At 59.8% G+C, this 115,343-nt stretch carries 82 protein-coding genes and 14 pseudogenes; 34 read left to right on the forward strand and 62 right to left on the reverse strand.

Features of this window, described 5'->3' with window-relative positions; all coding sequences use genetic code 11:
• The first annotated feature begins 99 nt into the window (after positions 1 to 99).
• Positions 100 to 1,086, forward strand: a complete 987-nt coding sequence (locus IVA95_RS04530) for a medium chain dehydrogenase/reductase family protein (RefSeq protein WP_346657983.1) — start codon at positions 100 to 102, stop codon at positions 1,084 to 1,086.
• Between the two features lie 24 nt (positions 1,087 to 1,110).
• Here the strand turns inward: IVA95_RS04530 and IVA95_RS04535 are convergent, their stop codons facing one another.
• The gene (locus IVA95_RS04535; RefSeq protein ID WP_247509416.1) at positions 1,111 to 2,049 is read right to left on the reverse strand and encodes a division plane positioning ATPase MipZ; all 939 of its coding nucleotides are present in this window, start codon (positions 2,047 to 2,049) and stop codon (positions 1,111 to 1,113) included.
• A 319-nt stretch (positions 2,050 to 2,368) separates the two neighbouring features.
• Here IVA95_RS04535 and panC point away from each other — a divergent pair, with 319 nt between their 5' ends.
• The gene (gene panC, locus IVA95_RS04540; RefSeq protein WP_247509417.1) at positions 2,369 to 3,220 is read left to right on the forward strand and encodes a pantoate--beta-alanine ligase; all 852 of its coding nucleotides are present in this window, start codon (positions 2,369 to 2,371) and stop codon (positions 3,218 to 3,220) included.
• A gap of 121 nt (positions 3,221 to 3,341) precedes the next feature.
• Here the strand turns inward: panC and IVA95_RS04545 are convergent, their stop codons facing one another.
• From IVA95_RS04545 to IVA95_RS04560, 4 genes are all read right to left on the reverse strand, one after another.
• The gene (locus tag IVA95_RS04545) at positions 3,342 to 3,782 is read right to left on the reverse strand and encodes a DUF1489 domain-containing protein (protein ID WP_247509418.1); all 441 of its coding nucleotides are present in this window, start codon (positions 3,780 to 3,782) and stop codon (positions 3,342 to 3,344) included.
• Positions 3,783 to 3,838: 56 nt separating this feature from the next.
• The gene (locus IVA95_RS04550) at positions 3,839 to 4,816 is read right to left on the reverse strand and encodes a hypothetical protein (RefSeq protein ID WP_247509419.1); all 978 of its coding nucleotides are present in this window, start codon (positions 4,814 to 4,816) and stop codon (positions 3,839 to 3,841) included.
• 151 nt (positions 4,817 to 4,967) lie between these two features.
• Positions 4,968 to 5,171, reverse strand: a complete 204-nt coding sequence (locus tag IVA95_RS04555; protein WP_108517906.1) for a hypothetical protein — start codon at positions 5,169 to 5,171, stop codon at positions 4,968 to 4,970.
• Positions 5,172 to 5,471: 300 nt separating this feature from the next.
• Complete coding sequence (locus IVA95_RS04560; RefSeq protein ID WP_247509420.1) at positions 5,472 to 6,128, reverse strand: glutathione S-transferase family protein; 657 nt, start codon at positions 6,126 to 6,128, stop codon at positions 5,472 to 5,474.
• Between the two features lie 102 nt (positions 6,129 to 6,230).
• Between IVA95_RS04560 and IVA95_RS04565 the strand changes: the two genes are divergently transcribed.
• Entirely contained in the window at positions 6,231 to 6,908 is a 678-nt protein-coding gene (locus IVA95_RS04565; RefSeq protein ID WP_247509421.1) for a DUF599 domain-containing protein, read from the forward strand.
• Positions 6,909 to 7,152: 244 nt separating this feature from the next.
• On the forward strand, positions 7,153 to 7,983 hold the full coding sequence (locus IVA95_RS04570; RefSeq protein ID WP_247509422.1) for a phytanoyl-CoA dioxygenase family protein: 831 nt from the start codon (positions 7,153 to 7,155) through the stop codon (positions 7,981 to 7,983).
• A 59-nt stretch (positions 7,984 to 8,042) separates the two neighbouring features.
• On the opposite strand, the gene IVA95_RS04575 is transcribed toward IVA95_RS04570, so the two are convergent.
• The 4 genes from IVA95_RS04575 to mgtE form a co-directional block, all read right to left on the reverse strand.
• On the reverse strand, positions 8,043 to 8,918 hold the full coding sequence (locus IVA95_RS04575) for a hypothetical protein (RefSeq protein WP_247509423.1): 876 nt from the start codon (positions 8,916 to 8,918) through the stop codon (positions 8,043 to 8,045).
• A gap of 21 nt (positions 8,919 to 8,939) precedes the next feature.
• Complete coding sequence (locus IVA95_RS04580; RefSeq protein WP_247509424.1) at positions 8,940 to 9,758, reverse strand: aldo/keto reductase; 819 nt, start codon at positions 9,756 to 9,758, stop codon at positions 8,940 to 8,942.
• A 124-nt stretch (positions 9,759 to 9,882) separates the two neighbouring features.
• The gene (locus IVA95_RS04585) at positions 9,883 to 10,233 is read right to left on the reverse strand and encodes a helix-turn-helix domain-containing protein (RefSeq protein WP_247509596.1); all 351 of its coding nucleotides are present in this window, start codon (positions 10,231 to 10,233) and stop codon (positions 9,883 to 9,885) included.
• Between the two features lie 147 nt (positions 10,234 to 10,380).
• Entirely contained in the window at positions 10,381 to 11,817 is a 1,437-nt protein-coding gene (mgtE, locus tag IVA95_RS04590) for a magnesium transporter (protein WP_247509425.1), read from the reverse strand.
• A gap of 164 nt (positions 11,818 to 11,981) precedes the next feature.
• Here mgtE and IVA95_RS04595 point away from each other — a divergent pair.
• Both IVA95_RS04595 and IVA95_RS04600 read left to right on the forward strand, forming a co-directional pair.
• Positions 11,982 to 12,298, forward strand: a pseudogene (locus tag IVA95_RS04595) (polysaccharide deacetylase family protein); the annotation flags it as partial.
• A 188-nt stretch (positions 12,299 to 12,486) separates the two neighbouring features.
• The gene (locus IVA95_RS04600; RefSeq protein ID WP_247509426.1) at positions 12,487 to 13,773 is read left to right on the forward strand and encodes a polysaccharide deacetylase family protein; all 1,287 of its coding nucleotides are present in this window, start codon (positions 12,487 to 12,489) and stop codon (positions 13,771 to 13,773) included.
• A 103-nt stretch (positions 13,774 to 13,876) separates the two neighbouring features.
• On the opposite strand, the gene IVA95_RS04605 is transcribed toward IVA95_RS04600, so the two are convergent.
• Positions 13,877 to 14,251: a hypothetical protein gene (locus IVA95_RS04605; protein ID WP_247509427.1), complete on the reverse strand. Its 375-nt coding sequence runs from the start codon at positions 14,249 to 14,251 to the stop codon at positions 13,877 to 13,879.
• Between the two features lie 1,465 nt (positions 14,252 to 15,716).
• The gene (locus tag IVA95_RS04610; protein WP_247509428.1) at positions 15,717 to 16,142 is read right to left on the reverse strand and encodes a hypothetical protein; all 426 of its coding nucleotides are present in this window, start codon (positions 16,140 to 16,142) and stop codon (positions 15,717 to 15,719) included.
• A 310-nt stretch (positions 16,143 to 16,452) separates the two neighbouring features.
• On the opposite strand from IVA95_RS04610, the gene IVA95_RS04615 reads away from it, so the two are divergent.
• A complete protein-coding gene (locus IVA95_RS04615) occupies positions 16,453 to 17,241 on the forward strand; it encodes a hypothetical protein (RefSeq protein WP_247509429.1) in 789 nt (262 codons plus the stop codon).
• 524 nt (positions 17,242 to 17,765) lie between these two features.
• A complete protein-coding gene (locus IVA95_RS04620) occupies positions 17,766 to 18,257 on the forward strand; it encodes a DUF2235 domain-containing protein (RefSeq protein ID WP_247509430.1) in 492 nt (163 codons plus the stop codon).
• Between the two features lie 89 nt (positions 18,258 to 18,346).
• Here IVA95_RS04620 and IVA95_RS04625 read toward each other — a convergent pair whose 3' ends face one another.
• The 10 genes from IVA95_RS04625 to IVA95_RS04670 all read right to left on the reverse strand — a co-directional run bounded on the left by IVA95_RS04625 (position 18,347) and on the right by IVA95_RS04670 (position 33,513).
• Positions 18,347 to 20,320, reverse strand: coding sequence for an ABC transporter ATP-binding protein/permease (locus IVA95_RS04625; RefSeq protein ID WP_247509431.1), 1,974 nt, complete (start codon positions 20,318 to 20,320; stop codon positions 18,347 to 18,349).
• Positions 20,317 to 21,756, reverse strand: a complete 1,440-nt coding sequence (locus tag IVA95_RS04630; RefSeq protein ID WP_247509432.1) for a peptidoglycan-binding protein — start codon at positions 21,754 to 21,756, stop codon at positions 20,317 to 20,319. The genes IVA95_RS04625 and IVA95_RS04630 overlap by 4 nt, the downstream gene beginning before the upstream one ends.
• Positions 21,757 to 22,206: 450 nt before the next feature.
• Positions 22,207 to 23,064: a hypothetical protein gene (locus IVA95_RS04635; RefSeq protein WP_247509433.1), complete on the reverse strand. Its 858-nt coding sequence runs from the start codon at positions 23,062 to 23,064 to the stop codon at positions 22,207 to 22,209.
• A 74-nt stretch (positions 23,065 to 23,138) separates the two neighbouring features.
• Positions 23,139 to 23,438: a PepSY domain-containing protein gene (locus tag IVA95_RS04640; RefSeq protein WP_213254426.1), complete on the reverse strand. Its 300-nt coding sequence runs from the start codon at positions 23,436 to 23,438 to the stop codon at positions 23,139 to 23,141.
• Between the two features lie 234 nt (positions 23,439 to 23,672).
• Positions 23,673 to 24,722 carry a PepSY domain-containing protein gene (locus IVA95_RS04645; RefSeq protein ID WP_247509434.1) on the reverse strand — a complete coding sequence of 350 codons (1,050 nt, stop codon included), beginning with the start codon at positions 24,720 to 24,722 and terminating at the stop codon, positions 23,673 to 23,675.
• A 258-nt stretch (positions 24,723 to 24,980) separates the two neighbouring features.
• Positions 24,981 to 25,679, reverse strand: a complete 699-nt coding sequence (locus IVA95_RS04650) for a hypothetical protein (protein ID WP_247509435.1) — start codon at positions 25,677 to 25,679, stop codon at positions 24,981 to 24,983.
• A gap of 82 nt (positions 25,680 to 25,761) precedes the next feature.
• Positions 25,762 to 26,694 (reverse strand): hypothetical protein, encoded by a 933-nt coding sequence (locus IVA95_RS04655; RefSeq protein WP_247509436.1) that lies wholly within the window; start codon positions 26,692 to 26,694, stop codon positions 25,762 to 25,764.
• A gap of 12 nt (positions 26,695 to 26,706) precedes the next feature.
• A complete protein-coding gene (locus IVA95_RS04660; protein ID WP_247509437.1) occupies positions 26,707 to 29,850 on the reverse strand; it encodes an efflux RND transporter permease subunit in 3,144 nt (1,047 codons plus the stop codon).
• A 59-nt stretch (positions 29,851 to 29,909) separates the two neighbouring features.
• Positions 29,910 to 30,344 (reverse strand): hypothetical protein, encoded by a 435-nt coding sequence (locus IVA95_RS04665; RefSeq protein ID WP_247509438.1) that lies wholly within the window; start codon positions 30,342 to 30,344, stop codon positions 29,910 to 29,912.
• A gap of 46 nt (positions 30,345 to 30,390) precedes the next feature.
• Positions 30,391 to 33,513: an efflux RND transporter permease subunit gene (locus IVA95_RS04670; RefSeq protein ID WP_247509439.1), complete on the reverse strand. Its 3,123-nt coding sequence runs from the start codon at positions 33,511 to 33,513 to the stop codon at positions 30,391 to 30,393.
• Between the two features lie 669 nt (positions 33,514 to 34,182).
• Between IVA95_RS04670 and IVA95_RS04675 the strand changes: the two genes are divergently transcribed.
• The 3 genes from IVA95_RS04675 to IVA95_RS04685 all read left to right on the forward strand — a co-directional run bounded on the left by IVA95_RS04675 (position 34,183) and on the right by IVA95_RS04685 (position 38,492).
• Positions 34,183 to 36,006, forward strand: coding sequence for a hypothetical protein (locus IVA95_RS04675; RefSeq protein ID WP_247509440.1), 1,824 nt, complete (start codon positions 34,183 to 34,185; stop codon positions 36,004 to 36,006).
• A gap of 985 nt (positions 36,007 to 36,991) precedes the next feature.
• Complete coding sequence (locus IVA95_RS04680; protein ID WP_247509441.1) at positions 36,992 to 37,516, forward strand: hypothetical protein; 525 nt, start codon at positions 36,992 to 36,994, stop codon at positions 37,514 to 37,516.
• Between the two features lie 199 nt (positions 37,517 to 37,715).
• Entirely contained in the window at positions 37,716 to 38,492 is a 777-nt protein-coding gene (locus IVA95_RS04685) for a response regulator transcription factor (RefSeq protein ID WP_247509442.1), read from the forward strand.
• Between the two features lie 32 nt (positions 38,493 to 38,524).
• On the opposite strand, the gene IVA95_RS04690 is transcribed toward IVA95_RS04685, so the two are convergent.
• From IVA95_RS04690 to IVA95_RS04705, 4 genes are all read right to left on the reverse strand, one after another.
• Positions 38,525 to 40,087: an HlyD family type I secretion periplasmic adaptor subunit gene (locus IVA95_RS04690; RefSeq protein WP_346657980.1), complete on the reverse strand. Its 1,563-nt coding sequence runs from the start codon at positions 40,085 to 40,087 to the stop codon at positions 38,525 to 38,527.
• Positions 40,084 to 41,937: a type I secretion system permease/ATPase gene (locus tag IVA95_RS04695; RefSeq protein WP_346657981.1), complete on the reverse strand. Its 1,854-nt coding sequence runs from the start codon at positions 41,935 to 41,937 to the stop codon at positions 40,084 to 40,086. The genes IVA95_RS04690 and IVA95_RS04695 overlap by 4 nt, the downstream gene beginning before the upstream one ends.
• A 61-nt stretch (positions 41,938 to 41,998) precedes the next feature.
• Positions 41,999 to 42,511, reverse strand: coding sequence for a hypothetical protein (locus IVA95_RS04700; protein WP_247509445.1), 513 nt, complete (start codon positions 42,509 to 42,511; stop codon positions 41,999 to 42,001).
• 269 nt (positions 42,512 to 42,780) lie between these two features.
• Positions 42,781 to 43,821 carry a hypothetical protein gene (locus tag IVA95_RS04705; RefSeq protein WP_247509446.1) on the reverse strand — a complete coding sequence of 347 codons (1,041 nt, stop codon included), beginning with the start codon at positions 43,819 to 43,821 and terminating at the stop codon, positions 42,781 to 42,783.
• Between the two features lie 1,976 nt (positions 43,822 to 45,797).
• Between IVA95_RS04705 and IVA95_RS04710 the strand changes: the two genes are divergently transcribed.
• On the forward strand, positions 45,798 to 46,052 hold the full coding sequence (locus IVA95_RS04710) for a hypothetical protein (protein WP_247509607.1): 255 nt from the start codon (positions 45,798 to 45,800) through the stop codon (positions 46,050 to 46,052).
• Here IVA95_RS04710 and IVA95_RS04715 read toward each other — a convergent pair.
• From IVA95_RS04715 to wrbA, 7 genes and pseudogenes are all read right to left on the reverse strand, one after another.
• Positions 46,048 to 46,219: pseudogene (locus tag IVA95_RS04715) on the reverse strand (dihydrodipicolinate synthase family protein); the annotation flags it as partial. The gene IVA95_RS04710 and the pseudogene IVA95_RS04715 sit on opposite strands and share 5 nt — an antisense overlap.
• 49 nt (positions 46,220 to 46,268) lie before the next feature.
• On the reverse strand, positions 46,269 to 47,162 hold the full coding sequence (locus IVA95_RS04720; protein WP_247509447.1) for a DMT family transporter: 894 nt from the start codon (positions 47,160 to 47,162) through the stop codon (positions 46,269 to 46,271).
• Positions 47,163 to 47,499: 337 nt separating this feature from the next.
• Entirely contained in the window at positions 47,500 to 47,883 is a 384-nt protein-coding gene (locus IVA95_RS04725) for a hypothetical protein (protein WP_247509448.1), read from the reverse strand.
• Positions 47,884 to 48,001: 118 nt separating this feature from the next.
• On the reverse strand, positions 48,002 to 48,952 hold the full coding sequence (locus IVA95_RS04730; RefSeq protein WP_247509449.1) for an arylamine N-acetyltransferase: 951 nt from the start codon (positions 48,950 to 48,952) through the stop codon (positions 48,002 to 48,004).
• A gap of 5 nt (positions 48,953 to 48,957) precedes the next feature.
• Positions 48,958 to 49,086 carry a hypothetical protein gene (locus IVA95_RS38720; protein ID WP_256470151.1) on the reverse strand — a complete coding sequence of 43 codons (129 nt, stop codon included), beginning with the start codon at positions 49,084 to 49,086 and terminating at the stop codon, positions 48,958 to 48,960.
• 19 nt (positions 49,087 to 49,105) lie between these two features.
• Positions 49,106 to 49,786 (reverse strand): isochorismatase family protein, encoded by a 681-nt coding sequence (locus tag IVA95_RS04735; RefSeq protein WP_247509450.1) that lies wholly within the window; start codon positions 49,784 to 49,786, stop codon positions 49,106 to 49,108.
• A gap of 451 nt (positions 49,787 to 50,237) precedes the next feature.
• Complete coding sequence (wrbA, locus tag IVA95_RS04740; protein ID WP_247509451.1) at positions 50,238 to 50,843, reverse strand: NAD(P)H:quinone oxidoreductase; 606 nt, start codon at positions 50,841 to 50,843, stop codon at positions 50,238 to 50,240.
• A 287-nt stretch (positions 50,844 to 51,130) separates the two neighbouring features.
• Here wrbA and IVA95_RS04745 point away from each other — a divergent pair, with 287 nt between their 5' ends.
• Entirely contained in the window at positions 51,131 to 52,036 is a 906-nt protein-coding gene (locus IVA95_RS04745; protein ID WP_247509452.1) for a LysR family transcriptional regulator, read from the forward strand.
• A gap of 218 nt (positions 52,037 to 52,254) precedes the next feature.
• On the opposite strand, the pseudogene IVA95_RS04750 reads toward IVA95_RS04745, so the two are convergent.
• The 10 genes and pseudogenes from IVA95_RS04750 to IVA95_RS04795 form a co-directional block, all read right to left on the reverse strand.
• Positions 52,255 to 52,376, reverse strand: a pseudogene (locus IVA95_RS04750) (DJ-1/PfpI family protein); the annotation flags it as partial.
• Positions 52,377 to 52,575: 199 nt separating this feature from the next.
• The gene (locus IVA95_RS04755) at positions 52,576 to 53,427 is read right to left on the reverse strand and encodes a sugar phosphate isomerase/epimerase (RefSeq protein WP_247509453.1); all 852 of its coding nucleotides are present in this window, start codon (positions 53,425 to 53,427) and stop codon (positions 52,576 to 52,578) included.
• A 56-nt stretch (positions 53,428 to 53,483) separates the two neighbouring features.
• Positions 53,484 to 54,230, reverse strand: a complete 747-nt coding sequence (locus tag IVA95_RS04760) for a type 1 glutamine amidotransferase domain-containing protein (RefSeq protein WP_247509454.1) — start codon at positions 54,228 to 54,230, stop codon at positions 53,484 to 53,486.
• Positions 54,231 to 54,390: 160 nt separating this feature from the next.
• Positions 54,391 to 54,840 carry a hypothetical protein gene (locus IVA95_RS04765; protein ID WP_247509455.1) on the reverse strand — a complete coding sequence of 150 codons (450 nt, stop codon included), beginning with the start codon at positions 54,838 to 54,840 and terminating at the stop codon, positions 54,391 to 54,393.
• Positions 54,837 to 55,925, reverse strand: a complete 1,089-nt coding sequence (locus IVA95_RS04770; protein ID WP_247509456.1) for an ABC transporter ATP-binding protein — start codon at positions 55,923 to 55,925, stop codon at positions 54,837 to 54,839. The genes IVA95_RS04765 and IVA95_RS04770 overlap by 4 nt, the downstream gene beginning before the upstream one ends.
• Before the next feature lie 2 nt (positions 55,926 to 55,927).
• On the reverse strand, positions 55,928 to 56,872 hold the full coding sequence (locus IVA95_RS04775; RefSeq protein ID WP_247509457.1) for a carbohydrate ABC transporter permease: 945 nt from the start codon (positions 56,870 to 56,872) through the stop codon (positions 55,928 to 55,930).
• A gap of 3 nt (positions 56,873 to 56,875) precedes the next feature.
• Positions 56,876 to 57,946: a sugar ABC transporter permease gene (locus tag IVA95_RS04780; protein WP_247509458.1), complete on the reverse strand. Its 1,071-nt coding sequence runs from the start codon at positions 57,944 to 57,946 to the stop codon at positions 56,876 to 56,878.
• Between the two features lie 161 nt (positions 57,947 to 58,107).
• Entirely contained in the window at positions 58,108 to 59,538 is a 1,431-nt protein-coding gene (locus IVA95_RS04785) for an extracellular solute-binding protein (RefSeq protein WP_247509459.1), read from the reverse strand.
• Positions 59,539 to 59,585: 47 nt separating this feature from the next.
• Complete coding sequence (locus tag IVA95_RS04790; RefSeq protein WP_247509460.1) at positions 59,586 to 60,677, reverse strand: ABC transporter ATP-binding protein; 1,092 nt, start codon at positions 60,675 to 60,677, stop codon at positions 59,586 to 59,588.
• Between the two features lie 177 nt (positions 60,678 to 60,854).
• Positions 60,855 to 61,547 carry a GntR family transcriptional regulator gene (locus IVA95_RS04795; RefSeq protein WP_247509461.1) on the reverse strand — a complete coding sequence of 231 codons (693 nt, stop codon included), beginning with the start codon at positions 61,545 to 61,547 and terminating at the stop codon, positions 60,855 to 60,857.
• 127 nt (positions 61,548 to 61,674) lie between these two features.
• Here IVA95_RS04795 and IVA95_RS04800 point away from each other — a divergent pair, with 127 nt between their 5' ends.
• From IVA95_RS04800 to IVA95_RS04825, 6 genes and pseudogenes are all read left to right on the forward strand, one after another.
• On the forward strand, positions 61,675 to 62,112 hold the full coding sequence (locus IVA95_RS04800) for a hypothetical protein (protein WP_247509462.1): 438 nt from the start codon (positions 61,675 to 61,677) through the stop codon (positions 62,110 to 62,112).
• Positions 62,109 to 63,335, forward strand: coding sequence for an iron-containing alcohol dehydrogenase (locus IVA95_RS04805; RefSeq protein WP_247509463.1), 1,227 nt, complete (start codon positions 62,109 to 62,111; stop codon positions 63,333 to 63,335). Before IVA95_RS04800 ends, IVA95_RS04805 begins: the two co-directional genes overlap by 4 nt.
• Positions 63,336 to 63,352: 17 nt before the next feature.
• Positions 63,353 to 64,839: pseudogene (locus tag IVA95_RS04810) on the forward strand (NAD-dependent succinate-semialdehyde dehydrogenase).
• A gap of 130 nt (positions 64,840 to 64,969) precedes the next feature.
• Positions 64,970 to 66,043: a sugar phosphate isomerase/epimerase gene (locus IVA95_RS04815; protein WP_247509464.1), complete on the forward strand. Its 1,074-nt coding sequence runs from the start codon at positions 64,970 to 64,972 to the stop codon at positions 66,041 to 66,043.
• Positions 66,040 to 67,179, forward strand: a complete 1,140-nt coding sequence (locus tag IVA95_RS04820) for a Gfo/Idh/MocA family oxidoreductase (protein ID WP_247509465.1) — start codon at positions 66,040 to 66,042, stop codon at positions 67,177 to 67,179. Before IVA95_RS04815 ends, IVA95_RS04820 begins: the two co-directional genes overlap by 4 nt.
• A gap of 114 nt (positions 67,180 to 67,293) precedes the next feature.
• Positions 67,294 to 67,789 (forward strand): annotated as a pseudogene (locus IVA95_RS04825) (SDR family oxidoreductase).
• Positions 67,790 to 68,334: 545 nt separating this feature from the next.
• Here IVA95_RS04825 and IVA95_RS04830 read toward each other — a convergent pair.
• Positions 68,335 to 68,496: pseudogene (locus IVA95_RS04830) on the reverse strand (DUF3606 domain-containing protein); the annotation flags it as partial.
• A gap of 209 nt (positions 68,497 to 68,705) precedes the next feature.
• On the opposite strand from IVA95_RS04830, the pseudogene IVA95_RS04840 reads away from it, so the two are divergent.
• Positions 68,706 to 69,320 (forward strand): annotated as a pseudogene (locus IVA95_RS04840) (hypothetical protein).
• Here IVA95_RS04840 and IVA95_RS04845 read toward each other — a convergent pair.
• The 3 genes from IVA95_RS04845 to IVA95_RS04855 form a co-directional block, all read right to left on the reverse strand.
• Complete coding sequence (locus tag IVA95_RS04845) at positions 69,317 to 70,045, reverse strand: thioesterase domain-containing protein (RefSeq protein ID WP_247509468.1); 729 nt, start codon at positions 70,043 to 70,045, stop codon at positions 69,317 to 69,319. The pseudogene IVA95_RS04840 and the gene IVA95_RS04845 overlap by 4 nt on opposite strands.
• Before the next feature lie 217 nt (positions 70,046 to 70,262).
• Positions 70,263 to 71,948: an AMP-binding protein gene (locus IVA95_RS04850; RefSeq protein ID WP_247509469.1), complete on the reverse strand. Its 1,686-nt coding sequence runs from the start codon at positions 71,946 to 71,948 to the stop codon at positions 70,263 to 70,265.
• A gap of 913 nt (positions 71,949 to 72,861) precedes the next feature.
• The gene (locus IVA95_RS04855) at positions 72,862 to 73,542 is read right to left on the reverse strand and encodes a response regulator transcription factor (RefSeq protein WP_247509470.1); all 681 of its coding nucleotides are present in this window, start codon (positions 73,540 to 73,542) and stop codon (positions 72,862 to 72,864) included.
• Between the two features lie 671 nt (positions 73,543 to 74,213).
• Here IVA95_RS04855 and IVA95_RS04860 point away from each other — a divergent pair.
• A complete protein-coding gene (locus IVA95_RS04860; protein ID WP_247509471.1) occupies positions 74,214 to 75,092 on the forward strand; it encodes a response regulator transcription factor in 879 nt (292 codons plus the stop codon).
• Between the two features lie 163 nt (positions 75,093 to 75,255).
• Entirely contained in the window at positions 75,256 to 76,305 is a 1,050-nt protein-coding gene (gene galE / locus IVA95_RS04865; protein ID WP_247509472.1) for a UDP-glucose 4-epimerase GalE, read from the forward strand.
• 147 nt (positions 76,306 to 76,452) lie between these two features.
• Here galE and IVA95_RS04870 read toward each other — a convergent pair whose 3' ends face one another.
• From IVA95_RS04870 to IVA95_RS04875, 3 genes and pseudogenes are all read right to left on the reverse strand, one after another.
• Complete coding sequence (locus tag IVA95_RS04870) at positions 76,453 to 78,612, reverse strand: hypothetical protein (protein ID WP_247509473.1); 2,160 nt, start codon at positions 78,610 to 78,612, stop codon at positions 76,453 to 76,455.
• Between the two features lie 258 nt (positions 78,613 to 78,870).
• A pseudogene (locus IVA95_RS38965) lies at positions 78,871 to 79,195 on the reverse strand (SDR family NAD-dependent epimerase/dehydratase); the annotation flags it as partial.
• A gap of 13 nt (positions 79,196 to 79,208) precedes the next feature.
• Positions 79,209 to 80,621 carry a polysaccharide biosynthesis/export family protein gene (locus tag IVA95_RS04875; RefSeq protein ID WP_247509474.1) on the reverse strand — a complete coding sequence of 471 codons (1,413 nt, stop codon included), beginning with the start codon at positions 80,619 to 80,621 and terminating at the stop codon, positions 79,209 to 79,211.
• A 378-nt stretch (positions 80,622 to 80,999) separates the two neighbouring features.
• Here IVA95_RS04875 and IVA95_RS04880 point away from each other — a divergent pair, with 378 nt between their 5' ends.
• A complete protein-coding gene (locus tag IVA95_RS04880) occupies positions 81,000 to 82,394 on the forward strand; it encodes an undecaprenyl-phosphate glucose phosphotransferase (RefSeq protein WP_247509475.1) in 1,395 nt (464 codons plus the stop codon).
• Between the two features lie 114 nt (positions 82,395 to 82,508).
• Here IVA95_RS04880 and IVA95_RS04885 read toward each other — a convergent pair.
• Positions 82,509 to 82,730, reverse strand: a pseudogene (locus IVA95_RS04885) (hypothetical protein); the annotation flags it as partial.
• Positions 82,731 to 82,787: 57 nt separating this feature from the next.
• Positions 82,788 to 83,510 carry a class I SAM-dependent methyltransferase gene (locus IVA95_RS04890; RefSeq protein ID WP_247509476.1) on the reverse strand — a complete coding sequence of 241 codons (723 nt, stop codon included), beginning with the start codon at positions 83,508 to 83,510 and terminating at the stop codon, positions 82,788 to 82,790.
• A 679-nt stretch (positions 83,511 to 84,189) separates the two neighbouring features.
• Here IVA95_RS04890 and IVA95_RS04895 point away from each other — a divergent pair.
• From IVA95_RS04895 to IVA95_RS04910, 4 genes and pseudogenes are all read left to right on the forward strand, one after another.
• A complete protein-coding gene (locus IVA95_RS04895) occupies positions 84,190 to 85,377 on the forward strand; it encodes a Wzz/FepE/Etk N-terminal domain-containing protein (RefSeq protein WP_247509477.1) in 1,188 nt (395 codons plus the stop codon).
• Between the two features lie 67 nt (positions 85,378 to 85,444).
• Positions 85,445 to 86,686 carry a hypothetical protein gene (locus IVA95_RS04900; RefSeq protein ID WP_247509478.1) on the forward strand — a complete coding sequence of 414 codons (1,242 nt, stop codon included), beginning with the start codon at positions 85,445 to 85,447 and terminating at the stop codon, positions 86,684 to 86,686.
• A 166-nt stretch (positions 86,687 to 86,852) separates the two neighbouring features.
• Positions 86,853 to 89,090 carry a UDP-N-acetylglucosamine 2-epimerase (non-hydrolyzing) gene (gene wecB / locus IVA95_RS04905; RefSeq protein ID WP_247509479.1) on the forward strand — a complete coding sequence of 746 codons (2,238 nt, stop codon included), beginning with the start codon at positions 86,853 to 86,855 and terminating at the stop codon, positions 89,088 to 89,090.
• 60 nt (positions 89,091 to 89,150) lie between these two features.
• Positions 89,151 to 89,328 (forward strand): annotated as a pseudogene (locus IVA95_RS04910) (integrase core domain-containing protein); the annotation flags it as partial.
• A 201-nt stretch (positions 89,329 to 89,529) separates the two neighbouring features.
• Here IVA95_RS04910 and IVA95_RS04915 read toward each other — a convergent pair.
• The 4 genes and pseudogenes from IVA95_RS04915 to IVA95_RS04930 all read right to left on the reverse strand — a co-directional run bounded on the left by IVA95_RS04915 (position 89,530) and on the right by IVA95_RS04930 (position 94,835).
• A pseudogene (locus IVA95_RS04915) lies at positions 89,530 to 90,727 on the reverse strand (IS256 family transposase).
• 181 nt (positions 90,728 to 90,908) lie between these two features.
• On the reverse strand, positions 90,909 to 92,351 hold the full coding sequence (locus tag IVA95_RS04920) for an MOP flippase family protein (protein ID WP_256470153.1): 1,443 nt from the start codon (positions 92,349 to 92,351) through the stop codon (positions 90,909 to 90,911).
• Positions 92,352 to 92,528: 177 nt separating this feature from the next.
• On the reverse strand, positions 92,529 to 93,599 hold the full coding sequence (locus IVA95_RS04925) for a hypothetical protein (protein ID WP_247509481.1): 1,071 nt from the start codon (positions 93,597 to 93,599) through the stop codon (positions 92,529 to 92,531).
• A gap of 225 nt (positions 93,600 to 93,824) precedes the next feature.
• A complete protein-coding gene (locus IVA95_RS04930) occupies positions 93,825 to 94,835 on the reverse strand; it encodes a polysaccharide deacetylase family protein (RefSeq protein ID WP_247509482.1) in 1,011 nt (336 codons plus the stop codon).
• Between the two features lie 344 nt (positions 94,836 to 95,179).
• Between IVA95_RS04930 and IVA95_RS04935 the strand changes: the two genes are divergently transcribed.
• On the forward strand, positions 95,180 to 95,737 hold the full coding sequence (locus IVA95_RS04935; RefSeq protein WP_247509483.1) for a glycosyltransferase: 558 nt from the start codon (positions 95,180 to 95,182) through the stop codon (positions 95,735 to 95,737).
• On the forward strand, positions 95,734 to 97,032 hold the full coding sequence (locus tag IVA95_RS04940) for an O-antigen ligase family protein (RefSeq protein WP_247509484.1): 1,299 nt from the start codon (positions 95,734 to 95,736) through the stop codon (positions 97,030 to 97,032). The genes IVA95_RS04935 and IVA95_RS04940 overlap by 4 nt, the downstream gene beginning before the upstream one ends.
• Positions 97,033 to 97,130: 98 nt before the next feature.
• On the opposite strand, the pseudogene IVA95_RS04945 reads toward IVA95_RS04940, so the two are convergent.
• From IVA95_RS04945 to IVA95_RS04970, 6 genes and pseudogenes are all read right to left on the reverse strand, one after another.
• Positions 97,131 to 97,486 (reverse strand): annotated as a pseudogene (locus tag IVA95_RS04945) (IS5/IS1182 family transposase); the annotation flags it as partial.
• A gap of 14 nt (positions 97,487 to 97,500) precedes the next feature.
• A pseudogene (locus IVA95_RS04950) lies at positions 97,501 to 98,148 on the reverse strand (transposase); the annotation flags it as partial.
• A 139-nt stretch (positions 98,149 to 98,287) separates the two neighbouring features.
• Positions 98,288 to 98,479 (reverse strand): hypothetical protein, encoded by a 192-nt coding sequence (locus tag IVA95_RS04955; protein WP_247509485.1) that lies wholly within the window; start codon positions 98,477 to 98,479, stop codon positions 98,288 to 98,290.
• 770 nt (positions 98,480 to 99,249) lie between these two features.
• Positions 99,250 to 101,127: an asparagine synthase (glutamine-hydrolyzing) gene (gene asnB, locus IVA95_RS04960; RefSeq protein ID WP_247509486.1), complete on the reverse strand. Its 1,878-nt coding sequence runs from the start codon at positions 101,125 to 101,127 to the stop codon at positions 99,250 to 99,252.
• Positions 101,128 to 101,308: 181 nt separating this feature from the next.
• Complete coding sequence (locus tag IVA95_RS04965; protein WP_247509487.1) at positions 101,309 to 102,697, reverse strand: glycosyltransferase family 4 protein; 1,389 nt, start codon at positions 102,695 to 102,697, stop codon at positions 101,309 to 101,311.
• The gene (locus IVA95_RS04970; protein WP_247509488.1) at positions 102,678 to 103,937 is read right to left on the reverse strand and encodes a nucleotide sugar dehydrogenase; all 1,260 of its coding nucleotides are present in this window, start codon (positions 103,935 to 103,937) and stop codon (positions 102,678 to 102,680) included. The genes IVA95_RS04965 and IVA95_RS04970 overlap by 20 nt, the downstream gene beginning before the upstream one ends.
• Positions 103,938 to 105,186: 1,249 nt before the next feature.
• Between IVA95_RS04970 and IVA95_RS04975 the strand changes: the two genes are divergently transcribed.
• The gene (locus IVA95_RS04975) at positions 105,187 to 106,284 is read left to right on the forward strand and encodes a glycosyltransferase family 4 protein (RefSeq protein ID WP_247509489.1); all 1,098 of its coding nucleotides are present in this window, start codon (positions 105,187 to 105,189) and stop codon (positions 106,282 to 106,284) included.
• Positions 106,285 to 106,444: 160 nt separating this feature from the next.
• Positions 106,445 to 107,440: a heparin lyase I family protein gene (locus IVA95_RS04980; protein ID WP_247509490.1), complete on the forward strand. Its 996-nt coding sequence runs from the start codon at positions 106,445 to 106,447 to the stop codon at positions 107,438 to 107,440.
• 189 nt (positions 107,441 to 107,629) lie between these two features.
• Here IVA95_RS04980 and IVA95_RS04985 read toward each other — a convergent pair.
• Positions 107,630 to 108,039: pseudogene (locus IVA95_RS04985) on the reverse strand (IS630 family transposase); the annotation flags it as partial.
• Between the two features lie 752 nt (positions 108,040 to 108,791).
• Between IVA95_RS04985 and IVA95_RS04990 the strand changes: the two are divergent.
• The 3 genes from IVA95_RS04990 to IVA95_RS05000 all read left to right on the forward strand — a co-directional run bounded on the left by IVA95_RS04990 (position 108,792) and on the right by IVA95_RS05000 (position 115,057).
• A complete protein-coding gene (locus tag IVA95_RS04990) occupies positions 108,792 to 110,816 on the forward strand; it encodes a heparin lyase I family protein (RefSeq protein ID WP_247509491.1) in 2,025 nt (674 codons plus the stop codon).
• A 115-nt stretch (positions 110,817 to 110,931) separates the two neighbouring features.
• Positions 110,932 to 113,634: a type I secretion system permease/ATPase gene (locus IVA95_RS04995; RefSeq protein WP_247509492.1), complete on the forward strand. Its 2,703-nt coding sequence runs from the start codon at positions 110,932 to 110,934 to the stop codon at positions 113,632 to 113,634.
• Positions 113,621 to 115,057 carry an HlyD family type I secretion periplasmic adaptor subunit gene (locus IVA95_RS05000; RefSeq protein ID WP_247509493.1) on the forward strand — a complete coding sequence of 479 codons (1,437 nt, stop codon included), beginning with the start codon at positions 113,621 to 113,623 and terminating at the stop codon, positions 115,055 to 115,057. Before IVA95_RS04995 ends, IVA95_RS05000 begins: the two co-directional genes overlap by 14 nt.
• Positions 115,058 to 115,343: the final 286 nt, after the last annotated feature.

Here is a 115,343-nt window from a genome sequence, read left to right on the forward strand (position 1 = left end):
TGCAGATAGTTGCGTTCAATCGTCCGGTCGTAGCTGTTATCGCGCATTGGATCGTCCTCCAGTGGAGCGATCCAATCAGCGAATTAGTGAACATGCACAATTGCGAGCCGCGTGCTGGCCTATGCCAACGAGGTCCTCAGCGGGCAGCGAAAATACCTGCTGGAATTACCCGTGGTGCCGGGCCCCGGTGCGATCGGCCGTGTCCGTGCCACCGGCCCCGACGCGACCCGCCTCCGGCCCGGCGATTGGGTCTATTGCGATCCGACAGTGCGCTCGCGCGACAATGCGCTATCGCCCGACATCGCCCTGCAGGGGCTCACCGCCGGCAGCGAGGGCGGGCTGCGCCTGCAACGCCATTTCCACAACGGCGCCTGGGCCGAACAGATGCGCGTGCCGACCGAAAACGCGGTTCCGATCGTCGAGATCGACGAGAAGGACGCAAGCCGCTGGTGTGCGCTCGGCACCCTGCTCGTCCCCTTCGGCGGCTTCCTTGCCGCACAACTGCAGGCCGGAGAGATCGCGCTGGTCAACGGCGCCACCGGCAGCTTCGGCAGTGCGGCCGTCGCCGTCGCATTGGGGATGGGCGCGCAATGCGTAGTCGCGACCGGGCGGAACGAGCAGGCGCTGGCTGAGCTGACGCGGCGGTTCGGCGCGCGGGTCCGAGCCGTGCCGATGCGCGGCCACGAGGCCGACGATCGCGACCGCATTCTGGAGGCGGCGCCCGGCCCGATCGACTGCGTGCTCGACATCCTCCCGCCGGCGGCCAACGCCGCGCAGGTGCGCACCGCCATGATGGCGGTGCGGCCTTACGGGCGGGTGGTGCTGATGGGCGGCGTCGGCATGCTCGGGGGCGCCGGCCTCGACCTGCCCTACTCCTGGATGATGCGAAACTGCATCACCCTGCGGGGGCAATGGATGTACCCACCGCATGCGGCCGTGCTGATGACCGGCTTGATCAGTGCCGGCCTGGTCGATCTCGATCATTTTGAGATCACCGCGTTCGATCTGGACCGCGCCAACGAGGCGGTCGCGCATGCCGCCGCGCACAGCGGTCCGTTCAAAATGACGGTGATCCGGCCGCGATAGGCCGGCAAAGCGGGCCGATGGCGATCAAGCGCTGATGATGATGTCGCCGATGATGTCGTGGACTTCGAGCGGCTTGTCGACCTGGGTGAACCATTCGGCGCGGTTGGCGGCGCGGCGGCGGCCGCGCTCGTCGAGCGGCAGCTTGAGCTGGCGCAACAGGCTGGTCACTTCCTCGCGCGCCGTGACGTGGCCCATGCTGGGGCGGGTGCCGAGCGTGGCCTCGTCGATGTCGTCGAGGGCGGTCAGGCCGCGCGGGAAGAATTCGCGGTAGACCACCCGCTCGGCGAATCCATCGATGGCACGGAAGCCGAGCCGCAGCGAAAGGTCCTTCAGGCTGTCGGCGACGAGCTGCTTGTTGCGCGATCCGATCATCGACAGGCGGTTGCGCACCACGATCCAGTCGGTGGTGGAGCCATCGAGCTGGCGGCGCTTGCGCCTGGTGTCGCGGACCATCTCGGCGTAGTGGCTTTCGCCGGTTACGGAATAGGTGGCGGGATCGACAGTGCCGAGCACGTCGAAATCGAGGAAGCTGTCGTTGATCGGGGTCACCAGCGTGTCGGCCATCGAATGCGCCAGCCGCATCAGGTAGGAGTCCGAACCGGGCGTATCGATGACGATGAAGTCGAAGGCGCGCTCGACCGTGCCGACCGCCGCCGCGAACTGCTGGAACTCCGAGTTTTCATTGTCGGCGATCTGCATCGTCTCGCCGAGCTTGATACAATAGTGAACGGGGATTTCGAGATCGAGACCGGTGCGGCGCGCCCACGCGCTCCGGTTGGCGATGTAGCGGGTAAAACTCTGCTGGCGGCAGTCGAGGTCGATGGTGGCGACGCGCTGCCCGGCCTTCATCAGGGCAACAGCAATATGCAGGGCGGTGGTCGATTTTCCAGAACCGCCCTTCTCGTTGCCGAGCACGACGACATGCGCCGAACCGAATTGACCCTGACTCGCCTGAAGCAACATGATTCAACCCCCGCACGATATCTTCAAATCACAGCGCGGCTGCGGTCAAGTGAAATGCGTGACGACGCATTCAATTCGCTCGCGGTGTGTCTTAATCATGAATCCGATGGTGCGGATTTCGTTCCGTTGCGCAATCGGCTCGCATTGTTTTCAATCAGCGAGGCGCGCACGTCTAACTTTCGCGTTGAGCTGCCGCTGGCTTGTCATTCCGAGTAACCTTGGCGGCAAAGCTCTGGCCTTATAAGGTCGGCGCGCCCACCGAAAGTATTGGGGCCACCGGCCCCTCACCCCGTCACAAGCTGCAAGAGATCGAGGCAAGATGTCGCGAAGTCCCATGGTCGTCCGTACCGTTCCCGCATTACGCCGCGCCGTCGAGGCCTTGCGCGCCCGCAAAGCCGCCGTCGCGCTGGTGCCGACCATGGGTGCGCTTCATGACGGACACATGTCGCTGGTCCGCCTCGCCAAGCGTCGCGCACAGAAAGTCGTCGTCTCAATTTTCGTTAACCCGACGCAGTTCGCGCCGACAGAGGATTTCGGTTCGTATCCGCGCACCTGGAAGGCCGACCTTGCCAAACTCACCGCCGAGAAGGTCGACCTGGTCTGGAATCCGGACGTCAAAGCGATGTACCCGGACGGCTTCGCGACAAGGATCGTGCCCGAAGGTCCGGCTATCGCCGGGCTCGAGGATCGTTTCCGGCCGCATTTCTTCGGCGGCGTCGCCACCGTGGTTGGCAAGCTGTTCACGCAGGTCCGGCCGGACGTCGCGATCTTCGGCGAGAAGGATTATCAGCAACTGCGGGTGGTGACGCAGATGGCCGCCGACCTCGACCTCGGCATCAAGGTGATCGGCTCGCGCACCGTGCGGGAACGCGACGGGCTGGCGATGTCCTCGCGCAACGTCTACCTCTCGGCCGAGGAACGGCAGACGGCACCGACGCTCTATCACGCCATGAAGGAAAGCGCAAAACGGCTGAAGGCCGGCGAGGATTTCGAGGCCGCGATGGCGGTCGGCCGCGAACTGATCACCGCCGCCGGCTTCGCGCTGGACTATTTCGAGGCCCGTCACGCCGGGACGCTGGCGCCGATCGCATCGGTCAAGGAAGGACCGGTGCGGATCCTTGTCGCCGCGAAGCTCGGCACGACCCGCTTGATCGATAACATCGGTGTCTAGAGCCTTTTCGGTTCTGATTGAATCAGAGCCGGGCTCTAGATTCTTGTTTTGACGCGTTTTCTTGACGCGAACCGGTATCCGCTTCGCTGGAAAGCGCTCTGGTGCATAGCCGCAGCCCCGGTCAGAGCAAGCCGAGATCGCGCAATTCGCGCCGCATCGGTTCCGGCATCGCGGCGACGCTGGCGGCGGAGGATTTGGTGAGGTCCGGGGGTGCTGCGTCCTCGGTCAAATAGCGCCAGCCCTGGAACGGGCGCATCGGCCGCGGCGAGACGGCAAACACCCTGGGCTGCATCACCAGGCGGCACCGCCCGATACCGTCCTTATCGCGGAACGGTTCGATCGCGATGATCTTTTCGCGCGCGGCGATCTCACCCTTGATGACCCAATAGAGCGAACCGCCGGCGAGGATCTCGCCGTCGCGCTTGGGCGCCATCCGCGTGACGTGGACGTGACGAAGCGGCAGGCCCTTTTTCTTGGCGGTTGCCATGCGTTCGGCAACCCACCCTTTGAGTTCTTTGACCGACTCGCAGCCAACGGCGAGCTTGATGAGATGAAGCGGCATGATCCCGCCGATGTAGCGGCCCAGGCGCGCTTTGAAAAGATCGCTTCTTGTGGAAGTCACTGCTCGTTGTCGGCAGCCCCCGAGGCCGACGGCGCGAGCTGGACCGGTGCCGCAGTGGACGGCCGTTTCGGCGACGGTGGCGGCTTCTTGGCAGCGGCTAGCGCTGGTGAGGGTGACGCTGATGGCGCCGGCGGTGGCGCCGCGGCCGGGCGCGACGCCGCTGACGACGCCGGTGCAGCAGAGGGCGATGGCGACGGCTTCGCCGGCGGCTCGGGCGTCATGATGCTGACTGGCGGGGTGGACGCCGAAGTCGGGAATTCTGCGTTCGTCGGCTTGCCCGTGGGGAGCGACGGCGGCAGCGCGGCGACCAAGCCCGCCGCGGTCTGCGCCGGCGCGTTCCACGACGCCGCATGGCGCATGACCAGGCTCTCGTAGACACGGTCTTCCATGTTGGCCGCGACCTGACGCGTGTCGGTCAGCGCGCGGAACGCGCGGCAGGCCGCCGGCGTACAGCGGTCACGCACCATCAGCACATAGGCCATTAGCCCGTAACGGTCGCGCTCGACGGCGCGGCGCAGCGCCAGCAAGTCGGAGCCGCCCCCCTTGTTCGCGGTGGCGACATCGCCCAGCGACGTCAACAGCGTGATCTGCGAGGCGGCGTAGGCAACCGCCGCCGCCACCGACTCGGCCGAACCGAACAGCGCCTTCTCGCACGCGGTGAGGACGGCATCACCGGCGAGCTCATCGATACAGGAAAGCTGCGGCAATGCGGCGGTGGCTGTCAGAACCGGGCGAGCCTCCGTCGGCTGAACGGCGTTTGCCGTCCCGAAGCCGCGGAACGTCACAGCTCCCGCGACGCCGATCGCAAGCAGCGTGACGAGCGCCAGCACGCCGTTGGCCACGGATCTCTCCGAGCGCAGCAGCGTAATCAGAACAACAAGCCCGACAAAGCCGGCCGTGGCCAGCGTCAGGTACAGTGGAAGGTTCGGCGAGCGCCAGATCTGATCCAGCGAAGCAGCCCAGGCCCAGTTCATGCGCAGTGTCCCTCAACGCAGCATCAAACGCGATCGAAACACGAATGCGTCTTTGTCGCATTCGCTTTTCGGCAGAATGGTTCTGCGAACGGGGCCTTTTGACGGCGCTTTGAATGGAACTCCGTCAGCCGGCTGCTTGCACACAACTGTTTCAGGAAATCGCGAGCTGGCTTTCCTTGGCGACCCGTTCGAAAGCTTCGGTCGAGCTTTTGATGCGATACTGACAGTCGTCGCCATCGGTCGGCAGCAGCCGGATCACCTCATAGGTGCCGCTGGCGGCCGGACGGGCCACGTTGCTGGCAGTAAAATAGACAGTCTCTCCAACGGAGTACTTATGCTTCAACGCCCTCTCCATTACGCAAGAACGCCGGCCGCGCTCACGGTCCCGCTAGCTTTCGGCCGACTTGAGAACCCCGTGACAACCTAGCACATGCCAGCACCCAAAAGCCAGTGGAATAGAGGCATGGCAAATGCGCAATTCTGCATGTTTTTCAGGGCGATAAGTGGCAATCTTGGGGTTCCCCCGAGAAACCTCATTTTCGGCGTCGGGACCGCTTTTCCCAATATCGGACAACTAGCGGAGGGTTGATCGAGTGCCACGGGCTCGCGGGCGGGGCCTATCACGCACTCAACCGCACCCGCGTCGCGCCCTTCGTCAGACGGTCTCAAACCGTTCAATGACGAGCGTTTCGGCAAGGCCCGCGCGGGTCCATTCCTGGAATGCCGGCAACGACATCATCGCATCGAAATAGTGCCTCGCCTCGCCCCCGACCTCGATCGCATAGGTGCGAAAGCGATGCACCACCGGGGCAAACATCGCGTCTGCCCCGCCGAACGCGCCGAACAGGAACGGTCCGTCCTTGCCGTAACGGCGATGACAATCGGACCAGATATCCTGAATGCGCGCCACATTGGCGCGTGCATCCTCCGACAGATCGACGGCACCGATCGGGCGGTGCAGGTTCATGCCGCATTCGTTGCGCAGCGGCATGAATCCCGAATGCATTTCCGCCGAAATCGAACGCGCATGCGCCCGGCGGGCGCGGTCTTCCGGCCACAGCTTCGCCTGCGGGTATTTCTCCGCGAGATACTCGATAATTGCGAGCGAATCCCACACCGTGACGTCGCCATCGATCAGCGTCGGCACCTTGCCCGAATCCGAAAAGCTCAGGATCCGGTCTTTGTCCGCCTTGTCGTTGGTGTAGAGCGGGATGAACACCTCCTCAAAGGGGATGTCATTGGCGCGCAGCGCCAGCCATGGCCGCATCGACCATGACGAATAGTTCTTGTTGCCGATGACCAGTTTCAACATTTGCGGGGAAATCCTGTTTGGACCGGCATCTTGCCATAGTGCACCGCACACGTCCAACCTGTACATCACGATCGCACAAGCCATCATCGGGGATGCCGCCACATGGGCACCTACTGGGTCGATATCGCCGCCGTCGCCTTCTTCGTCGTCGAGTGGCTGGCCTATGGCTTCACGCTCGAACACACGGCTTACGGCCGCGACAGCCTGTCGGCGCGCATGAATGCGTACCGTGAGGTCTGGGTGCGCAACATGCTCGACCGCGAGGCGCGGATGGTCGACATGCAGATCATGGCCTCGCTGCAGAACGGCACCGCCTTCTTCGCCTCCACCAGCCTGATAGCGCTCGGCGGCGCACTGGCGCTGCTGCGGGCGACCAACGATGCATTGGCCGTGCTTCGCGAGCTGCCGGTCGATCTCACCCCTTCGCCGGCGCTGTGGGAGATCAAATGCGTCGGGCTGATCCTGATCTTTATCTACGCCTTCTTCAAATTCGCCTGGTCGTATCGCCTCTTCAACTATGTCGCGATCCTGCTCGGCGCGATGCCACCCTCGTCGCAGCGCGACACGGCGGAAGCAGAAGCCCACGTCATGCGCACGACGCGCCTGTTCGAGGCGGCGGGGCGGCATTTCAACCGCGGCCAGCGCGCGTTCTTCTTCGCGCTCGGCTATCTTGGCTGGTTCGTCAGCCCCTGGGTGTTGCTGATCACGACCGCACTCGTCGTGATCGTGACCTGGCGGCGGCAGTTTGCGTCGAACGCGTGGCGAGCGATGGGGAACTGATGAGCCGGCGGCTTTATTGATGCCTCAAACCGCGCGTGTTATCCCTCCGGCCACCATGATGATGATCCGCATCCTCAATATCGCTTCGGCCTTGTTCCTCAGCCGCTAACGGCATGCCCGCTGCAGCGGGCGGAAACGAGCGCGTTCGTGCCGTTTTCGGCGCCAGCGCGATTCAGGGACCGAATGAGCCAACTGTCCTCGCTACACGCGATGATGTCGGCTGGCCAAGTGATATGAGGATTTCATGCCTTCTAATACAATTCGACACGTGCGCGCGCTCAGCGACGCACAACTAAATCAGTTTGTTCAAGACGGGTTTGTCCGGCTGGACAACGCTTTCCCCGAGCAGCTTGCCGAGGAAGGCCGCGCCATTCTCTGGCGCGACACCGGGTGCGATCCCTGCGACAAGAAAACCTGGACCCGGCCGGTGATCCGGCTCGGCTATTACGGACAGGAGCCGTTTCGGAAAGCGGTGAACACGCTGGTGCTCCACGCTGCCTTCGACCAGCTCGTCGGAAGCGGCCGCTGGCGACCACGCGCGGACCTCGGCAGTTTTCCGGTGCGCTTCCCGCATGCCGAAGATCCCGGCGATACTGGCTGGCACGTCGACCTCAGCTTCCCCGGCCCGTCGGACGATCCAAACGAGCGGAACGATTTCGCCTCGTGGCGGGTCAACGTGACATCGCATGGCCGCGCGCTGCTGATGCTCTTCCTGTTTTCCGATATTGGCGAACTGGACGCGCCGACCCGCATCCGGGTGGGCTCGCACCTCGACATGGCGCGATTGCTCGAACCTGCTGGTGATGCCGGCATGTCGCACCTGATGCTCGCCGATGTGGCGGCCGAGCGTCCGGAAGCGCTGGCCGTAGGAAAGGCCGGCACGGTCTATTTGTGTCATCCGTTCCTGATCCATGCCGCGCAGCCGCACCGGGGTTCAAGGCCGCGCTTCATGGCGCAACCGCCCCTGCATCCGGCCGAACCTGTCCGGCTTGAACGGGAGGACGGCGAATATTCGCCGGTTGAAATGGCGATCCGGCGCGCGCTGCAGGAAATCCGGACTGAAAACCCAGACTGAGAAGCGAAATGATGCCGTCCGGATCGGGACTCCCGAACCGGGCGGCATTCGTGAAAATGTTAGCCGCTTGTAAAATCCTGCGGGGTAAAGCTGAGGTCGAGCACCTTCCATTCGCCGTAGCGCTCTACCGGCAGCATGGCATAGGGCTGGCAGGCCGAAAGCGCGCGGATGGCGCCCTGCATCAGCAATGGTCCCTTCATGGAGGCGCTGGCCTCGATCAGGATCGGTTCCGCGGCGAGCCTGCCGTCCGGCGTCATCAGGACGCGCAGCTTGACCTTGACGTCGTCGGTGCCCGACAGCGAGGTCGGCAGTTTCGAGCAGGTCTTGAGGTGTCGCCGGAATTCCGCGATCACGGAGCTCGAGATGTCGGCGGCTTCGGTCGCCGGCCCATCGAAATCGTCGTCCTTGTTGCGGGCTTGCGCCGGAGCTTGCGGCTGCAGCGAGACGTCGGGCGGCAAGCCCAGCACCACCTGATATTTGATCGAGATATCCGGCTCGGGCGGCGTGTAGGCCGGTGCCGCCGATTGTGGCAGCGGCGACGCAACCGGCTGCGGCTCGGCCGCGCGTTGCGTGGCGAGTGCTGCCTGCTGCTGTGATCGCGGCTGTAGCTGCTCTGACGGCGGAGGTGGACTGGCAGCGGCAGGCTTTTCCAGCAGCGAGAAATCAGGCTGCGGGGTTGGCGTTGGCTCCGGCCTGATCTCAGCGGCTTGCTGTTCCGCCGGCTTTGGCGGCTCGGGAATTTCCTGCGGCATGACGATCTCGACCGGGACCTGCTCGGCGGTCACCGTGCCGAACGGATGCACTTCCGAAAACAGCAGCACCAGCGTCAGCAGCGACACATGCGCGATCGCCGACGCCGTGATGTCAGAGGGTATGATCCGCCGCAGCTCCATCGCATCCGCAACGATGTTCGATATTCCTTGGCCTGCCAGCATAGCGTTCGGCGGCGCGGCTCCTCAATCCCATTTCGGTGCGAAGCCGAAATCCGTGAGCCGGCCGCCGGCGCTGCCCATGGCGAAAATCTCCTGCATGTCCTCGTCCGACAGCTCAAAATCGAAGATCTCGATGTTCTCCGAGAGCCGTTCGAGTTTCGAGGTGCGCGGAATTGCCGCCACGCCCTGCTGCACCAGCCAGCGCAGGCAGATTTGCGCCGCCGTCTTGCGATGGCGTTCGCCGATCCGCTGCATCGCGCGATCGCCTTTGATGCGCCCCCTGACGACCGGACTGTAGGCCACCAGCGCCATGCCGTGACGTGCGCAAGCCTCCTTCACCTTGGTCTGGTCGAGATAGGGATGATACTCGACCTGATCGCAGACCAGCGGTTCCGGGCATGCCGCCACCGCCTCCTCGATCAGGGCCACGGTGAAATTCGACACGCCGATATGCCGCGCGAGCCCTTGCTGCCTGACCCGTGCCAGCGCACCCAGCGTCTCCACCAGCGGCACCTGCGGGTTCGGCCAGTGCAGCAATAACAGGTCGACCTCGGTCAGGCGCAGCCGCACCAGGCTTTCCTTGGCAGAGCGTTCCAGATCGTGGGGCGCGAAATGCGAGGGCCAGACTTTGGTGGTGAGAAAAACCTGATCGCGCTTCACGCCCGCGGCCCGCAGCCCCTCGCCGACCTCGCGTTCGTTGTCATACATCTGTGCGGTGTCGATGTGGCGATAGCCGAGCCGCAATGCCTGCTCGACAATCCGCGCGCAGGTGCGTCCGCGCAATTCCCAGGTGCCCAGCCCGATCGCCGGAATTTTTGCGCCATTGGCTTCGACAAACAGCATTGGTTGTATCCGCGGACCGTCCCCATTATGGGCTGCGGAAACCGCCGTGCCAACAGATAGCGCTTCGAGCGAAGCGAATTCAGGCTTGCGTGAAGAAAACGCGCCAAATCAAGAGCTAGGCTGGCTATGGTTCCGTAGCGAGTGCTGCGAAGACGGTCTCCGGTGAATGGGCGATCACAGCGAGCAGCGCCCGCGCCGGCCCGCGCGGCACGCGCTTGCCCTGCTCCCAATTCCGGATGGTTTCAACGGGCACGCCGAGCCGTGCCGCAAATTCGAGCTGCGTCAGTTGAGAACGACGGCGCAGATCACGCACCGCAGGCAGCGCGGCGGTTTCACCCGGCGTTGTGTCAGGCATGACGGTCGCAGTCGGAGGCGTCGCCGGCGCGAGCCCGAGCGTCGCCGGCGCGAGCGGGAACTCCTGCCCGTCACGCAGTTCGACGATCCGTCCGTCTGCTTTCAGCCGCAAGCGCTGCATGTTGACCTCGTGGGCCAACATCATCGGCGAAGCGCCTTAAGGTCCGATTAACGATAAATGAGACCTGTTTTAACGCGTTTTCTTCACGCGAACCGGAATCCACCCACGGATCAAGTCCGAGGGCATGCTTCGCTTGAAAACACTATGCTACTTCAGCCCGAACCACAGCGTGGCGATGCCGAGGAACGAGAAGAAGCCGACCACGTCGGTGATGGTCGTGACGAAAGTTCCCGACGCCACCGCCGGATCGGCGCGCACCCGGTCCAGCACCATCGGGATCAGGATGCCGCCGAGCGCGCCGGCAACCAGGTTGCAGATGATGGCGAGACCGATCACAACGCCCAGGCCGGGGATCTTGAACCATGCCACTGCGGCGACGCCGGTGATGACGGCAAAAGCGAGCCCGTTGACGAGGCCGACCATCGCCTCGCGCATGACAACGCGGAATGCGTTGTTGGAACCGAGTTCGCGCGTAGCCAAGGCCCGCACCGCCACCGTCATGGTCTGGGTCGCGGCATTGCCGCCCTGGCTCGCCACGATCGGCGCGAGCACGGCGAGTGCCACCATCTTCTCGAGTTGGCCCTCGAACAGGCCGAGCACGGAGGACGCCAGAAAGGCGGTCGCCAGATTGACCAAGAGCCAGTTGAATCGGCCACGCGCGATGGTCCAGACGTTATCGGACAGTTGTTCGTCGCTGGTGACGCCACCGAGCGCCTTCAGGTCTTCATCGGCCTCTTCTTCGATCACGTCGACGACGTCGTCGATGGTGATGACGCCGACCAACCGGTTGGTAGTGTCGACAACGGGAGCCGCGACCAGATTATACTTCCCGAACATCCGCGCGACCTCTTCCTGGTCGTCCAGCACCGAGACGCGGCGGCGGTCTTCTTCGATCAGGTCGACAAGCGGCACCGGGCGGCGTGCCCGCAACAGCGTGTCGAGCGAAACCGCGCCCTGCCAGTGCTGTTCGGAATCGACCGCGTAGATCTCGTAGAAGCGGTCGGGCAGATCGGGCGTGTCGCGCATGTAATCGATCGCCTGACCTACGGTCCAGTCCGGCGGCACCGCGATGAACTCCGACTGCATCCGCCGGCCTGCGGAATTTTCCGGGTACAGCAGGCTGCGCTCCAGCGCGTCGCGCTCGGAGGGCGGCAGCTTTTCCAGGATCTCTTCCTTGTCCTCCTCGTCGAGGCCTTCGAGCAGTTGGATGGCGTCGTCGGATTCCAGTTCGCGCACGCCTTCCGCGACCGTTTCCGGCTCGAGCTCCTCGAGGATCTCCTCGCGGACGGCGTCGTCGACCTCGTTGAGCGCCGAGAAGTCGAAATCGGTGCCCGTGATCTCGACGAGGGTGACGCGGTCCTCGGGCTCGAGGGCCGCGATCAAATCGCCGAGATCGGCCTCGTGCAGTTCCGCCACCACCTCGCACAACAACGGCCGGTCGGCAGCATGGATCGCGCGCGTAATCTCCTCGACAAACTCGCGGCGGAGCTGCCCCTCCTCGTCCCGCATCAGGAGACGGTCGAGCACCGATCCCTGACCCGGTCGCGTTTCCGCGGCTTGGGCAACGTCGATCTTCTCGGCCATGCCGCGCCTCGCCGGTTTGACAGAATGAGCGAACTCGTCTGAGCCACGCTTGACGCATTACCCAATCGGCTGCGCCATGCGCAATGCCAAATATCGCCAATAGCAAATGACCTGGAAATTCGACGCGGCGCTGTGCCCGGCAGTGGCGACATTGCCATCACGACCCGACCTCACCGTTCTTTCGCTTCCTCTATTTTGGAACGACGCCCGCCACGCTGGAGACCTTGCAAAAACGGGGCATCGCGGTGTTCGGCGCCGATCTCTGGGCCGGCGACTGGAATCCAATGGCGCTGGCGCAGCAATTGAAGCTGCTCACCGACGGCTGAAAATTGCCCGCAAGGGCATCATCCTGCTGCACGATCCGAAGGCGCAGACCGCGGCGATGCTGCCGGCCTTTCTGCGCTACCTCCGCGACAATCACCACCGTGTGGTCCACGTCGTCCCGGCAGACGCCAAAACCGTGTCCGGCAAGGCACATTAAGGCCAAAATCGGCATGAAGTTCAGTCGATTAAAGCACGATTCATCGCGTCTCGTGTAAGCATGGCCCGCCTGAAGAAAGATTGAACCTTGGTGCTGGTCGTCAGGACCAAGGGTTGGAATGAAGCCGGTGTTCAATGATTGCTAGCGTATTCGAAGGCCCCCGAGCGCGGCCATGGGCCGCTTTGTGCATGGGAGTGCTGGCCAGCTTCACCGTACAAACAGCCTCTGCCGCCGATTGCCCAGGTCATCCCGATGCCATCGGCACGTCACGTACCCTCGTGGTCGATCCGCGCGCCTATCCCGTCATCGGCACCATGCAATATCGTAAGACGCTGCCGCTGCAGGAACGTGAGGTGGTGCTGACGTTCGACGACGGTCCGCTGCCGAAATATAGCAACGAGATCCTCGACATTCTCGCCGCCCATTGCGCCAAGGCGACTTTCTTCCTGGTCGGAAGCCAGGCCAACGCCAATCCGGAAGGCGTGCGCAAGGTGCGCGACGCCGGCCACACGGTGGCCAGCCACACCCAGAACCATCCTGTCGGCATGGATCACCTGCCGCTCGACCGCTCCAAACAGGAGATCGAGCAGGGTATCGCCTCAGTAACTGCAGCGCTCGGCGACGGCACCGCGCCGGCGCCGTTCCTGCGCATTCCAGGCCTGCGTCGCAACGACGGGATCGAGGAATTTGCCGCTTCCAAGGGGCTTCAGCTCTGGAGCGCCGATTTCCTGGCCGACGACTGGCGCGACGTCTCCGCCAATCGCGTCTATGAGCTCGCGATGCAGCGGCTGGAGCGAAAGCGTAAAGGCATCCTGCTGCTGCACGACATTCAGCCGCGCACAGTCACGGCGCTGCCGAGGATCCTGAGCGAACTGAAGGCGCGCGGCTATCGCATCGTCCATGTGGTGCCGGCGACACCCGAACGGCCGCCGACGCCGACCGAGCCGCAGCAATGGCAGCTGCATCCGTCATCGGAAATGGTGGCGATTTCGCGCTGGCCGAAGGTCTCGAAATTCGCTGTTGCCAGCCCCGCCGTGCTGCCCGTCCCGGGCTTGTCCAATCTCGACTGGCACACGGCCGATCTTGGCGCGCGCGCCCCGCGGCGTGGGCGCGGTGTAGCCCTGCTACCGGCAACGCCGTGGCCGCGCCAGACCAGTTTGCCGCCGGCCGGCGCGCTGACCGCGCTGCCGATTCCGGCGGCAAGCATTTTCAAGATCCCGGAATCGGCGCGCGTAACAATGCTGGCCTTTTCGGCGCGGCCAACGACGCCGATTGCGCGGGTTCGGTCAACGGAAGTCTCCTCGGCAAAGCTCACCGGAAAATCTCGTCGCCAGCACCGCGCAGCGCCGACCCAGCCGGCGGCATCAGCCGGAGAAACCGCGCAGGCGCCGGAGGGCGCCAGCGGGACCGCGCCGAAGCCGGCGGCGCAAACCAAACGGCGATCGGTTCGTGTTGCTGGCTTGAAAAAGCGCTGATCGCCGCGCTCCTGCCCGATTGGATCAGGACCCCGCTCCAGATTCGTGCTTTGATGCGTCTTCTCGACGTTGGGCGCCGCTCGCCCGCCATCAAGGCGAAGGCTTAGCTGGCCACGATCTTGGCAATGCAGAGCAGGATGACGATGGCGAGAAACAGCAGGTCGATATAGGCCTTGATCTCGCCAGCTTGGCGAAGCCCGCTGACTTCGGTGATCACCTGCTTGCGCGTAGACGTCGAGTTCGGCCCCTCGCCCAGCGCCGCCACCAAACGGCGGGCCTCCAGTTCCAACCGTTCGATGCGCTGGAAGAAGTGAAACGACCGCAGCGCGGATGCCGCATGCATGCCGGCATAGACCAGCACGAGAACCGCGACGACCACGCGATGCTGGTACCTTTCGAGGAAGTTCAGAGCAAAATAGACCAGCGCCAGGAACACGAAGTTGGAGAGGAATCGATAGGCATAGCTCAGAAATAGCATTCATGTGCTCCGGATGGGCTGACATGCCGAACCGCGGTCAGAGAGCCGGAATCACCGGCAAGGCTGGCTCAGCTTACGCGAACGATACGACATCAGGGGAGCAACCATCACCCGGCCCCGAAAGGAATCACGCTGCCGTGTCCTTGCGGACACGCGCCTTCTCCTTCGGTCCTCGGCGTAAGGTCCAGCGGTACAGTTTGTGGTGCGCCGGCGGCCCCGAATCACCTCAGCAAGAATGACTCAAAGGTGCAGGCAAAACGAATCTTTGTTCCGACAGTCGGCTTGGCGCGGCCAAGGCGAACAGACCGGCTGCCCCGACGAAGAAGAAAGAGTGAGACTGACGTGCCTGACCGTTCAGGCAAATACACAAAGGGGAGCGACAGTCTCACCTAGCTCAGCGCTTCGTGATCCTGGAAGCCGCGAAACGGCCCGAGCACCGCGAAGCGCTGAGTCCTAACGATAAGATCCTCACGATAAGATCCTCGCGCGTCTCATAGCCTATCCGGGGCAGCGACGATGCCGCCCGTCGCTGGATGAGACGTTTTCATTCCGCAAGGCCGACCGATTTACTTTTTCATCCTTTTCGTGTCTTGGTCCGGCGTGCTTACGTCGGCAGGGCTACGGGGGCTGTCAACTGGTACGGGTGGGGGTCCTCCGCCGGCGGCACCGCCGGAACCGGCGGCTCCACCTGTGCCGCCGTCACCGGCGCCTCCGCTACCTGCGCCGCCGGCGCCCGCGCCTGCACCGCCGGCCCCCGCGCCTGCGCCGCCCGCGCCTGCACCGCCGGCGCCCCCGGCTCCTCCGGCACCTTGGGCGACAGCCAACGTTGAGCCGAGCGCAAAGAACAATGCTACCGCGATTGCTGATACTTTCATGACGATCTCCTTGTAGCTGCGGAAGCTCCGGAAATTTTCAGGCGCTGCTTTCGTTCCTATTTTTGCTGCGGCCAAATGCGCGAGCGGCTCCTTGGCGCGATAGGAACCTTTCCTGACGCGGAGCTTAGGCAACAGCAATGATCGCGTGACGCAACGGAGGGCGGAAGCCAATGACATCGAAGTCAAAGAACCCTCTACGGCCCGAAGATTTTCCCTTGGATGTCGAAGGTCAGAAAATAAAGACACAGGACGGTACTCCCATCGCAGATGCGGAGAGTCCTGCCGTCGCGGTCGAAATCGCCGATCGCATTAACGAGGACGAGGCCAGGCGCGAGGAAGACAAGTCGTCAGCCTGACATGGCAGGCACCTGGTTCCGATCTACAGCGGCGGCCACCGCAGCGCCGCCGTTGGCAGCACCGGCTACTACAAAGAGAACCCGTCATTTGCGACGGGTGCGAGTCTAGGGAGGAGTACAAAATAAGCTGATTCGCGGCCCCAGCATGTATCGCAATTCACACACGCTATTAGAAAAACATGCCTCCCGTCGGGACGGCAAACCTGTGATCGATGTTCCGTATACTCTTACGGCCTACAATTTGCCTTCGATCATCTTGAGTTTGACGGTCTCGCAGGTCTTCCGAACGTGTTCTGTGAAGATCGCGCATTCCTCGATGCGCTTGAAGATCTTTTTGGCTTCCTCACGATACGACGCTGCGGTTTCACGCATGAAGGCAATGGCGTTGTGCACTTCAGCGGTCATTGCCTCGCATTTCTTCGCCGCGCTGATCAGCTCTGCTCCCATGGCTTCGATTTCCTTGGCGGCGGCTTCATAGTCACGCACCACGGCCTCGGCTGTGAGTGCACCGACGCGCGTGACGCCCTCTTGATGCTCGACGTAGTCCGGCATCGGGCCCGATGGGGCCACCTTGATCGTAGGAAGGCTCCCTACGACATCTTCTTCAAGCTTGGCCAAATCCAGCGGCGCAGTTCTGTGAAGTCGTTCGATACTCGCCATCGGTCATTCTCCATCACTCGATGAAAAACCCCAGCGCGTGAGCATGGCGACCGATTCGTGGCGGAATCCTGCATGGAAGAAAGCGACGAAAAGGCGGGCGTATGACAACGCGGTGGGATGGAAGCCTAGTCGCTTCTGTTCAGCCGAGGCGGCACTGGCTCACGCATTAACCATGCCGGCGCATCAGGCTACGCGTGGCCTACGCTTAATGCGCATTTAACAGTTTTGCATCATTGCTTAAGGCTCCAGCGCAAACTCCTGCAAGCCGCAAGAATTGCGGGACCGCACTCAACCTCTTCAGGAGGATCGATTGAGGACGCTTCTTATTTGCGCGCTAGGTACCACTCTGGTCGGTTGCAGTAGCCAACAATCAACGCAGCCATCATGCGTTGGCCTGAACCTGTTAGCCTGCCTGACCGCGGTTCAAGTACCGATTGAACCTGAATCGCATGACAGCGATCCTGCCGTAACGAAACCGGTGTCCACCATCGCCTGGCGCGGCGACAAGCCGCCCCGATCTCACGCGGACCGCGCGGTCCGTCGAATACCCAAGCCAATCAAGGTCGCGGCGAGAGCTGCCATTCCCATCCCGGTTCCTTCTCCGCAAGCAAGCCAGCAGACGACGGGCAATGCCGTTGCTTCCCAAGCGCCTCCAGCAAACGCTGTCGATCCGCATCCAACGACTGACGTTCCGCAAACCCGAACGACAGAGGAACAGGTGGCGGCCGCATCTGCCGTCGCTGAGCGAATGTCGGCCCCGACATTGGATGCGGCGCTGGACGCGCTCGTAGCCGTTCTCGTGGCAGGTCCCGACGTCAAGTCGGTCGCGGACCTGGCCGGTAAGACAATTGCGATCGATGATAGATACTCCGAGTCGTCGATCAGGCGCGTCAGGACGGCGATGGCGGCAGCAGGTGCGCCAGACGTTCAACTGAGCAAAGCTCAAACCACTGCGGTCAGTCGGCTGGTCGGCAAAGAAGTTCCGGCTGCGGTCGTCGGGCTAGTCTCTACCAGCGCCGCGGACAGCTTTCCTGAAATAGCGCGATATAAGACCTTCCAAATTCCGCTAAAACCTCGACCGGGCCCGGCCAAGCCGTAACGGGTTTGCCCCTCCGCACCCGTGACGCGATGCGGGTCGCGGAATCAAACACCCAACAAAAACAAGGCTGATTTTTTGAGGTGGTACGCTCGGAGGGCAGAGAAGATATTAGCAGTTTCAACGACTTGCCGAGGTAAACACAGAGAAAAGTGCATTTCCGGCCTATAGGTGCCTTTCGAGCACAGCATCAGAGTTGAGCTAGATCGGGCGCGACGCCGCTTGTACGCCGCGCCTCACCATCGACTCCTCCGATATGAGCCGTCCTTCGGGAGGGTTCTAAGGGGGTCTGCCTCCTCCGATTTCAAGAGGCACTAAAAGCGAAGCCACCTGTTTACGCTACGTGCCACCAAAGGCCAGTCACCCGCCATCAAGCTGGCGGGCGGGCGAGCGGTAACCAATGAAGCGGGCCTGGGCTGGCTGGCTCGCGCTTCAGTACGTATCCTGGAGACATCATGCAGGCGTGAATTGTGGGGGCGGAGTGATCGGAGCCTGTGCCGCCTACTTCCTCGCTCGCCGCGGGGCCGATGTTGTTGTGGCGTCACGCCTTCCACAATGCCTCGCTAAATCCCTACGTCCCGTACGGGCGCCAAGCGCTCTCGATCGACGAAAACCGCGAAATCTTCGCGCCGGAGATTTGGGATGAGTCGGAAGAATCGCCGGAAGCCAAAGGGCGTGGTCGTATCAAACAGGTTTGGTTTCCCGGCGTGCATTCCGACGTGGGCGGTGGCTATCGCGAGACGGGCCTATCCGATTTGGCACTGGAGTGGATGATCAAGGAGGCAATGGCAGTCGAGCATCCGCTCATCGTGGATATGAGCAAGCTGAAATTGAAGCCGTCATACGAAGACATCCAGCACGACGAGCGGACCGGATGGGGTCGCGCGTGGACCGAGGGCACCAGGGACCTAATCTACGGTGAAGCCGACATTTATAACGTGACCGCGCCGGAGCGCGACCAAGTTCCCTTAAGCAAGCCTGGATCTGAGATTTGGCGCAAGCGCCCTCCCCCGGAGTGAAGCCAGAAAGCAGCGAGAAGATTGGCTTCAAGGGAAAGCGTCACCCGATTCGACCTTCCTTGCTAGCCAAATTGGGTTTGATTTCCGAACTAATGTCGGAACGCTTCGGCCGGCTCGAGCGCGGCGGCGCGCGAGGCAGGATAGACCCCCGACAGCAGACCGATCACCCCTCCGACGGCCGGTGCGAGCAAGGGAGCGAGCGGGTCTAGCACGGGAGTCCAGACCTGATACGCCGAGACACCCACCACGATCAGCACGCCGACACTCGATCCGAGCAGTCCCCCCACGACACCCATGGACGCACTCTCAATGAGGAACTGTGAAGCGATGTGGCGACGAGTAGCGCCAATGGCACGGCGCAGTCCAATCTCCGCCGTTCGCTCCATCACGCCCACCAGGGTGATATTTGCGATCCCGAGCGCGCCGACCACAAGCGACAGGCCGCCCAGCAGCAGGAACATCATATTGAGATCGGTTTGCACGTCGTCGCGCACGCGCCGCGGCTCCTGCGGCAGTTGCACGCGAAGCGCGCGCGGGTCGTCCGGCCGCAGCGCCGCCCGCGCCTGCATCGCTATCAGGTTGGCCGCGCCGATCTTGGTCTCCACAACTACCATGCCAGGTCCGAAGAGACTGAAATGCCGTCGCGCCGTACCCTCGGGAATGATCACCGAACCGAGCAGCTCCGGCTTTCGCACCACATCACGGAGGATACCGATCACGAGATAGAGCTCGTCGCCGACATAGATCGCGGGCAGTCGCTCGACTCCAGTGATGCCCAGGCGGCGCGCGGCATCGGGGCCGAGGATCGCAACTCGCTCGGCGCGGGCAGAATGCCCCCCGTCGATAAACCGTCCCGAGGCGAGGTCGGCGCGGACCGCGCGGAACAAATCCGGCGAGGCGGCGCGCACTGCGAGTTTGAATGCGGTCTGATTGGACGGATCCACCACCGGCGAGGCGCTGACGAGCATGTCGTGGACATTGACGTCGCTGAGCAGGCCCGCGGCCACGACACCGTTCAGCCGGACCAGCCGTTCCGGCGCGTCCCATGGAATGGCACGCGGATCAATCGTGCCGGTCGCCATTCCCGGCCGCGCCGTGATGAACAATTCCGTGGCTGCGAGTTGATCGAACTGACTGATGATGCGGTTACCGGCGGTTCGCGTGAGACCGATGGTGGCAACCAGCGCCGACATGCCGATCACGATGCCAAGCACCGTCAGCGCCATACGGGCGGGACGGGCGATCGCCCCGGCAATGGCCTCCGAGACGAGGTCGCGCGTCGTGATCCCCGAAGGCGCGATGCGTGCCCTGGATGGAGGTGGCAATGCCGTCTCGCTTCCACCAAAGAGTCGGCCATCCTTCATGTTGACCCGGCGCGAGCCCCGGCATGCGACGTTTTCGTCGTGCGTGACGACGACGATCGTCATGCCCTCCTTGTTGAGCTCGGTGAAGAAATCCAAGATCGACTCGGTATTCTTGGAATCGAGATTGCCGGTCGGCTCGTCGCACAAGAGCAGGCTCGGTGATCCCATCAGGGCACGGGCGATCGCCACCCGCTGACGTTCGCCGCCGGACAATTTCGAAGGCAGGAAATTCGCGCGATGCTCGAGGCCGACGCGGCAAATTTCCTCCATCGCCCGTTCGCGCCGCCCGCGTCCCGCCTGCCGGCGGTATACTTCCGCCAGCATGACGTTCTCAAGGACAGTACGATAGGGCAGCAGGTGGAATGACTGAAAGATGAATCCAACGCGGCGGCTGCGCAGCCCGGCCCGCTCATTCTCGCTCAGCTTTGTCGTTTCGATACCATCAAAAACGTACTGTCCGCTGGTTGGCCGATCGAGGCAGCCGAGGATATTCAACAGCGTGGATTTCCCCGAGCCTGACGGACCGGTTATCGACAGCCATTCGCCGCGCCGCAAAACGAGGTCAACATCGATCAATGCGTCGACCGCGGGATCGGTCCCGAATTGCTTGCACACTTTACGCAGATCGAGGACATGGTCGGCATCGACAGAAGCCGTCTTGATCGGCACCTCTGGCCGTATGTCCTCCATGAGCTTCATTTGACCGCCGCCGACGTTGCCGCCGGCTCGGCTGTTTTATAGCCCACCACCACGAGTTGACCGGGCGCAAGCCGCCCGTCCGGAGTGTTGACCTCGACATAGCCGCCCGTTGAAAGCCCCGGTTGCACGGTGACGTATTCCTGCTTGCCGCCGCGATCGACCAGCACGCGCGACGTCCCGTCGGCGGCAAGCGAGACCGCGCTGGTCGGCACCGCGGTGACCGCGCCCTTCGATGTTTCGATCGGGATTGTCATCCGGACGGAAAACCCTGCCAGCAGCACAGGCGTGGTCTCCACCTTAACCCCGAGATAGAAGTGGTAGCCGTCCACGCCGCGCGTGCCGGGTGTGGTCGCCACCGTCTCAACGACGCCGGTCGCCTTGATCCCAAGCGCCTGCTCGTCGATCGCAACTTTCATCCCGGACTTCACCAACGGCGCGGCTTCAAGTGGCAGTTGCGAGTCGATACTGAGCTGGTTGTCCGTTACACTCATCACCGGCCCGGAAGCATTGGCGGCGACCGAGGCGGTCACCTCGTGGACGCGGATCGGGAGCGACGGGATGAACACGACCTCGTCCGCCGGCACCTGCACGCCGAGCTTGGCGCGTGCCGCCGCAAGTTCGCTGGCGAGCCGCTCTGCGCGTTCGGTTGCGACCTTAACGTCAAATTCGGCGAGCGACTGCTGTTCCTGCGCCGCGCGTATGCTGCGGTCGCCTTCCAGGCGGGCCGCCTTCACCGCTCCCTCGGCGAGCTTGATCCGTTCGTCGACCAGAGCGGCCTCGCGTGCCGCGGTCTGTATCGCCAGATCGGCTTCCAGCTTCGCCTTGCGCTGCGCGGCACGCGCCACTTTCAGCTTGGCCTCGGCCGCAGCGCGCGCCGTTTCGGTCTGGCGCGGATCGAGCACGATCAGGGCACGATCGGCGACTTGCGTGGCGACATCGGCGCTGGCCGCCGTCGCGGAATGCGCGGCCCGCGCGCGTTCGGCTTCAAGCGCGAGCGATTTGCCGGCGCGCGCGTCCGCCAACTGGCGGCTATCGCCAACGCGCGCCGCGCTGTCGAGGGCGGCCTGACGCGCGTTCTGCTCAGCGATGGCCCGCGCGGCGGCGACGGCTTTCATCGCGGTTTCACGCGTGGCCTCGGCCGCAAGCTGGGCGCGCGCGGCGTCCGACCATTCCCGTTCGAGAGCGGCGACGGCCGCGCGCTGTTCGCGCGTCGGTGCGAACGGATCCCATCCGGCCTTCTTATACATACGCTCGACCGCGGCGGATGTCTTTTGATCGTAACTGCCATCGACGGTTTCCGGATCGAAGCCAAGACGGGCCAGAGCCTCTTCAAGCTGGCGGACGTCGCCGCCGCTCGTTCCCGGCGCCATGTCGCGAAAGGCGGGTGCCGCGCCCTGGAGGATAAAGACCGGGCGGCCGGACGCGGATAGAATCACCTCGCCTTCCCCAAAATTCATATTCGGTCGCGGCAGTGACGAGATAAGCCCGGCGCCGCCCTTGACCGTTGAAGGTGCAATTGAAATCGGCTGAGGCAGCCCGAATCGGACCGTGCCGCGGGTGACAATATCGGAACTCAGTACGCGCGACTCCACAGGCACAAGGATCGCGGATGGTTCGGGCGCCGCAGTGCGCGCCGCCATTTCCGCTGGCGATTGGATCCTGGAGCCCATGTACCAGGCGCCAAGCGCCATGCCTCCAACCACGCCCAAGATAGCCCAGAGAAAGTTTACGCGCTTTGCGACCATGCCGTAGTCCCTCCCGCCATCGACAGGGCCATCTTCGCAGGAAGCGTTGCGTCCGCCTTCGTCATGCGATGCGCTGCCAGGAAAGGAGATTACTCATAGCCGCCGATCTGGGGAAGTACGGGAGTGCACATCCTAATTGGTCTATTGCACCTTCCGGGAGAACAGTTCCTCCTGGATCTTCTCCTCGACTGGCGTCAGTACCTCCTCCTGCATTTTGAAGCTCTTGGCCGCGACCACGCGCTCGAAATCCTGCAGTTTCCGTAGGGCAGTCTTCTGGTCCGGCGACATTTTGGAAACCAATAGCTTGCCACCCTCGGTCAGCGTGCTGAGCCGGTTCCGCAGGTCCGGTTCGATTTCGTCCGGGTGGCCGTATTCGAAGCCGGCCTTCTTCATCTCCCGCTGCCAGAATCCAAGCGCGGCCTTCATCCGCGGATCCTTGTTGATCAGTGCATCCTGGGGATTGTAGTGGGTGGCCTTTAGCTGATCGGGTTTGAAAGTTTCAGCCAAAGCCTTGCGCGTGCAGCCACCGGTACGCGACAAATCCTCGATTTCCAGAGCGACCGCGAGAGTGCTGGTCACTTCGTCCCCGAGCAATGCGCGATTGTAGGCGACTTGGTCTGCGGGGGATAGCTTACGGAAAATCTGCACATTGCGTTCGCCGAGACCGACGCGGGCGGGGCTGTAGCCGGTCGCTAGCTGAGGCGGCAGACCCGTATAGAAGGTGGATACGCCAAAGCCATAACGGCTGACGAACTCCTCCTCACTGAGGCCTGGAAGGTTTTTGTCCGCCGCCATGCCCGCCCGTACGGTTTTGTGGTCAGCCGCGATGTACTGGAAGCCTTGTTCGCGCATGCAGCGGGCGATCAGTTCCTCGGTCTTCTCGATCGCCTGAACCAGCTCGCGTGGGGACAAGCCGAATTCCTCGGTGCCGAGACCTTTCGGTGCCTGGGCCTGCGCCGCGGCGATCGCTGGCGCGAGCAGGACGGCGAACAAGCCCATGTAAATTGCCCTCTTCATGGCGCTATCCTTTCCCAATAACGAACTTCGCATGCAGTCGTACATGCCGGTATCTGTCAGTCCGTCCCGATAATCTTTCCGCTCTCGATGTCGACGAACACGTCCTTCTCGCCCTGCTCCGGTGATTGGATCTCGATCACGTAGACATTCTTGCCGCGCTTTTTCTCGATCGCCACGTCGGTGACTTCGCCGGGGATGCGTTCAAGCGCAATCTTCTTTGCCTGTTCTTCCGTGATCTTTGCCGCAGGCTGCGCACGCTCTTTCGAACGGCCCGGTTGCTGCGCCTGCACGACGGCCACGGCTGGCGCAACAAGAAGAAGACTGGCGAGCAGGCCCCAGTGGATCGTCCTCTTCATGGCGTATTCTCCGATCAAGAACCACACGGAATTCGTGTTCCGTTTTCCGCTGTCAGAATGCCGACGGGCGCGCACGTCATAGAGCGGACGCTGCGCTTGCGCTCCATCTGCTGGCTGTTCGAAGGCAGCTGCAACTTGGTGGAGCTGGTCCGGTCGCCGGTCAATCACCCGGCGACGAAGCGCGCAGCTTTCGTATGCTCAGCACTTCACGGCCGTGGACGATGCGAACAACGGTTACTTATCCGTGCCCACCACCTTTCCTGATTCGATGTCAACGAAAACATCGGTTTCCACTCCGTCCTTTGTGGCAATGATCTCCACAGCGTAGACATTGTGTTTGCCGTATCTCTCGATCTTCATCGACGTGACCTTGCCGGGGACTTCCTTGAGTGCGGTTTCCTTCGCTAACGCCGAGCTGACTTTCGCAACCGGTGGCACAGTCTGCTTCCGAGGCTCCCGATGGTGTTTTCCAAAGCTCCCGATGTCAGTGCCGGGCAATGCGTCAGACGCAACCAGTTCGCCATCCGAGGTGTCCTTGACGAGTCCCACTCCAGGGCACCACCACTTGTCCGTGATATCGGATGGATTGGTGAGGCTATACTCGCGCGTTCTCACACAATCCTTGAAGGTCCCGGCTGGAACGGTCATTGTGATCCCGCTTTCCATGTTTTCTGTATAGCCATACGCCTCGGCCTCGTGCCCGTCGAAGATGTATTTGTCACCGACGGTAAAGGTCCCAGGCATCAGCAAACCGGGCTCGGCGATACCGTTGCCATCGGGGTCACCGACACGCCAGGTCCCGGCAAAGACCTTGCGTCCTACCTGGTCTATCTCCCAGCTCACTTCGCCGAACGTGTACAGCGCGTTGGTCGTCTTATCCATGCAGAACCAGTTTTCCGCCCGCTGGTCCAATACGCCGTCGTAGAATTCCTCTTCCTGGACGACGCCACATTCGAATTTGCCAATACCCGGAACATCAAATGGTTCGGTCTTGTCGAGAACCTGGACTTCTATCCGCAGGAGTCCATGTGGATGGTTTCGATGCTCCATGATGTATCGAAAGCCGGGCTTGAGTGGAAAATAGAGCGGGTTGTGTCCACTTGGGACGATGTTTTCCGCCTTCAAGTTCCAGTCTTTGAGTGAGGAAAAATCGACGCGGGCGCCGCTCTGGGTGCGCCCTGGCTGATCTTTGAATTCCCTCGCCACAGCGCTGTCGCCATGCGGACCGAGCCAAGTGGCGCCAGCGAGCACGAGCCCGGCCGCGGTGAGAACGTCGACCGCCATGAGTGCTCCACGCCATCTGGCCAACCGACTAGATTGGCCGCTCGCCGCCTCTATCCGTCGCTCCAAACCCTGCTTGTCGAACATGTGATTGCCCTCCAGTTGCGGGCGCGGTCCGGCCAACTGCGCCCAAGGTTGCGGGAGTTTTCAGCCTGATGCGGCCGACGAACGAGAAGGCGCCGGTGCTCCGCCCTTCCCGTACAGAAGGCCGGCATGAACGGTTCTTCTCTGCCGATCTGAGATTGATTGGGGTGGGCTGGTTCATCGCGCCCTCGCGGTGGTGAAAGCGGCTTCGATGAAGGACCGATTGCCGTCCTTTGCGACGGTCCCGATCGCGAATTTGTAGGCCTTGCCAGCGCGCAAGAACCCTTCCGGTGCCGTGAAGGATCTTGCCGAACCGGGCAGCAGTGCCCGGATTTCGTAAGCCGAGCCGGTTTGCTCGATCACGATGGCGCAGGCCTCGATCCCCTTCGGCACGGACCATCGCAGGGTGAGAGCGGTAGCGGGTACGTCTTTCTGATCAGGCCGCGGATACTCGAACGCAGCCGGCTCCGGGAATACGTGGCTCAACTGTGCCTCGCCGCGCAGGTGCTCCCCCTTGGTCGTCGTTCCCTCAAAACGATAGGCGCCCGCCGGGAAATCGGCACGAACGATCTTGTCGTCATCGGGTTCGGGCGATTCGAGCGTTAGACTGCGAACTCCCAACTTCGAGTCCGGCGTTCTGAGGACGATCACCGTGCGCTCGCCGGGCGCCAATACTTTCAGCGCCGCGAGCCCATCCGTGGCGCCGGTCACATCGAACCGGATCTCGGCATCGCCGTCTTGCACGTTGCGCTCGAGATAGACGGAGAGCTTTTCGAAGCGACCATCCTCGGCCGCTGCTCCCGCAAGCGGATAGGCCATGGCGAATAAAGCGCCGATGGCGGCAATCCAGCTGTTGTGGCGATGCATGGTGTTCACATCAGCCTCCCACAGATACTCCTACCGGTTCTGGACCAGTCGGACGCTTCGCCGGCACGCCCCTACAGGGCCGGCGGAATACTCACTGGGCTTTAGCATTTGTCGCCCCCTTCATCAGTTCGGCGGGCGGCGTGCGACCATAGAGGTAGGCGCGCTTCTCTATCTCCAGGGCCTCGGCGCGGGCCTTGGCCAGCGCATCGGGGGTGAGCTTCACGATCTCGGCCAGCTCAAGAGTCTCTCGCAGCTTTTCGCCCTTTCCCCTCCAACCGACTTTGATGTAGCCCACATCGGGTGCGTAGTACTTGAGCTGCTGGGCGTCCGGGCCTTCACCCTTGCTGCCCTCCACGATCACCAGAACATCCTTGTAGCAGCCGGCCGGGACACAAACCTTCTGACCTGCTTTTTCTACCGTTGCGCGATCGGTCCAGTTGAACGGAGGCGGCGCGTAGCCCTGAGAGTAGCTGGGGGTCCCCGGCCGCGGGTCTGCCTTCATCATGATTCCCGGACTCGAGCCATCCATGCCGCCGATCCAGGCGCTACCGCCCTTGAAGGCCCCATCTTCGTATATTTCAACCAGCTCACCCAACAGCCAGACGTTTCCGTCCTTGTCTTGCGCGAAGAAAACGATCTCCGATTCCGCCACCTTGCCGTCCTTATAGTCGACATCCCACACAACGACCGTGCGCACGCCGTTGACGATCTTGGTGAGGTCCGTCACGGTCTGCACCACGCGAGCGGGAACGCGCTTCTCGTCCTCCTGGGTGAATCCCTTGTAGATCCACTGAATCCCAGGCTGCAGCGGGAACCATTTGTTGTTGACGGTGGCGGAGTTATCGAAATTACTGTGATCGAAAGCTTCCAGCGCAACCTCGGCGGCTTTGCTCTTCTGCGCCGAAGCGCCGCCGCTGGACAGTCCGAGACCAATGAAGGTCATAAGCGCGACCAAGGCCATTTTTCCCTGGCAGAATCTGACCCCTGCCTTTGTCGTCCCGGACTCCTTCAAACTCGTGTTCATCGCAGAAACTTCCTATGCTCGTGCCGTTCCTGGAATAGTCAGGCTGTCCGTCAGCGCGCCGGCACCGCGGCCGAAACGGAGATAGAATGCAGGCAAGATAAACAAGTTCAGCAGCGTCGATGTCACGAGGCCGCCCAGGATGACGACCGCCATCGGATATTCGATCTCGTGGCCCGGCAGGTCGCCGAAAATCACCAGCGGCAGAATCGCCAGCCCGGCGGCACCGGTCGTCATCAGGATCGGCCGCAACCGCTCGCTCGCGCCGCGAAGCACGAGGTTCATGCCGAACGCCTCTCCCTCATGGCGTTCCAGATACTGGAAGTGGTTGATCATGATTATCCCGTTGCGGGCGGCGATGCCAAGCACGGTCAGGAAACCGATCAACGAGCCAAGAGAAATTACGCCGCCCGCGAGCCACGCCGCGAGGACGCCGCCCACCAGCGCCGAAGGAAGGGTGAGGAAACTGAGCGCTGCCAGACGCCAGCTGTCGAAAGACTGTCGCAGAAGTATGAGTATGCCGGCGAGCGCCAGCACGGCGAACAGTTGCAGCCGCTCGCGGCTGGCGCGCAGTTCCGCATACTCGCCTTGCAGCACCGCGTAATAGCCAAGTGGAAACGCCATCTTCTGCAGGCGCGACTGCACCTCCACGGCGACGGCGGCGAGATCGTGGCCCCGGACATTCGCCTGCACGTCGATCCGACGGGAGCTTGCCTCGCGCTTGATGGCATTTGGTGTCGGCTGAATGCTGACATCGGCCACCTCGGACAGCCGGACGCGCTGCCCGGTCGGCGTGTCAATCAACATGTCGCGGACCGATTCCATGCTGTGGCGGGCTTCCGGCGCGGTCCACACCTGCACGTCGTAGGTGCGTCCCTCGATGAAAATGTCGCCGACCTCGGTTCCGGCCATCAGTGACGCGGAGGCACGCCGGACATCACCCGGCTTCAGACCGTGGCGTTGTGCCTCGTCCAGCTTCACCGTCACCTGAATGTGCGGCACTTCGACCATCAACTCCTTGTGCAGGTTGACGAGGCCCGGAGTGTCCGCGAGTGCAGCGCGAACCTCCTCCGCCTTGTCCCTCAGTACCTCCAGATCCGGGCCGAAGATGCGGACGACGATCGCCTCGCCAGCCCCGGTCAGGACCTCGCGAATGCGTTCCTTCAGATAGGTCTGCACATCGCGGTAGAGGCCGGGATAGCCGTCCACCATTTCCTCGACCTTGGCATAGGTCTTGTCGTAGTCGGCGTCTTTGCTGATGCTGATCCAGTTCTCCCCGAAATGGACGCCGTAGACCTCATCGGCGGCGAAGGCCTGGCCGATATGAGCACCGAAGTTGCGCACCCCCGGAATGGCGCGCAGCTCCCTGCTGGCGCGGGTGGTGATGCGCAGCATCTCCGGAAGCGACGTGTCGGGGGTGGTGACCCAGTGCATCAGGAAGTCGCGCTCCTTGAACGAAGGCAGCAGCGAGTGCCCGAGCAGTGGCCAAACGCAGATCCCCACGAGCGTCACGACACCGACGGCGACATAGGCCGCGCGCGGCGTTCGAGTGGCCCGTTCCAGCAAGGGCGCGTAGCGGCGCTGCAGCCAGACGATTACCGGCGATTCGCGCCCTTCGAGCCGCGCGTTATGCAGCAGGAGGAGACAAAGCGCCGGGGTCACCGTCATCGCCACGACGAGCGAGGCTGCAATCGCGAGCACATAGGCCGTAATCAGCGGCTTAAAGAAGGATCCAGTCAGGCCTTCCATGAACAGCACGGGCACGACCGCGACGACCACGATGAGCGTAGCGTAAACGATCGGCGCCCGCACCTCGAGCGAAGCGTCCAGAATGATGCGCGCGGTGCTCCGCGCATCGCCCGCCCGCCGCGCGAGACGCAGGCGCCGCATGATGTTCTCGACGTCGATGATCGCGTCGTCGACGACGATCCCCAACGCGATCACGAAGCCCGCCAGCATCATCGTGTTGACGGTGGCGCCGGCCTGGAACAGGACGAGGCCCGCCGCGAGCAGCGACAGCGGAATGGCGACGATGCAGACGATCGCGGTGCGCAATTCGTAAAGGAAGATGAATATGATTCCCACGACCAGCACGCAGCCCAGCAATAACGCCCACGACAGATTGGCGATCGAGTCCTCGACGAAAGTCGCTGGCCGGAAGATTGTAGTGTCGATCTCAACCCCTGGAAGGCCGGGCTTCATCCTCTCCAGCGCCTCCTCCACCCCGCGGGTGACGGCGAGCGTGTTGCCCCATGGGAATTTTTCGACGATGAGCATGAGGCCCGGGCCGTCGTTGATAATGGCATCGCCAATCATGCCCTGCGGTGCGTAGACAAGATTGGCCACGTCGCTCAGCAATAGCGGCGGCTTCCCGGCCGGTTTGGTCACCGGCACCTTGGCCAGCGTCTCCGGCGTAACGCCGACGCCGACGAAGCTGAGTTGAAAGCGCTGATTGGGTGTTTCGACGAAGCCGCCGGTGCCGATATGCGCGCCGCGGGCATAGCGCAGCAGGCCAACGTCGAGGGCATCGGAAACCGCCTCCTGCAGCTGGTCGAGCGTCACGTTGACGTCGGCCAAGCGCTTCGGATCAACCATGACCTGAAGCATCTTGAGCTGCTCTCCCCAGATCGCGACGTTCGCAACGCCGGGAACGCCGAGCAACCGCTGCCGGATCGTCCAATAGGCGAGCATCGACAAGTCCATCACGGACTTGTCCTTTGAGGTAATGCCGACCTTCATGATCCGGCTGGTCGAGGACAATGGCGGCATCATGAAGGGCGGCGAGGCCCATGTCGGCAGGGTCTTGCTCGCGAGCGCCATCCGCTCGCTGACCAGTTGCCGCGCGCGGATTTCGTCGGCACCCGGCTTGAAGATCAGCAGGATCGACGACAGTTGCGGCACCGACTTCGACCGCATCACGTCGACGCCAGGGACGCCGTTGAGCGCGTTTTCCAGCGGCACCGAGACAAGTTGCTCAACTTCGGCGGATGAAAGCCCAAGACAGATGGTCTGGATCTCGACCCGCGGCGGCGCGAATTCCGGGAATACATCCACTGGCACGTCGCGCAGGCGCGCCAGGCCAAACCAGATCAGCACCACGCCAAGGGCGAGGACGAGATAACGAAAGCGCAGACTAGAGCCAATAATCAGCCTCATCATCGGAAAACATCCCCCCACTCGGGCCGAAGCCGCTGTGGAAAAACAATTTCGACGCGCAGCTAGTGACCTACCTTCACCTCTGTTCCGAAGACCTCCGGCACTCCCGCCGCAAGCACCTTCGTGCCGGTGGGTGGCCCGTCAGTCAGGTACACGTTGTCGCCCTTGATGGTATCGATCACCACCGCGCCGCGAACGAAGGTCAACGGATCGGCGCTGATATAGACCCACGTCTTTCCGGTCAGGTCGTAGAGAACAGATGCGTATGGCACGATCCGGCGGCCCGACGGATCGGCGCGCACCTCGTCAATGAGGATGCCGAGCCGTTCCGCCGCTTTTGGCGTGAGCGTGATCTTTTTGATCTTTGCGTCATTCGTGGCCTCGACCCGCGCGGGCGCGCTCTTCTTGACGTCCGACTCCGCGGCCGCGGCTGAGACACACGACGCGGCGAGGCAGGCGGTGGACGCCGCGACCATCAATACGCTGAAGCGCGTCATGAGATGTTTCTCCTTTTCACAACGTTCGAAGTGAAGCGCGCGGCGGTCATGACGCGGTCTCCATTTCAAGATCGAGCCGGTCGGCGGTCCAGCCGGCGCCGAACCGCAGGTAAAGCGCCGGCAGCACGAACAATGTTCCCAGCGTCATGGTAACGACGCCGCCCAAGACCGAGAGCGCGAGCGGGTGCGCGATTTCGAGTCCGGCGACATCACCCATGATCGCGAACGGAAGCACCAGCGCGAACGTCGTCACCGACGACGCGATGATGCTCGGGAACTGTTCCTGAACGCCGCGACGTACCAGCGTTTCGCCGAACGGCTCACCCTCGTTCAATTGCAGATGCTGGAAATGGGCGACCAGACCGATGCCCTGCCGCACCATCAGTGCGAGCACCGCTGCCAGACCCAACAGAGAACCAAGCGAGAAGTGACTGTCATTGATTGCGGCCGCCGCGAGGCCGCCGAGTGCAGCGACCGGTACGCCGAGCAGCGACAGGGCGCTGAGTGTCCAGCTGCGGAGCACCGCCTGCGTCAGCAGGAACATCAACACCACCGCCGCCGCCATGTAGCTGTATATCGATCGCAGGGCGGCTCGCTGTTCCTTGTATTCGCCGAGCACCTCGGCACGGTGCTCGAACGGAAATGCGATCTGTTTGACATTCCTGGCGACATCATCCGCCACATCACCGAGCGCCCGCTCGTCCACTTTCGCGGAAACATCGATACGACGCGAGGACCCCTGTCGCTGGATGATGCTGGTGGCCGGCGCGATGCGGACGTCCGCAACCTCAGCCAGACGAATCTGAGACCCGCTCTCGCTAATAATCATCAGATTCCGCACGTCATCGATGTTGTCGCGCAGCTCCGGGCGCCCCCAGACAACCACGTCGAAAACCTTCTGATCTTCGAAAAGGGCACCGACGGTGATGCCGCCGACCATCGCCGAGGTCGCCCTACGGATGTCGCCCGGCTTCAGGCCGTAACCAGCCGCGCGATCGACATCCACCTTGACTTCGATCGAGGGTTCTTCGACCTGTAATTCGACCCGGGGATTTTCAATGCCGGGAATCTTCGCCATCGCTGCGCGGATCTCCTCCGCCTTGGCGCGTATGATCTCAAGGCTGTTGCCATAGACACGGACCGTGAGGCTATCCGGGTCGCCGGTGAGCGCCTCGCGCAGCTTCGTGGACAGGTATGTCCCAAGCTTGCCACGCATCCCGGGATAGGCAGCGATGGCAGCTTCGACGGCATCAACCGTTGCTTCGCGATCGGCTTTCGGATCGATGTTGACCCACACGTGCCCTGCATTGACGTCCGTTGCGCGTTCGCAGTTACAAAGCACGGCCCGTCCGAGATTGGCGAAAGCGTTCTGCACTCCCGGGATCTGCCGCAGGTCACGGATCAGGTTCTCGGTCGATCGGGTCATCGCCTGCAGCGAGGTGCCGGGCGGACCCTGCCATTCGATCAGCAGATCCGTTTCTCTGAAGCTAGGCACCATATCGCGTTCCAGCGGGCTCCAGAGCGCGAAGCACGCGATCGCCGCCGCGACGCAGGCGCCGATGCAGGCGAGCGGCGCGTGGATGACGCGGCCGACGATCCGATCGAAAGGCTTGGCCAACCTATTGATGACCCAACCGCCCGTCGGGGTCAGTGGCGCATTGGCGAGCAGCACCGCGGCCAGCGCGGGGGTCACGATCAACGCCACCAGCATCGAGATGGACACGGCAGCGATATAGGCCCAGGCCATCGGCGCGAAGAACGCGGCGGACCGACTCTGCATGAACAGAACTGGCAGCACCGCGAGCAAGACGATCAGCGACGCGTACAGCATCGGCCGGCGCGTTTCCAGCATCGCACGGACGACGACCATGAAGCCGGACCGACCGTCGCGTTGCGGCACACGCAAGCGATGCAGCACATTTTCGACGTCGATTATGCTGTCATGCACGATCACGCCGGACGCCATCAGCAGGCCGCCGACGACGATCATGCTGAACGGGATTCCGGCGGCCTTTAACAGTAGTTCAGCGCAGACGAATGACAATGAGATCGCGGCCAGGGCGATAACCGCGGTCCTCCAGCTGCCCATCACAAGGCCAAGCACGATGGCGGCCAGGATGATCGAGATGAGCATGGCCTTGCCCAGATTGCTGGTCGCGCGTTCGATGAAGCTCGCGGGATGGTAGATGGTCGTATTGATCTCGATGCCGGGCAGCCCGGGTTTCAGTTCATTGAGCGCGCGTTCAACGCCGCGCGTTACGTCCAATGTGTTGAAGCCGGGGAACTTCTCGATCGCCACCATCAGGCCGGGGTTTTCGCCGACGATGGCGTCTCCGATCAGCGCCTGATGACCCTCGACGAGATAGGCGACGTCGCCAACGCTCGTGGTCGTGCCGCTGAGCGGCACCTTGGCGAAGGTACCCACAGTAGAGATCGGCAGTTGGTGACGGATGCTGAGCCGCTGGTTCGGCGTTTCGATGAAGCCGCCGGTGCCGGGCGTGGATGAGTTCAGGTAGGTGAGCGGCGAAGACCACACCGCCTCACCGGTCGTCTTGATCACCTGATCGAGCTTGACGCCCTTCTTGTTCAGGTTTCGGGCGTCGACAAGCACCTGCACCTGCCGCTCGCGCTGACCCCATATCGACACATTCGCCACACCCGGAACCCCGGCGAGGCGTGGTGCGATATTCCAGCGCGCCTGAACGGACATGTCGATCAGCGAGACGGATTTCGAGCTCAGGCCGATGTTCATCACTCGGCTGGCCGAGGAAACCGGCTGAAGCATAACCGGCGGGCTGGAGACGTTCGGCAGTGCGTGCGCCTGCGTCAGCCGTTCCTGCACCATCTGGCGTGCTTTCATCAGATCGGTGCCGGGCGCGAAGATCATCTCGATCGTCGAAAGTCCCGCCATCGATTCCGACTGGATGACCTGGAGCCACGGCACACCGTTAAGCAGGTCCGCCTCCAGCGGCACGGTAATCAACGATTCGACCTCGGCGCTGGAGAGGCCAAGTGATTCCGTCTTCACAGTGAGCGAAGGCAGCGCCAGTTCGGGGATGACGTCTAGCGGCCTGTTACTGGCGCCGACGGCGCCGAGGATCAGAAGGCCGGCAGCACCAACTACAACGAGGGTGCGTAAACGCACGCTGGAGGAAATGAGCCATGCCAACATCGCTGCGCCCCCTCTTTGACCTCTGGTTGTATTTGACCTCTAGCTGTATTTGGCCTCTGGCTGTATTTGACGTCTAGCTGAAGTCGAACTCCGCCCGCCAGAGCAGTTGAACACCGATTTTCTACCTAACGCTGCAATCTACTTCACAATAAGTTCCAATTTTTCCTATCGATCCTCAGCCGTATCGTCGCTGCAATTCGGCCTCGCTAATGTGGGTTATGTGCCCGTTAGATTACAACATTGCCGTATTTTCCCAGGCCAAGATCGGCGAGCAAGACACTTTGATGGCGATCTGTTGGCGATTCAAGTTAGTGGTGCTTACTCAACTGCCTGTTGGCTAACTGGATAATTCCCCATTTGCGGTTATGTGCTTTTGGCCTATGTGCGAAATCAAAAGATACATTGTAGGAATCGAAAGATATATTTTGCGGCAACCTCAAGTCGACGAGCCTAGTCAAGCGGTGTCGCGGCTGTCTCTCTTGGTTCGGATACATCGCTTCGCCTGCATTTGTTAACTGTGCCGATGCTGAGTCGGACGGTTCTCTGCAATCGCCTTGACGGAGGATGCGCTGGCTGAGACAGTCCGATTACGCGAGCGGAATTGTTATGAGCCGGTTGGCTCGACTGGTTGGGTGGCGTCGATCTGCGGTAGTGATGGGGCCGCGTATGATCTGGGGTAAGCGGGACGAGTTCGTTGCCGGATCCAAGCAACGCCGGCGCGCGGCAGAAATTGGCACGGTCGAGACAACTGAGCAGGGTTGGCAGCGCGTCTGCACCGTTTACCCGTTGATCGTTCGCGCTACGCCGGCATTGTTGTTGAGCCTCGCACTGCTCGTTCCTCCTTGTGCCGCCGCCGCAGAGAATGAGGACGTGGCAGATCTCCGGCGCATGCTCCAGGAGCTGAAGGCAGAGAACCGCAAACTTTCCCAGCGCCTGAGTACTTTGGAGAGCGCGCCGACGGCGCGGCGGACCAAGCCTGCAGCGACGTATGAGCGTCCGACAGCCGTCGCTGCTGCAGCGAAACCGGCACCGGTGGTTGAGGCTCCGCCCGCTCTGCCCGAGCCGGATTTGTCCGAAGCCGCAGCGAAGAGGCCGCTCGGCGTGCGCGTAAGAGAGTTGGAAATCGTCTGGGCGGCTCAGGAGAACGCAACGCGCCAGATCATCCGCGACTCGCTTTCAAAGACCGGGCCGAAGATCAATAGTTTCCTCGCGCTTAGCGGCGTGGTCGAAGGGCTGGCCTCGCGAACCGGATCATTCGACGGACCCACCAAGGAAGACCTGGCTCTGGGCACGGCGGAATTAGACTTCGATATTAAACTCGGCGACTGGTTGACCGGTGCTCTGGTTCTGCACTTCGACAATGGCACTGGCGCAATATTCCCGACCGGGAACCAACCAGTGGTGCCGACCAACCTCCCCGGCGTAGGCGTGGATCGCTTCACGCTTGATCGAACTCACATTTCAGTCGGCGATCTGATGCAATTCCCGATCGCGGCCCGCTTCGGAGTAGAGGTTTTGCATTTCGGTACGTCCACAGGCGTGGCACGCCTGGATACGCTATCGATCGGCACTCCTCTGACAACCGAGGTGTTTGAAAACCGTCAGACCGCGGGAGGCCTCGAATTCGCCTGGCCAACCCCAGCGCGGCAGCCGCTGCCGGCGCCTGTCGTCGTTCCACGCGTTAGTCCGTTGGTCGTCGCACCGGCCGTGAGCCAACTGATGCGTTGGCTCGGCTACACTCCGCTCCCTGAGCGGCCGTTCCGGCCTACGCCAGTCACATTCCCCTTCGACCCGGCGCCCTTCTACGGCTCAGTCATGACCTACAGAGGCAGCGAAAGCATCATCCCCGGCCGGACGAAAATCGACGATTACAATGCCAGTCTCGGCTTCCGGACGAGAGGCCATTGCGGCGTACCTTATGACCAGTTGAAGGACTCGCTGATTTGTCCATGGACCCTTGACTTCCATGTCGACTACAACACCTCCGTTTTCGAAAGCAGATTTCTGCATTCGTCGTACCTGCCGTTCCTGAGTCAGATCGGCCGGATTCCCGGAGTGGCCGCGAGCCTCAAAACCAGTTTCGGCCCATTCGCGTTCGTGGGCGAGGTAAATGCCGCAGTTCAGGACGCCAGGTTTATCGATGGGCTCGGCATTGCTCGGAACATGATGCCGATGACTTGGCAGGCCTCGATTGCCTACCAGTTTGACTGGAACCCATGGATAACGGAGATCGGTGCGCAGGGCAATTACATCTCGGTGGGATATTCCGGCAGCAAAGACATGGCGGGCGTATCGATCCTGCAAAGCGGCGTACCAACCCGGATCGGATTCGTCCCGCAACACCGGCTTTTCCTCACCGGAGGCGAGTGGGTGATGGATGGGCTGAAGGTGGCCGTGGAATATTCAGCCAACTGGGACTATCCGGTGAGCAGCGGCGGCACGGGAAAGATCGCGCATGGTGCATTCGGACTGATCCAGCTCAATTTTTGATCCGTCGGGCGTCCGGCGCTTAGAGAACGAGCCAAAATCCTGGAAGCATCGTCATGACCGATAGATTGAGCAGGCCGCTTCAGCGCCGCCCCTCCCCAGAATGAACGCAAGAAGATTGATGACTCCCGGTTAGGGGGAAAAATGCAGTTGCGTTTTCGGTCAGAGCGACGGTGCGCGTTTCCACGCGCCAGTATAGAGCGCAGGAGCCGCAAATGGGGCGGCGAGTAGCGCGTTATAAACCTTCAGCTCCTGCGTTTCCCCTTTAGGAAGCACACCAGCGAAATCCGATTACGATCCCGGCGGATTTCCGGTGCGAAGCAAACGACTGATGCTTGTGTCGGTCGTCATCCATACCAGCGCTCTCGCTATCCGGATTTATGGTAGTTCCAGTAAGCAACGAATGCACTAGCGATCCCGAGCACGAAGAGAGGATGAGCGCGATCCGGTGGAACGGGCGGGCAGTTGCTGGCGAACATCGCAAGCCAGGCTAACTTCTTTACCAGCCCCCGCTCAGCTCAGTGTCGGTAGCGGACGAGTTTGCTTTCAGCATTTCCAGCTTGTCGGCGTTCAAGGCAGAGAATTTTGCGAAGTGCGCTGCAAGCCAAACCATGCCGAGGGGCCGAACCACAATGAACTTTCATCGAGACGATGTTCAGGTCTGCTTTCGTGCCGATACTGTTGCAAAACTCATCTTGGATCACTGAGCACAAATTTTCCGGACCGCTGGTGCGGCGATCAAACGTTTATGCCACACGATCGCGAACTCACGAGCGAGCTCGGCAACGGACGGGCGCTTAAGCAGCAGTTAATACTTTTGCGCAAATGATAGACAACCAGCGCAACATTAGATCGCCGCAAGAAGTGCGAGCGGAACTCAGGCCCCTTATGAGGGATTAGCATGAGAACGCTTCTCATTAGTGCTCTGGCTGCGACCCTGGTTGGCTGTAGCTGCCTTTTACCGCCGCAAGCGAGCTTGGACGCGTGCATGGACGCGGGCGGGTCCGGCTGTCTCAACGGGATGGCGGTCGGTCGGTCGATTGAACCGGCGACAGCGTCATCCAAGACCAATTCCGCGACAACAAAAGTCAAGTCCACGATCGCGACGAAGACGACGGAAGAGCCGTCGATTGCCCACGTCCGCGACAGGCCGCAACCCCCAGAGAAAAAGGCGAAGTCCACTGTGATCGAAGCGAAAGTCGGGGCTCCGGCATCTGGTCGGCCCGCTGAGACGTCCGATCCGGTCATCATCAAGGCGAAGACTACGATTGCTGCGAAGTTGGAGGACCCGACATCTGCCGAGTTCGGTGAGATGAAACGGGCCACCCGCAAAAATACGCTCGGGAAGTCCGTCGACACCATTTGCGGCCGTGTCAGAGGAAAAAACGCGTCGGGCGAAGATACCGGAGATAGGCCGTTTCTATATCTCGTGACGGAAGATGAAGCATACGTCGTCGATGGCCCCGCGAATTCGGCGGCGGCGAGCGCGTATCGCAATATTTGCAGCAGCTAGCCTGGAACAACAGAACCGCTGCCAAGATCTTTTGCGACGGACCAGAAGGTCCTGACGACGTTCCTGCGAACGAATTCGAATTTCGGGAACAACGTAGCGATCGGCAATTCGCTGCAGAGTGTGTGGGGCAGACTTGCTCCATGGAAAATGGAATCAAAACTGGTGGAGTGCTCAGCGTTTCTCTGAACTCGGGGATATCATGGACGATCTTACTAATCTCGCGGAACTAGCCCAGGGGTCACAAAACTCACCGGTGATCGTGATCATCGAGCAGCATGTCCTGGCGCGTACGTGCATCCTCAATATCCTCAAGAGAGAACTCACTGGATTCGAGATCGTCGAGATGGCAACGACGAGTGGCCTGAACTGGCTATCAGGCAGAGACATCCGCTTGATTGCGCTGAATATCGGGAACAAGCAGATCACCGACCCTTCGATCGAGGAGAGCCTCGCCCTCCTCGCAGAATCCTGCCCAAAGGCGTCCGTTGCTGTTTTGTCAAATCGCGACGACGACGCGACGACTTCAGCTGCGATGCAACGGGGAGTGCGCGGCTTTTTTCCGACATCGATCCCGATCGAAGTCGCTATCGCAGGACTACGCCTGGTTCTCGCCGGTGGGGTCTACCGACCGTTACCGATCGTTGGGCAAAATGGAACGTCGAGCCTCAAGGCGATATCGGAATGTCCCGACGCGCTCGAGCTATTCGGAACTAACGAGGGTAACGGCGCCACCAGGATTGTGCCGGAGAAGACGATGGGTGAGCTTACGCCACGCGAACAACATGTGCTCGAGGCGCTGCAGCTCGGCCTTCCCAACAAGTTGATTGCCGTCAGGCTCAACCTTTCGGAAAACACCGTGAAAATGCATATTCAACGTATCATGCGAAAATGCTCCGCGCATAACCGCACCGAGGCGGTCGTTCGCTGGAGCCGAGCCAACGATCATGCGCGGCCCTCACGCGTGCGGTCATCTTGAGAGCTGCCAGAGCTCGCAGTTCTGGTCGCAGCTTAATCCTCGCGGAACGCGCCGTGGAAGCTGTCGAGCAGAGGTCTGAGAGCGTAGAGCGCCACGGTGCCGCGACCCGTCTTGATGAACACCTGGGCCGGCATTCCGGGAATAATCTGGAAACCATCGACGCCGGCGCCCGCCGGATCCTGCACCCGAATCTTCGTTGCGTAGTAGGATTGATCTGTGCGCTTGTCGACCAGACGGTCGGCGGAAACGTGCATCACGGTGCCATGGAGCCGTGGCACCTGGCGCTGATTGTAGGGCAGAAGATTGACATCGGCACTCAGTCCAGGACGGACCACATCGATGTCTTCGGGCCTGACACGCGCAATCACGATGAGCCGATCTTGACGCGGAACCAGATCCATGAGAGGTGCCCCGGCGCCGATCACGCCACCTGTCGTATGGATCCTCAGGTCGGTTACAACGCCGTCCTCGGGCGCCTTGACCGCCGTTCGTGAGAGTTGGTCGTCGGCCGCCCGCAGTCGTTCCCATATCTGAAAGATCTGGTTCTGTACCTCGCGCAGCGACTGCGCGATCTCGTTTTGACGATCATGCTCCAGCTTGAGGAGAACGGCCTCGGATTCGTTGATAACCTGCCCCGCGCGCGATATCTGAGCGACAATCTCCCCCCGCCGTCCCTCGATGTCAGCGATCTCTCGCTCGAGGTTCAGCAGGCGCGGGCGCCGTTCAAGTCCCTTGCTGACAAGCGTGGCGACGGTTGCCGCTTCCTCGCGGACAATGTCGATGCGCCTTGCGGCCGCGCTTTCCTGCGCCCTGAGGCCCTCGATCTCTTTTTCCACCTGCGACCTCTTCTCCCGATTTACCGCCGCTTGCGATTGAAAGACCTGCCGGCGCGTTTCGAAGATGGCTTGCTGGCCCGCAAGGACATCGGCGACCGACGGACTCGCCATCTGCGCCATCTCCAGCCTGGCTGGAAACGATACCCGCTCTTCTCCGCGCTGTTCCGCTTTCAGCCGTGCTTCTCGTGCCGTCGCCTCCCACAACTGGCCTTGCAGGCTCTGCGCTTCGGCACGGGCCTTGGTGTCCTCCAACAAGATCAGCGTTTGCCCAGCGTGGACAACGTCACCGTCCGCAACCAGAATTTCCCTGATGATGCCACCCTCAAGGTGCTGAATTGTCTTGCGGCTCGACTCGGATTCGACCGTGCCGACAGCAACCGCGGCGCTCTCGAGCGGGGCATAGGTTGACCAAGCGCCGAGACCAACGACAAGGCCGAAAGCCAGCACATTTCCTGTCCAGGTGATACCGCGAAGCCGGTCGCGGAGCGCTGGCGGCGCCGATCTCAACCACCGAGGTACCTCCCAGATCTCGGCGCGCGCGACTGCAGTTTTCAAACGATCCCATCCCCTCCGGACCAGAACGCCGTGAAAACGTTTGATGCCGATCCAATTGAGATCGCCAAGCCGGTCGCGAAACGTCGGCGCCGCCGATCTCAACCACCGTTGGACCGCCCGGATGTGGAGGCGAGCGAATGAAATTCTCATGAGATCCCATTCGCCTCGGGCAAAGCGATGGTGACGATGTTTGCCGCGGATCATGGCAAGCTCGGCTGCGGCCAGGCGCCGACGCCGCCTTCGTATTTCTGGTCGGAACGAGCCGACACGGGTTCGCGTGAAGCGACCTGGGGACGGGCCAAGCACCTCTCGAAAATTTCTCTGCTGTCGCCGAATGCGCTGACAGCACCATCCTGCATGATGGCAATCTTGTCCGTTGCGCCGAGGATCCCGATCCGGTGGGTGATGATGATGACAGTCGTATTTGCCGCCTTCATCCGTTCAATAGCGTCGAAAAGCATGCGCTCGCCGAGCGCATCGAGGCTGGAGTTAGGCTCGTCGAGCACCACGAGGTGCGGATCGCCGAAAAACGCCCGTGCAAGGCCAACGCGCTGGCGAAACCCGCGCGGCAGATTGGCGCCTCCGCCAACGATGACCGTATCGTACGACTGCGGCAGGCGAATAATCGTCTCGTGAATGCCGGCCAGCTTTGCTGCTTCAGTGACCTTCTGCAAATCGACGTCGTCCAGCCGTGCAATGATGTCCTTTATGGTTTCTCCGAAGAGATCGATATCCTGCGGCAGATATCCAAGCCGCCGGCCGCAGCCCAAATCGCGCGCGGCTGAAATGTCCATGTCATCGAGCAGCACCGAACCTGCCGTTGGAGCCGAGACTCCCGCGATGATCTTGCCGAGCGTGGATTTGCCGGCGCCCGATGGACCGATGATGCCGAGGCATTCACCCGGCGCAAGACGAAACGACACGCCCTTCACGAACAGATGGTTCGCTCCCGGCAGAACAGCGCCCACATTGTTGACGACGAGGTCGCCCTTCGGCCGGTCCGGGAGAGCCCTGACGTTCGCAGCCGGGGCGACTGCGGACATGATGTCGTTGAGCCGGCGGTAGGCGGCGAGAGCCATCGCGAACGCCTTCCAGCCCGCAATCGCCCCCTCAACGGGCGGGAGCGCGCGTCCGAACAGCATGCTCGCGGCAAAAATGATCGCCGGACTTCTGCCCTGCTCGAGGACGAGCCAGGCGGCAGTGCCCATGATCACTACTTGCGTCAGCGCCCGCACGGGTTTGGAGATCAGCATGATGGTTTCGTGGCGGCGCTGGGCCACCTCTTGCTCGCTCCGCGCATCCTGCGCAGCCTCGCGGATCAGGCGTGTGGCGCCCTCGAGCATTCCCATGGCTCTGATCACGTGGAGGTTTCCGACGGCCATGCCGAACCATCCGTGGCTCCTCGTCAGCGCAGCAGCCGATCGGGCCAGCGGGCCTTGCGTGAGCCGGTCTCCGGCAAGCCCTAGAGCAAGCAAGAGCAACGCGCTGAGTGTGCCGATTACGCCCAGCAAGGGATGCACGAGGAAGAGAACGCCGAGGAAGAGCGGCGTCCAGAGCGCGTCAAAAAGCGTCGAGCATGCGCCAGACTGAGCGAACTGGCGCAAGATCGCAAGATCGCGATAGGCTTCCGATGCCCGGGCCCGATCGGCCTCATGGGCGTATTTGAAGCACGCGGAGAGCGCTGCCGGATGGAGTTCTTCTTCAAGCCACTCGCCCATTCGACCCAATGCAGCGCGGCGCAGTGCATCAAGCACGCCGCCAACCACGACGGCAAACGCAACAATCAGCGTCAGCATCAGCAGCGTAGCGCCGCTGCTGCTCGACAGGACGCGATCATAGATCTGAAGCAGATAGATCGAAGGCGCTAGGAGAAGAAGATTATAGCTGCAGCTATACGCGAAAACGAGCCCGAGTGACCCAACGCAGGCCCGCAAGGCCGTTTTCAACGGCGTTCGCGCTGGTGACATTGTTTGCAACCGAAGCGGTGGCGTCAGCATTGCGTTCCCGCCAGAGATTTGAAGTTCGATCCTTCCCGCCTCGCTTTTGGCCGACATCGCTGGCGAAGTGAGAACCGGCAGCCCCCGCTGCCGGTTCTCTGCCCCTCGGAAGCGTCGATCAGCCGTGCCCCATGCCTGAATCGTCGATATAGTAGGTCTCGTGACTGTTGAGCGAGTCGCTCAGGATATTGACTTCAACGTCACCACCTTCCGCCTTGTTGTGGTCTCCGCCCTCGCCGCCGATGCCGGCCCACACGTTCTGACTCAGGTCCGCCTTGAGGTAGTTTTCCTGATAGGCCTTCGTGTTGGCATCCACGTCGGACTTGTTGTGGCCGCTGTCCGATTCCTGATCGCCATTCGATACGGCTTTTCCACCCTCTGCTTTCGAATGCTTCTCCGCCTTCGCATTCGCGCCCCCGGCATCCCAGTAGGCCTTCTGATGAACCTGATCGCCGGCCTTGACGTACACGTCGGCACCCTCAGCCTTGTTGTACGGGTTAAATTCGATACTGGGCTTGCTGGTGATGTCACCCTTGTTGATGCCGTCTCCGCCGTTGCCTGCGCTGTTGCCGCCGGTCGAAGCCTTGATCACGATCGTGTCGGAAGGAAACGATGCCTTTGCCTTTGCCATGTCAGTCTCCCTGAGCTGGTTTGCACACTGTGTGTCCCAATGTGGACAGCTACGATTTTGGATTTGGATGCCGGATCGATCTAGCTGCCAAAGCTGATGCCATCCTTTTGCGAGGCGCGTATGCTCAAGGTGGTATCCTCTGGTCGGGGCGATCTGGGCAAGCCCAGTGTTGCTCGAGCATTTTCAAATGAAGCGAAAGGTTGCGCCAGAAAGACGCGTCAAATCAAAACCTGGAGCCTCGTTTCGATTCGGTCGAAACGAAAAAGGCGCTAGGCATGATCCAGCAAGTGAAGCCCCGACAACAGTTGCATGGCGAAATCGCTACCGAACGCACTGTTGCCATGGCCGCCGTCGCCACCGATGCCAGCGATCTGGATCGTGCTCTGATCGAATTGGACGTTGTTGCTCTGATGAGCCTCGGCTGTTGAATTGTAGCCGGCGATCGCAATGTTGATCGGGGCGTAGATCGCCACGTCGATGTCGACGATGCTTCCCGAGAAATGGCCGCTGCCGCCGTTGCCGGCGCCATTGTTGCCGGTCGCGATGACGTCAGAGCCGATCAAGTCGAAAATGGAGGAAAATATGTCCGGGGTTCCGCCAGTCGCGGCGTTGCCGTTCCCACCATCACCTCCGACGCCGGCCATCTGAAACGCGGATTGATCGAACACTACATTGTTTGTCTGTTCGGCGTTGGCAGTGGAATTGTATCCCGCCACCGCGATGTTGATCGGGTAGTACAACGCAAACGACGCGTGAACGAGCCCCCCATAGGAGTATCCGTCTCCGCCGTTGCCCGCGTGGTTATCCCCGCTCGCGATGGAGCCCATCCCGCCGTGTTCGGAGGCGAGGCCTAACCCGCCGATGAGCTGGTGCGGCTCGTGGCCAATTCCGGAGACCGACACATCGCCGCCAAATGCGGCACTGCCGTTCCCGCCATCACCCCCAACGCCGGCCATCTGAAAAGCGGATTGATCGAACACCACATTGTTTGTCTGATCGGCGTGGGCGCTTGAATTATATCCTGCTACCGCAACGTTGATCGGCGCGTAGACCGCGACAGGAGCATGCACCATCGATCCGGAAAAGTGGCCATCGCCACCATTGCCGGTGCTGTTGTCACCGGAGCCGATCACGCTCCGGACGCCGGGTATGCCGGTCACGGGCCCGAACGCGCCAACGTCTCCGCCTGATGCGACATTTCCGTTACCGCCATCACCGCCGACTCCCGCGATCTGGGTCGCGGATTGATCGACATACACGATGTTCGTCTGATAGGCATGGGATGTGGCATGAGAGCCGGCCTGCGCCATGTTGAGCGGCTCGAACGCAGAGTAGCTCGTTGCGATCAGGCTCCCGGCAAAATGGCCGTTGCCGCCATTGCCGGCGCTGTTGTCTCCCGTATGGATCGGGGAGTATGACCACGAACCCCGCGCAAGCCACCCATAGGCTGGGGCATCGTGCCCGAACAGATCCTTGCGGCCGAAAGGAACGCCTTCCGATACACCCGGACGATCCATGGCTGTTGCCCCACTAACTGCTTCGCGCCGACTGGACGGACGCTCCCGAACTCAAGAGAGAATGTCACCGCGGCAACCCAAAAGCCGAGTCGTCAATTCGGATCGCAAACATTCGGACGGTTGACATGACATCGGTTACGCCCGTTCGGACGTGCCCGGGCACCGCCCTACCGTGCGAGCGCTCCGGCTGAGTAGCGGCGCGCGCAAGAGGGTGCACAAAAGAATGAACGCCGGATCGCCGCCGCCACGCCACCAAATCGCCTAACGAATCAACGACGCCTGTTGCAGTGGGCTGGCGGCGATGCGCATGGGTGCAGTAATGATGCGCAGGTCCAATCTATATCTAACTCCGGCCCAGACTGGGCTGGTATGCTCACGGTGCTTCTGCTTGGCGCGATCGTCGTTCAAGTCATCACTGTGTCCGAACACAGCGAAGTGCGCACGCACATCAGTCCCGCGAACGGTGGCCGAGTCACCCTGGATATTGGTGTTGCAGACCTGCGTGGGTCGCTGCCGTAAGATAACTTGTTGGACGGCAACGCGCGGCCGCCATGCAATGGACGCGAGGAACGCTATTTGATCGTCGCGTGCACAGTAATTACCGATTGCCGTGTGCCGGCTTTTGTAAAATGTCCGAGCTACTCACCGTGCCGCGCATCGTGATCGGAAATGGCCAACTTTGCCCGGACGCGACGCTAATATCGCTGGTCGAGCTCTCGCCCTAAGCCGCGAGTTCTACTAATTTTGGACAGTCCGAAGCGGCCAGCGCTAAAGACGCGGACATTGAGCCTGTAGCACCAACGCTAAGCGCCAAAGCGGCGACTTTGGATAACTGCATAGTGGACTTTCTCGTTCTGCGCACCGCTGCCGAGCGATCCGGTCCGGGAGCCGCGGGATCAAGATGAAAAACCCGGCACACCCGGCTTACAGCCACATCACAGAACAGTTCCGACAGCCGCCATCCCTACCACCAAAATTGGCACATCCAGACTGCCGGCTTTCCGAACGCTTCAATTTTCATAATATCGCAACCAAAGGAGGGCTCCGAGCACAGGTGTGCGCGCTCCGGCGAGAAACCCGCGCTGGCTCAGTCCAGTCCCCTGCTCCAAGCCAGGCATGTATCTCGTCGGGGCGCGCAAGCAGGAATTGCCGGCGCAAAGCTGATGACATGGCAGCGTCACAGGCACAGGACTCCATCCCTCCAATTCGCGCGCAGCGGTTCGAACACGATTCAGCGGACCGATTGATCGGTCTACATTTCTGCGGCGCCGAGGTTTTCAGCTCCCAAGATCATGGCTGGTGTTGTCGCGGAGCGCGCCGGAATTGGATCTGTTCGATCCGGTCAACCGACGGCGCCTCAGCGCGCCGGGCTTGCGAACCTCTCTGAGAGTTGCCGATCATTGGGGCCTTAACGAGCAGCAGCGCCTTCTTATCCTTGGGTATCCGTCTCGCTCCAGATTCATCAGCTGATGCAAAAAGGTCCAACAGCACAAGCAGCTAACGTTGAATGTTGATGTCTTGATGCGGATCTCGACGGTACTTGGAATCTATTCATTCCCGCACGTGGGAACCTACGGTCCTGGCTACCAGCACTTGGCGCATCCCGTGCGCCGACATTGATAACGATTTGCCTGCCGCCGTGCCATTTTCGATCGGCTCGTAGGCACTGCCAATCGTCTCAAGCGCAAAACGCCGCGGATCCAGGCCGCCCTGGACGAGCACGTCCTTCCACCTGCCCGTGATGGTGACGTAGCCGTCAGCATCAAGCCGTGCGAGAGACCTTCGCGATCTGGACCGGTGACTGGGTCGCTTCCCCGCATGACGATCTCGTGCTGATGCCGATGGCGGAGAACGAGGTCTACCAGAAGGCCTTCGCGACGCTGAACGCCAAATATTCAAGCCGACGGCAGCCAAGGCTGGCAGGACGGGCGCGAAAAGCAAAAGAAGTGACGGGCAGCGAGCCGGCCGGTCCCGCTGCTGCTCCACGGCAGGCCGCATGGCCTGCCCGGCACGCTGCCCGATGACTTTCGCAGTCATCTGCACCGTCAGCATCAAGGGTAATCTTGAACAAACGAAAACTACATCCGGACCAATCGCCTCGACTGCCTGGCGGTAGTACCTTGTGATTTGATCGTCAGTGCAGGGACGGTGACGGTGCAATCATCACGCCGGCAGCGCCACGTTCCATCGAGTTGGGCCCGAGAACCCAAGAGCAACAGTCCAACTTGCTACGAGAGACCTCACGGTTTCCCAGCGTTTTCTGAAGATGCGAGCCACATTCCCGCAAGCGCAATGACACCGCCAACTGCCTGCCCCACACCGAGCGTTTCGCCCAGGATCACGACCGCAGTCAGGACGCCAACGATCGGGTCCAGATTAATGAACGCGCCGACAACGCTCGCATCGAGCTCTCGCAACGCCCGGCTGTAGAGAACAAAGCCGATGGCTGAGGCCACGATCCCGAGGAATAACGCGGCGAGCCAGGCCTGCAGAGAAGGGGACGGCCATGGAGCATGCATCAACTCGAAAGCAGCAAGCGGCATCAGCATCACCGCGCCGATCGCCGAGGCACATGCGACCACGACGATTTGGTCTGCATCGGCTAAACGCTTCGCGATCACGGTATAGATGGCCCATGCAACGATCGCTCCCAACATCCACAGCGCGCCAAGCAGTGGCTGCGGCGAGGCGCCATCCCTCTCGCCGGTCAGCGCAACGAGCGCCACGCCGCACACGGGCAGCGCAATGCCGGCGACACGGCGTCTCGATGGAGTTTCTTTGAGACCGATGACCGCGGCGACGACGACAGCGGCGGGAACGAGCGCGAACATGAGCGCCCCTTGGGAGGCCGAACCGTAGAGCAGCGCATAGTTAAACCCGACATGAAAGAGGGCGATGCCGGTGAACCCCATCAACAAGAGGGCAGGAAGGGGAAATGGACACGGCAGAGACCTGAAGCCACCCCGGGTGGCCGCGATGGGTATCAGCGCGACCGCGGCTATGAGAAACCGTAACGCACTCAGGGTAATCGGTGGAATCTCGCTGACGGCTGCCTTGGTGATGACGAAAGTGCTGCCCCACACAAGCATAACCGCAATGAGGCTTGCCAGCGCCGTAGTGCGATTCGATATCATGGGCGATCCCTGGGCAGCATGTCTTCAATCGGTTGGGTGAGAATCGAACAACAAAAATGCACTGCCGAGCAAAGGATGCAATCACTCGCGCATGATGCAAGACCGTCCATAGTAACAAGAATGCTGCTCGCCCTCTCCGTTAACCGGCTCGTCGCGCCTACTCGGCGCTCATGCTCCGCACCCTTTCCTTCGTTCTCTCTGCGGACGATGAGAGGAATCACCGGCCATCACTCATGCGAGAGGCGCTTTACGAGACGCAGCTCACGCAAGCGGGTGCCTCGGAAGTCCGACTCGCGGACCGACCCATCCGGGCGGTAGCCGGCCGCTGTGTACACGGCTATAGCCCGTTCGTTCTGCTCGTGGACGAACAGGTAAGTCTCCCGGCACCCGGCAGCCCGCAGGGCGTCATCCGCTGCAGCGAGCAGAGTGCGCCCAATACCGCGACGGGCGTGGCCGGGGTGAACGAAGAGAAGAAACATCTCGCCGTCTTTGGGATGGACCGCTGTGTAGCCGACGACGTTCTCGGTTCGTCGACGGCGACCAGGAACACGTTTGGTGCCATGTGCTCGGCGACGAGCTGATCCCAATCGCGAGGCGCGAACATTGGCTTGGCGTTGAGCTCGCCGAGGTAGGTCCAGGCGGCGCGGACCGCGGCGTCGAAGACCGCCCCGATTGCCGCCGCGTCCTCGGCAGCGGCGGGCCGTAATGTGATCCCTTTCATCCGCGATTTCGTACTCATAGCCCCTCACCCAAGCGGTGTCTCGAGCGCAACTTTCACTGCCGCATCGTGCGCTGGTGCCGTCGGCCGGCAGTCTTCGAGCTCGATCACTACGCAGCCGTCAACGGGTTGGTGCGTCTTGCCGATAAACATGAAGGCATGGTGCTTGGTCATGAGTCTTCGCCCTCTGCTGATTCTGGCTCCGCCGGCCAACACCGTCAGCGCGCGAGCCGATACAGGATCGGCATCGGCACAACGCCATTGGCGTCGAAGTTGGCGAGGACGTAACTTCGAAAGGTGGGCCGGAACCGAAGGTCCGGGAGCACATCGTGCCAGTGATCCCAGCGGCAATGATTGATGATACCGTACTGTGATGGCTCGCCCGATTCAGGCTGCAGCAGGATCGAATTGTCAAGCTCGAAAAGGGCATCAAGCCGAGGCCCGACAGGCGAAACTCGGTTCGCAGTACCTCGCCGAGTTCGACAGCACTGGTCAGAGCGCGCTGCTGCACCGGTCCATCCACATACCTAACCGTATACCGGTTGTTGAACAGGACGTGCCGGCGGCCCGGCGCCGGTCTCGCAGCAATCAGATCAGTGACGAAGACTGAGCTCGGATGGGTCGAGAAGTAGTAGTTGAACAGTTCGTAGTCGGGCCGCAGCTGCTCCTGAACGTCAAACCAGTAAAGGTTCTTCCAGGCGCGGTCGACCTCGGCTTCCAGCATGAAACCATCTCCGGCCTTGATTAGGCGAAAGCGACCATGGGGGCTGGTCTGCACGACGTTTGTTTCAAGGCGCAGCGGCATAGTCGGCGTCTGGACGCCGAACCCGACGTCAACGATGTGGGGATGCGCGTCCAAATCGACACGCAGCAGCATGTGGCTGCGAGGTGTCATGACGCAGTCGGGCGTGTTCCATCGCACTCGGCCGGCGAGACCCGTGACCCGGAAACCAAGCGCTGTGAGCACCTGCCCGAAGAGCAGGTTCTGCTCATAGCAATAGCCGCCGCGCCCTTCCCCTATGAGCTTCCTCACGAGCGCCTTCGGATCGAGGTCGACGGGCCAACCCAGCACCGGGTTCAGGTTCTCGAAAGCGATGGCCTCGGCATGTCGGAGATGCAGGGCGGCAGCGTATCGAGCGTCGGCGCGCCGCCACCGGCATAGCCAATTCTCGCAAAATAGGCAGAAAGGTCGACAGTGTCCGTCATGGCGATTTGCCTTTCATGGTCATTTCGACGTCCTGCCGATGCCCATGGCTCTGGCATAGGTAATGCCCATGCCGAAGGCGCCACCATGTGCCTTGGCGATCTCGCTCACGGCTCCGGCCGTCTTTTCACGGGCCCAGTCGCGCTGCCCTTCAAGAAGGACGGCGAGCCACGTCACCGGTGTCGCTCCAGCCTGCACCATGCGCAGCATGGCCATGTCGTGTGACATCTGGTTCACGTCGCCCGCAACATCCGCCAGCACATAGACTTCGTAGCCGTCCCGCAAGGCGGAGAGAACAGGTAGCGTCACACAGCTGTCGGTCCACAGACCGCCGACGATGATTTTCTTGCGCCCCGATCGCCGGATCTCATCGACGAGGCTCTGATCCTCCCAGGCGTTGATTGCGGTCCGGTCACGGGGTGTGACGCCGGGGAGCACTGCCTGCACTTGCGGGAAAAAGGGCCCTGCAAAGCTCTGCGCCGAGATCGTCGCCAGAACGGTGGGCACCGCGAAGACCTTGGCGGCCTTGGTGATGCCGATGGCGTTATTGATCAGCGTCTGGGTGTCGATCGATGCCACCGTGAACGCGTACTGAGGCTGAAGGTCGACGAGGAGAAGCAAACTGTTGTCAGGGCTCAGGGGCTCCAGATAGCGCGATCCTGGCTGCTGTGCCGGCGCCGTTGTTGGCAAAATGGCAGCCATCGTCGCGATCGTGGCCAACGTGGCGTATGTCAAGATGCTAGAAATTCTCCACTCCATTGTTTCCAACCTCCATTAGCGTTGCGAGCAACACGGTGTGACTAGACGCGCCAGAACAACTCCGCTGCCCGTGCCATCTGCGAGCGCACGAGCCCACCAAGTGAGCATCGTTTAGGCTGAGCAGCTGTTCCGCTCGATGCTCGCGCGCCAGAGGCCAGCCACGAGCCGCACGCTGCCGAGTGGATCGAAAGTGCGAACGCGAGATCCCAATTTGTTGGGTTCGAACAAGGAATGTTGCTCATGCCTTCCTCCCGGTTAGCGTGGCGGAGCGCGTGAACGCTGATAGAAACTTGTTCTTTGTCCCACGCGGTGCTGCCACCGCGGGTACGGGTGGTGAGGTCGCGGCTCGCGTTGCAAGACCGTTGGCGGTCTCGCGGAGAACCGCGTGCTTTGTTCAAGCGCGACCGCGCAGCAGCGCGGCTGCGGTCTCCGCCACGTGCCGTCCCTGAAAGGCTGCAGCGTCGAGCTCGTTGGCGCTCGGTTGTCGTTCGCCTTCGCCGGCGAGGGTCGATGCGCCGTAGGGCGACGCTCCAGTCACCTCGTCCATGCGCATCTGACCTTTGAAGGTGTAAGGTAGGCCGACGATCATCAGGCCGAGATGCAGCAGAACCACGTGCGTGGCGAGGATGGTCGATTCCTGGCCGCCGTGCTGGCTTCCCGTCGAGGTGAAGACGCTGCCGACTTTGCCGACGAGCTTGTTCTGCGTCCATAAGCTGCCGGTCTGATCGAGAAAGTTCTTCATCTGGCTGGCCATGTTTCCGAAGCGTGTCGGCGTGCCGATGACGATCGCGTCGTAGTCGGCAAGCTCGGCTGGCTGGGCGATAAGCGCAGCCTGGTTGAGCTTGTAGCCCGCCTTGCGGATGATCGCCTCCGGCACGAGCTCCGGAACGCGTTTGATGTCGACGTCAGCGCCCGCCTCGCGAGCACCGACGGCAACCGCCTCCGCCATCTTCTCGATGTGGCCGTACGATGAATAGTAGAGCACTAGAACACGCGTCATTGTTCACCTCTTCAGGCACCTCTGCATCAGGCGGCAGCCGTTGCTTCGGCCCCCGAACAGCATCTTGGGATCTGCGACATGGGTGACGCCGAGCAAACGGTTTCCGCTGACCATGTGACCTCCTCGACCGGCCCCGATTGGATCAAATGCTCGACGGGGGGCGTAATGCAGGACAGACGGAGGCCGTAAATGCAGCACAGCAGTTCGCTGATCAACGAACTAGGGCGTAGAGGGGGCATACGAAAACGTATAGCATTGTCGGCCCTCAGGCTGAGGGGAGATATGAATTGGACTGGGATGACCTGAAGATCACGCTCGCAATCGCCCGCCATGGCTCACTCAACGCCGCTGCGCGCGCACTTGGCACCACCCAGCCGACAGTCAGCCGCCGGCTCGACGGCCTCGAGCAGCGCGTCGGAGTTAAGCTCTTCGAGCGTGCGGCCAACGGTCTTTCACCGACGCCCCTCTGCGCAGCTTTGGTGGAGTCGCTCAGCCAAATGGAGGACGGCGCGCGGGCCGTCGAGCGGCGCATCGCCGCTCGCGATACGGGTTTGCAGGGGCTGATCACGGTGACAAGCCTCGCGTGGTTCGGCGACGACGTGCTGGCGCCGCTGCTGGCGCGGTTCTGCGCGCAGCACAAGCTGGTGAGCATCGACCTGATCAATGATCCGCGGAGGTTTAATCTGTCCCGCGGCGAGGCTGACATCGCCTTGCGTATCGGCACGTTCGACCAGGCGGACCTCGTCGAGCGCAAGATGGCCGATGTGTCTTATGGCCTTTATGCGTCCAGGGAGTACCTGGATCGCCATGGACCGCCGGATTTCGACAAGGGGTGCGATGGCCACCGCGTGGTCACGCTCGTCGACTCGCCGATCAAGGTCGTTCCCATGGAATGGCTGAAGGCGATCGCCCCGAAGGCCCGTTCCGTCCTTCAAACCAATGGCATGCAGTCGCATATCGCCAGCGCCGAAGCCGGTGAAGCCATGGCGGCTTTGCCGCGCGTCCTTGGGGATCGGCGATCGGGCCTAGTGCGGTTCGAGCCTCCTCTGGCTGAACCCTTCCAGGCCGTGAAACTCGGTGTGCACGCGGACATGCGCGATACGCCCCGCATCCGCGCCCTCATCGACTTCCTGGTCCTCGAGCTGAAGGCGCAATCGAACGCGCTGCACCCAGCCGGGTTCGCAAGGGATTGACGCGGCGCGCACGGTCAGAAACTGCTCCGGTTTTGCCGGGGCGCGTCACCGGCGAGCGGCAGGGCTGAGGGTCCGAAAATGGCAAGGCTGAACTGACGCTTTCAGATCGGACCAAGGACGCCCCATCGAGTATCACAGAACTCCTTCACGGCCGCCGTGACACCACTGCTGATGATGCCCCGGTGTTCCGCCGAGTCCATCTTGAGCTCTTCGTCCCGGCAGATCGTAACAATGGGCTTTTTCGTCTCGTGAAAGTGACGGACGATCGCCTGGACTCGTTTGTCCGTGCGGATATATTCGGACCACGGCCGCCCGCGCAATAGACCGCGTGATACAGGTCGCGTCCGGCGATCCGTTGCGTGTATTGACCGCAGCTTTCATGGACTCACCAACGATTGCTGCAGGACGTCGTGGTCATCTCGGAAGCGCCGACGCGTCGTCCGGATTGCTGAGAAAACGGTCCACCCGATAGATTCTGCGAAGCTGACGTTTCGGGCTTTTGTCAGCGGTCACAGGTGCCGACGAGGTAGACCTGACATTCAGGACCCGGCCTCGGCCCAGCCTTGCCGCATGCCCTTGAGCCCGAACTCATAAACCTCCTCCTCGTTGGGGAAGAAGTCGCGCCACACGCGGGTGGCGGCGGCGAGCGCCGGAACGGCGCGGCCGAAGGCTTCGATCGTCAACCTACCATCATATTTTGCGGCCCTCAGCGCCTTATAGGTGGGACCCCACGGCACATGGCCCTTCCCCGGGACGCCGCGGTCATTCTCCGAGATATGGACATGGATCATGTGCCGCTTGATTGTACTTATGGCGCCGACCGGGTCCTTCTCCTCGATATTGGCATGGAATGTATCGTACATCCCTTTGATTGCGGGATGATCGACTTCGTCCAGATAGCTGGCCAACTGATCCATCGTGTTGAGGAAGTAGCATTCGAATCGGTTCACCGCTTCAAGGGCAAAGCTCATGCCATGCTTTCCGGCATGGTCGCCAGCGCGGCGATGAAATTCGATCCCGCGCTTGCGCTCATCCGCCGTGGGCCCCTTTCCGGTGAAGCGACCGAGTTCGGAGTGCATCGGGCCGGCGATGATCGATCCTCCAAGCGCCTTGGTGCAGTCGATGACCCATTTGGCCCGCTCGACGGCAGCCTGCCGCTCCATCTTGTCGTCCGAGAGTGGATCGTGCCCCGCGCCTAACACGCTCACGGTCGTGACGTCGAGATCCATCTTAGCAAGTTGATCTCCGAGCCTTGCGTAGGAATCGATCGTGCCTTCGAAGATCGGAACCTCCACGCTATCATAACCCGTCCTCTTGAGCGCCTTCAGCACAGGCGCGTGTTCGTCGGTGACATGCCCTGTCCAGAGCAGCAGATTGAATCCGTACTTCATTCGTGCCTCCCCATTGAGCTTTCCCACAGCAGGCGATCTGGAGCCAGTTCCGCGGCTTAGCCCTTTGCAGACACCAGCTGCTTCACCATCGCGTTAATTAGTCGCGGCAGGTCATAAGGGAAACGGGCCGTAATCAGGTTGCCGTCGACCACGCAGGGTTCGTCCAGGACCGTAGCGCCAGCATTCTCGAGGTCGATCTGTATGTTCCACACAGCCGTGGCGCGCTTGCCCTTGAGGATCTTGGCGCTCACCATAACCCATTGGCCATGACAGATGGCGCATGTGGGCTTGCCCGCTTCATACATGGCGCTCACAAACGCGCGCGCATGTTGGTCCATGCGCAGCGCATCCGGGTTCCAGCATCCGCCCGGCAGGAGCATGGCATCGTAATCCTCCGCCCTAGCTTCGTCCGTGTAGCGGTCGATCTTCAGCCAACCTGCGTTTTCCATGAGGCGGATGGCGAGGACATGGGTGGCGCATTGCGGCGGGAAGCGGAGGCCGAGTGTGGGATGAAACTCACCTATGCGGGGCGAGACAACATGAACAGTGGCGCCGTGTTCGGTGAGCCAGCGATGAGCGCCCAGAATCTCCACTTCCTCCACGCCATTGGTGCAGCAGATGGCGATGCGCCTGCCCTTGAGCAGACTTGGATTTGTGGGCGGATCAAACAGGAAGCTCTTGAGCTCTCGGTTCAATTCGCCGTCAGCCGTCACCAACAATTCCGTCGAGATAGATGGGACCGGCGAAGAGGACATTAGCTGCTGCATGCGGTTGAAGGCAGTGGCCTGCGGAGACGCGCTCATCTTTCATGCTCCTGAACGAGGTTGATTGGCACATTCGTGACTAAAAGTATCAGAAAACGATCCCCTTAAATGCACGGGTCTGTTGGTTGAGGGCGGTTTATCGGCAGGCGATCCATCGAATCAGAGCCATAGAATCCGTGGATGCCTTGAAGGTGCAGGCTCACTCCTTGCGGCGACTCTGCAGCGTGATGAGGCCAGCCAAAGCAGCAGCGATAACCGCAATAGTCCATGTGAAGCTATGCATGTACCAAGGCGTTGCGTTAAGCTGAACTTTGCCTAGCACGGTGTTGGGATCCGGCGGCTTGAGGAAGAATGCGCCATAGAGATGTGCGACAACGATGGCCGCGAGCAGCACAATGCAGAAGATCATGGCGACGACCATGGCCACCGTTACCAGCGAGCGCTTGGGTACACCAGGTTGCGCTAAAGGCAGGAGGTTGTTGACAAGCCCCGCCAGAACGATCAGCGCGCAGCCAACCGGGAAGAGCGAGATGTTGAACGGCTGAAAAATCATCAGAAGCGCGAATACGCCAAGCCCGATGATGCTGTATTCCAACGTCCGCGCCGCCGTCGGCGTCAGTCCGCCATCGCCTTGCTCGCCATTTCTCATGCGCGCACCGCCTTTCCGTCGTCTGCGAACACGTGGGTTTGCGCGGGATCTGGAACGAGGTGGAGCGCCTCGCCAATCTTCACCCTTTTGTCACGCGGCACGACGACCCTGATGTCGCTGCCCGTCTTGGTGCGCGCGTGAATAAGCGTCTCGGCACCCATTGGCTCAATGAGCTCGGCCATGGCGTCGATCGTATCCCTGGTGTCCTCGGAGACGACGGTGAAAGCTCGCGGGCGAATCCCCACGGTGACCTTTCCAGCCTTCAGGTTTGCGACCGCGGGATGGACGCTCAGATCGACATCCTGCTCGTCGAAGACCACTTTAGCCTTGCCGTTGCCGTAGCTCTTGAATTGTGCGTCGATCAGGTTCATCTGCGGCGTGCCGATGAAGCTCGCAACAAAGACATTGGCGGGTTTTGCGAAGACCTCATGTGGGCTCCCCACCTGCTCGATGAGCCCGTCGCGCATGATGGCAATACGGTCTGCCATGGTCAGGGCCTCAAGCTGGTCGTGGGTAACTATGACAGTGGCTTTCGTGAGACTTGACAGCACGGCCTTGATCTGGCCGCGCATGGAGTGACGCAGCTCCACATCGAGCCGCGAGAGAGGTTCGTCGAACAGAAAGCATTTGGGATCCCGGACAATGGCGCGGGCAACAGCGGCGCGTTGCTTCTCGCCCTCCGAAATCTGTCCTGGCAATCGGTCCAGGATATCGCGAAGATGCAAGATGTCAGCCACCTTCCTGACGCGAGCTGCCACTTCCGTGCTCCCAACTGCTTCGCGGTGAAGAGGCATCGCAATGTTCTGCCCAACGCTCAGCGCCGGATAGAGAGCATAGAACTGGAAGACCATTGCGATGTCGCGCTTCTCTGGCGGCAGGTCATTCACGCGCTGTCCCGCAATGACGACGTCCCCTGCCGTGGCGCGTTCGAGGCCGGCAATCGTGCGCAGCGTAGTCGTCTTGCCGCAGCCCGAAGGACCGAGCAGACAAACAATTTCACCTGCCGCCACGGACAGGTTGGCATCTTTGACGGCAACAAATGCGCCGAACTTCTTGGTGAGGTCGCGTATTTCTATGGTCGACATGATCACTTCCTGACCGTACCGAACGTGACGCCACGCAGCAGGTGATCCTGCAAAAAGAAGGTGGCAAGGAAAACGGGAACAAGAAACAGGGTTTCAATGGCAGCCAGCAGCGTCCAGTCCGTTCCGCGCCCGCCGGAAGACACGGCCTGGTTCATGGCCACAGGCACGGTGCGTGTATCGGGACCCGTCAGGAGCAGCGCGAACAGGAACTCGTTCCAGGTGAGGATGAGGCCGAAAACGAATGTTGCGGCAAGGCCCGCGATAACCTGCGGCAGGCAGATCTTGAAAAACACTTTGATTTCTGACGACCCATCGATACGGGCTGCATCCTCGATGTCTGTCGACAACTCATCGAAGAAGCTCTTCATCATCCAGACGGTAAATGCGAGATTGAAAGCCGTATAGAGCATGATGATGCCGAGATAGGATCCAGAAAGGCCCACGGCGCGGAACATCAAGATCACCGGAATAATGACGACGATCGCAGGCAGCATACGGGTCGTCAAAATGATGAAGAGATAGGTATCGTTGCCCTTGAGCGGATAGCGCGAGAAGCCATAGGCAGCCAACGTGCCGATAACGAGGGCAAGCAGGACGGATGCCGACGCGATCACGATGGAGTTGAAGAAGAATCGGTCAAACCCGGTGGACTCCGGCTGGCCACCCGCCGTCATGACGCGGGAAAAAACCGAGGCAAAGTTGTCCAATGTCGGTGTGAAGACAAACTGATCGGGGATGAGACCAAAGAATGAGGTAGGCGAAAGCGTTGGCGGCACTGAAAGCGCCAGCGCCTGCGGCTTTATGGCCGTGAAGATGATGAAGAGGACCGGCAGGAAGTAGATGAAGCTAACAACCGCCACGACGAGCGTGCGGCCCCAACCCGCCTCCGCGATGCCGCCGACGCTACGAAAGCCAATCCGCTCCCAGAAAGAAACTCTGTCTGTCATAGCTCAGGTTTCCCGGTTCTTGGGATTGGCAACGTAGAGATAAAGGTTCGTGAGCACGATCACTATGAAGAGGATGATGTAGGAGATGGCGGCTCCCTCGCTTGTCTTGTTCTGTTCGTTGGCAATGCGGATTAAGTGGTAGGAGATCGTCATTGTGTCGTTTCCGCCCTTGGTCAGCACGATCACAAGGTCTGCCAGCTTGAAAGCTTCGATGGTGCGGAACAGCAGCGCTAACATCAGGAGCCCGCGGATATAGGGGAAGGTGATGCTCCAGAAGCGCCGCCAGGCGGAGACCCTGTCGATGGCGGCTGCCTCGTAGAGATATTTCGGCACGGACACGAGGCCAGCCAGCACGAGCAGCATGACGAAGGGCGACCACATCCAGGCGTCGGCAAAAACGATACCGGCCACAGCGCCCGCCTTGCTGTCCATGACGATGAACTGGCCGCCCGCGACGCTATTGATCACATAGCTCAGGATGCCGAAGGTGGGATCATAGTAGTAGGTGAAGAAGACACCTGAGGCCACGACCGACAGCATCATCGGTGTGAGAACCAGAATCAGCAGATATTTCCGCAGCGGGAACTGCTTGGCAAAAAGCATCGCCAGGAGAAACCCCACGATCATCTGTGCAGAAACTGTGCACACCGCGAACATGGCGGTGTTGATGAGGGCGTTCCAGTTGCCCGGGGCCGCGACCTCGTCGGTCAGAACCTTGATGTAGTTGTTGAGGCCGACGAAGCGGATGGACTGCAGGTTCGACTGGTAGGCAAAAAATGAAAGCCCCAGGGACCAAAGCAGCGGGAAGATGTTCATCACGAATAGAACGGCGATGGCGGGCGCGACCAGGAGCCCGCCATAATAGCGACGGCGGTAGGCGTTCACCGCGAATGCCGCAGCGACCAAAGCCGACATAGCGCCAACGACCCAGAAGGAACCGGACGCTGGCAGGGTCACCACCGCAAGCGCGGAGACAACAAGTCCCACGAGAACTGCAAGCCGCCAATTGTCGGCCGAAAACTTAAGAAGAGCCGGTGCAGTCTTGGCAGATTGTATGGTTGACATCAGTTGCATGAAGCTTCCGTGGAAAAGCAATTCCCGTGCGTTGCTGAGCGGCCTCGTGCGACCGCGGTCGGCGTCTGGCCATGTTTTTCAATTGGCCGGGGAAGGAGGACAAAGTCTCTTCCCCGGCCAAGCCTCGCAATTGCCGCCGCTCGCAAAGCTCACGCGTCATGTTACTTAATCAGTCCCACCTCCTTGAGCAGGCGCTGCTGGAACTTGGCGATATTATCCTGAGTCGTCTTGGCATCCTGCCTGCCAGTAATGGCGAGATCGTACTGGTCTTGCTGCTGGGTCAGTAACTCGAAGAACTGCGGCACGTGCCACACGTCCTTCTGCCAATCCAGCGAAGGAGCCCAAGCCCTGTTCCAGGGGCGGTAAGTTACGTACTTCGGATCCGAGTACACGGACTTAATGGCAGACTGACCGCCGGCCGCCGCAAACTGGTGCTGGATGTTCGACGACAGCCACCACTTCACGAATTCCACGGCCTCCTTGATTTGTGCGTCGGTCGTCCAGGTGGTCAGCACGAAGGGCTGGCCGCCAATATTGGACCAGCGGACCAGCTTGCCGTCAGCACCTTTGGTTCCCGGCATCATGCCGAACACCAAATTGTCTGAGACCCTCGAAGTTTTCGGATCAAGCGAGGCTTCGGCAAGGCCGATCCAGTTGATGCTCATGGCCACCTTACCTTGGCGGAACAGCTCATCCGACTTGAAGATGTCCATCGTGCCCGTCTTGGCGAGAGGTGGCATGTATGCGATCAGGCTCAGATACTTCTCCAGCGCCTTCACGGCCGCCGGCGAGTTCACAACACCTTCCGCTTTGCTGGTGGGTGCCTGGGTCTCATCCCAGATGTCACCACCCATTTGCCAAATAAAGCCGTTGATCTGCATAGACGAGAAGTCGTAGCTCTTGCCCGCCTGAAACGCGATGCCGTAAAAATCGTCTTCGGCAGGCTTGCCGGCCAGCATCTCGCCCTTCTTGCGGCGAAAGAATTCGCCGACGTTCTTGAAGTCGTCCCAGGTCATGGCGTCGAGCTCTTCGCCCGTGCAGGGAAGTTTCTGGTTGAATTTCGCCATGAAGTTCTTCTGTTCTGCTTCGTGGCAGATAATGTCCTTTCGTGCGAAGTTCACCAGCACATCGGGAAACTGCGGAAAGCCGTAGTAATTTTCCGACTTGTGCGGATAAGTTGAATAGGAGTTCAGTGCGTTCGGATGGATGTCCTTGAACGTCTTCATGAACTCGGGATCTGCGTTGAGCAGATCGTTGATCTTCCGGAAATAGCCGCCCTCGACGAACGCGCCCAGCCACTGCGAGTCCGACACGATGAAGTTATACTTCCGCTCGCCTGATGTGAGCGACGCGTTCACGCGGGTATAGAAGTCTGGCCACGGAATGAAATCCACCTGGAGCTTCACCGTGTTGCCGGACTTTGGCTTGTACTGCTCGTCGAAAAACTTCTTCATGATGCGCGTTGGTGGCCAATCCGGCACAGCCATCGTCAGCGTCACTTCACCGGCGAAAGCAAAGGTCGCTCCCAGCACCAGCGAAGCGGCAAGCCCGGCCGCCATCACTATGCGGTTGATCTCCCTTGTCGTGGGCATCTTGGTTTCCTCCGTTTAGGTTTCATTTTTTCTTCAAATCACTTGCCTCAGGCCATCGCCTGTCCGCTCGAAGCGCGGAAGATGTAGAATTTGCTTGGATCGAGGATAACTGCCGCCTGTTGGCCGGGCTGCAAACCCGAGGCGGCGGATTCCGGCAGCACCATGCGCAGCGTTTCACCGCCGGTTTCCACGGATACGATCGTGACGTCCCCCAGCGGCTCAAGCATGGCAATATTGGCCTTGACGCCTTGCTCGCCCTTCCCCGCAAAGCGCACGTCGCTCGGGCGGATGCCGACCACGGCCGCTTCGCCTGCTTCTGCAGCTTGCAGCTTTTTCACGAAAGGTAATGGCCCAATTGCGGATTCGAGAGCGGCGCTGTCTGTGGCCAGTTTGCCCTTGATCATGTTCATGTGGGGCGAGCCGATCTTGCTTGCCACATACAGATCACACGGCGCTTCGAAGAGCTCGTCCGGCGTTCCGATCTGCACCACGCCGCCATCGCGCATCACTGCGATTTCCTCACCCATCGAGAGGGCTTCGAGCTCATCGGGTGTAGCGTAGACGATGGTGAGACCAAACTGTCGGTGAAGGCGCTTCAGTTCCGCCCGCATGTCATGGCGGAGCTTCGCGTCGAGATTGGTCAAAGGCTCGTCCAGCAACAGGATCCTGGGGCGGCGTATCAAGGAGCGACCCAAGGCCACGCGCTGCTGTTCGCCACCCGAAAGCGTATTGGGCTTTCGATTGATCTTCGTGTCGAGCCGGAGCATCGCCGCCGTCTCCTTCACGCGGCGATCGATCTCCTCACGTGGGCGCTTTTCTTCGATCAGCGGATAGGCGAGGTTGTCGTAAACGGTCAGGTGCGGATAGAGCGCGAAGGACTGGAACACCATTGATACGCCCCGGCCCGCAATCGGCTCATGGGTCCAATCCTTGCCAAAAATCTCGACGTGCCCGCGTTCGGGAGCGATGAGACCAGCGATTGTGCGGAGCGTCGTTGTCTTGCCAACTGAGCTCGGCCCAAACAATACGAAGAAACGACCTTCCGCCACCCTGAAGGACAGGTTTTCAAGAGCCCGCACGCGGCCGTATGACTTGCTTACATTTGTCAAACGCAGCGCAGATTTCTCAGACTGCCCCATTGCCATCCCCCAGACCACCGCCGAGCGTGAGTGACCTCCGCAAGCACGGTCACTGAGCCGTATTGCTTCGAGAGGTTCGTCGCCTGCAGGACAGGCTCAACTGCCTTCGCTTCGCCGCTTCCGAACCGCACGACCTCTTTTACTCTGTCCATTGCGACATTCATCGACATCGGGGGCTCAATCGAACGCTAACAGCAGGCGATCGCGAGAGCGTTCAATATGAACGTGCATCGCTTCTTCGGCGGCCACGGGGTCCGCAGCCGCAAAGGCCGCCAGTATGGCTTCGTGCTCGTCGAGAGCCTCTTCGGTGACGCGCGAATGGAACATGAGACGAAAAATGTGAAAGTGGGTGTGCTGGAAAGCGATGGCTTGACGAATGAGTTCGTTCTCAGCGCAGGCCAAGATCTTGTCGTGAAAGACGGCGTCCTGCCGCGCGAAGTTCGAATACCGCAGGCGTTCGTCCTTGCCTTCCCGGCGGGCCATCATCCCGGCCGCTTCGCGAAGCATCGCCAGCTTCGTGTCGTCCATACGTGCCGCCGCCTTCGCGGCGCCGTAGGGCTCGAGACGCAATCGAAGCTCATAGATTTCGTCAAGCTGGCGCTTCGTGATCTGCGGCGCCGCGCGATACCCGATCAAGTGCGTCTTCAGCACCAACCCTTCACCCTCGAGCCGACCTAGCGCCTCACGGATAGGCGTTTGCGACACGTTGAATTCGCGGGCCAGGCTATCGACCGTGATACGGGCACCGGGCGCGATCTTGAGCGACATGAGCTGCGCAAAAATCGCCTCATAGACGTCGCCGGCCAGACTGGTGGGGCGATGAATCTGCCCGCTGGCGGCCCCTGTTTGAGAAGGATTGGTGACGTTCATCGATTTCGGCCTGCCTCTTGACACAAGTTGCCTCTAGCACGATCTTGCGCGATATTCAATCCTATATCCTATAGGATTTAATCGACGAGGATTGAACGGTGTGCCAAACTCGGGCGCGGGCTTGCTCATGGAGCGTCATGCTTTGGAAGAAAATGAATTTCACCAAGCCGACGTGCTTTTTGAAGCCGAACTGACGGGGCACCCGTCGCATGGCCCGCAACAGCTACATCGTGTTCAACGCGGCTTAATGGTCGTGGCGCTCGCAGGTTCAGCGCTCGTGCCTGATATCCGCGGCATGCTCGACGCGGAATTCGTCTGCAAGGGCGATGTCATCCTTGCGATAGATCTGGGCTCCGCTCCGGAATCGGTACCGAGGCTCTCCGGCTATCTGGATCTGGTTCGCGCTGCGCCGCCCATGCAGGCCGGCGCGCCTGTTTGCAGCCCCGGCGACAGCGCGGCCCGCCTTCGCGCCGCGAATGGCTTTGAGATTGAGCCCCGCCTCTGGAGCGAACTCAACGGTCTCGCACAATCCAATTCGTCCGTCGCCAGAGGATATGCATTATGACCCTGTTCGCCGCCCTGAGGCTGCCCCGAGAGATTTTATTTGGCAAGGGTCAGCGCCATGCGCTTTCCACCGTCGCCGCCAAACATGGGCGTCGAGCGCTCCTATGCACTGACGAGCGGTTCGCCGGCACGGCCATTTTTTCCGAAATCGTCGCGGGCTTAAAAGCGTCGTCGGTTGAGATTTTCGTTCATGATCGCGTGCAGCCGGACGTGCCGGTCGACACGGTCGGCGTCTGCGTTGACGAGGCGCGGAGCTTCATGCCCGATATGGTGATCGGCATCGGCGGCGGCAGTTGTCTCGATCTTGCGAAATGCGCGGCCTTGCTGATCAGCCATGGCGGCAAGCTTCAGGACTACTACGGTGAGTTCAAGGTGCCGGGTCCGATCCTGCCAGTGATCGCCGCGCCGACCACAGCGGGCACCGGTTCGGAAGTGACGCCGGTCGCGGTGATCTCCGATCCTGATCGAATTTTGAAGGTCGGCATTTCGAGCCCGCACCTGATTGCCACCGCTGCGATCTGCGACCCGGAACTGACGATGACGTGTCCCCCGTCCCTGACGGCAATCGCAGGGGCCGACGCCTTGACCCACGCGATCGAGGCCTTCACTGCGGTTAGACGCGGTGTCGCTTCCGACCTGCCGCAGAAACATGTTTTCATCGGCAAGACGGCGCTTACCGATCACTTCGCTCTGCTCGCCATCAAGCTCCTGGGACGCAGTCTCGAGAAGGCCTGCCGCGATGGCGCCGACGAGGACGCGCGGGCGGATGTGATGATGGGCGCTCTGGCGGCTGGCTGCGCGTTCGGAACCGCGGGAACAGCCGCCGCGCACGCGGTGCAATATCCGATCGGCGCCTTAACCCACACGCCGCACGGGCTCGGCGTCGCGACCATGCTGCCTTATGTGATGAATTATAATTGCTCCGCGGCGACAACCGAAATCGCCAAAGTCGGAGTCGCTCTCGGCCTCGACCGCTCAAGCCGGAGCGACGGCGAGATGGCCCGCGCGACGATTGAAGAAATCAGCCGCATGTTCGCGGCGATTGGGATCACTCCTACATTGGCCGGTCTTGGACTTCCCGCCGACAAGATTGATTGGACCGCAGAACTCGCCCTCGGCATCGATCGGCTGATCAAGAACAATCCCCGCCCGTTCGACCTTCCCGCGATGAAACGACTGGTGAAAGCCGCCTACGACGGCGATCTCGCCGGCAGCGCCATCTGAGCTCACAGGACCCCATGATGAACATGCCCCAGCACACATTCAAGACCGACCACGAAACCCTCGACCTTCGCGCTTATTCGCGGGGCCTCTATATCGACGGCCAATGGCGCCAGGCCGCTGACGGGCGGCTTATCGAGGTGGTCGATCCGTCCACCGAGCGCGTGATCGCCGAGGTTCCCGATGCGGCCATGGTCGACGTCGAGGCAGCGGTGGAGGCCGCCGCCCGGGCGGCGGCCGGATGGAGGGAGACGCCGCCGCGCAAGCGATCCGAAATTTTGAGGCGCTGCTTCGAAATGATGACCCAACGTTCGGAAACGCTCGCCGAGTTGATATCGATCGAGAACGGCAAGGCTTTGCGCGATGCGCGCGCCGAGGTCGCCTATGCCGCCGAGTTCTTCCGCTGGAACGCCGAGGAAGCCGTGCGAATCATCGGCGAGTTCAGCCTCGCTCCTTCGGGCGCGAACCGCATCATAGTCGACTATCAGCCGATCGGCGTCTGCGTTTTGATCACGCCCTGGAATTTCCCGGCGGCCATGGCGACGCGCAAGATCGCTCCCGCCCTGGCAGCGGGCTGCACGGTTGTTCTCAAGCCCGCGAGCGAGACGCCTCTCACGGCCTACGCGCTCGCTGCGCTGTATGAAGAAGCCGGCGTTCCCCCAGGCGTCGTCAACGTCCTTACGGTTTCCAGTCCTGCTCCGGCCACCGCCGCCATGCTGGCGGATCCACGGGTGCGGAAACTGTCGTTCACCGGCTCGACCGGAGTTGGCCGCCACCTCCTCGCCGAAGCGGCCAAGCACGTCATCTCGTGCTCGATGGAACTCGGCGGCAACGCGCCGTTCATCGTCTTCGACGACGCCGATCTCGAGGCTGCGCTCGACGGCGCGATGGTAGCGAAAATGCGCAACGCCGGCGAAGCCTGCACCGCCGCAAATCGCATCTATGTGCAATCCGGCATCCACGACGCCTTCGCCGAAGGGCTTCGAAAGCGCATGACGGCGCTCAAAGTGGGCGCGGGCGTCGATGCCGCCACCGAATGCGGTCCGATGATCACGAAAAAAGCCGTCGATAAGATCGATCGGCTGGTTCAGAACGCCGTCGAGCGTGGCGCGCGCGTTCTGTGCGGGGGCTCGGTCGGGAGCGGGACGGGATTTTACTATCCTCCGACAGTCCTCTGCGACGTGCCGATCGACGCCGCGATGGCGCAAGAGGAAATCTTCGGTCCTGTGGCGCCGATCTCGCGCTTCGAACGGGAGAGCGAGGCGATCGAGAGGGCGAACGACACGGAATACGGGCTCGCCGCCTACATCTACACTCGTGATCTCGCCCGCGGCATGCGTGTAGCCGCGAAGATTGAAACGGGTATGATCGCGCTCAATCGCGGCCTCATGTCGGATCCGGCCGCCCGTTCGGCGGCGTCAAGCAGAGCGGCATTGGACGCGAAGGCGGACGAGGGCATGGCATCGCCGAGTTCATGGAGGCGAAATATCTCGCCGTCACGATGTAGACGGAGGACAGGTGCAGCGCGATCCCTTCAACCGTGACCATGTCGCGCCGTGGGGTAAGAAGCAGAACTGCGGTGGGGTCCAGAGCCGTCAGGCTCAGACCCTTCGAAGACAAGAGAGAGGAGATTAATTGTGCGCACCATCAAGGGACCGGCAATATTCCTGGCTCAGTTCGCCGACGAAGCTCCCCCCTTTAACACGTTGGACAATATTTGCGCCTGGGCAGCGGGCCTTGGGTACAAGGGCGTGCAGATACCGACCTGGGTTTCCAGCTTTATTGACCTGGAAAAGGCCGCGACGTCGAAAACATATGCGGATGAACTGCGTGGCACAGTCAATCGTCATGGACTCGAGATTTCTGAATTGTCGACGCACCTTCAGGGGCAACTGGTCGCTGTGCACCCAGCCTACTCCAGTGGATTTGATGGTTTCGCGCCGGTTGCAGTCCATGGGAATTCCTCCGCTCGGACGGCGTGGGCAATTCAACAATTGAAATGGGCCGCAAAGGCTTCGAGCAACCTTGGTCTGAACGCCCACGCAACTTTTTCGGGCGCGTTCGCGTGGCCTTTCATCTACCCCTGGCCACAACGCCCCGATGGCCTGATCGACGATGCCTTTAACGAGCTTGGCCGCCGATGGTTACCGATTCTGGATGAGTTCGATCGCAACGGCGTAGACGTTTGCTATGAATTGCATCCGGGCGAGGATCTGCATGACGGGTCGACTTTCGAAATGTTCCTTGATCGTGTGAAGAACCACGCTCGCGCCAACATTCTCTACGATCCAAGCCATTTTGTGCTGCAGCAACTGAGGTATCTCGATTTCATCGATATCTACCACGAGCGTATCAAGGCGTTCCACGTCAAGGATGCCGAATTCAATCCAACTGGCAGGCAAGGTGTCTACGGAGGGTTTCAGTCGTGGGTTAACCGCGCCGGACGTTTTCGATCGATTGGAGACGGTCAGGTTGATTTTCGATCGATCTTTTCGAAGCTCACGGCCTACGATTACGCGGGGTGGGCCGTGCTGGAGTGGGAATGCGCGCTAAAGCACCCGGAGGATGGAGCTCGGGAAGGAGCTCGGTTGATTTCCGATTACATCATACGGGTAACCGAGCGAGCTTTTGACGACTTTGCGGGCTCCGGCACAAATAGGGAAGCAAATCTGAGAATGCTTGGTCTGCGGTCAGATGAGGGCATGTCATGAGAGACAGCGAGGCGTCGCGCATCCGATTGGGAATGGTCGGTGGTGGGATCGGAGCCTTCATCGGCTACGTGCACCGAATTGCATCGCGAATTGACGACGATTATGAACTGGTTGCGGGAGCTCTGTCCTCCGATCCTGCCCTGGCTCTAGAATCCGGTAGAAGCCTTGGGCTGGCCGAAGATCGAATATATGCAAGCTTTGCCGAGATGGCGGCGAAAGAGGCTGCCCGCGAAGACGGCATTCAGGCGGTCTCAATCGTTACACCCAATCACCTGCATTTCGCGCCGGCCAAGGCATTTCTTGAGGCTGGAATTCATGTGATTTGCGACAAGCCGCTTACGTCAACTCTCGATGAGGCTCGTGCACTGGCCAAAATCAAGCCAAAGAACGGCGCGAAGTTTCTACTAACGCACAATTACACTGGTTATCCTTTGTTACGACAAGCGCGTGCCATGGTGGCGCGTGGTGACCTCGGCAAGATTCGCGTGGTTCAAGTCGAGTATCCGCAAGATTGGCTAACTCGCCCACTTTCAAACAAGCAGGCGGATTGGCGCACGGATCCTGCTCGTTCAGGACTAGGCGGCGCTATCGGAGATATCGGTACGCACGCATATAACCTTGTGCGATTTGTCACGGGTTTAAAAACCGCGGCCGTAAGTGCGGACCTGTCGACTTTCGTAGAGGGCAGACGGCTCGACGATAACGTGCACATACTGCTCCGTTTTGAAGGCAATGCACGCGGGATGCTATGGGCCAGCCAAGTTGCCGTAGGCTGCGAAAACGGTCTGCAGCTGCGCGTTTACGGCGAAAAGGCCGGGCTTGAGTGGCGCCAGGATAATCCAAACCAGATGTGGTTCACCGAGTTTGGCAGGCCCAAGCAACTTCTTACGCGAGGCGGCGCCATCTCCGGTGACGCTCCTCCGATTCAGGTTCGACTGCCGAGCGGGCACCCCGAAGGTTATCTCGAGGCGTTCGCCACACTTTATAGTCAGTTTGCTCAGCTGATCCGCTCCGGAGACACTGCCTGTCCCGACCTGCCGTCGCTCGCTGACGGAATTGAAGGAATGGAATTCATCGCCGCCGCTGTCCGATCGAGTAACAATCAGAGCATGTGGACAAGCCTCAGCGACGTGTAAGGCGCGCGGCTAGATCCAACGCCAGAAGAACTCACGACGCGCATTCCGGTGGATCGCAGTTTACATAATCGCCGAAATCCTGCCTTCGGCCACACGAGCACCGTTTGAGGAAGCATGGTCGCCATCTATCCCGATCTCGCCGGCAAAGTCGTGCTGGTCACCGGTGGCGCATCCGGCATCGGAGAAGCGATCGTGCGCGGCTTCGCGCGCCAGCAATCGACCGTCGTCTTCTTCGATATCGCGGACGAGGCGGGCATCAGTCTCGCGCGGGAGCTTTCCGGCCATCATCAATTTCGGCTCGACCTCCTGGATGGTGGGGCAAGGCGGCATGGCGAGCAAATCCGGTGTCATCGGATTGACGCGCTCACTCGCACGCGACTACGGCCCCTCCAATATCCGTGTGAACGCGATCGCGCCCGGCTGGATCATGACCGAGCGCCAGCTCGAAAAATGGCTGACGCCGGAAAGCGAGGCCGAGCTAATGCGCCGGCAATGCCTGAAGCGGAAGCTCATGCCGGACGAGATCGCGAGATTCACGGTCTTCCTTGCATCCGAGGAAGCATCGGCCTGCACCGCGCAGCATTACGTGGTGGACGGTGGCTGGGTGTGAATGCGCAGCGAAAGCAAGCGCGGTGGTCACCCGTTCGAAGAGCGAGAGCCTCGTGCCGGTTCGTCAGGGCATTGCATCTGACCGGCCGGCTTCAGAGGCGGCCGGCGCTCCCAGGGTCCGCAGATCGATGTACCGGTTCACGTCTTTATACAGCAGGTAGCGCAAGATGCGCCGACCAGTCTTCGAACCAGACATCTGTTCGACGAGCGCTATGTGCTTATCGGCCGCCGTAAGCAGCCGGCTTTTCCGGGCACGGCTTCGGCATCGGGCCGGGACATGGGTGGTCGCCACTGACCGATCAGGTGCATAGCAATTTGGCGAGCGAGAAATATGATCGGAGTCAAATTCCTCTTATGACTCGCTGGGACCATAAAAATGGCCCCAGCGCGAGCCGTGCGCCGAGGCCATTCAAGTCGCTTCCTTCTCAGCCAGATAAGTGGGGCCTATCCGGCGCGCAACATGAAAGCGGGAAAGCTTAGCAACGTCAGTCCAATACTGAACATAAGACCAATGTTTCCTCCAAACGCGAGAAGGGCCCCAGCGGCACGCTTGCGGCTGCTGCCGACCTTCTTGACGGCCTTCTTTACCGCGCTCGCGGATCTCTTCGTCTTCTTCGCCTCGTAGCTCATTTCGTAATACTGTCCGCCAGCGACCCGCGCGCGATCCTGCTGGCGTCCGCGACTCGACTTCTTCTTTGCCTTTGCCATCCTGCATTACCTCCCATCATGCGTGGCGTGATAATGCGGCGAGTTCCAGTTTTTCCCGATCGGAACGATTCGATCTTTGCCAGTTTGAATCGGCTTTAGTGGCGTGGAGTTTTGTTGTGGCGTTTCAGCGTAAAAAGGCGGCGGCGATCGGCGTGAAAGCGCCCTTCCCCGGATTCGTCGAGCCCGCGCTGGCGACGTGAACCGAGAAGGTGCCGTCAGGCGATCGCTGGATCCATGAGATCAAGTTCGACGGTTACCGTGTCCAGCTCCACATCCTTAACGACGCGATCAAGATATTCACCCGCCGCGGCAATGACTGGACCAGGCGCTTCAGCAAGGTCGCAGCCGACGCGTACTGATCAATGCCGGCAGCGCGATTATTGATGGCAAGGTAGCGGGCGCCCGCCGCCGAAGGCACAATCGACACCGTGCTGCAAAACGAATTGCGCGGCAAGTCGACCCACCTGGTGATGATCGCCTTCGACCTGCTCTATCTGAACGGATACGACCTCCGGAAGCTGCCGCTGTTCGAGCGCAAGGCACATCTGAAAAAGCTGATCGAGAAGACCGACATCCAATATAGCGAAAGCTTTGACATCGACTCACCAACAAGAGGCGTGCAAACGTCCTTTTTGGCTTCAGATAGCAGACTCAGGCCGGACATCGGGCCATGTCCGGAAAGTGCCGGGACCGATCGTTTCAAATGTGACGGTATGGGAGCGGCTATGAGACCAGATCTTCCCGCTGCGTTCGCGGTCCACCGCGGCATCAGGTCGGTTCGTGCACTGGAGTTTCAAATCACCGTCATCTCGCGGACTGATTAACCTCCCGACGCATGAGCGCCCTGATTATCGTCACATGCCAATCCAGCCCGGCGTCCGAGACGTGTGCGGTTCAATGGCGGAGGCACGACGTCAGCCAGAACATCAATTTTTTGCCGCAGATGCTCAACCAGCAGTTCAGCGCCGATAGTCAGGCAGCCAGGATGTCCCCCAGGCACCTGGATCACTTGGAGGTCAGAACTGAGATGCCGCCACCCCCGGCCGTCGTGGTCGGCCGCGTAAAAGGCCACAGGGACCTCGAGCGGTGCCGGAAGATATTGCGCCATTGCGATTGAATAAGCGTCCCACAACGCCGGCGGAATCTCGAGCTTGGCGATCGTAATCTGCTGGCTCGTCAACGCCTTGGAAACTCGCTCCAGCCGGGCCATCAGTTCATACGTCCAGCGCAGAAGGTAAGGCGAAACTATGGGCTTCATCAGCCCGATGATCGCCCGCAGCGCTGGACGGGCACTGACGGTCGGCGGGTCGACCATCGCAACCATATCAATCTTGTGGCCGGCTGCCATCAGCAGGCGGGCTGCTTCGAACGCCACCATGGCGCCATTGCATTTGCCGCCCAGGAGAAACGGACCGCTGGTCTGCCTCTCCAGAATAAGCGGCAGGCGGTCGGCGGCCATTTCCTCGATCGACGGTGGAATCGGCTCCCCATGGAGACCATGGGGATCGATAGAGATGATCGGGTAATCGGGCCCGAAAAGCTCCACCATCCGCCGCACACACGAGTGGCCGCTGACGAGATCTCCATTGAAGAAGTACAGGGGGGCCGATGGCTACAGGCACTGAACTGGAAGATCGGGGTCGCCGGCGTGCCCGTATGCATGGCGATTCTTGGTGCAAGTTGCCGGATTGTTTCTGCCCCGAACAGGATCGTTTCCGGTACGGGGTGGCCGATGAGCCGCTCGACCTCGATGAGCATTTCCATCGCTAGAAGGGAGTCACCACCCCGGGCAAAAAATCATCGTCGACCGTTACAGCCTCGGACTTGAGCAGCCTGCGCCATAGGGTCAGCAATTCAGCTTCCATATCCAATGGCCCTTTGCTCACAGCAGGGGGAGGCATCGCCCCCTGATGACCCAACAGCCCGTCGAACGACTCGCGCAGCCGTCGCCGTTGAACCTTTCCCGTCGCGCCCTTCGGCAGTTGGTCGAGGATCAGAATGCGCCGCGGAATCTTGAACGAGGCCAACTCGCGTTGCAGGAACTGGCGAAGCTCCGCGGTTGTCGTCTGCGCGCCAGGATGGGCAACAACGGCCGCTGCGACGTCATCGCCAAGGCGTGGATGGGGGGTTGCGAAAGCTGCGGCTTCGGCTATGGCCGGATGGCGTAGTAGCGCGGTTTCGATCTCAGCAGGGGCGATCTTCTCACCGCCGCGGTTGATCAGTTCACTCAGGCGGACGTGCAGGGACAGGAAGCCGTCTCCGTCGAGGCTGCCGATATCGCCCGTGCGAAACCAACCCCCTATGAAAGCAGCTTGATTGAGTTCCGGCGCATCGAGATAGCCAGACATCACGGTCGGACCACGTACCCAGATCTCACCCCGCTCGCCGGCTGGCAAGGGATGTCCATCCTCACCCACAATGGCCACCGTATCAGGCCAAGGTTGCCCGCAAGTCCCTTGCCTGTTGGGCCCGGGCGGCGGCAAGTTGGCGGCGATTTGCGCGGCTTCGCTGGAGCCGTAATGCTCCAGCACCGCCACGCCCAAAATGCGCTGCAGGCCGTTCTGCACCTCCTCCGGAAGCGGCGCGCCACCCGATACGAGGAACCGCAGAGTGTGCGCCGCCTCCGCATTCTCAAGGCTTTTTGCCTTGTCCAATACGGCAGCGTGAAGCGCGGGGCCTGCCGAGTACCAAGTCGGCCGCAGGACATCGAGCCACTCATCCAGCGCCAGGACGGCACTGTTCGCGGGGATCGCAATGCTGCCGCCCGTCAGGAGCGGTGTGAAGACCGTTACTTTAAGCCCGTGGGAATAGTAAGGGGACGACACGCTCAGGCAACGGTCCCAGGGCGTGAGGCCGAACCAGGCCTGAACCCGTGCGGCCGCCGCCAGCATATTGCTATGACTGAACGGAATGAGCTTTGGCTGTGCGGTCGTGCCCGACGTCTGCAGGATGAAGGCGGGCGAGCTCGGATCAGGCTCAGCGTCGATCGCAGGGGAGTTGGAGACCTGCACGGCGATATTGAGTCCAAGCTGACCTTGTCCGACAGCGGCTTCGATGATGGCGAGGCTTCTCCGCTCAGCGGCCTGGCGAGCTTCAGAGGCACCGCCTTCCGGCACGAGAACGGCGTTCAGGCGCAGCATGTCGAGACGCTGATCGATCTCCGTCCGGGACAGCCGCGGATCAAGAGGAACCGCGATGCAGCAGGCTACTGCAACAATTGTGAGAACCGCCTCCGCGCTGTTCGGCAGGAGTATCCCGATCCGGGCGTTGCGATCGAACCCAGCCAAACGCAACTGCCGGCGGATGCCATCCAACTGCCGCTGAAGATCGCGGTACGTCAGAGGCGCAAACGTGGTGGAGACGATCGCAGGCTCGTGTGGGAACGAACTTGCAATCTGACCGATGACTTGGCCCAGCGTTAATTTGGTTTCAGCCTCTGTCCCATCGCGCATTAGAACGTCCTTTTGGCTGCTCCGTCGGAGCGCAGTCAATTTTATCGGGAGAAAGTGGTAATGGCAGGAAATGGACCGCCACTAATCATTAATTTCCATGCCCAGAACTGCTTGGCGGAGGCCAAAGAACAATCGGAATTGCTGAGGGTTGATTTCAGTGCTCCAGCCGAAAGGCGCCCCCCGACTGCTGGAAGAAAACCCGTATCGTTCGGGTTGGCGGCCCCTGGTTGGGGCCGTTTAAGCGAATGGCTCGGGTTCCCGTCCATCGAACGAACCGGCCTCAGTAGTGAGACGACTGTCTCTGCGGAGCGCGTTCTCGCAACCCTCTCAAGCCCTGTGCGGATTCTCGGCCACGCAGTCTGGAGGACGGAATGGGCGATTGCGGGCGCGACTTGTGGACCGCTCCCGCGGGCCGGCGTGAGCCTCCCGCGGGCCCCTTGTGGCGGATGACCTCCCTCCGCCGTTTCCTTTCGCCCACAGGTTCTCCCAGCCCTAGCCATGAGGACGGCACGATCGTGTCCGGGGCAGCCGCCTGCCCCACCTGAACGCCTTGTTCTCCTCCGGCGGCGCCCTGTCCGCCTACAGTCCGCCGGCTGAGGTCATCTGCGGCTCGGCCGCGATCTGCACGTTCTTGGCGTGTGCCACACTAACCCGATCACAGGGAGACCTTGATGCACGCCGCGCATGACCACCGTGGGCCGGCCCACTTCACTGCATGCTTCTCCTTCGCTTTGGCAGGTTTGCTCGCAGCAGACTGTGCCGTCGACGGAGCGGGTGCAGTAACGCTGTCGTCATTTCTCGGCAGCCGTTGCGATGCGCATGACTGGCATTAGGGTTCCGTCGTGGGGCGGTCACCGCGCGCTAACGATTGGGACGGCTCGTCTTCGGGAATGTCCGCACGCAACGTTCGTTGCTAACCGCGACGAACCCGCGATGATTCATGTTCCGGGACGACATCCGCACCGTCATTCTGCGAGATCGCAATGGCCGCGAGTACTGTCCGGTTGCTGATTTCAAGCTTTTGGAAGATGTGATGAAGATGCACTTTGATAGTGCCGTTGCTAATGTTCAGGCGCCGGCCGATTTCCTTATTCGACAGCCCTTCGGACACCAACCGCATGATCTGGCGCTCGCGGTCTGTCAGCACAGCGAGTGCGTTCTCCGTGATCGCGCTTTGCTCCCGAAATGCAGCCTGATCGGCCATGGACAGCGGCAGCAGCCGTCGGCCTCCCGCAATCTGGCGTAAGAGCTGCACGAGAATCTCGGGCGCCACATCCTTTGAAATAAAGCTGAAACCGTCGGCCGTGGCGGACATGGCCAGCTCATGTTCCACTTCAGACGAGATGAAAAAGACGACCCGCGTGGACGGATTCTCGGGATTTACGATGGAGAGAATCTCCCGCCCGCTCACGCCCGGCATCGAGCCGTCGAGAATAGCTATGTCCGGCGCTAGATTCCGAATTGCTTCGACGCAGCCCGGACCATCCGTGAAAGATGCAACAATCTTGAAATCGGAGTGGGCCCCAAGCACATTGCTCAAGCCCTTCAAAACTACGGGATGCCGATCCGCAATCACCACGGTGATACTACGCATTGGGCAGTCCTCAGCCTGTCCCCAATCTTAACCCCGCCCCCCAGCCTTTGTTCATCTCGCCTGCTCGATGCCACAATATACATCGACCACGACGGGCGTGGCTAATGCCGCATCGCAAAAACGAAGGCGTGAGAGATTGGCTTCCCCTTGCCCGCGCGTTCCCAAGATACTCTCACATTCCTGGAAGACGAGAGCACCCGTAGAACTGCGGGTTTCGTTTAGCGCGAGTACGCCCCTTCCACCCTCTAGAGCGCTAGTGGATCAAGTTCTGGCAAGGTTGGTACCTTCGATCGAAATTCTGGCAACCCTCGAAGACTTCGAACTTTTAGTCCGCGTAGAAATGTCGCGACCACCTCATCTGGACGTAAGAAAGGCGTTTGCTCCTATGAACGACATACCTCGCACGTCACGTAGGGCTTATACCCAAAGGTATATTTGGATAGCGGGAATTCGAATCTAACATCCACAAAAACGCCTACTAATTTTGGGCGACCTAAATTTATCAACCCAACATTGTGAAATCAGAACAGTTCTACCCTACCGATCCTACCAAATCTAGAATGGAAGGAGTGGAAAGAATCAATCGACCGGAAAAGCGCTGATTCGCGCTGGAACTACGACGTTCTTGAATTGTCGAAATTGTCAAATTGCATAAAGGCTGGGAGGGTAGAATGCGGAGGCGGCAATCTTGTGAAACGTTCATCGTCGGGAAAAGCGTTCTAATCAGAGAGGGTATTGCTAGAATTCTAAGCGCGGCAAATTTTCGCACCCTTGCCTCGGTGTCATGCGCTGATGATTTGTCGCCGAACAAACTCCAATCGCACCCATCGCTGGTTCTCATTGTCCATGCGGGCGATGATTTTGAAACCGCCGTCGAACAAATTGAGCTCTTGCGGGAGCGGCATCCGAAAGCACGCATTGCGGTCGTGGCCGATCACTATCGGCTAGAAGAGATGCTTGCGGCCCTCCAGGCGGGCGCCAGCGGCTATTTCGTCGACGTCATGACGTGCGATGTATTCGTCAAATCCATTGAACTGGTGATGATGGGCGAAATAATCTTCCCGCCGGCATTCATGTCATCCGTTCTCCACCCTGAAAGCGACCACTTCGCCAAGCCGGAGCCGCGCAACGACAATGCTCGGGCGATCGCCTTCACCGCGGAGCGAAGCATGACGCTACAACTATCCCCCCGGGAAAAATCAATCATGCAATGCCTGATCGCGGGCGATTCCAACAAGTCCATCGCGCGGAAGATCGATATCGCGGAGGCGACCGTGAAGGTCCACGTCAAGGCGATCCTTCGCAAGATCCGGGTCCAGAACCGGACCCAGGCTGCAATTTGGGGCATGAACAACTGTTCACTGGTGCGACCGATAATTGAAGGCTCCAGTACAAGCGAGCAATTTCCGGATTCGCTCCCGATTGTTTCCGATAGCAAGCAGATCGAGGGAGTAGTACGACCAGAGTTGATCCATCAACCCACAAATCGCGTGAAGGCTACCAACATTGGCCGCCTGATGCGCAGCGGAACAGCACGGCTCGGAAAATAGGCCGGGCAACTATCAGGACTCTCGCGGCCTTTGGTTCTTGAGCGGAATTACACCGAGGCTGTCGATTGGGCCTGAGCCGGTTGTGCACGATCTTGTGTAGGACTAGATCGAGGCCAGCGGGGCACCGGCATGACTGCGCAAGTGCCAAACGGAAAGCTCCAACATGATCCTATTGACCGGAGGCGCTGGCTACATCGGGTCCCATGTCTCTGTCGCGTTACTTGACGCTGGGCTCGATGTCGTCGCGGTCGATAACCTCTCCAACAGCAACGAAGCGTCTCTCGAACGTGCGCAAACCATCTGCGGACGATCGCTCGTCTTTCGACATGCCGACATCTGTAATGAAGAGGCGATGTACGGGATATTGCGTGCTTACGAAGTGACCGCCGTTATTCACCTCGCGGGGTTCAAGGCGGTAGGCGATTCCAACGTACGGCCCATGACCTATTACGAGAACAACGTCTTGGGAACGATGCGGCTGGTGTCAGCCATGACGAGAGCAAGCGTGAAGACGCTCGTTTTCAGTTCGTCCGCAACCGTTTATGGGACTCCCGTGTACCTACCGTTGGACGAGAAGCATCCCGTCGGACCGACAAATCCGTACGGCCGCACAAAGCTTTTCATCGAAGAAATACTAAAGGATATTTACAGGTCCGACGAAAGTTGGCGGATTGGTATTCTGCGCTACTTCAATCCGGTTGGTGCGCATGAAAGCGGGCTCATCGGTGAAGACCCTTTGGGCGTTCCGAACAACCTGTTGCCGTTTGTGGCGCAAGTGGCAATCGGAAAGCGTGAGAAGCTACACATTTGGGGAAACGACTATGATACTTCGGATGGTACGGGAATCCGCGACTTCATTCATGTCGTAGATCTTGCATCCGGGCATCTAAGTGCGCTGAGCCACCTGAAACAGCCCGGCGTACTGACCGTCAATCTCGGAACAGGAAGCGGCAGCAGCGTCTTGGAGTTGGTTCGGACATTCGAGGTCGTGAGCGGCAGGCGAATTCCCTATGTGATCGAGGAACGCAGGGTCGGTGATGTTGCAATCTGTTATGCTGATCCGACGCTCGCGAAGAGATTATTGGGTTGGACATCAAGGCGATCATTGACGCAGATGTGCGCCGACCATTGGCGTTGGCAGATGAAAAACCCAAATGGCTATCGTGGCACCCAGGTCTTGAAGGTCCGCGAGCAGGCGCAGCCCGTTCATTGAAATCGTTCACATATAGCAGGGCCTCGCGGCCACGGCAGGGCAACTGCATAATCTGGGCGTGGATGAAAAAACAACGAGCGTCTGCCCAAATATGGCCGGCGCTCCCGCTCAATATAGCCGTCTCGGACACTTTCCGTGTTTGCCCAACTACCGACGCAGCGCCTCAATCCGCGCTTTTGCCTCCTTGATTCCTGCGGCGTCGGCTTTCGCGTAGAGGTCTTGCGCTCTGGCCGCATCGCCGCGGGTTCCGATAGTTCCCCATTTGGCAAGGATCAAGGGATCATAGGTTTCTGCGAGCGAGAAGCTTGCCTGGACGCTACCCATCTCGACGGCGCGCTCCAGCACAATCCGCGCCGAGCCTATGTTGCCCTGCCCGAGCAGCGCGCTCGCACGCGCCAGCAACGCTGCCACCGCGGCTTTCTTAGAATTGGGCTGGGCATCGCTCCGAACGCCCGCTGCTGGTGACTCGGCGATTGACTTCGCGTTTTCCGTAGGCTCGTTCCGCGCGATCGAGCCAACCGTCACCGCATTGGATGGAACCTGTTTCGCAAGCGCAAGATCCCGCTCGAGCTGTTCGGCCCTAGCCCGCTCCTGCTGCAGCGAGCTGCGCAACGAGGCTGAGTCGCGCTCCGCTGCCTGCCTTGTCCGCGCGACCTCCTCGCTCGCGCTGGCCGCCAAGGCCGCCTGCGCATCGAGATCCCGACGTGCGGTTACGAGATCCTCTTCCAGCCGTGTCGTCCGATCGCGCCCGTCCTGTGCGGAGTTGCGAAGCGACAGCGCGCCGTTTGCAGCCGCCTGTCTGAGTTCGGCCACCTCGTCTCCAACCTTGCGGGCCTGAGCCTCATATGCATAGGTCGCGCTGCGCGCGATCGAGAGGTCTTGCGCAAGTGCGTCGGCCCTTTTGCGCTCCTTCTGCATCGATTGCCTCAGCTCGGCAGCATCTGCTTCCGCGGCCCGCTTCGACCGCAGAACTTCCTCGGTTGCCTTTGCCGCCAGTGCTGTCTGGGTTTCGACGTCGCGCCGTGCCGCCGCAAGATTCTGCTCCTGCTGCGCGGACCGCTCGCGCTCCTGCTGCAAAGACTTCTGCAACTCCGCTTCGTTGCCCCCCCTAGCCTGTTGCAGCCGGGACGCTTGCTCGCTTGCTTTCGCCGCCAGTGCCGTCTGGGTCTCAACGTCGCGCCGCGCCGCCACAAGATCCTGCTCCAGCCGCGCGGACCGCTCGCGCTCCTGTTGCAGAGACTTCTGCAGTTCCGCTTCGCTGCTCTCGCTTACCTGTTTCAGCCGGGACGCTTCCTCGCTTGCTTTCGCCGCCAGTGCCGTCTGGGTGTCGACTTCGCGTCGCGCCGCCGCAAGATGCTGCTCCAGCCGTTCCGATCGGTCGTGCTCGTCCTGTGCAGATTTGCAAAGCGATGGCTCGCCGTTTGCAATGGCCTGCCTGAGCTCCGCCGCTTCGTCTCCGGCTCTTCGGGCCTCAGCCTCGGATGCATACATCGCGTTGCGTGTCATCGAGAGGTCATGCGCGAGTGCGTCGGCCTTCTGTATTGATTGCCTCAGCTCGTCGGCACCGGCTTCGGCCGCCTGCTTCCGCTGTAAGACCTCCTGGATTGCCTTTGCCGCGAGCGCGGTCTGCGCCTCGACATCACGCCGCGCTGCCGCGAGATCCTGTTCCAGCTGCGCGGACCGCTCGCGCTCCTGTCGCAAAGACGTTTGCACCTCCGCCGTGCCACCCTCCCGTTTCAGCCGAGACGCTTCCTCGCTCGCCTTCTGCGCCAGCGCGACCTGGGCTTCGACGTCGCGCCGCGCAGCCGCAAGCGCCTGCTCCTGCCGCTCGGCCCGGTCGAGCTCCTGCTCGAGACGTTGCAGCAGCTCGATATCGCGCCTTGCAATCGTGAGCTCAAATAACAGTGTCTCCGTCCAGTGGCGTTTCTGTTCCGGAGGGAGTCCTTCATCGCCGGTCGTTGCTTGCGCAACCTGCACCGATTTGTCGTCGCTGCGCATGCCCACCGGCAGGGACCCGAAGTCGCCATAACCCGCTATTCGATGGGACTCGAAATTGCGGGCAGCCATCGCGTGTTGCGCATCCGCCAGGTGCCGCGCGTGATCCGGGGAGGACTGGGTTTCCGACGCCCATGTCATAGCGAGCATGGTCGCGGCTATCCATGCGGTCGCGGATCGACCCTGCGTGGGCAGGTGCTTCATTGCCTCCGGCACAAAGGGTGCCTCGTCCGATTCACCTTCACCGCGTGAGGCACCGGCGACGTCGCAGGCAGTGTCAACTTTCTCGTTGAGAATGATGGCGCGCCCCATGGGTAATCTCCATCGCATGGTGACAAGGCCTGTTGCGATTCGTCATTAGCGCCCCGCCGGTGCCAATCCTATTACTCGTAGGAGGAGCCTTCCTACCTCTTCGGGATTAGGCTACCGCGCGTTGTGCCTACCTGTACCGGGACACGATGCCTTGAGCATTGCATCCATCATTCCCTCCGGTCGCGCGCCCCTGGGCGAACGTCTTGGCGTCCTGAGGAGCCGCCAGCGATGGAACGCATCAACTATTTCCGTTCAAGCTTAGACGGCGACCAGATGTGGCTCCTCCTGTTTGCGGGATCGGCGTGCGCGGTCGCGGCGAAAAAATGCAACGGTCGGCCTCACCGTCTTGCAGTCTTACGATCGGTTGCCAGCCCAATTCGGTTTTGGCGAGGGAAGTATCGGGTCGGCGTTGTCTAGGATCGTCGCGGGGCAACGGTAAATTGACGAGTTTTGACGAGGAGCCGGTTTCGGCGAGCACCAGTTCCCCGAGTTCGCGAATGCTGAATTCTCCTTCATTTCCCAAATTGACAGGCCCGGTGAATGAAGCGCGACTGTCCATGAGGCGCACAAGACCATCTATCAAGCGATAGCCCTCGTCACCTGGTGCCGACGCGCGGCGAATCGGCCGCGGTCGCATCGGCCCAGCCTGCCCCTGTTGGGAGATTTGAATTGCTTAGCCTACGGGGAGTCGCGTCAAGACCGTCCTGGTATCGCAGGGTGAGCTCGACGGCGTCACCCGGCTGCAATTCGGTATCTTCGCTTGCGATAATCTGTTCCGGCCCTTTTTCGCCTTTTCTAATGATGGCGATGTCGGGCTTACTGCCGGCTCCTCGTACGAGCTGTGATCGAACCATCGCGGTGTACTGAAGCTTCTCGCCGACGCTCTGCAGCTTTTCGCGAATTTGGTTGAGTTTTACGCTGGTGTCTTGCAGCTCACGGAGCAGGTCAAGCCTCCGCTGGTCGTCGAGCTTTAACAGCTTTCTGGTGACCTCGTCCTGTTGCTTCTTGACCTGCAGGAGCTGCGCGTAGGTCTGCAGCTTCCGAGTTGCTGACAGCAACACCGCGCGCCGCGCATCCGTCACGCGAGGGCTGGTCAACGACCCCTTGCCGTAGAGATCGGACGCTTTCTGCAGTTCTTCGAGGTCTGACTGAAACCCCTCTTCCTCTTTTTTCTGCTGCTCCGAGAGCACGCGGACCTGATCCTCTCCCTGTCGGACGCCGCGCTGAAGGAACGCCTTTTCCTGCTGATAATCACTCTGCTTCGTCTTCAAATATTCCGTTTCCGCATTGACGATTTCCGATATCGCCGATCGAGCCATGGGCACGTCCGTCAGAATCCCTGGATTGAGCTGCGTCCCCTCTCCGAGCTCATTCTTGATGCGCCACATACGCGCCTGTTCTTTGGCGAGTTCTGTCCAAAGCGATCCATACTCGGCTCTCAAGTCTGCTGACTCGAGATACGGGTTATTCATTCTAATACGCATGATGTCGTAGCCGCCTGCCACGGCGACGAGTTGGCGTGCGGTGATGGACGGACGATATGGGTACTCACCCGGCTTCGAGACGTCTCCATTTATATATATCGGCCTGTATTCCGCCACGGTCGTCATGACCTCATCCGCGTCTATGACGATGACGGCCTCACGGCCATCCGCAGCCCTCTGTCGAAACACCTTGCTGGCCAGTGCGGCCCCGATTTTCGCTCGGATCTGGGGTAAGGGCTGGCCGGCCACTGGAAGCACTCCGACCAGCGGCAATGAGATATTCCCGTCCATTTGGACGGCAGCACGATGCCGCAGCTCCGGCAGCCCCGCCACCGCGATCTCCAGCACATCTCCAATGCTTACTCGATAATCGGCCTTTGCCTGAGTGACGAAAATTGACAGACCAACGGCCGCCAAGCCCCATGTGATGCAACGGCCTAGGTTACTGCCAAACACATCGATATCGAAACGATTGCGCAACATCGAGTTCGGTAAAACGACAACTCTCTTTACCAACGTGCTCATCCGATGAAGTCCTTCAATTCTGCGCGTGACAGCAGCGCGCCGACATCGCTACCGTCGGACAACTGTCAACGGGCGATCCGCAAAATCAACGTTCGATTTCCTTACAGGCGCGGGGCCGCGCATTGCCTTCTTACAATTTAGTCCCGCACTGCCGCGGCTCAATCGACCATCATAGTTACTCCTCACATTACCCATTTATAGGCAATTTCCACCCAGTGGTCCGAGTGCTACTGACTTCTTGGCAACTTGGTGTGATTGGCTGGGTGGCAGAGTGCTATGACTTATGCGTCCTTTACCGATTTGCCGGCCTCCATCAAGCCTTCGGCACGTTCTGTAGATGGGGGACGAGCGGTCCGAGCAGGCGTTGGAAGGAGCCGATTGGCTGCCCTGTTAGTATTGGCAGCAAGTACCGAATTCCTACTGGTAGCCGGTGCGGCCTATTTCGCAGCTGTTCTCTATCATCGATTGGTCGTGCTGTCCCCGCCGGATCCCACCAGGTATATTCAGGAATCCCTTCTGATTTCCACATTGGAGTTGCTCGCTTCCGTAGGGCTTCGGCAATATTCCCGGATCCTGACGCAGCCCCGCCACGTCTTCCTATGGAGCGGCGCCACTAGCGTCTTCCTCGTATTCTCCTTCTTCATCTCAACGATATTCGTTCTGAAAGTTTCCCTGGACTACTCGCGCGCGACTGTCATCGTCCAGGCTGGGAGTGTCCTCCTCACGGTGCTCGGCACACGGGCAATATGGTTCTCAGTACTACAGCTTGCTGTTGCGTCGGGGCTGATCGACGCAAGGCGCATCATTCTTGTAGGAGACCCGAGCCACTGCCTGCATTTTTCCGCGCGAGCGGCCGCTACCGGAATTCGGACTATCCGCGCGTTCGACTTTTCGACGTTCCGCGCCGACTCCTCGGTACCCGCGCGCGCCGGCGCCGTTCAAGTGCTATCTCATGCCCGTCAGCTGGTCGCGGACTGCCGGCCCCTCCGGGCAGACGACATCGTCATCTTGATTTCGGACTCGGATATCCCGGCCGCCCTCGCGCTTTCCAGCGCCCTATCGGAGCTCCCGGTTGACGTTCACGTCGTCCCCGTTGGTGCAATGGATCTGATGGCCGTGTCGCGGATCACCGAGTTCGGCAACATGGTGACGATGCGGGTCTTCCAGTCTCCCCTCACTCCTTTCAACCGGGCAATAAAGCGAGCATTCGACGTCGCCGCCGCAATCGCCGGACTTATTGTGGTCAGCCCGCTCTTCGTCATCGTTCCGCTCGCGATCAAGCTCGATTCCCGCGGGCCGGTGCTGTTTCGCCAGACCAGGCACGGCTACAACAACGAGACCATTCGCGTGCTGAAATTCAGGTCGATGACCGTAATGGAGGACGGCGACAGTTTCAGACAGGCAACCAGGCACGATCCGCGTGTGACTCGTCTGGGACGCTTTATGCGTCACACCAATATCGATGAGCTTCCGCAGTTGTTGAATGTCCTGGTCGGCGACATGTCGCTCGTCGGGCCCCGCCCACATGCGACCTCGCAAAACGAGGCGTTCGCCGAGCTGATTTCGTCATTTTCCCGTCGCCACAATGTCAAGCCCGGCATCACTGGTTGGGCTCAGGTCAACGGGTACCGTGGCGACACTGATACGCTCGAGAAAATGCAGCGACGCGTGGAACACGATTTATACTATATCGATAACTGGTCGCTGCTTTTCGATCTACGAATCATCCTACTCACGCTTTTTTCCAGAGAGATCTACGTAAACGCCTATTGAGAATTTGGAGGACAAATACTCCATCGGCCGATTTGCCAACAATCCCGACAGGTCCATCGGAGCTTTGTGTTGGGCTACGCTGCGCGTTGGAAAAGACAGTCGTCCCACAGACCCAAGCCGAGCCCGACCGAGGCGCGCAGGACTACACGAACGCAGCCCAAGCGGTCGAGGTCGTCGCGGAAGCGATGTCGGCGAAGCGAGAAGGAGACACAAATCAATAACGCGGGTGTTGACCAGTCCGCAGAGTTCAAGACGGTGGTGCCAATCGCGGCCATTGCGGGCTAGCCTCGAGACGTCGAAGCAGAGCACGGCCCCGACTTCCCCGGCGCAAAGCCAACGGCCGTCATGAAGCGGCTAAGCCCGTCCCGGTGGTTGAGGTCGTAGCGGATCTGCTCAGCAATTTGGACTTGGTGGAGACGCGCAGGCCTTTTTCCCCATAACGTAGACACATGGGAGAAGGATTGAATCCATTTGAGTTAAGCTCAACCCAGTTGCAAGTCTTCCGTAGAGCTTGGAATAGTACTGATCAGAGACAGAGATTGGATTGCTGCCGAACGCCGCAGAACACAGATCGAATAGCTCTCGTTGCGTGAAACCTGCATGAGCGCCAGCTTCATTGCGCCACTCTCCTTTCAAGCGTTTCTTGAAATCAGTAAAATTCCATCGGATTTTATCTTTTATCGAGCCTATTGCGCCCATGTAGCCGATCAGGCGATGCCTGTTTGGGGTGCCGACCAGATAAGCTCCACCGGATCGCAGAACACGAGCCATCTCTGCGATTGCTTTCTCGGGATGAGGAATATGCTCAAGAGCATGGAATGAGAAAACAAAATCAAAGGTGCCATCGGGGAACTGGAGCTCTCTAGCGTCCATTTCAATTAGTTTTGCCGGCGCGGATCCAATATGATCGAAAGAGAGCTCGCCTCGGATATCGATCCCCACTGTCTTGGACTGAAGTCCCCGTGCGAGAAGACCTGCTTCACGCCCTGATCCGCAACCGACAACAAGCACGTCGTCTATTGGCATACTGATATTGTCTTTTATGACATCGACAAGAGCTAAGCTTTTGCTGGCCTCCCGTGCATGGTAGGCTGGATCTATATCGTGTTCCAACATACTGCAGTCCTCCTCTGGAGCGAAAATACGAGCCGATCGAGCCCGCGGTGGCGTTACCATTTTAGCCCCCAACGATGACGGAATCGGGCCTCGACATTAATATGAAAGCATTGCGCAGCCTGGATTTCGGCATGCGGCAGCTCCTTGTACGGACGACGTCAGAGGATGGAAATTTCTCACATCTGCTTGCGGAACAGGTCCATTGGAACGAGCAGTTCGAGTCGATTACTTTTCGATTCTAATTCCGCACTGCCGCGGCTCAATAGATCATTCTGGCTACCCCCATTGTAGTTACCCCTACTCTACCCATTTGTATCAATTCCTCCCCCGAAACTCGAATGCTACCAAGCATGCGGCTGGCTTTGGCCGGGCAGCGAGCGGGATCGTTCGTGCTATGGGTTATGCGTCCTTTACCAGTTTGCTGACCTCTACCGAATTTCCAGCACATTCGGTCCATGTCGGCGGGGCAAACTCAGCGACCGTCGACAGGGGCCGATTGGCTACCTTACTTGCCGTCGCGGCCTATTTCGCAGCCGTCCTCTATCACCGATTCGTCCTTCATCAATTTGTCCTTCATTGGTTCGTCCTCCTTTACACTCCCCAAAAAATTTCGGCGGCTACAAGAACAATCCGATTCGATGTACGGAACCCTCCGTAGTCATTTGCGCTGGTGTGAGAAATGCTGCAGGCAATCGATCATTCGGTGAATCCGGACATCATGCCACCAGAATTTCGTTCGCCGGCCGAGTCCCTTGCAGAAGGGGTCGCCTTCATACGACGACGGCTCTCGATTATATTGGTGACATGCTCGGTAACATTTGGCATTGGCCTATTCTATCTCATTGCTGCAGCACCGACATTTACCGCCAACGTTCAACTCATCGTAGATTCACAAAAAACCGCTCAGGAAGACGCTGGGCTCGTGTCAACGAACGTGGAAAGTCAGATTGCGATCATAAAGTCTGAGGGTATCGCTCGTGCCGTCATACGAGAACTAGGTCTAGCAGAGGAATTTGGCGGGCACGTTGGCGTCGTGCGCGGAATGGTCAGGTCGATATCCCGGCTGCTTGGCTGGCGAAAGCCAGAAACGGAATCTAGCGTGATGCAAAATGCCGTGGAATCGTTCGAACGCAAGCTTTCGGCAAAGCGCGTCGGTGTTACATACATTATCAATGTCAGCTTCGATTTCACCGACCCTGACCGAGCGGCGCAGATCTTAAACACCGTTGCGGAAACATATATTGCAGCTCAAATGGACGCAAAATATAGCTCGTCTTTGCGAAGTGAAAAATGGATCAAGGATCGGCTGAGCCAATTGAGTAGTCAGGCAGCAGATGCCCAAAAAGCAGTGGCGAATTATCATAAGAACAGGAACAATGTCGCGGATTCCGCAGAGCCCGTCGATCCAGGAACATCCCTATCGCAATTGACGAAAACGCAAGGTGACCTCCGCGAACTGGAAGCCACCGGGGAAACCACCGCAAGGACCTATGATAATTTTCTCCGTGCGCTACGTTACACGGAAGCGCAACGGCAAGCCACACCAGTCTTCGAGGCGCGTGCGCATCTACTCACCGGAGCATCCCCTCCCTTGCAGGCCAGTTCGCCAAGAGCGGCACTCGTGCTTGGAATATCGGCCGTGGGAGGGGTGCTTCTTGGCATCGCTTTCGGAATGCTGCGCGATCTGTTAGATCGAGGTGTCCGCACCTTGGGGGACCGCACCACGGTATCGCCTGTGGTGGTTCTTCAGCAAGGTGAAGCGACTCTGGCCAGCCCGAACTCTACATCCGCTCCCTCGTCATCGCTTCGCCGCCAGAGCCCGAGAGAGGAGCCCGGTGCATTAGCAGCGCGCGCCACCCGCGATTAGGGACGGCCCAGACGCGTAATCAAGACGGCCGCGTTCGACCAGCTCTTTGGCCTTTTTGAATGATCAAATGGGAGCGACAACTCTGAGAATCCTGATTGTCTGCGGTCCATTCCTTTATGGAATAGATGCAAGAGCGGTTCAAAATAGGAGGTTGGCCAGAACCCTAGCCAGCACGGGAAATGTCGTGTCAGTCCTTTCTCTCGATAAGGACGTGGCCGGACAGCTCGGCAGCCCCCAATTTTCCGATGAAATGGAGGTCGTACGGCTTCTCCCCTCGACGACGATCCAAACCGTCGTCCGCAAGATAAACCTAATTCAATCGGCGGCGCTCAACAGAGCGGCCATGGAGTTCACGCACAATTTCATTTACCCGAACTCCGATTTGCTAATTGGGGCTCTACGTCGTCGGGTGGCTGAATTCCGTCCCGACATTGCAATCTTCATCGCACAACCTTACTTCATCCCCCTTCTCGGCCTGCAGCTCGAGCATCTTCGCGGAATGAGAAAGATTGCTTTCTTTTCGGACCCGTGGCCGTACCAAACTCTACCATCACCCTATAGCAAGTATGCGCTTCCCTTCGCCGGGCGCTACAATAGATGTCAGATCTCAAGAATATACTCTCACTTCGATCGGGTCCTATACACTAATTCGTCTGCGGTCGAGTGCATGTTTGCCACCTACCCTGAACTGGAACGCAATTCCAACAAGCTGGCCGTCGCGACCCATCTCGCAGACGACATCATCGAGACTCCGTCAAAGGAAATAGCCGAACTCGTCCGATCTTCGGTGGTTCACGTCGGTGATCTATCCAAGGAACGATTCACCCCCCAACTCAAGACTGCAATGGCTGAGTGCATCAACACTCATGGGATACCGTTCACGTTCATCGGCACCGTTGGCAAGAACCTGAAGCACAGCTTAGAGCACGGGGAATTCGGAAGTAGCGTTTCTTTCTTAGGCTCGCTGCCGGATACCTTTAGCAGATACATCGCAAACATCGCATCGGTGAATCTGATCGTTGAAGCAAACCTGAGGAATAGCCCGTTCCTACCGAGCAAGGTCACGGACGTTTTGACAAGCTCTGACCGTTGGGTGTTCGTCTCCGGGACGCGGCGGCGGCCTGACATTGGCATCGCACCGGAGTGCGCTGTGAGCGGCATATGCGTTCCTCACGAAAGCTCCGCGATTGTCAACGCGATACTCGCCGTGGCTCGGTCAGGCCCCGTCAACGGCGATCCATGCATTGAATCGTTACGGGCCTCGGCGATCGAACGAAATCGAACCCTAGCAGCCAAGTTTCTAGAATAGGCAGTTTAACCGGATCTCATTTACTTGGTCGTCTTCACCGATCATAGAGCCACGCTTGCAAAGGATGACAGGCGCTTCTGCTCGATAACGGCGGCAATTGCCGCGAGCAGACTGTGTGCCAGATCCAGGGGAAGCGGAGAGCATGCTCGCCGCTCATGGTGAATAGATGAAGATCGCCATTCTTGTTGGCACTCGCCCCGAAATCATCAAAATGGCGCCGGTCATTCGCGAGTGCCAGAAGCGAAAGCTCGACTACTTCATCATTCATTCGAAGCAACATTACTCGGAGAAGCTCGACGGGATCTTTTTCGCAGAGCTCGACCTTCCTGCGCCGAAATACAATTTGAATGTCGGCTCCGGCGGTCACGCGAATCAAACAGGCCGCATATTGATCGAGGTGGAGCCGATCCTAGTGTCTGAGCAACCCGATATACTGCTCGTTCAAGGAGATACGAACACGGTGGTGGCCGGCGCACTCGCTGCGCACAAACTTCATATCAAAGTCGGGCACATCGAGGCTGGATTGCGCTCGTTTGACCAGACGATGCCCGAAGAAAGCAACCGAATCATCGCCGATCATATTTCGGACTATTTGTTTGCCGTCACCGACTTGCAGGTTCGCCACCTCAAGGAAGAAGGCCTACCGGAGTCCAAAATCTTCAAGGTCGGCAACACGATTGTCGACGCCTTGCTTTCTCATCGGGTTCAAGCGGAGGTAAAGAGTCGGATTCTTTCTGAGCTGAACTTGCAAAGGAAGGGATATTACCTTCTTACGTCCCACCGGGCGGCGAACGTCGATGATCCGGATGCGCTGAAGGAAATCATCCAACTGATCGCGAAAATCCCCGGAAAAGTGTGCTGGCCGATCCACTATCGCACGCAGAAAGTTCTCAAGGAGAACAGGATCGATTTGCCTGCGAATCTTACCTGGACCGAGCCCGTCGGCTATTCGGACTTTCTGACGTTGCTTTCGAATTGCACGGCCGTCATCACGGATTCCGGTGGAGTGCAGGAAGAGGCTTGCATCCTCGGCGTACCTTGCGTGACGATTCGCGATCGGACGGAACGGCCCGAGACCGTTGAGGTCGGCGCCAATGTTTTGGTGCATCGAGACGCTGAGGCGATGGTCGCGGCTCTCAATCGCTCGATGAAGCCCTGGACAAATCCATTTGGAGACGGCCACACTGCCGAGGCAATTCTCGACGTCGTCACGCGCCAACAACCTCGGCCGGTTCCGCGAACGCAGGATACCGTTTGCGTTGTGGGCCTTGGTTACATGGGACTACCGACCTCCCTCTTGTTTGCGAACGCAGGCGTAAAGGTTACCGGCTTTGATCTCAGCGAGAAAAAAGTAAATAAGATCAACAACGGTCACTGCCCATTTGAAGAAAGAGGCATTTCGGAATTGCTGACGGCGGCTTTGAAGACCGGAAACTTCATATGTCAGACGAAGCCGGTGGCGGCCGATGTTTTTGTTGTGGCCGTACCGACTCCGCACGACAACAGGAAGTGCGATTTGTCCTTCGTCCTTTCGGCTGTGAACAGCCTGCTTCCAGTCATGGAGGACGGCAATCTCCTCATCATCGAATCGACGATCAAACCGAGAACCTGTGAAGACATCGTATTTCCGATCCTTCGATCGAAACATTTGAAAGTCGAAGTCGCGCATTGCCCGGAGCGCGCGATTCCCGGCAACACGCTACATGAAATCGTCCACAACGACCGCATCATCGGTGGCACGTCGCCCGAGGCTGCACAAAGAGCTGCGCGTCTCTATTCGACATTCACGAAAGGTGCGATTTACCAGACGAACCTCGTGACCGCGGAGTGCGTAAAGCTCATGGAAAACACTTTCCGCGACGTCAATATCGCCCTCGCGAACGAGTTTTCCCTGATTGCCGAAAAGTGCGGGTTCAACATCTCAGCCGCGATTAAGCTGGCGAACAAGCATCCGCGCGTCGACATTTTGCAACCGGGAATCGGCGTCGGAGGCCACTGTATCGCCATCGATCCGTGGTTCTTGACCGAAGACATCGGCAATCTCAAGCTTATCAAGACCGCGCGCGAGCTGAACGACGAGATGCCAAAGCATACCGCCAAGCGAATTCAAAACAAGATCGGCGCGTGCGTTAGGCGGATCGGCATTTTGGGAGTGAGTTACAAGCCGGATGTCGACGATGCTCGCGAGACTCCGGCTTTGGAGGTCGCAAGGCTCCTCTCGAAAAAATACGAAGTCCGCTGTCATGATCCCTTCGTGAAGAATTGGGATCTCGAGCTGTTCCCGATCGAAAGAGTCGACGGCTGGGCGGACGTGTTGGTCATTCTTTCGAACCATAAGGTCTACGCATCCAGGAAGTTCGACTCTCCGCTGCTTTCGTTTGACAAGTTGATCAACGCCGTCTGATGCGATTGCTTGGGCCGATGGCCCCACATTTGCGCCGGGCAAGGCCCATGCAGTGCGCCCTTCATCGAGAGCTTCAACGACCGGCGGCGCGACGCATTGTTGAACGGAACATTGTTGGCTTCGTTGGCCGAGGCCCGCTTTGCGCTCAGACGTTGGCAGGCCGATGGGACCGGTGCGCGGCCACGCTCGCTGCCCGGATGGAAGATACCCTCTGGGCTTGCTACCACATGCCCACCCGTGACGGGATGTGGCACTGCGCTATGTGGAGCGCTCCGGCATCACCCCAGTTATGTGCGTCAAGTTCAGCAAAATCGATCATGGGGTCCGGTGAAGCCATCCCGTTGGAGCCGCCGTCGCTCGCTTGCCCGGAGCGCAGCGCTGGCGAGCGACGGCGGCGGCGAGGGGTGGCGTCCATCCCTTTGGTGGGCCTGAGCATCTGTCAGGCCGCCTGACGCAGCGCCTCCTTCTTGTGCTCCTTCAACAAATCCATGTTCAGATAGCGGTGGTCTTCGAGACAGGCCTCGTGGCGCTCGACGGTGAGCGCCCGCACGAGTCTTAGACAGCTCTCCCCGTTGGGGTAGATGCGCACCACGTAGGTGCGCTGCCGGATCTCCTCGTTGAGCCGCTCCAGCATGTTGGTCGACTTCATGTGCTTGCGGTGCGCCAACGGCAGACGGAATTCGGTGAGCGTCTCCTCGATGTTGTCCTCGACCCAGCCGGTGAGCTTGGGGTATTTGCCGCTCCACTTGGCAAGCCACCCCGCCAGGTCGCGCCGCACCTCTGCGAGATCGCGCCGGTCGTACATCCATCGCAGCTCCAGCAGGCAATCGTCGTCGACCCTGCCCGGCACATAATCGAGCGCGTTGCGCAGGAAGTGCACATAGCAGCGCTGCCAGAACACGCCGGCGAGCACTTCGGCGATCGCCTTCTTCAAGCCCGGATGATCGTCGGAGACGACGGACTCGACCCCCGTGCAGGGCCCCGCGCCTTCAGCGCCTCCAAAAAGTCCTTCCAGCTCGACCGGCTCTCTCGGTTGGCCAACTCCACCGCCAGCACTTGGCGCCGACCTTCCCAGTCGACGCCGATCGCGATCAGCACCGCGTGGCTCGCAATAATCCCGTCCTCGCGCACCCGTTCATAGCGGGCGTCCAGGATCAGATAGGGATAGGGTTCTTTCAACTTGCGCTCACAAAACGCCTTCAGCGACGCATCCAGCCGCTTGTTGATGGCGCTGATCGCCGCGGCCGAGAACGCGTGCCCTACCAGTTCCTCGGTGACCTGCTTCAGCTTCCGCGTCGAGACGCCTTGCACGTAAATCTCCGCGAGTGCCGCAACCAGCGCGTTCTCGGAGTGCTGGTAGCGCTCAAACAGTTCGGTCGAGAACCGCCCCTGGCGATTCTTCGGGACACGCCATTCCAGCTTGCCGACACGGGTGATCAGCGAACGCGTATAGTAGCCGGACCGGTAGCCGAGCCGTCCCTCGCTGCGTTCCCCCTTCTCGGCGCCCACCGCCTCCGTCATCTCGGCCTCGAGCGTCTCCTGCACCGCAGCCTGGATCAGCAGCCTCAGGAATCCTTGTCCGTGGCCAAAAGCTGTTTGACTGCCGATACTTCCGTCCTAATCTTCGTCACGGTCATGGTGGTCCAAGCTCCTCATCGAGCGGTGATCTTCGCAACCACCGGACTTACCATGACCGCTTCAGCCTCTCAGCTTTTGCAAAACCTCCCGCACACACCATCGCCCCGTCGCTAGCCACCCAATCGGGCAAGCCCTACCGCCAAGGGCAAGCTCAGGATAGCACTCAGCGGCAAAGTCAACTCAATCGGAACGGCCTCTGAGCAGGTTTTGGATGTTCAAGGCTATGCGTCGATCCGCGATCACAATATATACCGCATACGCAATCCCGCCGATTAGAACTGCCGCTAACAGACGGCCTGCAGATGCGATTGAAATCATGGTCTGCGCTACCATGAGATAGGCTGCAATACTCATCCAAAACGTCGCGACAAAAGGCGCCTTGATCGACAAAAAATAGCTCGGCAAGTCAAGCTTGATAAGCCATCGTACCAGAGCAAGCATGTACACCGCATAGCAGCATGAGATGACCGCAAAAGATCCGGCAACGGCCTTAAGTCCCGTTCCAACGACGAACAAGAAGACAATGAAAGTTACGAGAGTAAATAGCAAGCCTGACGCGAAGGCCAAATCAGCGCGCCCTTTCGCCAGGAGAAGCGGGACCACTGGGATGATCACCATCTTTCCGATGCCAACAATCGTCAACAGCTGAATTAGTGGAATGGACTGATCCCACGCAGTCCCGAACACGACTTGCACAAGCAGAGATGCAGTTATCAAGAGCCCGGCAAGGAGCGGCAAAGTCAAGACAATTGCGAGCTGCGAAAAATTCAGATAGCCGGCCCGCAGCACCGAGGCATCAGCCTGCTGTTTTGCGAACATCGGAAATGCGACTCGCGTCAGAATTGGAGCAATCTTCTGAGGTGCAAAGGTCGCAACCTGATAGGCTAGGGCGTAATAGCCGAGCTGTTCGGGGCCTAAAAAATATCCAACAATCAGATAATCGATATTGGTTGAGACATAGCTGATTATATTTTCTACTGTCGCGTAGAAGCCAAATTTCAAGTGCGGCAAGGAACCTTGGACTTTCCACCTTCGCGCAAGTGGATATTGTCGCCATCCGACAAATGCGATCAGTAAATATCGTACTAAGATATTGCCGGCCCAGCCCCACACGATCGCGTAGGCACCTTCGTTTAGGATGGCAGCGAAAATCGCTATCGCCAGCCCAGCAATTGAGCTGACAATTTCAATGATAGCCAACTTCCTAAAGAGGAGGTCTCTCGAGATAAGGAAGTAGAATTGGTGCCCGATGGGGGTAATCAATAAGGCGATGGACCCGTGCCGGAGAAGAGATGCAAGTTCCGGCGCCGCGTAATAGTGGGCCAACGCAGGCGAACTCATCCAAACGAGAATCCAGACAATGAAACCCAGACCCAGTTCGATCGAGTAAAGCAAGGTCCTGAATCCGGGGGCGAGATCATCTTGCTCCTTGATCAGAACCTTGTTTACTCCGAAGTCGGCGATGACGCTTGCAAATCCCAAGATCATCATTGCAATCGCAGCGATCCCCAACTGAGATGCTGACAAGAAACGACTAACGACGACGAGCTGCACGGCCATCGCCGATGCGGATATGATTGCCGAAAGGAACGTCCATCGTATCGGGGAAACTGCAGATATCAAAAAGACCTCGAATTCCTCTTCGCCCTATCTTTGGGACTGCTACTCAACAGGACGGCCTCGATTAGAGCTGAGCTAGATGATATCACTCTGCGCCCTTAGGCGTGACGCCGCAAAGGAGCTACGACACGACGACGATTATCACGTCTTCTTGCGTTGAAATCCTCTTCAATCCAGGTTTCAGCGATCGACGGATTTCCGTCGCAAAGGCGCCGGATTGCTCTCTTTAGACAGGTTATTTGCGAGTTCGGTTTCGAGCTCGAACTGATTGGCGTCGAGCGTGAACTTGGCCGCCCAATTTGGAAATGCAAAAGGAAAATACTCACCGTTGAGAGGAAACGATCCTCTTACGCCTCCAACCACGTCGGCATCACCTGCCGCAAGCATCGTTCCGCGGACAAATTGGTTCAGCTTGCGTGCAAGCGCCTGGTACCGGGCACGCTCGGCATTTTGGCCAAGAAACATGAGTGACCAGGCGATCTGAGATGAGCCCGTGACGCACGCCCAGTTTACAGCCGGGGACCAATCACGCCGCAAACGCCCGGCCAGATAACCGTCCTGCCCGATGCAACCGGCCAAGCCGTCCGCAAACCGAACAGCTGCATCAAGAAAGAAGCGGTCGTTTGAGAAGCGATACGCCTCTACGATCCCCTTAAGGGCATAGCCCAGCGTATGGGTCAGCGGGACCTGAGAGTCTGACAGGCAGCAGTCGGCCATCCACCCGTTGGGCTGCAGTTTGCTCACCGCCCAGCGAACTTGCCGCAATCCTGCTGCCCCCCAAGACTGCCTGCCGGCAACCCGGGCGGCTTCAAAAAGCCCCCACGATACATGAGTTTCATAAGCTTTGTCGCCAGGAGCGGCCAATGGTGTCGGAGCGCTTCGCCAACAGCCGTCCGCATCCTGTGTTTCGACCAGCCAATTTGCTGCCCGACCCATGGCATCGTGATAGCGATTACCAAAAACCTCAGCTCCCCGCGCCAACCCCAGAAGTATCTGCCCTGTGTTGAAAGTCACCGGCACCGGGCGTGCGGCATCGATCAGGCCACTTTGAAACCCCCCTTCCGGAAACTGTATCTCCACAAGCCAATCAAGCATCCGACGGGCGCGATCGAGAAGATTCTCGTCACCGCGCTTGAGCCCTTGATCAATGAAACTGCAGATAATGTATCCCGTGGTCTCTGGATATGATGCGGACCATCCCGATCCAAGCTTGTAGAAACCTGAAACGCCTCCGTCACGGCCCGGGCTCATGTCCTGAGCTCGGCACAACCAATTCAGGGTCAGTTCGACAGCTCGATCTGGACCGCAATCCAAACGGGATCCTATCTGTTGATCCCTTAGCAACAATTCCTTCGCTGATGCAGGCGGAAATCTGGTGATTAGCCGGAGCTTGGCGGATCGTACAAGATCTCGAACTGTCATTCTGACACTCTCTTTTCTTTAGACAGGCCATTCTGCATCACGACACAACCGCTGCTAGGCACGACCCAGCAGCATATGGACCGCCGACTGGATGCCGTTCATCCGACCCTCGAAGGCGGCTCTCGAATCGAATTGCCCCCCCACGCCGATGCGGGGAAGTGCAAAATGGTTTGGCTTGCAATCAACTACCTGCCCGTGTCGCGCCGTCACTGCGGTCAGAAAGCCTACTTCCTCCGCGAGTCGCTCTTCCCGAGGGCCACATGCTCTGGAGTTACCATAAGGATAAGCAATGTGCCGAACGGGGCGCTGAAGCAAATCCTCAAGATAGGTGCGGTTATCCGCCATTTCGGCTCGCGCCGAAAGGACATCCAGGCAAGCCAGTGCCGAGTGCGAACCCGTGTGCCCGCCAATTGAAGCGAGAGGATGCCGCGCCAGGTCTTGAAGCGCACGCTCATCCAGGAAGTAGGATTCGTTCAAAGCCGATAGCGACAGCCCTGCTTTTCTGAACGTCGGGGCGAGCATTGCTACTCGGTGGTAATCTTCGTGAATCCACTCGCTCACCTTGCTCAAGGCTGACGCCTTGCTGTCAAGATCGGGACAGCAGAACCGGACGCCCATTGCGTCGATCGCAACCTTGTCTTTCGAGCGAAATAGTTCACGCAAGCCTAGCCACCACGATTGCAGCGTTCGCGTCAAGGCACCGGTCGGAACATACATCGTGAACGGCGCATTGTTTCGCTCAAGGATTGGAAGCGCAGTCGAAACGTTGTCTCGGTAGCCGTCGTCAAAGGTAAGCACCGCATAGCGGCGCGGTTCAGGATCCATGGCCAATCGCTCGATGCATGCTTCGAGACTGACAATCTCCCAGCCTTCCTGGCGTAGCCACCGCAGCGCATGTTCAAAGACATCTACTGACGTTCCGGCCATCAACTCGGAACGACAATCCTGCTGAATCTCATGAAACATCAGGATAGCCGCCCGACCAGCAAAAATCCTGCGGAGAGCTGGCGTCAATCCAGACCAACGAGCTGCCTCGAAGATGCCAGCCTTGAGAAGCCGCTTCATTCGAGCCCCCCGTAAGAAACACGGCTTCGTCCAAGAATTGATCGCATAACCCTGAGGTGCCGAATTTTCCACACGCGGCCCAGTGCCTATGCTCATCTTCAAAGTGCCCGTCGTGAGCGCAATGAACGCCTTTGCAATGCGATGGCAGAAACGAAGAGAAACCGTTCTATTTATCAACGAATTGCCTCGCTGACGCAACGGCGTGGCGGCTACTCATTTGTAGGTACCTCAGAATTCGTCACCTCCGCCGGACAGCCTTCAGATAACCTGTTCGACACAAGTGTATCAGCCGCGAGTTGCGTCGGATTGTGTGGCGTGAGTGTCGATGAAATGGCCACGTCTTGATGAAAGTACTGATCGCCAATAAGTATCTTTTCAAGAACGGTGGCGCGGAGACCCTGTTGCTTCAGCAAAGATCGTTCCTGACCAACATCGGGACAGACGTTATCGACTTCGCGATGCAGCACGAGCGGAATATCCAATCGCCGTACACGGCACATTTTGTGTCTCGCCAGGATTATCGGAGCGGTGGCTACTTCACCAAGATAAGGAGCGCGCTCTCGTTGATCCATTCGCGCGAGGCCGTGAGCAAATTCGCATCCCTAATCGAGGAAACACGGCCAGACCTGATACATTGCCACAATATCTATCATCAGCTGACTCCATCGATCGTCGGCGTGGCCAAGTCGCGAGGCACTCCGGTTGCAGTGACGTTGCACGATATGAAGCCGATGTGTCCGGTACGGTACCGCCCCGTGCTGCCTAGCGGGTTGCTCACGCGGCGTGGCGGCAAAGGCCGTCACGCCCGTACCGCTCTGGGGTCACGCGCACCAGGCGCCATGCCGTTCCATCAATTGGGCCGTATTCTGCCCCTGATCGAACTCAAGCGCCGCTCAAGATGAATGCACTCCTATTATATTTTCTTGCCTATATCTTTCTAAGATCAGTTTCTAATGGCGCCGATCGTCTGTACGGGACGCCTTTTTCACTGGCTCTTTCTATCTCCGCTATCGTGATTGGTCTTGTAGCCGCCTGGCACATGCGACATGTAAGAATACACAAGAGAATTTTCACAGTGTTGAAATGCTCTTCGTTCTTTGTTGTCACCTGCGGACTGTCGTTTGTCGTCAATGCCTTTGCAGCCAGGAACATTATCGACCAATACGCTGCCTGGTACGAGATCTTGAGGTACGTGTATCTGATTATGTTTGTGATATTGCTTTCTGCTGTTTATCGACATCCAGCTTTTTGTCTGAACGTCCATCGTGTTTATGTACTGCTGTTGTTTCTGATGGCAGCGGTTGGACTAGGTCAATACCTAACGGGTCATGCGGAGCTCGTCACACCATACGACAAGTTTAAACGGGTAGTGAGCCTCTCTTCGCACCCCGTATCCTTCAGCCTGGAATTAGTGTTGACCTTTTGCGTTTGCGAACTATCGCGCCGAAAAATGCGCCATCCCATTAGGCACGTCCACATTGTGGTGTACATGGTGTTTCTCGTCGCCCTGGTCCTTTCTGCTTCAAGAACCGGAGCAGTGCTGCTGGGGGTGACGATCGGCATGTTCCTTCTTATTCAGAGACCTTTTCTGCTACCAGGGTTCGCTGCAGCATTCGCCGGCGTCCTATGGTTATCTCCATTTGGAGAATTGTTTTCGGAGCTGAGCTCAGTCCCAGAATATATTTTGAGAGGCGATTATGTGGTGTGGGATTGGCGCACCGGGGTGACCTCGTTCCATTGGCGCATTCATCACTGGTACTACCTTTCTACACTTGGACTGGAACGACCATGGATTGGATATGGTCCTGGTCAAGAGATTTTATACAGCCCGTTTTCCCTGCTGGCGCATAGCCAGTTCGTGGAGATATTCTTCGACACGGGCATGGTCGGCCTGATTTCTTTCGCAATGTTTTGGTTCAGTATTCCGCTGGTCGCAATGTCGGACCGGCAGCGGCTTGTCATCTCATATGGAAAAAAGTCAGCAGAAATTGGAACTCTCCACTTCTGGATGGCTATGTTTGGCGGCGTGACGCTGGTTGCATTGTTCGATCAAAGCTTCAACAAGGAAACGGTGGCGTTTTCACACTTAATCGTCAGTGTTTTTGTGGTGCTGTGTCAACCTAAAGCAGTCACCGAACGTGGCCTCGGATCGCTTTACTCGCACGTCTCGATGAGGCCTTGCCCCGCCCCGGCTTAGTCCAGTTTGAGTTGGTTCTGGCCCAAGACAAGGACCATGAAGCGTTCGGAAGCGCGCAGACAACTTCACGAATGAGTCGTCCGTGAAGAACCGTGATTTCAGCTCGAGACGAGCTGAGGTCGGCGGATGAGCTGGACGAGGATTTGGCAGAACAAGAGCTGCAGCCACCGGATGAGACGTCGGAAGTTGTAGCCAGCGGCAGCAAGAACGGCATTGATGGCATCGCCCTGACGATGCCAGAGATAATTGCGGCCCATTCGGTGTTCGGACTGAGATGGCCGATCACCGGTTCGACGGCCGAGCGCCGGCGCAGCTCGCGCTTGATCTGTGGCGTCACCCGCCGCTTCTGACCTGAGGTGAACACCCTGAACCTGTAATCGGGCGGCGCATTGTGGCCGCGATAGCCTTTGTCGGCGAGGATGCGCGCGAGGGTGTTGCCGACGAGCGCTTCCATGGTAAGCGCTGTGCTCAGGCCGCGGCTTTGAGGTCTTGACGTCGATAAGCCCAGGGCAGCAGCTGATCGATCTCGCTGTTCGGATGACCGTTGACGATCCTGGTTAGGACGTCGGTCAGGTAAGCGAGCGGGCGATGTCGTTCAGCTTACAGGTCCCGGATCAAGGACGCGATGATGGCCCAGTGCTCGGCGCCGCCATCGGAGCCGGCAAAAAGGGCATTCTTCCGGTTGAGGGTGATGGGACGGATGGAGCGCTCGACAGTGTTGTTGTCGAGCTCAATGCGGCCGTCATCGATCAAGCGTGTCAGGCCCTCCCAACGCGACAGCGCATAGCGGATGGCATCGGGAAGCTTGCCCTTTTAGCTGATCAGGCCGAGTTTTGTGCTTAGCCATTTCTGGAATGTATCGGCGAGACGTCGCTCCTCGGCGCTGCGGCCACAGATGTCTTTCTCGATGGCATGGAACTGGGCGATGTGCTAGAGCGCCTCGCTCGCAATGGGCGCGGGGCCAGGAATAGCCAGCTCATAGGAGTAACGCCGCATATGGACCCAGCAGAAGGCAAGCTCAATGTCGCCGGACGCGGCAAGCTTAGGGTAGCCGGCATAGCCGTCGACCTGCAGGATCCCCTTGAAGCCCTCGAAATGCACGAGCGGCCGCTGAGCCGACGACCGGCCTTGGGGCGGCGCCGATCCGCCGGGGCGTCGTCTACATCTATGCCCCCGATCGCAAGCCTTTCCATTCCCTTGCGGACGTCGACCAGCTTGGTCGCCACCATCACACGGACTGTTCCGCCTGGGCCGATCACAAGCTGGCCTTCAGCGCCTTAATGATCTCCGCAAACATCCTCGCGTCCGCGCCCCGGCCGGCCCGGATCGTGACGCCATCAACCTCGATTTCGATGATCCCGGCATTCGTTTCGGGCTTGCATCGCGGTGCCTTGCGTTCCGGGCTAACAGCCGATCCCGGCGCTTCCGCTTCGACCACCGCCGGCACAAACCGCATCCCGCGGCTCCATCCCCAGCTGCAGCTTCTCTCAGTTGACGGCGCCAGCCAAACACCTGCTGAGGCGACAAGCCATGCTCCGCTCGAAGAGCGTGGCCAGAAGCGGCTCGATCAGGCGCATCGCAAGCTCGCCAGCTTCGGCCGACGCCGCCCAGGCAATGCAGAACCAATCACTCTCACGCGCGCCGGTGACCGCGCCGTCCGTTGGACTTTTACGCCGCCGTAGAGCAAACTTCAAACTGGATTAACTCCGTGGGCGAGGTCAGTCGAAAAGAGCGCAGTGTGTCCGAAGATCCGCGTCGATGCGGTCGCGACGCAGCGTGGCAAGAAAGTCAGGCTCCGCCACGATGTGGGGCCTTGGCGACAGCTACTCGCCGCGTCTCGCGCGGACGTGCGAGCGTGGCTCATAAGCTATCAGATGCGGTCTCGCCTCAGCGCCTGCTCTTTCGAGCTACCGTTTCCGGGTAGACTTTTCCCACACGGAAGCGTCGCGCGCGGCGGGTTAGACCGGCCCCCCGGATCTTACGCTTGGCCAGGACAGACATCGGTGTGAAAAGCGTGGATGCGTTCGGCTGCAAAAGGGCGTTGCTCTGACAACGGAGCCGCAGCCACCGACGATCGATTTATGCTGGCCCTGGCCGAACGAACCGCCAATCGTCTTACTTTCCCATGTCTGTTTGGTCCAACACAATGCCAGCTCTTTAGCCGTCGGCGTGCCCAGGCGTCGAATATTCGTTCAAAGAGCAAGAGCCGCCCAATCTTCATGTTGCAATCCTGAAGGTACGCAAGAAGATTTCGAGATTTATCAATGACCAAAGAATCCTTTCGTGGTTCTGTCGACCGCTAAGGTGTTCTGTTGCAAGCCTACGAAGCTTAGGGCCGCTTAGCATTTGCGCTACGCTGGAGGTTTCGCTCATCAGCAGGTCCTGCAAAAAATCCCGGTAAGGGCCTTTGAACCATTCTCCGACCGGCACACGGAATCCGACCTTTTTCCGCCGCACGATTTCCGGTGGCAGGATCTTGTCCATCGCTGCACGCAGCACCGTCTTGCCGCCCTTGCCTCCAGTCAGAAATTCGTCCGGGAATCGTGCCACGACGCTGGCCAGCACTGTATCCATAAATGGCATCCGGCCCTCGATCGATCCCGCCATCATCATTCGATCGCCTCGTTCCAACAGGTTATCCGGAAGCCAGGATGTCTGATCGAAGAATAACGTACGCCGCAGACTAGATTCCATCTGCGACGAATATGGGAATACGTCGGGCGGCGTTGCCGATAAGAGCCGACCTAGCATTGCTTCGCTTTCGCCAACCGAAAGGCCGCCGAACCATACTCGCATGCGATTTACAAGGTCGCGTTCGCCCGCGGCCAATGCAAGGATCTTCACACGCCGCATTCTATAGGGCAATGAACGCGCCAGCGGATAGATCAGCCGCTCGTGCAATAGCTGTGGCATCAGCCACTGGTACAGACCGATCCACCGCTCAACTCGATGCTTCGGATATCCACCCATCAACTCATCGGCGCCTTCTCCCGTGAGTACCATCTTCACTTTACGAGAGGCCATTTCCGAAAGCATAAAAATTGGGACGTCAGATGCCTCGCTGACTGGAGCACCACGGCGCAAGACGGCGGTTGACCAATGTTTCATGAAGGAGTCGGGTTCGACGAATAGTTCGCTGTGAATTGTACCGAATTGACCTGCGATGACACGCGCATGGTCGAGCTCCGAATATTCCGCTTCCCGAAAACCTACTGAGAACGTTCGCACAGGTTCCGTGCTATGCCTAACCATGGTTGCCACGACCGACGACGAGTCAATGCCACCCGAAAGATAAGCGCCAAAAGGCGCGTCACTACGCATGCGAATTCGAACGGCCTCATCGAATGTCTCTTCGAACAAACGAACTGCATCAGCGAATGACTTGATATCTGGCACTGTCGTCGCAAACGGAGGCGTAAAATAGCGTGTCGTTTCCAGCGTTCCGCTCTGCCACACAGCATAGTGACCAGGCTGCAGCTTCTTCACCCTACGGAAAAACGTGGAAGGCCCCGGAACATAGCGATTAAGAAGATAGTGGCCGAGTGCTTCGGAATCGAACGCTCGGTTAACGCCCGGAAATTGAACGAGCGGCTCAATCTCGGAGCCGAAGAGAAGGCCACCCTGCAACTCGGCAAGAAAAAGTGGTTTCTTGCCGAAGGCATCGCGGGCAAGTATTAGCCGCTGCTCGGCTTCATCCCACAGCGCAAAGCCGAACATGCCGCGAAATCTACGTACTGCGTCGAGTTGCCAAGCGCGACATGCTTCGATAAGCACCTCGGTGTCCGAGTTCGTGCGAAAACAATGGCCAAGCGCAACGAGTTCTTGTCGCAGCTCGAGGTAATTATAGATTTCGCCGTTAAAGATTGCGGTGAAACGACCATCCTCACTCGACATTGGTTGCGCACCGCCAGCGATGTCAATGATCGAAAGCCGTCGATGACCGAAGCCGATCTGAAATCGCTCATTAGACGTCGCGTGAAGCCGGTAGCCCGATCCGTCCGGCCCCCGATGACTCATCAAATCGGTAAGGCTGATAAGAGTCTTGCGATCCTGATGCTTCGCGGCCTCAAGGACCCATCCAAATATCCCACACATTGCGATGCCTTGTCTGGGTGACAATCCGATGTTTGCCTACATATGCTCGTCGTGGAATCGCTACCCTTACGCTATCAATCAAACGATCAAGGCCAGAAGTCCGAAAAATTGGTTGCCCGTGGTGAGATCGCGGGCATCAGCGCGGGCCATCGCGTCGCCTCAATTCAAGTACGACAGCGCCTCACTTGGGGCTTGGTGAGTGTCTTAGATTGAATACCTTTTCATAAGCACTTAGAAGCTTTGGCGCCTCGTGGTCCCAAGCGAGCTCGCCATAGACTCTTTTCTGGCCGAATGCGCCCATACGATCACGCCGCGCTGGATCATCTAGAAGTTCCAGTATCTTGTCGCCGAACTCCGCGGTATTCGTATTCTGTACATACAGAGATGCCTCTCCAGCCGAAACGCGCCCTTCGGTGAGGTCAAATTGGACGATAGGCTTACCCAAGGCCATGTACTCCATGACCTTGTTCATCGTTGATTTGTCGTTCATCGTGTTAGGGCGGTCCGGATTTACGCAGACGTCTGCGGTCGAGATTATTGTGAACAGCGTGGCGTCATCAACACGGCCGGTGAATGTGACCAATTCATTCAACTCAAGGGCCGCGGCAAGTTTCTTGACCTCGTCCAATTCCGGCCCATTCCCGACAATGACGAATTGGACATCATTTCGATTTCTCTCCCCGCGGATGTGGTTGATTGACTGCAATAACAGATCAAGCCCCTCCTGCTTTCCAATAACCCCCAGATACGCGACTAGGAATTTCCGTCCCTTCTTCCAGACCGGGTTTGCTGGAAGTGATCGAACGCGCGCAAGATTTGGACCGGAACGCACAACGAACACACGATCCGGATTCATTCGCCCTCGTTCAAGGGCAATGCTACGATATGACTGGTTTGTTGCTATCGATACGTCAGCTAGTGCGAATGTAACACGCTCAAGCACGACCATGGCCCGCCAGAGAAGGCCACGACGTCCAAATTTTGCTTCGTAAAGCTCCGGGTTGATATCGTGCTGATCGAAGATAAACGACTTTCCGAATAGAAACTTGTGAAACGCACCAACTACGAAAATGAGATCCGGTGGGTTGCAAGCGTGGATTACGTCAAAGCCGCGCGTTGCGAGTATCTTCAAACTCAGCGCAAACTCCCAAAATAGTGCCGCGCTGTACTCGGCAAGATAGCCTAGCACCCCACGTCCTTCTTTCGGCAGCCAGTGGCGATAGACGGCAATCCCCTCGATCAGTTCAAACGAGGCCGTTGCCTGCGGTCCCTTGGAACAAATTATCGACACTTCATAACCGTGCTGCGCCAATGTGCTGGCTTCCGACCACACTCGGCGATCGAACGGTACTGGAAGATTCTCGACGATGATAAGCACGCGGCGGCGCGCTGAGCCATTCATCGCGGATTGGACAGCCGGCGCGGCGTCAACGAGTCCCGCAGAAGTAACGACGTCGGAACGAGCCAATTCGTACTGCTCGCTCGTAGCGCCGGTCGCCCCGGGTGGTTTCGCTACCCCGGCTTGATCAGGTTGGCTCGCAACACGATCGTCACGAAAGAGTGTTGACATCGATAACCCGCCTGGTGCGTAACGCCATTTGCCTCGCCCATCCTCTGGTATCGATGACAAGGTCGAACAGCTCCGACTCGGCGACCGATTTGGAGACTAGTAGCTTGCGGAGTGCAGGCAAATTGGAGAACGCATAGCCGAGATTCTGGCCTAACAATTTTGACGGTTCGACGTGAGGATCGTAGATCGACAAGCCGATATGCGACTGAAGGAATTTGCGAGCCAGGTCGATATTGGGACTCTCGCGAAGATCATCGCTGTCCTCTTTGAAAGAAAGCCCCAGCATAAGCACCTGGCCGCCAGCCCGAACTGCCTTCACGCAATTCTCAAAAAGAAAATTCTTATGCGCGTCATTCGACCTCAGAACCGAATCCACCAGATGGGTATGTGCCCCGACGTCGCTTGCGATGTATTGGAGCGCGCGAACGTCTTTCGGCAGGCATGAGCCGCCGAATGCGCCACCAGGCCTCAAATAGTTGGGCGAGATGTTGAGCTTCGTGTCAGAGATGAAGATCTCGTGAACTGTGATTGCGCTGATATTGAGCTTATCGCAAACGCGACCAACCTCGTTTGCAAACGCAATCTTTATTGCGTGAAACGCGTTGTCGACGAATTTTGTCATCTCTGCCGCACGATAAGTCGTATAGAAGACCGGCGCCTCGATCCTGGCATTCAACTCGTCAAGAGCCGCGCACCGTTCTCCGTTCTTCGTCCCAACCACGATCTTCGGTGGATGGAAGAAGTCTTCGATTGCGACAGATTCACGCAAGAATTCTGGGTTATAGACAAGCTCGATTAGATCCATCCTGCCTTTCAATGCATCCTCGAAAATCGGGAGCACCAGTTCCTCGATCGTACCGGGCCGCATCGTGGAGCGAAATACGATGGTCAACGGCGTCGCTCGAGCGAGCCCCAACTCCGCGATCTGATGGGAAACCTCCACGATAAAGCTCATATTGTGAGATCCGTCCGGCGCACTGGGCGTTCCCACACAGACTATGGCCATGACGCAACTGTCGAGATGCTGGCTCACATCCTTCGTTGCGCTCAGTAGACCCTTCCTAACCGCACGGGCCACGAGCTCATCGAGGCCGGGCTCCGTGATCGGCGACTTACCGGCATTGACGATCGCCACTTTTTCGTCGCTGACGTCAACGCCAATGACTTCGTGGCCATCCCTGGAGAGGCAGGCGGCGGCAGTCATGCCGACGTAACCCAGTCCAAACACCGCAATTTTCATGGCAATTCCATCATCTTCGCTCCCGGCGCACGATAGCCTTGGGGCATGCCGGGCAAGTGGGAGCAAAAGGGTTGCTGGCGGGGCTGAGTGGCTACCCAATCGTAAGTACTCCGGTAATGACCTCGTAGGCCGGCAGCTCGAACGAGCCCGACCACGAACTTGAGCGCGCATCGCGTGACAGCAGCCCCTGACGAGGGCGCTAAGGCGATCCAACCAGGGGCCATTTGCCGGATGCGTACTGTTACTCGGCCGCGGTCAGCAACACTGACCAGCGCGGCGCAGAGCATCAGGGTGGTCGATCCTCCGGCAACGACGACAAGCTCTGGCACCAGCGCGGGACCACCACGGGGACGTACGCGGGCAGCACGGGCGCAGGGACGCACGCCGTGGACGCCAGGCCGACAGGTAGCCGAAGCAGTCCGCCCAGCACCAGTAACTGGGTATGACCTCTAGTAGCTCGCTACTCATTTTCGCCCATAACGTCAGCCAATGGTTCGACAGCCATCCGGTCTTCGGCCCCGCGGTGAGCACGTTCAGCGAGGCGCTGCCGGGCTGGGGCGCGCCACGCCCAACGCCGGAGCGGCTGCCGATCCTATCGCAGGCATCGGCGCAAAGGCGTTCGCCATCTTCAATCAGATGACGCGGGCGACTTCGGCGGCGAGTCGTACTTCGCACACGCAACGACGGCATCGTCCGCGCGGTCCCAGCAGCAGATCCACTCCCTTACTAGGTCTCTGCACTAACCGGCCGACCAAGGCACGCGGATCGCGCTATTCTTTTCGGGGCGGTCGCGCCGCCGCGCTGCCGGAGCTTGAGGAAAACGTCCATTGGGCTACCTCTTAATAGGAGTCGTCCGGTCTGCCATTTGTCCGCGAGTATCGGCATCATGCAGGCACTGATCGCCGAGAGCTACGACAATGGCCAACAACCTGCTTTGTGTAGCCACCGCCCATCCTTCTGCGAGCAAAGACAACCGCAAGATCGAGGAGTCTCATGCGATAGACCGGTGGCTCGCGGCGCGGTTGCGACAGAGCGGCAGTCTTTCGGGGAGCGTGCACGTGGTTGCCGAACCGAGCTTGGCCACAACCCGGTCTCGCCAGCTGGATCTATTGACGTTCACCACGAGTAAGCTCACTAAAGGTGGTAAGGTGATGGAAAGGACCTTCGGTCTTCAGGCCGGTTGGGCAGCATTACGCGGGGATTGCCGAGGACGACTTCTCTATAGTACCGACACATTTCGGTATATTTGATGCGTACGCCCCAGAACACCCTTCGCCTGCTCGTGGCCACCCCCTTGGGCCCGCATGGGCGAGGAGGAATTGATCGCCTCACGGATCTCATCATTGATGCAATCGAACAACGCGGAGATCTCGGGGTCAAGGCCGTGCGGCTGGTAACCAGGGGACAGAAGAACATCTGTTGGGCACTTGTGGTCTTTGCACAAGCACTGGTCCAATTCGGTGTTGCCGCAAGCCGTGGTAAGGTTGACTTAATCCACATTCACCTCGCATGGCGCGGGAGTGCCTACCGCAAGCTCATTATCGCGGCCATAGCGCGCCGTCTTGGTATTCCCTATGTCGTTCATCTTCACGCCGGCCAGTTTGATCGGTTCTGGGCGGCATCCGGGAAATATCTGCGTCGAGGCATCAACCGATTGTTCGTGGATAGTGCGGCGATTATTGTGCTCGGCGACTATGGTGCGCGCGTCATACTCGATCGGCTTCCCACCATTCGGGATAAGATCACGATCCTTCCGAACGCAAGCACCTCACCCAGCCAGCCGATCCAGGGCCGATCGGACTTCGAGCGAGTTCGCATCACCTTCCTCGGCCGAATTGAGCCGGAAAAGGGCGTGCCACAGCTAGTTGATGCGCTCGGTAAACTCGCCTGCCGCGCCGACTGGACCGCGACAATCGCTGGAAGCGGAGAAGTACAGCAAACTCGCGACCAAGCTCAACGGCTCGGAATCGCCGATCGCGTGGACTTCCCGGGCTGGCTTGCCCCTTCAGAAACCGCCGCGCTGCTCCAGCAGACCGATATTCTCGCGCTCCCATCATTTGTAGAAACTCTCCCAATGGCAATCATCGAAGCCTTTGCTTACGGTGTAGCTGTGGTCGCAACACCTGTTGGAGCGGTTCCCGAAGTCATTGCTCACGAACGCAACGGGCTCCTCGTGCCTGTTGGGCACGTCGAGGCGCTTGCTAATGCACTCAGTCAATTGCTCGAAAATGGAGCGTTGAGGCGGCGTCTGGGCGACGCTGCCCGCCGCGACCATGCAGAGCGATATGAAATCAACACCTACATCACGCGCCTAGTGTCGATCTGGCGAAAAGCGGCACGATGTTGACTCATCAGAAATTCGAGGACACTGGTTGCCGGCAGAAAATGTGAGATGGCAGGCACCATACCGGCATCCCGCGCTCTGGCGCCGTGCCTGACTTGGTTCCAAGACTTTGCCATGGCGCTGTTAACATGCGTTCGGACACGATTGATGAAGGAGAACTAGCTTGATAGCCGCGCGGGTGATCATGCCATTCTTGATCACGTCATTCTCCGCAAATGCGGGTATTATTGGCAACGGACTCGCCAACCTCCCGATATTGTTGTTGCCCGGCATAAATAAGGCGAACAGCCAGCTGAGCAAGTCCGATGCCGCGACGCCACTCGGCTGGGAAACAGTAAGCGGCAGCGGTTGGTGGACCCCTGCGACCGGCAGATTGTCGGGCGGCGCCCACACGTTCAGTTCGGCGGACGCCACTTCCGGCAGTACAAGCCAGGGGTCGGCGCCCGTGGGCGTAACGGTCGTACCGAACATCACCTCGTTCTCGGGTGCCAATGGTGCCAACATCAGGATCGATGGGACCAGCGCGGGAGTCCAGAACGCGAACCAGCCGTGGAGCCTGACAAAGCCCGATAGCCACACGCTCCGATTTGAGGTCCGGCCCGGCGATCATTGGAGCACCGCCGGCTGGAGCGATCTCATAAACAATGGCGGGGCGGAGCGTTCTGAGGTTTCGTTTTCACCGAACTATGCACCAGGCACTCAGGTAAACGTATCTTACCAGCTTACGGTAGAACCCGGAGCAGCGAATACTGCAGCCTGGCTGCTCCTCAACCAAATGCACGCAACCACCCAAGGACCTCCTCCGTTCGCTGTTGAGATGGCTGGCGAACGTATGCAGGTCGTATTACGATATAAGACATCGGGCATGTCTTCCTACAAAGAGGTGGTGGCCTATCGCGATCCAAACCCCATTCAACGGGGGCACGCGTATGATATGAACGTTCAAATGAACTTCGACCCCAACGGAAACGGCTATCTCAATGTTTGGAGAGATGGCGTCCAGATTGTGAAGTATCAGGGCGCGATAGGAATGGCTGGAGCAAGTTACTATTGGAAGGCAGGCATCTATCGCGCGGCGGCCCCGGAAACAATAGTCGTGGATTACCGAGATCTGCAGATTACGACTCCGCCGATGCCATTTCCCCAACCGCACAGGTGATCGCCTCAACGGTGGCGAATGCATTGACGGTCGCTCTTCGGAGGACTTCGCCTGGTGCCCAGTCTACTCCCGGCCGAGCCAGGCGCCTAGAAGCATGATGTTTTTATACGGAAACATAGCCTGAGTTCCTGAGATAGTGGCACACTCTTCGCTTGAGAAGAGATCGAGGAGTTCGCCGACCCTTCGCCACATTGCCTCGACGTCTCGTGGCTCCGCGGCTCGGATCAGGTGCTTGAGCTTGGCGAAGAGCTGCTCAATCGGATTGAGATCGGGGCTGTAGGGCGGCAGGAAGAGCAGATGCGCTCCTGTGGCGCGGATGGCGTTGCGGGCGAGCTTGCCCTTGTGAACTGCCGAGAGGTTGTCGAGGATCGCGACCTTGCCCTTTGCCAGGGTCGGTGCCAGCACCTTCTCGACATAGAGCGTGAAGAGTTCGCCATTGATGGGACCGTCGATGACCCATGGCGCGCTGATGCGGTCGTAGCGCAGCGCCGCGATGAAGGTCAGCGTCTTCCAATGGCCGAAAGGCGCTGATGCTTCGAGACGCTGCCCGCTGGGCCCCGAGCTGCGCAGCGGTGCCATGTGGTCTTGATCCAAGTTTCGCGATAAAGACCAGGCCGCTCATTCGTGCCGCGAACGATACTTCCGAGTCAAACGAACTACTAACGCCAATGCAGGAAGCGCGAACCGACTTGGCTTACGGTCGCTTAGCTGACAGTGTCGTGTTATTACGGCGCTCACATAGGCCGCTTCATTAGCGAGATGCTCTTCACGCAGACCGCATGCCCCGGGAGTGCCATAGGGATAAGCAAGGTGCCGAACGGGCAATTGAAGCAAATCTCAAGGTAGTTGCGGTTAACCACCAACACTGCAGGGTCCGCGTTAAGGCGGCGGTGGGCACGTACACGATGAATGGAGCGTTGTTGCGCTCGAGGATTGGCGATCGCGCTGCTGAATCGTCTGTTCCATCACTTGGACACTAACAGGAACGACAGCTGGCGCTGAAAGACCCGATAATCCGATCACACACTCGTCGCGCTCGCGACTTTTCCGCCACATTGACCCATTCAATTTTGTCCGATTGTCAGGCGAATGGTGCATGTTTTCAGCGCCATACTGACGCGTACGTGTTGCCGCCGCATACGTATGTATAAAGTCACATTCTGAAATTTTTTTCGCCACACTTCCTAATTAGCCATCCGGCTGAGCAGTTGGGGGGCAAGTTCAAAACCCACTGCCCATTGAAATCCGTTCGCGGCGCCAAGCGCGTTGCGACCATGCGCTGTGTCACTCGCCATCGCGATACGCGGCACATGAACTCTGTTCGCTGTGCTACGCGCTGCGAACATGTGGTATGTCGCGCGTCATCGCATGCGCGGCAGTGGAATTCCCCGTCTTCAACGTTCAAAAGGATCACGGAATGGCTTCCGAACCAATCACCTCTTTCTCAAGTGCAAATGGCTCTCGCATAACAGTCGATGGATATGCCGCGGGCGTCCAGAACGCGAATAAGTCGTGGAGCCTGACGTCGCCCGATTCCCAAACGCTCCAATTTTCGGTCCACTCCGGCGATCATTGGAGCACCGCCAGCTGGAGCGATTCTACAGCGGAGCGTTCTGAGATTGCGCTTTCACCAAACTATGCGCAAGGCACTCAGGTAAACGTAGCTTACCAGCTAACCGTGCAGCCCGGCCCCGCAAATACTGCAAGCTGGCTTGTCCTCAACCAAATGAAGCAGTCCACCCTTGGCTCTCCTCCGTTCGCTGTTGAGATGGATGGCGAACATATGCAGGTCGTCTTACGGTATCAGGCCCCGGGCCAGTCGAGCGCAACAACGAAGACGGTCTATCGTGATCCAAACCCCATTCAACGGGGTCACGCTTACGATATGAACGTTCAGCTCAAGATGGACCCGAGCGGAAATGGCTATCTCAATGTTTGGAGAGATGGCGTCCAGATCGTGAACTATGACGGGGCGATCGGAATGGCTGGAGCATCTTACTATTGGAAGGAAGGCATCTACCGCGGAGGGGGGGCCCCGGAAACGTTTACGGCGAGTTTCAGCAATTTGGACATCTCGACCGGGGCAGCACCGGCACCGACGCAGCCGACCACGCCCACGTCGCCAACCACCCCGCCAAACCTGGCGCCTTCGGTGACGCAGGCATCCGCTTCACCGGGGACGGGAGTCGCAGATAACGGTGATACCATCACATTGACGCTCGGCTTCAGCGAGGCCGTGACGGTGACAGGCAGGCCGACGTTGTCGCTCAACGATGGCGGCACCGCCACCTATGTAGGTGGCTCGGGTACGAGCTCGCTCACCTTCAAAACGACTGTCGCACCGACCGACAAGGACACGTCGGCGCTCGCGATCACCGCGGTCAATCTTGCGAGCGGCGCCAGCATCAAGGATACGTCCGGCCTTGCGGCAAACCTCTCGGGCGCGGTGAAGACGTTCACGGGTCTGCAGATCGATGCGACACCAACGTCGCCGACGACCCCAACCACGCCGACCACGCCAACGACCCCAACCACGCCAACCGCCCCTACGTCATCTGTGACGAAGCCGGTCCTCACCATCGCGGATAACACGCTCTCGGTGACCGGCAGACGCGGTACGGTCGACCTGGGGGCCAAGGTGGCAACGACCGATCCCAACGATCGCGTGACCGTGAAAGTCACGGGGCTGCCGAGCTACGAGACGATCACCACGTCCGATGGTCGGACGTTCAGGGGAGATAACATCACCTTGACGGCTGCGCAGGTTAACAGCGGACTGGTGCTGCGCGAGTACTACCGTGGCGCGGCTCCTGAAGCTACGCTCACGCTGACCGCAAGTGCGAGGGACCCGGTCACCGGCGCTGTGGCGTCAGCCGCGCCGCAGACCATCACCGTGACGGATCCGCGACGTGCGGCTACGACGACCACAACGTCGTCGCAGACCACCACCACCGTGACGAATCCTTCGTCTTCGACCTCGACGAGTTCGGGCTTGCTGAGCCAAAGCTCTGCACAGCAGCCGCGCGTGGAACCCATCACGAGCACCGCGGCGCCCACCACACCGCAGCCGACCGCCGCGACGGATGCGACCGCCGCAAGCGCAGGGCTCCTGGCGAACCAGGGCTTTGCAATGCTGCGGGGGCAAATGGATTCGAGCACCAGCACTCTGGCGACCACCAGGCCGCAGGCGATCGTGACCGATCCTCAGCCCGCGACAGGTACGACCACGGCGTCCCTGGCAAGCCAGAGCTTCGCGCTGCTGAACCAGTATCTGGCCGGTAACATCGGCCGGGCCGATCAAGGGCAGATCGTGTCGGCCATATCGCAACCGACCGGTTTTGGGCAGGAAGCTATCCTGGCCAGACCGCAACGTTGATCCGCTTCCGCACCCAGGCGCTTCGGCGCCTGGGTGCGGCACCACCAAAGTTTGGGAATGCAGAGAAGGAACATCAAACGCGGCCGGTAGTCGCGAAGGGTTGAGTTAAAACATTATGGCGATACAGAATGGGAATGCCCACGCCGCAGACCACGGGCTTCGAGCCTTGGCTCTGTTCCTGCGCCTTCATGGCGTCAACGCCGAGCCCGAGCAGCTCCGCGATAGCTGTGGAAACAGCACGATAAATATCAGAGCGATGCTTCGCTGCGCGCGCGAATTCGGAGTCAAAGTCGGTTCGCGAACAACGCATTGGAAGCGACTTGCCAGCATCAAGCTGCCTGGAATCGCATCGCTGCGTGACGGCGGTTTTCTGCTTCTCGGCAAGGTCGACGCCAACGGAGCGCTCGTGCTGCGGCCAACCGCGTCGCGTCCGGAGCTGATGACGCGCGCGGAATTCGAGGAGATCTGGGACGGCCGTTTGATCCTCACTGGATCGCAAAATGTTGCCAATCGGTTGCTGCGTGTCGTTGCCGACGTGGCTGTCCGCGGACGTGAGCTGGTTGGAGGTGCCCGCGAGGCCTTGACCCGCGCCCGCGATACCATGATGCGTGCCCGCGATACAGCGTGCTTCGGCGAACGAAGCGATACGGCCGTCCAGCCGGCCAGAGCCGACTCCGGGGTTGTGAGCACCGAACCTGAATGCGACGACGAATCTGGGCTCGTGGCCGTGGCAATTCTGTTGCGTTGCCATGGCATTGCGGCCGACCCGGGCCAGATCCGGCATCGCATGGGCGCGGCGCGGCTCGGCGTTACCGAGATCCTGCGCTGTGCCAAGGAATTCGGGCTCAAGGCGCGGGCACAGAAGACGAGCTGGAGCAGACTTGCGGTCACTCCGCTGCCGGGAATCGCCCTGCTGCGCAACGGTGCCTTCCTGATTCTGGGCAAGGTCGTTGACGACAAGCTTCTTGTTCAGCGGCCATTGTCTCCGCAGCCCGAAGCAATGACGCAGGCCGAGCTCGAGGCGATCTGGGACGGCGACATCATACTGATGGCGCGACGCGCGTCCCTGACCGATCTCTCCCGCCGCTTCGATATCGGCTGGTTTGTCGGCGCGGTCCACAAATATCGCCGTCTTCTCGGCGAGGTGCTGGTCGCCTCGTTCTTCCTTCAGATCTTTGCCCTTATCTCACCGCTATTTTTCCAGGTGGTCATCGACAAGGTGCTCGTGCACCGAAGCATGAGTACGCTCGACGTTTTGATCATAGGCCTTGTCGCGCTGACTATCTTCGAGGCCGTTCTCGAAACGCTGCGCGTCTATCTGTTCTCGCACACCACGAATCGTATCGACGTCGAGCTCGGCGCCCGGCTGTTTCGTCACCTGATGGCATTGCCGATCGCATACTTCCAGGCCCGCCGGGTCGGCGATTCGGTCGCACGCGTCCGCGAGCTGGAGAATATCCGTCAGTTCCTGACGAGCTCGGCGCTCACGCTCGTCATCGATCTGCTGTTCACCGTCGTCTTCCTTGCGGTGATGTTCTACTACTCGACGACGTTGACGCTGATCGTTCTGGCGTCATTCCCGTTCTACATCGGCATTTCCGCGGGCGCTGCGCCACTGTTTCGCCGGCGCCTCGATGAGAAATTCAATCGAGGATCCGAGAACCAGGCCTTTCTGGTCGAAAGCGTCACCGGTGTCGAGACGCTGAAGGCCATGGCGGTCGAGCCGCAGATGCAGCGCCGATGGGAGGAGCAACTCGCCGGCTATGTGGCCGCGAGCTTCCGCGTGCTTAGCCTCAACAACACGGCGAGCCAGGCGGTCCAGATGATCAACAAGCTGGTCGTCGCGGCAACGCTTTACTTCGGCGCCAGACTTGTGATCGGCGGCGATCTCACCGTCGGAGAACTCGTTGCGTTCAACATGCTGGCCGGGCGTGTGAGCATGCCGGTGCTGCGTCTCGCCCAGATGTGGCAGGATTTCCACCAGGCCCGTCTTTCGATCGATCGCCTCGGTGACATCCTCAACACGATGCCGGAGCCGAGCTTTAGTCCGGGCCGTGCTGCACTGCCACCGATCCGCGGGCAGGTCACGTTCGAGCATGCGACGTTCCGCTATCGCATCGACGGTCCCGAGGTGCTGCACAACGTCTCATTCAACGTCCAGCCCGGCCAAGTCATCGGCATCGTTGGCTCGTCGGGCTCGGGCAAGAGCACCATCACCAAGCTGGTCCAGCGCCTCTACGTGCCGGAGAGTGGACGGGTGCTGATCGACGGCGTCGATCTCGCGATGGTCGATTTGACCTGGCTGCGACGCCAGATTGGCGTCGTCCTGCAGGAGAACGTGCTGTTCAATCGTTCCATCCGCGAGAACATCGCCCTGGCCGATCCGACCTTGCCGATGGAGCGCGTCATCGAGGCGGCCTCGCTCGCCGGCGCCCACGACTTCATACTGGAACTGCCCGAAGGGTACGACACCGTCGTCGGCGAACGCGGCAGCAGCCTGTCCGGCGGGCAACGCCAGCGTGTCGCGATCGCGCGCGCGCTGATTACCGATCCGCGCATCCTCATCCTCGACGAGGCCACCAGCGCGCTCGACTACGAAAGCGAGCGTGCCATTCAGCAAAACATGAAGCGAATTGCCGCCGGCCGGACCGTGTTCGTCATCGCGCACCGGCTCTCGACCGTGCGCAATGCGAACCGGATCATCACGCTCGAGCATGGCCGCATCGTCGAGGACGGCAGCCATGATGAGCTGATCCGCTCGAACGGGCGATACGCAAACCTCCATTATCTGCAGGCCGGTATCCATGACGTCCGCTAGCCGAAATATCGTCCCGTTTCCGAGAAACCCGGCTCCCCCGGCTCGCCGCCGCGAACACGAAATCGCGTTCCTGCCGGCGGCGCTCGAGGTCACTGAAACGCCGCCGTCGCCGATCGGGCGCGCGATCGGCGCGAGCATTATCGCGATCTTCTGCATCGCGCTGGCGTGGGCGTCGCTCGGCAGTGTCGATATTGTCGCTTCGGCAACCGGCAAGATCGTACCGGGCGGGCGCACCAAGCTGATCCAGCCGTTCGAGACGGGCGTCGTCCGCGCCATCCACGTCCGCGACGGGCAGACCGTAAAAGCTGGCGACGTTCTTATCGAACTCGATCCGACGATGACGGAAGCCGACAACGAACGCCAGAAGAGCGATCTTGTCGCGGCAGAACTCGACGTCGCCCGGCTGCGCGCCGCGCTTGCGGAAGATCCGCTCGCCGCCTTCCGGCCGCCGCAGAGCGCAAGTGCCGCGGAGATCGAGATGCATCGTCAGTTCCTGATCAGCCAGCGCGCCGAACAGAATGCCAAGCTTGCCGAAATCGAACGCCAGCTGGGCCAGAAGGAAGCGGAGCGAGCGACCACTTCGGCGAGCGTCGCGAAGCTGCAGGCGACGATACCGGTGCTGCAGGAGCGCGTGGACATCCGCAAGACTCTGGTCGACAAGGCACTGGCCTCGAAGGTCGTCTATCTCTCCGAATACCAGGAGCTGGTCGGCCTTCAGCAGGACCTCGTCCTGCAGCAGAGCCGGCTGCGCGAAGCCGATGCAGCCACGGCGTTGCTGAAGGAAACCAGGGAAAGGACCGCCGCAGAGTATCGGCGCTCGACCTATGACGCACTCGCGAAAGCCGAGCAGAAAACTGCGAGCGCTGCGCAGGAGGTGATCAAGGCAGAACGGCGCACAAAACTCCAGCGTTTGGCCGCGCCCGTCGATGGCGTCGTACAGCAGCTCGCCATTCATACCGTGGGAGGCGTGGTGACACCTGCTCAGGCGCTCGCCGTGGTGGTTCCGAGCGAGAGCCAGCTCGAGATCGAGGCCATGCTTTCCAACCGCGACATCGGATTCGTGCATCCGGGACAAAAAGCGGAGATCAAGATCGATACATTTAACTTCACGCGCTATGGGCTTCTTCATGGCGAAGTGCTCAGCGTTTCGTCTGACGCTATCACCCGCGACAGGCAACAGGGCACTTCGAATGATCGGGCTATGGGCGCAGCGACGAACAGCAGCGAGCCGAAAGGTCAGGAGCTAGAATATGCCGCTCGTATCTCGCTCGACCGCGCGGCCATGCAGGTAGAGGAGAAACTCGTCAAGCTTGGGCCCGGAATGGCCGTGACGGTTGAGATCAAGACAGGCTCGCGAACCATAATCAGCTACCTGCTCTCGCCGCTGGCGCGATACAAGCAGGAGTCTTTGCGGGAGCGGTAGATGAAACTCAACGCCAGCGATGAGCATTTGCGGCTAGCTGGAGATCCGCCATGGCTCGTTAACCGACGTGGCTGTCTCCATTCTCCGCTACCGTGCGTCGGGCCGAGTTACGAGCCGCCGACTCTTCATCTTTTGTCGAAGCGGTCGGGTCACTATTCATCACGAGCCAATGCCTCGTTCGTCGCTTTAGGTAGGACCACCCCCTCCCCTGCAACTCCATCACCCGCACCACGCCTATTTTCACCACCTCAGCCTAGGGGGATGATCGCGATGTCCTTGTTCTCGG

Source organism: Bradyrhizobium sp. 157 (assembly GCF_023073815.1).
In the GTDB taxonomy this organism is placed as follows: Bacteria; Pseudomonadota; Alphaproteobacteria; order Rhizobiales; family Xanthobacteraceae; genus Bradyrhizobium.

What these genes read in the sequence shown, in the direction of transcription:
- IVA95_RS04760 (WP_247509454.1), bottom strand. Translation starts at nt 54,230, where the DNA reads ATGAGCGCGTCTCCGCAGGCCACTGCCTTCAACCGCATGCAGCAGCTA.
- IVA95_RS04855 (WP_247509470.1), bottom strand. Translation starts at nt 73,542, where the DNA reads ATGCGTAGTATCACCGTGGTGATTGCGGATCGGCATCCCGTAGTTTTG.
- IVA95_RS04600 (WP_247509426.1), top strand. Translation starts at nt 12,487, where the DNA reads ATGGGAGTGCTGGCCAGCTTCACCGTACAAACAGCCTCTGCCGCCGAT.
- IVA95_RS05000 (WP_247509493.1), top strand. Translation starts at nt 113,621, where the DNA reads ATGACGTCCGCTAGCCGAAATATCGTCCCGTTTCCGAGAAACCCGGCT.
- IVA95_RS38720 (WP_256470151.1), bottom strand. Translation starts at nt 49,086, where the DNA reads ATGACGGACACTGTCGACCTTTCTGCCTATTTTGCGAGAATTGGCTAT.
- mgtE (WP_247509425.1), bottom strand. Translation starts at nt 11,817, where the DNA reads ATGGCCGAGAAGATCGACGTTGCCCAAGCCGCGGAAACGCGACCGGGT.
- IVA95_RS04890 (WP_247509476.1), bottom strand. Translation starts at nt 83,510, where the DNA reads ATGTTGGAACACGATATAGATCCAGCCTACCATGCACGGGAGGCCAGC.
- IVA95_RS04735 (WP_247509450.1), bottom strand. Translation starts at nt 49,786, where the DNA reads ATGGCTGCCATTTTGCCAACAACGGCGCCGGCACAGCAGCCAGGATCG.
- IVA95_RS04575 (WP_247509423.1), bottom strand. Translation starts at nt 8,918, where the DNA reads ATGCTGGCAGGCCAAGGAATATCGAACATCGTTGCGGATGCGATGGAG.
- IVA95_RS04680 (WP_247509441.1), top strand. Translation starts at nt 36,992, where the DNA reads ATGGACGCGGGCGGGTCCGGCTGTCTCAACGGGATGGCGGTCGGTCGG.
- IVA95_RS04765 (WP_247509455.1), bottom strand. Translation starts at nt 54,840, where the DNA reads ATGAGAAATGGCGAGCAAGGCGATGGCGGACTGACGCCGACGGCGGCG.
- IVA95_RS04605 (WP_247509427.1), bottom strand. Translation starts at nt 14,251, where the DNA reads ATGCTATTTCTGAGCTATGCCTATCGATTCCTCTCCAACTTCGTGTTC.
- IVA95_RS04935 (WP_247509483.1), top strand. Translation starts at nt 95,180, where the DNA reads ATGAAAGTACTGATCGCCAATAAGTATCTTTTCAAGAACGGTGGCGCG.
- IVA95_RS04545 (WP_247509418.1), bottom strand. Translation starts at nt 3,782, where the DNA reads ATGCCGCTTCATCTCATCAAGCTCGCCGTTGGCTGCGAGTCGGTCAAA.
- IVA95_RS04655 (WP_247509436.1), bottom strand. Translation starts at nt 26,694, where the DNA reads ATGAACACGAGTTTGAAGGAGTCCGGGACGACAAAGGCAGGGGTCAGA.
- IVA95_RS04640 (WP_213254426.1), bottom strand. Translation starts at nt 23,438, where the DNA reads ATGAAGAGGACGATCCACTGGGGCCTGCTCGCCAGTCTTCTTCTTGTT.
- IVA95_RS04580 (WP_247509424.1), bottom strand. Translation starts at nt 9,758, where the DNA reads ATGCTGTTTGTCGAAGCCAATGGCGCAAAAATTCCGGCGATCGGGCTG.
- IVA95_RS04795 (WP_247509461.1), bottom strand. Translation starts at nt 61,547, where the DNA reads ATGAACGTCACCAATCCTTCTCAAACAGGGGCCGCCAGCGGGCAGATT.
- IVA95_RS04895 (WP_247509477.1), top strand. Translation starts at nt 84,190, where the DNA reads ATGCTGCAGGCAATCGATCATTCGGTGAATCCGGACATCATGCCACCA.
- IVA95_RS04620 (WP_247509430.1), top strand. Translation starts at nt 17,766, where the DNA reads ATGTTGTTGTGGCGTCACGCCTTCCACAATGCCTCGCTAAATCCCTAC.
- IVA95_RS04775 (WP_247509457.1), bottom strand. Translation starts at nt 56,872, where the DNA reads ATGACAGACAGAGTTTCTTTCTGGGAGCGGATTGGCTTTCGTAGCGTC.
- IVA95_RS04555 (WP_108517906.1), bottom strand. Translation starts at nt 5,171, where the DNA reads ATGGAGAGGGCGTTGAAGCATAAGTACTCCGTTGGAGAGACTGTCTAT.
- IVA95_RS04850 (WP_247509469.1), bottom strand. Translation starts at nt 71,948, where the DNA reads ATGCGCGATGGGACAGAGGCTGAAACCAAATTAACGCTGGGCCAAGTC.
- IVA95_RS04870 (WP_247509473.1), bottom strand. Translation starts at nt 78,612, where the DNA reads ATGGGGCGCGCCATCATTCTCAACGAGAAAGTTGACACTGCCTGCGAC.
- galE (WP_247509472.1), top strand. Translation starts at nt 75,256, where the DNA reads ATGATCCTATTGACCGGAGGCGCTGGCTACATCGGGTCCCATGTCTCT.
- IVA95_RS04645 (WP_247509434.1), bottom strand. Translation starts at nt 24,722, where the DNA reads ATGGCGGTCGACGTTCTCACCGCGGCCGGGCTCGTGCTCGCTGGCGCC.
- IVA95_RS04535 (WP_247509416.1), bottom strand. Translation starts at nt 2,049, where the DNA reads ATGTTGCTTCAGGCGAGTCAGGGTCAATTCGGTTCGGCGCATGTCGTC.
- IVA95_RS04720 (WP_247509447.1), bottom strand. Translation starts at nt 47,162, where the DNA reads ATGATATCGAATCGCACTACGGCGCTGGCAAGCCTCATTGCGGTTATG.
- IVA95_RS04705 (WP_247509446.1), bottom strand. Translation starts at nt 43,821, where the DNA reads ATGGCGCAGGCCGGCTCTCATGCCACATCCCATGCCTATCAGACGAAC.
- IVA95_RS04940 (WP_247509484.1), top strand. Translation starts at nt 95,734, where the DNA reads ATGAATGCACTCCTATTATATTTTCTTGCCTATATCTTTCTAAGATCA.
- IVA95_RS04970 (WP_247509488.1), bottom strand. Translation starts at nt 103,937, where the DNA reads ATGAAAATTGCGGTGTTTGGACTGGGTTACGTCGGCATGACTGCCGCC.
- IVA95_RS04820 (WP_247509465.1), top strand. Translation starts at nt 66,040, where the DNA reads ATGAGAGACAGCGAGGCGTCGCGCATCCGATTGGGAATGGTCGGTGGT.
- IVA95_RS04565 (WP_247509421.1), top strand. Translation starts at nt 6,231, where the DNA reads ATGGGCACCTACTGGGTCGATATCGCCGCCGTCGCCTTCTTCGTCGTC.
- IVA95_RS04790 (WP_247509460.1), bottom strand. Translation starts at nt 60,677, where the DNA reads ATGGGGCAGTCTGAGAAATCTGCGCTGCGTTTGACAAATGTAAGCAAG.
- wrbA (WP_247509451.1), bottom strand. Translation starts at nt 50,843, where the DNA reads ATGACGCGTGTTCTAGTGCTCTACTATTCATCGTACGGCCACATCGAG.
- IVA95_RS04990 (WP_247509491.1), top strand. Translation starts at nt 108,792, where the DNA reads ATGTCGCGCGTCATCGCATGCGCGGCAGTGGAATTCCCCGTCTTCAAC.
- IVA95_RS04690 (WP_346657980.1), bottom strand. Translation starts at nt 40,087, where the DNA reads ATGATCCGCGGCAAACATCGTCACCATCGCTTTGCCCGAGGCGAATGG.
- IVA95_RS04930 (WP_247509482.1), bottom strand. Translation starts at nt 94,835, where the DNA reads ATGAAGCGGCTTCTCAAGGCTGGCATCTTCGAGGCAGCTCGTTGGTCT.
- IVA95_RS04805 (WP_247509463.1), top strand. Translation starts at nt 62,109, where the DNA reads ATGACCCTGTTCGCCGCCCTGAGGCTGCCCCGAGAGATTTTATTTGGC.
- IVA95_RS04560 (WP_247509420.1), bottom strand. Translation starts at nt 6,128, where the DNA reads ATGTTGAAACTGGTCATCGGCAACAAGAACTATTCGTCATGGTCGATG.
- IVA95_RS04685 (WP_247509442.1), top strand. Translation starts at nt 37,716, where the DNA reads ATGGACGATCTTACTAATCTCGCGGAACTAGCCCAGGGGTCACAAAAC.
- IVA95_RS04660 (WP_247509437.1), bottom strand. Translation starts at nt 29,850, where the DNA reads ATGATGAGGCTGATTATTGGCTCTAGTCTGCGCTTTCGTTATCTCGTC.
- IVA95_RS04995 (WP_247509492.1), top strand. Translation starts at nt 110,932, where the DNA reads ATGGCGATACAGAATGGGAATGCCCACGCCGCAGACCACGGGCTTCGA.
- IVA95_RS04900 (WP_247509478.1), top strand. Translation starts at nt 85,445, where the DNA reads ATGGGAGCGACAACTCTGAGAATCCTGATTGTCTGCGGTCCATTCCTT.
- IVA95_RS04610 (WP_247509428.1), bottom strand. Translation starts at nt 16,142, where the DNA reads ATGGCGAGTATCGAACGACTTCACAGAACTGCGCCGCTGGATTTGGCC.
- IVA95_RS04780 (WP_247509458.1), bottom strand. Translation starts at nt 57,946, where the DNA reads ATGCAACTGATGTCAACCATACAATCTGCCAAGACTGCACCGGCTCTT.
- IVA95_RS04785 (WP_247509459.1), bottom strand. Translation starts at nt 59,538, where the DNA reads ATGCCCACGACAAGGGAGATCAACCGCATAGTGATGGCGGCCGGGCTT.
- IVA95_RS04700 (WP_247509445.1), bottom strand. Translation starts at nt 42,511, where the DNA reads ATGGCAAAGGCAAAGGCATCGTTTCCTTCCGACACGATCGTGATCAAG.
- IVA95_RS04635 (WP_247509433.1), bottom strand. Translation starts at nt 23,064, where the DNA reads ATGGGCTTGTTCGCCGTCCTGCTCGCGCCAGCGATCGCCGCGGCGCAG.
- IVA95_RS04770 (WP_247509456.1), bottom strand. Translation starts at nt 55,925, where the DNA reads ATGTCGACCATAGAAATACGCGACCTCACCAAGAAGTTCGGCGCATTT.
- IVA95_RS04800 (WP_247509462.1), top strand. Translation starts at nt 61,675, where the DNA reads ATGGAGCGTCATGCTTTGGAAGAAAATGAATTTCACCAAGCCGACGTG.
- IVA95_RS04585 (WP_247509596.1), bottom strand. Translation starts at nt 10,233, where the DNA reads ATGCAGCGCTTGCGGCTGAAAGCAGACGGACGGATCGTCGAACTGCGT.
- panC (WP_247509417.1), top strand. Translation starts at nt 2,369, where the DNA reads ATGTCGCGAAGTCCCATGGTCGTCCGTACCGTTCCCGCATTACGCCGC.
- IVA95_RS04695 (WP_346657981.1), bottom strand. Translation starts at nt 41,937, where the DNA reads ATGTCGGCCAAAAGCGAGGCGGGAAGGATCGAACTTCAAATCTCTGGC.
- IVA95_RS04570 (WP_247509422.1), top strand. Translation starts at nt 7,153, where the DNA reads ATGCCTTCTAATACAATTCGACACGTGCGCGCGCTCAGCGACGCACAA.
- IVA95_RS04875 (WP_247509474.1), bottom strand. Translation starts at nt 80,621, where the DNA reads ATGAGCACGTTGGTAAAGAGAGTTGTCGTTTTACCGAACTCGATGTTG.
- IVA95_RS04755 (WP_247509453.1), bottom strand. Translation starts at nt 53,427, where the DNA reads ATGAAGTACGGATTCAATCTGCTGCTCTGGACAGGGCATGTCACCGAC.
- IVA95_RS04860 (WP_247509471.1), top strand. Translation starts at nt 74,214, where the DNA reads ATGCGGAGGCGGCAATCTTGTGAAACGTTCATCGTCGGGAAAAGCGTT.
- IVA95_RS04665 (WP_247509438.1), bottom strand. Translation starts at nt 30,344, where the DNA reads ATGACGCGCTTCAGCGTATTGATGGTCGCGGCGTCCACCGCCTGCCTC.
- IVA95_RS04725 (WP_247509448.1), bottom strand. Translation starts at nt 47,883, where the DNA reads ATGAAAGGGATCACATTACGGCCCGCCGCTGCCGAGGACGCGGCGGCA.
- IVA95_RS04550 (WP_247509419.1), bottom strand. Translation starts at nt 4,816, where the DNA reads ATGAACTGGGCCTGGGCTGCTTCGCTGGATCAGATCTGGCGCTCGCCG.
- IVA95_RS04625 (WP_247509431.1), bottom strand. Translation starts at nt 20,320, where the DNA reads ATGAAGCTCATGGAGGACATACGGCCAGAGGTGCCGATCAAGACGGCT.
- wecB (WP_247509479.1), top strand. Translation starts at nt 86,853, where the DNA reads ATGAAGATCGCCATTCTTGTTGGCACTCGCCCCGAAATCATCAAAATG.
- IVA95_RS04675 (WP_247509440.1), top strand. Translation starts at nt 34,183, where the DNA reads ATGATCTGGGGTAAGCGGGACGAGTTCGTTGCCGGATCCAAGCAACGC.
- IVA95_RS04975 (WP_247509489.1), top strand. Translation starts at nt 105,187, where the DNA reads ATGCGTACGCCCCAGAACACCCTTCGCCTGCTCGTGGCCACCCCCTTG.
- asnB (WP_247509486.1), bottom strand. Translation starts at nt 101,127, where the DNA reads ATGTGTGGGATATTTGGATGGGTCCTTGAGGCCGCGAAGCATCAGGAT.
- IVA95_RS04845 (WP_247509468.1), bottom strand. Translation starts at nt 70,045, where the DNA reads ATGGTGGAGCTTTTCGGGCCCGATTACCCGATCATCTCTATCGATCCC.
- IVA95_RS04965 (WP_247509487.1), bottom strand. Translation starts at nt 102,697, where the DNA reads ATGTCAACACTCTTTCGTGACGATCGTGTTGCGAGCCAACCTGATCAA.
- IVA95_RS04925 (WP_247509481.1), bottom strand. Translation starts at nt 93,599, where the DNA reads ATGAGCCCGGGCCGTGACGGAGGCGTTTCAGGTTTCTACAAGCTTGGA.